Source organism: Mesorhizobium sp. Mes31, assembly GCF_024519675.1.
In the GTDB taxonomy this organism is placed as follows: Bacteria; Pseudomonadota; Alphaproteobacteria; order Rhizobiales; family Rhizobiaceae; genus Mesorhizobium.
The window spans coordinates 337,239-448,503 of sequence record NZ_JALJRL010000002.1 but is presented as its reverse complement, the minus strand read 5'-3'; the positions used below and the strand labels follow the sequence as shown (position 1 = coordinate 448,503).

At 63.2% G+C, this 111,265-nt stretch carries 116 protein-coding genes and 2 tRNA genes (2 of these 118 only partly in view); 50 read left to right on the top strand and 68 right to left on the bottom strand.

All coding sequences use genetic code 11. The features are described 5' to 3' along the window. On the bottom strand, nt 1-1,436 hold the 5' portion of the coding sequence (gene ppx / locus NR193_RS04845) for an exopolyphosphatase (protein WP_256749723.1). 100 nt of this gene lie to the left of the window's left edge; 1,436 of the gene's 1,536 nt are visible here — the first part of the coding sequence; it begins with the start codon at nt 1,434-1,436; its stop codon lies off the left edge, out of view. Beyond that, nucleotides 1,436-3,637: an RNA degradosome polyphosphate kinase gene (locus NR193_RS04840; protein ID WP_091577313.1), complete on the bottom strand. Its 2,202-nt coding sequence runs from the start codon at nt 3,635-3,637 to the stop codon at nt 1,436-1,438. The genes ppx and NR193_RS04840 overlap by 1 nt, the downstream gene beginning before the upstream one ends. 144 nt (nt 3,638-3,781) lie before the next feature. Here NR193_RS04840 and NR193_RS04835 point away from each other — a divergent pair, with 144 nt between their 5' ends. Together NR193_RS04835 and NR193_RS04830 are read left to right on the top strand one after the other, a co-directional pair. Next, a complete protein-coding gene (locus NR193_RS04835; RefSeq protein WP_256749722.1) occupies nt 3,782-4,027 on the top strand; it encodes a zinc-finger domain-containing protein in 246 nt (81 codons plus the stop codon). A 20-nt stretch (nt 4,028-4,047) separates the two neighbouring features. Next, nucleotides 4,048-5,298 carry an FAD-dependent monooxygenase gene (locus NR193_RS04830; protein ID WP_256749721.1) on the top strand — a complete coding sequence of 417 codons (1,251 nt, stop codon included), beginning with the start codon at nt 4,048-4,050 and terminating at the stop codon, nt 5,296-5,298. Here the strand turns inward: NR193_RS04830 and NR193_RS04825 are convergent. The 7 genes from NR193_RS04825 to NR193_RS04795 form a co-directional block, all read right to left on the bottom strand. Then, on the bottom strand, nt 5,270-5,935 hold the full coding sequence (locus tag NR193_RS04825; RefSeq protein WP_256749720.1) for a TIGR02117 family protein: 666 nt from the start codon (nt 5,933-5,935) through the stop codon (nt 5,270-5,272). The genes NR193_RS04830 and NR193_RS04825 overlap by 29 nt on opposite strands. Nucleotides 5,936-6,050: 115 nt before the next feature. Then, a complete protein-coding gene (locus NR193_RS04820) occupies nt 6,051-6,800 on the bottom strand; it encodes an amino acid ABC transporter ATP-binding protein (protein WP_031240865.1) in 750 nt (249 codons plus the stop codon). A gap of 78 nt (nt 6,801-6,878) precedes the next feature. Beyond that, entirely contained in the window at nt 6,879-8,036 is a 1,158-nt protein-coding gene (locus NR193_RS04815; RefSeq protein WP_256749719.1) for an amino acid ABC transporter permease, read from the bottom strand. Nucleotides 8,037-8,040: 4 nt separating this feature from the next. Then, a complete protein-coding gene (locus NR193_RS04810) occupies nt 8,041-9,228 on the bottom strand; it encodes an amino acid ABC transporter permease (RefSeq protein ID WP_256749718.1) in 1,188 nt (395 codons plus the stop codon). 63 nt (nt 9,229-9,291) lie between these two features. After that, nucleotides 9,292-10,320 (bottom strand): amino acid ABC transporter substrate-binding protein, encoded by a 1,029-nt coding sequence (locus NR193_RS04805; RefSeq protein WP_256749717.1) that lies wholly within the window; start codon nt 10,318-10,320, stop codon nt 9,292-9,294. A 434-nt stretch (nt 10,321-10,754) separates the two neighbouring features. Beyond that, nucleotides 10,755-11,612, bottom strand: a complete 858-nt coding sequence (locus tag NR193_RS04800) for a DUF2182 domain-containing protein (RefSeq protein WP_256749716.1) — start codon at nt 11,610-11,612, stop codon at nt 10,755-10,757. Between the two features lie 10 nt (nt 11,613-11,622). After that, entirely contained in the window at nt 11,623-12,258 is a 636-nt protein-coding gene (locus NR193_RS04795) for a DUF1326 domain-containing protein (RefSeq protein ID WP_256749715.1), read from the bottom strand. Between the two features lie 252 nt (nt 12,259-12,510). Here NR193_RS04795 and NR193_RS04790 point away from each other — a divergent pair, with 252 nt between their 5' ends. The 6 genes from NR193_RS04790 to NR193_RS04765 all read left to right on the top strand — a co-directional run bounded on the left by NR193_RS04790 (nt 12,511) and on the right by NR193_RS04765 (nt 17,120). Next, nucleotides 12,511-12,723: a hypothetical protein gene (locus tag NR193_RS04790; protein WP_256749714.1), complete on the top strand. Its 213-nt coding sequence runs from the start codon at nt 12,511-12,513 to the stop codon at nt 12,721-12,723. Between the two features lie 133 nt (nt 12,724-12,856). Beyond that, nucleotides 12,857-14,041, top strand: a complete 1,185-nt coding sequence (locus NR193_RS04785) for a cystathionine beta-lyase (RefSeq protein ID WP_256749713.1) — start codon at nt 12,857-12,859, stop codon at nt 14,039-14,041. Nucleotides 14,042-14,295: 254 nt separating this feature from the next. Beyond that, nucleotides 14,296-15,384: an HPP family protein gene (locus NR193_RS04780; RefSeq protein ID WP_256749712.1), complete on the top strand. Its 1,089-nt coding sequence runs from the start codon at nt 14,296-14,298 to the stop codon at nt 15,382-15,384. A gap of 103 nt (nt 15,385-15,487) precedes the next feature. Beyond that, nucleotides 15,488-16,159 carry an RNA polymerase sigma factor gene (locus NR193_RS04775; RefSeq protein WP_256749711.1) on the top strand — a complete coding sequence of 224 codons (672 nt, stop codon included), beginning with the start codon at nt 15,488-15,490 and terminating at the stop codon, nt 16,157-16,159. Nucleotides 16,160-16,275: 116 nt separating this feature from the next. Next, the gene (locus NR193_RS04770) at nt 16,276-16,800 is read left to right on the top strand and encodes a DUF4142 domain-containing protein (RefSeq protein ID WP_256749710.1); all 525 of its coding nucleotides are present in this window, start codon (nt 16,276-16,278) and stop codon (nt 16,798-16,800) included. Further along, entirely contained in the window at nt 16,797-17,120 is a 324-nt protein-coding gene (locus tag NR193_RS04765) for a cupredoxin family copper-binding protein (RefSeq protein ID WP_256749709.1), read from the top strand. The genes NR193_RS04770 and NR193_RS04765 overlap by 4 nt, the downstream gene beginning before the upstream one ends. Here the strand turns inward: NR193_RS04765 and NR193_RS04760 are convergent. Then, on the bottom strand, nt 17,066-17,962 hold the full coding sequence (locus NR193_RS04760) for a crotonase/enoyl-CoA hydratase family protein (RefSeq protein WP_256749708.1): 897 nt from the start codon (nt 17,960-17,962) through the stop codon (nt 17,066-17,068). The two genes, NR193_RS04765 and NR193_RS04760, sit on opposite strands and share 55 nt — an antisense overlap. Nucleotides 17,963-18,049: 87 nt before the next feature. Here NR193_RS04760 and NR193_RS04755 point away from each other — a divergent pair, with 87 nt between their 5' ends. After that, complete coding sequence (locus NR193_RS04755; protein ID WP_256749707.1) at nt 18,050-18,637, top strand: TetR/AcrR family transcriptional regulator; 588 nt, start codon at nt 18,050-18,052, stop codon at nt 18,635-18,637. Here NR193_RS04755 and NR193_RS04750 read toward each other — a convergent pair. The 6 genes from NR193_RS04750 to NR193_RS04725 all read right to left on the bottom strand — a co-directional run bounded on the left by NR193_RS04750 (nt 18,634) and on the right by NR193_RS04725 (nt 23,225). Then, on the bottom strand, nt 18,634-19,860 hold the full coding sequence (locus tag NR193_RS04750; protein ID WP_256749706.1) for an anion transporter: 1,227 nt from the start codon (nt 19,858-19,860) through the stop codon (nt 18,634-18,636). The genes NR193_RS04755 and NR193_RS04750 overlap by 4 nt on opposite strands. Before the next feature lie 150 nt (nt 19,861-20,010). Beyond that, nucleotides 20,011-20,973, bottom strand: coding sequence for a glycosyltransferase family 4 protein (locus tag NR193_RS04745; protein ID WP_256749705.1), 963 nt, complete (start codon nt 20,971-20,973; stop codon nt 20,011-20,013). Between the two features lie 220 nt (nt 20,974-21,193). Then, nucleotides 21,194-21,838, bottom strand: coding sequence for a GGDEF domain-containing protein (locus tag NR193_RS04740; RefSeq protein WP_256749704.1), 645 nt, complete (start codon nt 21,836-21,838; stop codon nt 21,194-21,196). 423 nt (nt 21,839-22,261) lie between these two features. Then, entirely contained in the window at nt 22,262-22,483 is a 222-nt protein-coding gene (locus tag NR193_RS04735) for a hypothetical protein (protein WP_256749703.1), read from the bottom strand. 307 nt (nt 22,484-22,790) lie between these two features. Beyond that, nucleotides 22,791-22,867, bottom strand: a tRNA-Arg gene (locus NR193_RS04730). Nucleotides 22,868-22,919: 52 nt separating this feature from the next. After that, nucleotides 22,920-23,225 (bottom strand): ETC complex I subunit, encoded by a 306-nt coding sequence (locus NR193_RS04725; RefSeq protein ID WP_091577283.1) that lies wholly within the window; start codon nt 23,223-23,225, stop codon nt 22,920-22,922. 124 nt (nt 23,226-23,349) lie between these two features. On the opposite strand from NR193_RS04725, the gene NR193_RS04720 reads away from it, so the two are divergent. After that, a tRNA-Pro gene (locus NR193_RS04720) sits at nt 23,350-23,426 on the top strand. A gap of 345 nt (nt 23,427-23,771) precedes the next feature. Here the strand turns inward: NR193_RS04720 and hdaA are convergent. From hdaA to NR193_RS04705, 3 genes are read right to left on the bottom strand one after another with little or no spacing between them, the layout of a single operon-like run. After that, nucleotides 23,772-24,476, bottom strand: coding sequence for a DnaA regulatory inactivator HdaA (gene hdaA / locus NR193_RS04715; RefSeq protein ID WP_256749702.1), 705 nt, complete (start codon nt 24,474-24,476; stop codon nt 23,772-23,774). Nucleotides 24,477-24,519: 43 nt separating this feature from the next. Continuing rightward, nucleotides 24,520-25,710: an AI-2E family transporter gene (locus tag NR193_RS04710; RefSeq protein ID WP_256749701.1), complete on the bottom strand. Its 1,191-nt coding sequence runs from the start codon at nt 25,708-25,710 to the stop codon at nt 24,520-24,522. After that, the gene (locus tag NR193_RS04705) at nt 25,682-26,239 is read right to left on the bottom strand and encodes a CDP-alcohol phosphatidyltransferase family protein (RefSeq protein ID WP_256749833.1); all 558 of its coding nucleotides are present in this window, start codon (nt 26,237-26,239) and stop codon (nt 25,682-25,684) included. The genes NR193_RS04710 and NR193_RS04705 overlap by 29 nt, the downstream gene beginning before the upstream one ends. 170 nt (nt 26,240-26,409) lie before the next feature. Here NR193_RS04705 and purM point away from each other — a divergent pair, with 170 nt between their 5' ends. From purM to NR193_RS04680, 5 genes are read left to right on the top strand one after another with little or no spacing between them, the layout of a single operon-like run. Beyond that, nucleotides 26,410-27,504, top strand: a complete 1,095-nt coding sequence (gene purM, locus NR193_RS04700) for a phosphoribosylformylglycinamidine cyclo-ligase (RefSeq protein ID WP_256749700.1) — start codon at nt 26,410-26,412, stop codon at nt 27,502-27,504. Next, complete coding sequence (purN, locus tag NR193_RS04695; RefSeq protein ID WP_256749699.1) at nt 27,501-28,214, top strand: phosphoribosylglycinamide formyltransferase; 714 nt, start codon at nt 27,501-27,503, stop codon at nt 28,212-28,214. Before purM ends, purN begins: the two co-directional genes overlap by 4 nt. 58 nt (nt 28,215-28,272) lie before the next feature. Next, nucleotides 28,273-28,542 (top strand): type II toxin-antitoxin system ParD family antitoxin, encoded by a 270-nt coding sequence (locus tag NR193_RS04690; RefSeq protein ID WP_256749698.1) that lies wholly within the window; start codon nt 28,273-28,275, stop codon nt 28,540-28,542. 6 nt (nt 28,543-28,548) lie between these two features. Further along, entirely contained in the window at nt 28,549-28,842 is a 294-nt protein-coding gene (locus NR193_RS04685; protein ID WP_256749697.1) for a type II toxin-antitoxin system RelE/ParE family toxin, read from the top strand. Nucleotides 28,843-28,845: 3 nt separating this feature from the next. Next, nucleotides 28,846-29,367, top strand: a complete 522-nt coding sequence (locus NR193_RS04680) for a histidine phosphatase family protein (RefSeq protein WP_256749696.1) — start codon at nt 28,846-28,848, stop codon at nt 29,365-29,367. Between the two features lie 44 nt (nt 29,368-29,411). Here the strand turns inward: NR193_RS04680 and NR193_RS04675 are convergent, their stop codons facing one another. The 3 genes from NR193_RS04675 to NR193_RS04665 form a co-directional block, all read right to left on the bottom strand. Then, the gene (locus NR193_RS04675; protein ID WP_256749695.1) at nt 29,412-29,645 is read right to left on the bottom strand and encodes a DUF680 domain-containing protein; all 234 of its coding nucleotides are present in this window, start codon (nt 29,643-29,645) and stop codon (nt 29,412-29,414) included. A 217-nt stretch (nt 29,646-29,862) separates the two neighbouring features. Next, nucleotides 29,863-30,090, bottom strand: coding sequence for a DUF680 domain-containing protein (locus NR193_RS04670; RefSeq protein ID WP_256749694.1), 228 nt, complete (start codon nt 30,088-30,090; stop codon nt 29,863-29,865). 56 nt (nt 30,091-30,146) lie between these two features. Then, nucleotides 30,147-30,353, bottom strand: a complete 207-nt coding sequence (locus NR193_RS04665) for a DUF680 domain-containing protein (RefSeq protein WP_256749693.1) — start codon at nt 30,351-30,353, stop codon at nt 30,147-30,149. A gap of 591 nt (nt 30,354-30,944) precedes the next feature. On the opposite strand from NR193_RS04665, the gene NR193_RS04660 reads away from it, so the two are divergent. Beyond that, nucleotides 30,945-31,613 (top strand): response regulator, encoded by a 669-nt coding sequence (locus NR193_RS04660; RefSeq protein WP_256749692.1) that lies wholly within the window; start codon nt 30,945-30,947, stop codon nt 31,611-31,613. Beyond that, on the top strand, nt 31,603-32,961 hold the full coding sequence (locus NR193_RS04655) for a sensor histidine kinase (RefSeq protein ID WP_256749691.1): 1,359 nt from the start codon (nt 31,603-31,605) through the stop codon (nt 32,959-32,961). Before NR193_RS04660 ends, NR193_RS04655 begins: the two co-directional genes overlap by 11 nt. 12 nt (nt 32,962-32,973) lie before the next feature. Here the strand turns inward: NR193_RS04655 and NR193_RS04650 are convergent, their stop codons facing one another. The 10 genes from NR193_RS04650 to NR193_RS04605 all read right to left on the bottom strand — a co-directional run bounded on the left by NR193_RS04650 (nt 32,974) and on the right by NR193_RS04605 (nt 43,326). After that, nucleotides 32,974-33,852 (bottom strand): ABC transporter permease, encoded by an 879-nt coding sequence (locus NR193_RS04650; protein ID WP_256749690.1) that lies wholly within the window; start codon nt 33,850-33,852, stop codon nt 32,974-32,976. An 11-nt stretch (nt 33,853-33,863) separates the two neighbouring features. Further along, nucleotides 33,864-34,673 carry an ABC transporter ATP-binding protein gene (locus NR193_RS04645; protein WP_256749689.1) on the bottom strand — a complete coding sequence of 270 codons (810 nt, stop codon included), beginning with the start codon at nt 34,671-34,673 and terminating at the stop codon, nt 33,864-33,866. A gap of 107 nt (nt 34,674-34,780) precedes the next feature. Further along, a complete protein-coding gene (locus NR193_RS04640; protein WP_375162684.1) occupies nt 34,781-35,737 on the bottom strand; it encodes an ABC transporter substrate-binding protein in 957 nt (318 codons plus the stop codon). A 193-nt stretch (nt 35,738-35,930) separates the two neighbouring features. Beyond that, nucleotides 35,931-36,707, bottom strand: a complete 777-nt coding sequence (gene dapB / locus NR193_RS04635; RefSeq protein ID WP_256749687.1) for a 4-hydroxy-tetrahydrodipicolinate reductase — start codon at nt 36,705-36,707, stop codon at nt 35,931-35,933. Between the two features lie 17 nt (nt 36,708-36,724). Beyond that, on the bottom strand, nt 36,725-38,818 hold the full coding sequence (locus tag NR193_RS04630) for an ATP-dependent helicase (RefSeq protein ID WP_256749686.1): 2,094 nt from the start codon (nt 38,816-38,818) through the stop codon (nt 36,725-36,727). A gap of 81 nt (nt 38,819-38,899) precedes the next feature. Beyond that, entirely contained in the window at nt 38,900-39,073 is a 174-nt protein-coding gene (locus NR193_RS04625; protein ID WP_256749685.1) for a hypothetical protein, read from the bottom strand. 106 nt (nt 39,074-39,179) lie between these two features. Then, entirely contained in the window at nt 39,180-39,392 is a 213-nt protein-coding gene (locus NR193_RS04620; protein ID WP_091577256.1) for a hypothetical protein, read from the bottom strand. 308 nt (nt 39,393-39,700) lie between these two features. Further along, the gene (locus NR193_RS04615) at nt 39,701-40,876 is read right to left on the bottom strand and encodes a M20 aminoacylase family protein (protein WP_256749684.1); all 1,176 of its coding nucleotides are present in this window, start codon (nt 40,874-40,876) and stop codon (nt 39,701-39,703) included. An 18-nt stretch (nt 40,877-40,894) separates the two neighbouring features. Beyond that, nucleotides 40,895-42,121 (bottom strand): Zn-dependent hydrolase, encoded by a 1,227-nt coding sequence (locus NR193_RS04610; RefSeq protein ID WP_256749683.1) that lies wholly within the window; start codon nt 42,119-42,121, stop codon nt 40,895-40,897. Beyond that, entirely contained in the window at nt 42,118-43,326 is a 1,209-nt protein-coding gene (locus NR193_RS04605) for a diaminopropionate ammonia-lyase (protein WP_256749682.1), read from the bottom strand. The genes NR193_RS04610 and NR193_RS04605 overlap by 4 nt, the downstream gene beginning before the upstream one ends. Before the next feature lie 97 nt (nt 43,327-43,423). Here NR193_RS04605 and NR193_RS04600 point away from each other — a divergent pair, with 97 nt between their 5' ends. Both NR193_RS04600 and NR193_RS04595 read left to right on the top strand, forming a co-directional pair. Next, nucleotides 43,424-43,909, top strand: coding sequence for an Lrp/AsnC family transcriptional regulator (locus tag NR193_RS04600; RefSeq protein WP_375162682.1), 486 nt, complete (start codon nt 43,424-43,426; stop codon nt 43,907-43,909). Nucleotides 43,910-43,935: 26 nt separating this feature from the next. Further along, nucleotides 43,936-45,123 (top strand): NAD(P)/FAD-dependent oxidoreductase, encoded by a 1,188-nt coding sequence (locus NR193_RS04595; RefSeq protein ID WP_256749680.1) that lies wholly within the window; start codon nt 43,936-43,938, stop codon nt 45,121-45,123. Between the two features lie 135 nt (nt 45,124-45,258). On the opposite strand, the gene NR193_RS04590 is transcribed toward NR193_RS04595, so the two are convergent. The 6 genes from NR193_RS04590 to NR193_RS04565 form a co-directional block, all read right to left on the bottom strand. Further along, nucleotides 45,259-47,367 (bottom strand): molybdopterin-dependent oxidoreductase, encoded by a 2,109-nt coding sequence (locus tag NR193_RS04590; RefSeq protein WP_256749679.1) that lies wholly within the window; start codon nt 47,365-47,367, stop codon nt 45,259-45,261. A gap of 242 nt (nt 47,368-47,609) precedes the next feature. Next, nucleotides 47,610-49,487, bottom strand: coding sequence for an ABC-F family ATP-binding cassette domain-containing protein (locus NR193_RS04585; RefSeq protein ID WP_256749678.1), 1,878 nt, complete (start codon nt 49,485-49,487; stop codon nt 47,610-47,612). A gap of 137 nt (nt 49,488-49,624) precedes the next feature. Continuing rightward, nucleotides 49,625-50,068 carry a MucR family transcriptional regulator gene (locus NR193_RS04580; protein WP_256749677.1) on the bottom strand — a complete coding sequence of 148 codons (444 nt, stop codon included), beginning with the start codon at nt 50,066-50,068 and terminating at the stop codon, nt 49,625-49,627. 161 nt (nt 50,069-50,229) lie between these two features. Then, complete coding sequence (locus NR193_RS04575; protein WP_256749676.1) at nt 50,230-50,433, bottom strand: hypothetical protein; 204 nt, start codon at nt 50,431-50,433, stop codon at nt 50,230-50,232. Beyond that, nucleotides 50,426-51,373 carry a DMT family transporter gene (locus NR193_RS04570; RefSeq protein ID WP_306279955.1) on the bottom strand — a complete coding sequence of 316 codons (948 nt, stop codon included), beginning with the start codon at nt 51,371-51,373 and terminating at the stop codon, nt 50,426-50,428. The genes NR193_RS04575 and NR193_RS04570 overlap by 8 nt, the downstream gene beginning before the upstream one ends. Before the next feature lie 45 nt (nt 51,374-51,418). After that, nucleotides 51,419-52,252 carry a hypothetical protein gene (locus NR193_RS04565; RefSeq protein WP_256749674.1) on the bottom strand — a complete coding sequence of 278 codons (834 nt, stop codon included), beginning with the start codon at nt 52,250-52,252 and terminating at the stop codon, nt 51,419-51,421. 111 nt (nt 52,253-52,363) lie between these two features. Here NR193_RS04565 and NR193_RS04560 point away from each other — a divergent pair, with 111 nt between their 5' ends. Then, on the top strand, nt 52,364-53,305 hold the full coding sequence (locus NR193_RS04560; RefSeq protein ID WP_256749673.1) for a LysR substrate-binding domain-containing protein: 942 nt from the start codon (nt 52,364-52,366) through the stop codon (nt 53,303-53,305). Between the two features lie 29 nt (nt 53,306-53,334). Here NR193_RS04560 and NR193_RS04555 read toward each other — a convergent pair whose 3' ends face one another. Beyond that, nucleotides 53,335-53,847, bottom strand: coding sequence for a DinB family protein (locus NR193_RS04555; RefSeq protein ID WP_256749672.1), 513 nt, complete (start codon nt 53,845-53,847; stop codon nt 53,335-53,337). A 60-nt stretch (nt 53,848-53,907) separates the two neighbouring features. On the opposite strand from NR193_RS04555, the gene NR193_RS04550 reads away from it, so the two are divergent. Continuing rightward, entirely contained in the window at nt 53,908-54,600 is a 693-nt protein-coding gene (locus tag NR193_RS04550) for a glutathione S-transferase family protein (RefSeq protein ID WP_256749671.1), read from the top strand. Nucleotides 54,601-54,684: 84 nt separating this feature from the next. Here the strand turns inward: NR193_RS04550 and NR193_RS04545 are convergent, their stop codons facing one another. Beyond that, the gene (locus NR193_RS04545; protein ID WP_256749670.1) at nt 54,685-54,945 is read right to left on the bottom strand and encodes a DUF2934 domain-containing protein; all 261 of its coding nucleotides are present in this window, start codon (nt 54,943-54,945) and stop codon (nt 54,685-54,687) included. Between the two features lie 294 nt (nt 54,946-55,239). On the opposite strand from NR193_RS04545, the gene ndk reads away from it, so the two are divergent. Then, nucleotides 55,240-55,662: a nucleoside-diphosphate kinase gene (gene ndk / locus NR193_RS04540; RefSeq protein WP_256749669.1), complete on the top strand. Its 423-nt coding sequence runs from the start codon at nt 55,240-55,242 to the stop codon at nt 55,660-55,662. A 337-nt stretch (nt 55,663-55,999) separates the two neighbouring features. Next, entirely contained in the window at nt 56,000-56,605 is a 606-nt protein-coding gene (locus NR193_RS04535) for a class I SAM-dependent methyltransferase (RefSeq protein ID WP_256749668.1), read from the top strand. A gap of 72 nt (nt 56,606-56,677) precedes the next feature. Here NR193_RS04535 and NR193_RS04530 read toward each other — a convergent pair whose 3' ends face one another. From NR193_RS04530 to NR193_RS04505, 6 genes are all read right to left on the bottom strand, one after another. After that, nucleotides 56,678-57,442, bottom strand: coding sequence for a YbaY family lipoprotein (locus NR193_RS04530; RefSeq protein ID WP_256749667.1), 765 nt, complete (start codon nt 57,440-57,442; stop codon nt 56,678-56,680). 128 nt (nt 57,443-57,570) lie between these two features. Then, a complete protein-coding gene (locus NR193_RS04525; RefSeq protein ID WP_256749666.1) occupies nt 57,571-58,047 on the bottom strand; it encodes a molybdenum cofactor biosynthesis protein MoaE in 477 nt (158 codons plus the stop codon). A gap of 2 nt (nt 58,048-58,049) precedes the next feature. After that, nucleotides 58,050-58,307: a molybdopterin converting factor subunit 1 gene (moaD, locus tag NR193_RS04520; protein WP_256749665.1), complete on the bottom strand. Its 258-nt coding sequence runs from the start codon at nt 58,305-58,307 to the stop codon at nt 58,050-58,052. Nucleotide 58,308: 1 nt separating this feature from the next. Beyond that, nucleotides 58,309-58,905: a CDP-diacylglycerol--glycerol-3-phosphate 3-phosphatidyltransferase gene (gene pgsA, locus NR193_RS04515; RefSeq protein ID WP_091577231.1), complete on the bottom strand. Its 597-nt coding sequence runs from the start codon at nt 58,903-58,905 to the stop codon at nt 58,309-58,311. A gap of 220 nt (nt 58,906-59,125) precedes the next feature. After that, nucleotides 59,126-61,192 (bottom strand): excinuclease ABC subunit UvrC, encoded by a 2,067-nt coding sequence (gene uvrC, locus NR193_RS04510; RefSeq protein ID WP_256749664.1) that lies wholly within the window; start codon nt 61,190-61,192, stop codon nt 59,126-59,128. Further along, nucleotides 61,189-61,953, bottom strand: coding sequence for an SDR family oxidoreductase (locus NR193_RS04505; protein WP_256749663.1), 765 nt, complete (start codon nt 61,951-61,953; stop codon nt 61,189-61,191). Before NR193_RS04505 ends, uvrC begins: the two co-directional genes overlap by 4 nt. Before the next feature lie 412 nt (nt 61,954-62,365). Here NR193_RS04505 and NR193_RS04500 point away from each other — a divergent pair, with 412 nt between their 5' ends. Further along, nucleotides 62,366-63,022, top strand: a complete 657-nt coding sequence (locus NR193_RS04500) for an outer membrane protein (protein ID WP_256749662.1) — start codon at nt 62,366-62,368, stop codon at nt 63,020-63,022. A gap of 79 nt (nt 63,023-63,101) precedes the next feature. Here NR193_RS04500 and NR193_RS04495 read toward each other — a convergent pair whose 3' ends face one another. Together NR193_RS04495 and NR193_RS04490 are read right to left on the bottom strand one after the other, a co-directional pair. After that, on the bottom strand, nt 63,102-63,698 hold the full coding sequence (locus tag NR193_RS04495; RefSeq protein WP_256749661.1) for a glutathione S-transferase family protein: 597 nt from the start codon (nt 63,696-63,698) through the stop codon (nt 63,102-63,104). Nucleotides 63,699-64,141: 443 nt separating this feature from the next. Continuing rightward, nucleotides 64,142-64,528 carry a hypothetical protein gene (locus NR193_RS04490; RefSeq protein ID WP_256749660.1) on the bottom strand — a complete coding sequence of 129 codons (387 nt, stop codon included), beginning with the start codon at nt 64,526-64,528 and terminating at the stop codon, nt 64,142-64,144. Between the two features lie 628 nt (nt 64,529-65,156). Between NR193_RS04490 and NR193_RS04485 the strand changes: the two genes are divergently transcribed. Further along, nucleotides 65,157-65,447 (top strand): transcriptional regulator, encoded by a 291-nt coding sequence (locus NR193_RS04485; protein WP_256749659.1) that lies wholly within the window; start codon nt 65,157-65,159, stop codon nt 65,445-65,447. 42 nt (nt 65,448-65,489) lie between these two features. Here the strand turns inward: NR193_RS04485 and NR193_RS04480 are convergent, their stop codons facing one another. From NR193_RS04480 to NR193_RS04440, 9 genes are all read right to left on the bottom strand, one after another. Further along, nucleotides 65,490-66,104, bottom strand: coding sequence for a LysE family translocator (locus tag NR193_RS04480; protein WP_256749658.1), 615 nt, complete (start codon nt 66,102-66,104; stop codon nt 65,490-65,492). Nucleotides 66,105-66,180: 76 nt separating this feature from the next. Beyond that, complete coding sequence (locus NR193_RS04475) at nt 66,181-67,359, bottom strand: MFS transporter (RefSeq protein ID WP_256749832.1); 1,179 nt, start codon at nt 67,357-67,359, stop codon at nt 66,181-66,183. Nucleotides 67,360-67,364: 5 nt separating this feature from the next. Further along, a complete protein-coding gene (locus NR193_RS04470) occupies nt 67,365-68,201 on the bottom strand; it encodes a DMT family transporter (RefSeq protein WP_256749657.1) in 837 nt (278 codons plus the stop codon). Then, on the bottom strand, nt 68,198-68,779 hold the full coding sequence (locus tag NR193_RS04465) for a TetR/AcrR family transcriptional regulator (protein ID WP_256749656.1): 582 nt from the start codon (nt 68,777-68,779) through the stop codon (nt 68,198-68,200). Before NR193_RS04465 ends, NR193_RS04470 begins: the two co-directional genes overlap by 4 nt. Before the next feature lie 135 nt (nt 68,780-68,914). Beyond that, a complete protein-coding gene (locus NR193_RS04460) occupies nt 68,915-69,367 on the bottom strand; it encodes a hypothetical protein (protein WP_256749655.1) in 453 nt (150 codons plus the stop codon). A gap of 271 nt (nt 69,368-69,638) precedes the next feature. Further along, nucleotides 69,639-70,487 carry a 23S rRNA (adenine(2030)-N(6))-methyltransferase RlmJ gene (locus tag NR193_RS04455; protein ID WP_256749654.1) on the bottom strand — a complete coding sequence of 283 codons (849 nt, stop codon included), beginning with the start codon at nt 70,485-70,487 and terminating at the stop codon, nt 69,639-69,641. Further along, nucleotides 70,484-71,101, bottom strand: a complete 618-nt coding sequence (locus tag NR193_RS04450) for a hypothetical protein (protein WP_256749653.1) — start codon at nt 71,099-71,101, stop codon at nt 70,484-70,486. The genes NR193_RS04455 and NR193_RS04450 overlap by 4 nt, the downstream gene beginning before the upstream one ends. Nucleotides 71,102-71,274: 173 nt before the next feature. Then, nucleotides 71,275-71,724 (bottom strand): DNA polymerase III subunit chi, encoded by a 450-nt coding sequence (locus tag NR193_RS04445; protein ID WP_256749652.1) that lies wholly within the window; start codon nt 71,722-71,724, stop codon nt 71,275-71,277. 25 nt (nt 71,725-71,749) lie between these two features. After that, the gene (locus NR193_RS04440) at nt 71,750-73,261 is read right to left on the bottom strand and encodes a leucyl aminopeptidase (protein WP_256749831.1); all 1,512 of its coding nucleotides are present in this window, start codon (nt 73,259-73,261) and stop codon (nt 71,750-71,752) included. Between the two features lie 68 nt (nt 73,262-73,329). Between NR193_RS04440 and NR193_RS04435 the strand changes: the two genes are divergently transcribed. The 7 genes from NR193_RS04435 (at nt 73,330) to rsmA (ending at nt 81,240) form a co-directional block, all read left to right on the top strand. Further along, nucleotides 73,330-73,644, top strand: coding sequence for a hypothetical protein (locus NR193_RS04435; protein ID WP_256749651.1), 315 nt, complete (start codon nt 73,330-73,332; stop codon nt 73,642-73,644). Then, nucleotides 73,631-74,833 carry an LPS export ABC transporter permease LptF gene (gene lptF / locus NR193_RS04430; protein WP_256749650.1) on the top strand — a complete coding sequence of 401 codons (1,203 nt, stop codon included), beginning with the start codon at nt 73,631-73,633 and terminating at the stop codon, nt 74,831-74,833. The genes NR193_RS04435 and lptF overlap by 14 nt, the downstream gene beginning before the upstream one ends. Continuing rightward, a complete protein-coding gene (gene lptG / locus NR193_RS04425) occupies nt 74,830-75,915 on the top strand; it encodes an LPS export ABC transporter permease LptG (protein WP_256749830.1) in 1,086 nt (361 codons plus the stop codon). Before lptF ends, lptG begins: the two co-directional genes overlap by 4 nt. Next, on the top strand, nt 75,915-78,335 hold the full coding sequence (locus NR193_RS04420; RefSeq protein ID WP_256749649.1) for an LPS-assembly protein LptD: 2,421 nt from the start codon (nt 75,915-75,917) through the stop codon (nt 78,333-78,335). The genes lptG and NR193_RS04420 overlap by 1 nt, the downstream gene beginning before the upstream one ends. 98 nt (nt 78,336-78,433) lie before the next feature. Beyond that, complete coding sequence (locus tag NR193_RS04415) at nt 78,434-79,360, top strand: peptidylprolyl isomerase (RefSeq protein ID WP_256749648.1); 927 nt, start codon at nt 78,434-78,436, stop codon at nt 79,358-79,360. A gap of 1 nt (nt 79,361) precedes the next feature. Beyond that, nucleotides 79,362-80,390, top strand: coding sequence for a 4-hydroxythreonine-4-phosphate dehydrogenase PdxA (gene pdxA, locus NR193_RS04410; protein WP_256749647.1), 1,029 nt, complete (start codon nt 79,362-79,364; stop codon nt 80,388-80,390). Nucleotides 80,391-80,400: 10 nt separating this feature from the next. After that, nucleotides 80,401-81,240: a 16S rRNA (adenine(1518)-N(6)/adenine(1519)-N(6))-dimethyltransferase RsmA gene (gene rsmA / locus NR193_RS04405; RefSeq protein WP_256749646.1), complete on the top strand. Its 840-nt coding sequence runs from the start codon at nt 80,401-80,403 to the stop codon at nt 81,238-81,240. Nucleotides 81,241-81,274: 34 nt separating this feature from the next. Here the strand turns inward: rsmA and gmk are convergent, their stop codons facing one another. From gmk to fabD, 7 genes are all read right to left on the bottom strand, one after another. Continuing rightward, entirely contained in the window at nt 81,275-81,931 is a 657-nt protein-coding gene (gene gmk / locus NR193_RS04400) for a guanylate kinase (protein ID WP_256749645.1), read from the bottom strand. A gap of 3 nt (nt 81,932-81,934) precedes the next feature. Next, on the bottom strand, nt 81,935-82,825 hold the full coding sequence (locus tag NR193_RS04395) for a YicC/YloC family endoribonuclease (protein WP_256749644.1): 891 nt from the start codon (nt 82,823-82,825) through the stop codon (nt 81,935-81,937). Between the two features lie 103 nt (nt 82,826-82,928). Continuing rightward, on the bottom strand, nt 82,929-84,158 hold the full coding sequence (gene mltG, locus NR193_RS04390) for an endolytic transglycosylase MltG (RefSeq protein ID WP_256749643.1): 1,230 nt from the start codon (nt 84,156-84,158) through the stop codon (nt 82,929-82,931). Between the two features lie 102 nt (nt 84,159-84,260). Next, the gene (gene fabF, locus NR193_RS04385; protein WP_256749642.1) at nt 84,261-85,523 is read right to left on the bottom strand and encodes a beta-ketoacyl-ACP synthase II; all 1,263 of its coding nucleotides are present in this window, start codon (nt 85,521-85,523) and stop codon (nt 84,261-84,263) included. A gap of 34 nt (nt 85,524-85,557) precedes the next feature. Beyond that, a complete protein-coding gene (locus NR193_RS04380; RefSeq protein WP_006203723.1) occupies nt 85,558-85,794 on the bottom strand; it encodes an acyl carrier protein in 237 nt (78 codons plus the stop codon). A 212-nt stretch (nt 85,795-86,006) separates the two neighbouring features. Then, nucleotides 86,007-86,744: a 3-oxoacyl-[acyl-carrier-protein] reductase gene (fabG, locus tag NR193_RS04375; RefSeq protein ID WP_256749641.1), complete on the bottom strand. Its 738-nt coding sequence runs from the start codon at nt 86,742-86,744 to the stop codon at nt 86,007-86,009. 59 nt (nt 86,745-86,803) lie between these two features. Beyond that, nucleotides 86,804-87,745 carry an ACP S-malonyltransferase gene (gene fabD / locus NR193_RS04370; RefSeq protein WP_256749640.1) on the bottom strand — a complete coding sequence of 314 codons (942 nt, stop codon included), beginning with the start codon at nt 87,743-87,745 and terminating at the stop codon, nt 86,804-86,806. 253 nt (nt 87,746-87,998) lie between these two features. On the opposite strand from fabD, the gene NR193_RS04365 reads away from it, so the two are divergent. Then, nucleotides 87,999-89,951: an LTA synthase family protein gene (locus NR193_RS04365; RefSeq protein ID WP_306279952.1), complete on the top strand. Its 1,953-nt coding sequence runs from the start codon at nt 87,999-88,001 to the stop codon at nt 89,949-89,951. Between the two features lie 50 nt (nt 89,952-90,001). On the opposite strand, the gene NR193_RS04360 is transcribed toward NR193_RS04365, so the two are convergent. Further along, nucleotides 90,002-91,648, bottom strand: a complete 1,647-nt coding sequence (locus tag NR193_RS04360) for a pilus assembly protein (protein WP_256749638.1) — start codon at nt 91,646-91,648, stop codon at nt 90,002-90,004. A gap of 468 nt (nt 91,649-92,116) precedes the next feature. Between NR193_RS04360 and rpsF the strand changes: the two genes are divergently transcribed. The 13 genes from rpsF to NR193_RS04295 all read left to right on the top strand — a co-directional run bounded on the left by rpsF (nt 92,117) and on the right by NR193_RS04295 (nt 104,037). After that, a complete protein-coding gene (gene rpsF, locus NR193_RS04355; protein WP_224662198.1) occupies nt 92,117-92,617 on the top strand; it encodes a 30S ribosomal protein S6 in 501 nt (166 codons plus the stop codon). After that, nucleotides 92,617-92,865, top strand: coding sequence for a 30S ribosomal protein S18 (gene rpsR / locus NR193_RS04350; RefSeq protein ID WP_006203718.1), 249 nt, complete (start codon nt 92,617-92,619; stop codon nt 92,863-92,865). Before rpsF ends, rpsR begins: the two co-directional genes overlap by 1 nt. A gap of 215 nt (nt 92,866-93,080) precedes the next feature. Continuing rightward, nucleotides 93,081-93,665 carry a 50S ribosomal protein L9 gene (gene rplI / locus NR193_RS04345; protein ID WP_256749637.1) on the top strand — a complete coding sequence of 195 codons (585 nt, stop codon included), beginning with the start codon at nt 93,081-93,083 and terminating at the stop codon, nt 93,663-93,665. A 188-nt stretch (nt 93,666-93,853) separates the two neighbouring features. Next, on the top strand, nt 93,854-95,158 hold the full coding sequence (locus NR193_RS04340) for a cyclopropane-fatty-acyl-phospholipid synthase family protein (protein ID WP_256749636.1): 1,305 nt from the start codon (nt 93,854-93,856) through the stop codon (nt 95,156-95,158). Between the two features lie 75 nt (nt 95,159-95,233). Further along, a complete protein-coding gene (locus tag NR193_RS04335; protein ID WP_256749635.1) occupies nt 95,234-95,557 on the top strand; it encodes a YnfA family protein in 324 nt (107 codons plus the stop codon). Between the two features lies 1 nt (nt 95,558). Continuing rightward, entirely contained in the window at nt 95,559-96,539 is a 981-nt protein-coding gene (locus NR193_RS04330) for a small ribosomal subunit Rsm22 family protein (RefSeq protein WP_256749634.1), read from the top strand. Between the two features lie 263 nt (nt 96,540-96,802). After that, the gene (locus NR193_RS04325; protein ID WP_256749633.1) at nt 96,803-98,293 is read left to right on the top strand and encodes a replicative DNA helicase; all 1,491 of its coding nucleotides are present in this window, start codon (nt 96,803-96,805) and stop codon (nt 98,291-98,293) included. A 63-nt stretch (nt 98,294-98,356) separates the two neighbouring features. Next, entirely contained in the window at nt 98,357-99,760 is a 1,404-nt protein-coding gene (gene radA, locus NR193_RS04320) for a DNA repair protein RadA (RefSeq protein ID WP_256749632.1), read from the top strand. 44 nt (nt 99,761-99,804) lie between these two features. Beyond that, the gene (locus NR193_RS04315) at nt 99,805-100,476 is read left to right on the top strand and encodes a CvpA family protein (protein WP_256749631.1); all 672 of its coding nucleotides are present in this window, start codon (nt 99,805-99,807) and stop codon (nt 100,474-100,476) included. Between the two features lie 93 nt (nt 100,477-100,569). Then, a complete protein-coding gene (gene purF, locus NR193_RS04310; protein ID WP_256749630.1) occupies nt 100,570-102,039 on the top strand; it encodes an amidophosphoribosyltransferase in 1,470 nt (489 codons plus the stop codon). A 150-nt stretch (nt 102,040-102,189) separates the two neighbouring features. After that, nucleotides 102,190-102,930: an SDR family NAD(P)-dependent oxidoreductase gene (locus tag NR193_RS04305; RefSeq protein WP_256749629.1), complete on the top strand. Its 741-nt coding sequence runs from the start codon at nt 102,190-102,192 to the stop codon at nt 102,928-102,930. Between the two features lie 82 nt (nt 102,931-103,012). Further along, a complete protein-coding gene (locus NR193_RS04300) occupies nt 103,013-103,645 on the top strand; it encodes a hypothetical protein (RefSeq protein ID WP_256749628.1) in 633 nt (210 codons plus the stop codon). A 173-nt stretch (nt 103,646-103,818) separates the two neighbouring features. Then, nucleotides 103,819-104,037 (top strand): hypothetical protein, encoded by a 219-nt coding sequence (locus tag NR193_RS04295; RefSeq protein ID WP_091577180.1) that lies wholly within the window; start codon nt 103,819-103,821, stop codon nt 104,035-104,037. Nucleotides 104,038-104,221: 184 nt separating this feature from the next. On the opposite strand, the gene NR193_RS04290 is transcribed toward NR193_RS04295, so the two are convergent. Continuing rightward, nucleotides 104,222-104,728: an OsmC family protein gene (locus NR193_RS04290; protein WP_256749627.1), complete on the bottom strand. Its 507-nt coding sequence runs from the start codon at nt 104,726-104,728 to the stop codon at nt 104,222-104,224. A gap of 236 nt (nt 104,729-104,964) precedes the next feature. On the opposite strand from NR193_RS04290, the gene NR193_RS04285 reads away from it, so the two are divergent. Both NR193_RS04285 and NR193_RS04280 read left to right on the top strand, forming a co-directional pair. After that, on the top strand, nt 104,965-105,852 hold the full coding sequence (locus NR193_RS04285; protein WP_256749626.1) for a DMT family transporter: 888 nt from the start codon (nt 104,965-104,967) through the stop codon (nt 105,850-105,852). A 60-nt stretch (nt 105,853-105,912) separates the two neighbouring features. Further along, nucleotides 105,913-106,818, top strand: a complete 906-nt coding sequence (locus NR193_RS04280; protein ID WP_256749625.1) for a DMT family transporter — start codon at nt 105,913-105,915, stop codon at nt 106,816-106,818. A 164-nt stretch (nt 106,819-106,982) separates the two neighbouring features. On the opposite strand, the gene NR193_RS04275 is transcribed toward NR193_RS04280, so the two are convergent. Continuing rightward, nucleotides 106,983-107,846, bottom strand: coding sequence for a LysR substrate-binding domain-containing protein (locus tag NR193_RS04275; protein ID WP_256749624.1), 864 nt, complete (start codon nt 107,844-107,846; stop codon nt 106,983-106,985). Nucleotides 107,847-107,959: 113 nt separating this feature from the next. On the opposite strand from NR193_RS04275, the gene NR193_RS04270 reads away from it, so the two are divergent. Together NR193_RS04270 and NR193_RS04265 are read left to right on the top strand one after the other, a co-directional pair. Continuing rightward, a complete protein-coding gene (locus NR193_RS04270) occupies nt 107,960-108,367 on the top strand; it encodes a 4-oxalocrotonate tautomerase family protein (RefSeq protein ID WP_256749623.1) in 408 nt (135 codons plus the stop codon). A 132-nt stretch (nt 108,368-108,499) separates the two neighbouring features. Beyond that, nucleotides 108,500-110,722 (top strand): AMP-binding protein, encoded by a 2,223-nt coding sequence (locus tag NR193_RS04265; RefSeq protein WP_256749622.1) that lies wholly within the window; start codon nt 108,500-108,502, stop codon nt 110,720-110,722. Between the two features lie 27 nt (nt 110,723-110,749). Here NR193_RS04265 and NR193_RS04260 read toward each other — a convergent pair whose 3' ends face one another. After that, nucleotides 110,750-111,265: the 3' portion of a phosphatidylcholine/phosphatidylserine synthase gene (locus tag NR193_RS04260; protein ID WP_091577169.1), read on the bottom strand. Its footprint extends 303 nt past the window's final position; the window shows 516 of its 819 coding nt (coding positions 304-819); its start codon lies beyond the right edge, outside the window; it ends in the stop codon at nt 110,750-110,752.

The window sequence follows — 111,265 nt, the reverse complement described above, 5'->3', positions numbered from 1 at the left end:
TAGAGATCGGCCAGCGACGCCGGCAACACCAGCGCCAGCACGCCGTTGGCGCGCTGCTCCCATTTCAGCCTGGGCATGATGCCGGGCATCGACGCCGTCAGCAGATAGACGACGCGCATCATCGCCGCCAGCACGCGAGCCCGTTCCAGATAGCGCGGCGTCGCCAGCGCCTTGATTTCCGGCGCAATGGATTCGTTGAAGATACCATCGTGACGATAGGCGTTGGCCAGCGCCAGGAAGGCGCGGCCGGGATGGTCGACCCCGAAGAAGGAGGCATGCGCGATGATGTTGAGCGATTGCTTGCCGCGGTATTCCGGGTGCGCGCGCCAGCCGATGTCGGCCAGCAATGCGGCCGCGTGGCGGTAGCGTGCCTCATCCTCCGTCTCGTCGATGCCGAAGGCGGCAAAGGCCTTGCCGGTCCATTCGACCAACTCATGCGCATGGTGGACCGAGCGCGAGCGCAGCACGGCGAGTTCCTCGGACGCCGAAATCAACGGATCGGCCTTCTGCTCGGCCTCGTCGAGCAGCGAATAGAGAAAGCCTTCGCGCACACCGAGTGCCGAAACGATGATCTTCGACGGCTGCATCGCCGTCATGATCTCCTGCAGCACGATGGCGCCATAAGGCAGCAGCGAACGGCGGTTCTTGGAGACGCCCTCGATGCCCTTGACCTTCTCGATTTCGGCTTTGGCCACCTGTTTCAGGAAGTTCGTGGCACTGTCGGCGCTGATCTCGTAGTGGTGCATGACGCCGAGCGGGTAGTTGGTCATTTCCATGTGCAGCCGGGCGAGATTTCGCCAGGTGCCGCCGACGGCATAGAAGGGCCTGCCTTGCCCACCCTTCAACAACTTCGCCTTCGCCAGCTCGTCGCGCGCGATCTTCGCTGCCTGGGCCAGCGAGTTCTTCGCCATGTCCTGCAGGCGCAGGCCACCCAGCGGCAGCGTTATACCGTCGCCGATCGCTTCGCCTTTGACGTCGACCAGTTCGAGACTGCCACCGCCCAGATCGCCGGCGATGCCATTGGCAGGATGGAAGCCTGAAATGACGCCGAGCGCCGAATAGTAAGCTTCCTGACGCCCGCTGATGACCCGGATCTCGGTCTTCAGCACCTCCTCGGCGCGGTGGATGAAATCGGGACCATTGACCGCTTCGCGGGCGGCGGCGGTCGCAAGCACATACATATGCTCGGCGCCGGCCTGCTCGGAGAGCGCGCGAAAGCGGCGGAACTCTTCCATCGAGCGCGTCACCGCCTCGGGGTCGAGCTTGCCGGTCGAAACGATGCCGCGGCCAAGACCGGCCAGCATCTTTTCGTTGAACAGCATGGTCGGCGAGCGCGCCAGCCCCTCATAGACGACGAGACGGATCGAATTCGACCCGATGTCGATGATGGACAGCGGTCGGCGGTCCTGCAGCCGGCCCTGGGAATCAGACAGCATCAACTGGACGCTGCGGCGTTCTTCTTGCGGCGCTTGAACTGCGCGATGCGCTTGGGCGCATGCGACTTCAGCGCATCACCCCGTCCGGACAGGCTAGGATTGGTCATGAAATATTCCTGCGCGTTGAACGGTTCCTCGCCCTCCTCCAGCACCACGCGCCGGGAGGTTCCATCAGCCAATACGTCGAAACTTTGCTGATTGTCCATGATGTTGCCCAGCATGATCTGGCCAAGGACCTGTTCATGCACAGTTGGATTGGTGATCGGCACCATGGTCTCGACACGGCGGTCGAGGTTGCGCGGCATGAGGTCGGCCGAAGAAATGTAGACGATCGCCTCGTCCGAGGGCAGGCCATGGCCATTGCCGAAGCAATAGATGCGGCTGTGCTCGAGGAAACGGCCGACGATCGACTTCACCCTGATGTTTTCCGACAGGCCCGGCACCTGCGGCCGCAGGCAGCAGATGCCGCGTACGACGAGATCGATCTCGACGCCAGCACGGCTGGCATCATAGAGCGCATCGATGATGATCGGGTCGACGAGTGCATTCATCTTCATCCAGATGCGCGCCGGCCTTCCCTCCAGCGCGTGTGCGACCTCATCGGAAATGTGCTTGAGAATGCGGCTTCTCAGCGTGAACGGCGAGATGGCCAACCGCATTTCATCCGTCGGCTCGGCATAGCCGGTGATGAAGTTGAAGAGCTGGGCGACATCGCGGGCAATCGTCGGATCGGTGGTGAAGAAGGACAGGTCGGTGTAGATGCGCGCGGTCACCGGATGATAATTGCCGGTGCCCAGATGCACGTAGTTGCGCAGCTTGCCGTCCTCGCGCCGCACCACCAGCGACATTTTCGCATGAGTCTTCAACTCGAGGAAACCGAACACGACCTGCACGCCGGCGCGCTCCAGGTCGCGCGCCCAACGGATGTTGGCTTCCTCGTCGAAACGCGCCTTGAGCTCGACCAGCGCCGTCACCGACTTGCCGGCCTCGGCCGCGTCGACCAGCGCACGCACGATCGGGCTGTCGTTGGAGGTGCGGTAAAGCGTCTGCTTGATCGCCACCACTTCGGGATCGGCCATCGCCTGGCGCAGGAACTGCACCACCACATCGAAGGATTCATAGGGGTGGTGGACGATGATGTCCTTCTCGCGGATGGCTGCGAAGCAGTCGCCGCCATGCTCGCGGATGCGTTCGGGAAAGCGCGGATTGTAGGGTGTGAATTTCAGGTCATCGCGGGGGACGGCGACGATCTCGGATATCTGGCTGAGCGCCAGCGGGCCGGTCAGGACGCTGATGCGGCTCGACGAGACGCCAAGCTCACCGGCGACGAAGTCGCGTAGTTCCGACGGCATCAGCCTGTCGAATTCGATGCGGATCACCGAACCGCGGCGGCGGCGCTTGAGCGCCGTCTCGAACAGACGCACCAGATCCTCGGACTCCTCCTCGACCTCGATATCGCTGTCTCGGATGATGCGGAACGTGCCGGAGCCCTTGACCTCATAGCCAGGGAACAGCTTGCCGATGTAAAGGCCGACCGCCTCTTCCAGCGGGATGAAGCGGACATGGCGCTTGCGGTCGGGCAAACGGATAAAACGCTTCAGCGCCACCGGCAGGCGCAGAAGTGCGCTCATCTCTTCGCCGTTCTTGCGATGGCGCAGTTGCAGCGCCATCGAGAAGCCGAGATTGGGGATGAACGGGAACGGATGCGCCGGGTCGATCGACAGCGGGGTGAGCACCGGAAACACCTGTTCCTGGAAGTGATCCTCCAGCCAGATCTTTTCGTCCTTGGTCAGCGCATCGCGGGTGATGCTCTCGATGCCTTCCTTGTTGAGCAGCACGGTAAGGGCCGAAAGGCTCTTCTGCTGGTCTTCCTGCAGCCGCTCGACCTCACGCAGAAGCTGTTCGAGCTGCTGTTCGGGGGTGCGTCCGTCGGGGCTCTTCAGCACGATGCCCTCGCGGACCTGCCCGGCGAGACCGGCGACGCGCACCATGAAAAACTCGTCGAGATTGGCGGCCGAGATCGACAGGAAGCGGACGCGCTCCAGCAGGGGATGATGGGTGTTCAGCGATTCCTCGAGAACGCGCCGGTTGAACTGCAACCAGGAAAACTCGCGATTGACGAAACGATCGGGATTGCCGCCCTCCGGGCTCGCTGCCTCGACATTGATGAATTCGCTCTGCACCGGCTTCAGTTCGTTCATAATTCCTGCTCTTCCCGCACCTAAAGCCGGTTAACCGGCTTAACTTATCCTCTGACAGGCTTTTGCGACAGTTTCATTTCATCGATCTTGCAAAGAGACCTGATATGATCCAGATGCAGATCAGACTGCGTTAAGGAGATGACGATGGCAGGCGGTTCCATTCCCCATTTTCAGAACGATGCGGGCCACCCGGCGATCGACATCGGCGTCAAGGAATTCATGTGCACGGGCGCCAACCCGCCTTTCGACCACCCGCATGTGTTTCTCGACATGGGCGACGACAATGAAAAAGTCTGCCCCTATTGCTCGACGCTCTACCGCTATTCGCCAAGGCTGAAGGCGACGGAAACGCAGCCGGCTGGCTGCATCTATATCGACCAGGCCGCCTGATTTCCAGCGACCGGCTGCAAATGGACGACATGCGCTCCGGGCAAGTCATCATCGCCGGGGCGGGCATCGCCGGGTTGACCGCGGCGCTGGCCTTCGCCGAACACGGCTACCCTGTGCAAGTGTTCGAACAGGCGCAGCGCATAGACGCGGTAGGCGCCGGTCTCCAGCTTTCTCCCAATGCAACACGCATCCTTCGCCAGCTCGGCGTGCTCGACCGGCTGCTGCCAACAGCAGTGCGGCCCGAAGCGGTGGTGCTGAAGGACGCCGCGACGCTGCGTGAACTGGCGCGCGTGCCACTTGGACAGTCCGCTGAAGCGCGCTGGCGGGCGCCCTACCTCGTGGCTCACCGCGCCGACCTGCAGGCGGCGCTGATGTCGCGCTTTGCCGAGATGCCGGATATTCATCTCACCACCGGCGCGCGCCTCGGCGGCATTGCCATCGGGACCCACGGCATCACGGCGAGTGTCGAGCTCGACGGCAAGACCATCGAGATGGAAGGCTCCCTGCTGGTCGGCGCCGACGGCGTCTGGTCGTCGGTGCGTGCGCTTGTCGATTCGACCAGGGGAGCGGCATCGCCAAGAAGCCGTTTTTCCGGTGAGCTGGCCTGGCGCACCACCGTTTCGGTCGACAGCGCCGCCGGGCAAGCCTTTGCCGCGATCGGCGCGGCCGACTGTGTGACGACCTTCCTGCATCCTGGCTTCCATATGGTCGCCTATCCCGTCAGCAAGGGCGACGCCTTCAACCTCGTCGCCTTCACCAGAGGCGAGCGTATCGCCGAGGGCTGGTCCGGCCATGCCGATCCCGGCATCCTCGCCGCCGCTATGCGCGGCACCGCGCCGGGCCTTGCAAGACTATTGGAAATGGCCGGCCCGTGGCTGACCTGGCCGCTCCATACGGTCGAGCAGAAGCAGCCCTGGACGACGCCGGACGGTATCGCGCTGATCGGCGACGCGGCGCATGCGATGACACCCTTCGCGGCACAAGGCGCGGCGATGGCGATCGAGGATGCGGCGACGCTTGCCGGCTCTTTTGCCGCCTTTCCTGCCGATCCGGCGCGAGGCCTCCTCGTCTGGGAAAATCTGCGGCGGCCGCGCGTCGCCAAGGTCGCCCGGCGCGGCGCCCTCAACCACCTTGCCTGGCATGCTGTGGGACCAGTGGCAATCGCCCGTAACCTGTTCCTCAAGATGCGCTCGCCGGAAAAGCTCGCGACGGATCTCGACTGGCTCTATGGCTGGCAGCAAACTAATCATACAGCCGCATCGACAGGCTGAGCGAAGCCGGCAGCGGGTTCCACCAGCCGGTGCGCAGGCCGGCGGTGCGCAAGGCCGCCGCCGTCCAGGTGTTGCAGCCAACCAGCGCGTTGAAACGGCCGTTCGCCTCATAGAAGCGGTCGAACCTGGAATAGGCGGCATCCGGAACAGTGATCGGGCCCTTCGGTCCCCGCTGAAAACTCGCCTCGATGAAGTTAAGCAGCGCCATAAAACGCTCCTCGCCGATGTCGAAGCCGACAACGTCGGCACCCGTCTCGCTGATGTCGCCGGCGACATCGACATGCATGACCGATGTGTCGATGGTCAGCGCCTTCATCACCGGGACGGCCTTGAGCTGCGACCACGTCGGCGTTTCCAGATAGAAGGCACGGCCGCCCCAGCCGAAGACGATGTAGCGCACCTCGGGAATGTCGACGGGCACGCCGGCATCGACCAGGAAATGGAAGCGCTGGCGCACGGCATCATCGACCGGAATGGCGATGTCGGTGTGGATCGGGTTCTTCAGCACCAGGATGTGGCGTTTACCCTCACCAGAGGCAGCAGCCGGCCAGAGCGGGCGCGGCACCAAGGTGCCCAGCGTCACAGCCAGCACCGCCACGATCGACAGAAGGCCTAGAAAACGTCCGAGCTTTTTCATCAATGGCGGCCCTGCAAACGCGACCCGGCGCGACGAGAACCGCCGCCTCCTGCCCGTCCATACGCAAAAGAGCCCGGCACTGTTTCAGCCGGGCTCTTTTGCAGCCATCGAAGGCCTAGTGCAGGATCTGCGACAGGAACAGCTTCGTGCGCTCGTGGCGCGGATGGTCGAAGAACTCGGCCGGCGTGTTCTGCTCGACGATCTGGCCCTGATCCATGAAGATCACGCGGTTGGCGACCTTGCGTGCAAAGCCCATTTCGTGGGTGACGCACAGCATGGTCATGCCTTCTTCGGCGAGACCAACCATGGTCTCCAGCACTTCCTTGATCATTTCGGGGTCTAGCGCCGAGGTCGGCTCATCGAACAGCATGATGCGCGGGTTCATGCACAGTGAGCGGGCGATCGCCACGCGCTGCTGCTGGCCGCCGGAGAGCTGACCCGGATATTTGTTGGCCTGTTCCGGGATCTTCACGCGCTTGAGGAAGTGCATGGCGATCTCCTCGGCCTGCTTCTTCGGCGTCTTGCGCACCCAGATCGGCGCCAGCGTGCAATTCTCCAGGATGGTGAGATGCGGGAATAGGTTGAAGTGCTGGAACACCATGCCGACCTCGCGGCGCACCTCGTCGATCTTCTTGAGATCGTTGGTCAGTTCCTTGCCGTCGACGATGATCTTGCCCTTCTGGTGCTCTTCCAGCCGGTTGATGCAGCGGATCATCGTCGATTTGCCGGAGCCCGACGGGCCGCAAATGACGATGCGCTCGCCGCGCATCACCTTGAGGTTGATGTCCTTCAACACATGGAACTCGCCGTACCATTTGTGCATGGCGATGATGTCGATGGCGACATCGGTGGTCGAGATATGCATTTTGGCGGCGTTGACCTTGATCTCTTCCGCGCTGACGGCATTTTCGGTGGCCATGGCAGGGTCCCCTTGTTCTTTTGTTTAGCGTTTGTGGCCGGTGTCGAGTCGGCGTTCGGTGTACATTGAATATCGCGACATGCCGAAGCAGAACAGCCAGAAGACGAAGGCAGCGAAGATAAGGCCGGACCTGGCCGTCTGCGCCGTTGCCCAGTTGGCGTCGGAGAAGTTCTGCTTGACGATGCCGAGCAGGTCGAACATCGAAATGATGGTGACCAGGCTGGTGTCCTTGAACATGCCGATAAAGGTGTTGACGATGCCCGGGATGACCAGTTTGAGGGCCTGCGGCATGACGATGAAATACATTTTCTGCCAGTAGCCGAGGCCGAGCGAATCGGCGCCTTCATATTGCCCCTTGGGAATCGCCTGCAGGCCGCCGCGCACCACTTCAGCCATGTAGGCGGCGGCAAACAGCGACACGCCGATCAGCGCGCGCAGGTACTTGTCGAAGGTCACGCCCGGCGGCAGGAACAGCGGCAGCATGACGCTGGCCATGAACAGAACGGTGATCAGCGGAATGCCGCGCACGGCTTCGATGAAGATGACGCACAGCATCTTGACGATCGGCATTTTGGAGCGTCGGCCAAGCGCCAGCACGATGCCAAGCGGCAGCGACACGACGATGGCCACGAAAGACAGCGACAGCGTTACCAGCAAGCCGCCCCAGCGTGCGGTTTCGACATGTTCCAGACCGAACACGCCGCCGACCAGCAGGAAGAACGCCACAATGGGTAAACCGATGATCAGCAGCAGGGCATTGAGGCCCTTGCGCGGCACGCTCGGTATCAGCATCGGCACCATAAGCGCCACAAGCAATATGCCAACCACGATCGGCCTCCAGCGCTCCTCGATCGGATAGGTTCCGAACATGAACTGGCCGAACTTGGCGTTGACGAAAGCCCAGCAAGCGCCCGACCAGCCGTCCGGCTGGATACCGCCTTGCGCCACGGTGGCGCAGACGGTCCGGTCCGGCCCCGTCCACTGGGCGTGGATGAACGCCCAATTGATGATTTGCGGCAGGATCATCACAACCAGTGCGATGCCGATAATAGTCAGGATGGTGTCGCCTACCGAAGCGATCAGATTCTTGCGCACCCAGGCACGGAGTCCGGTGACGCCCGCTGGCGCTGGTTGCGCCAGCATCATTTCGGTACGTACCCAGGACATATCATGTTCTTGCATGTCCTTACCTCTCCACCAGCGCCATTTTGGCATTGAACCAGTTCATCAGCAGCGAGGTCAGAATGCTGATGGCCAGATAGATCACCATCATGATGACCACGCATTCAACCGCCTGACCGGTCTGGTTGAGCACCGTTCCGGTCGTCGCCGTCAAGTCGGGATAGCCGATGGCGATGGCAAGCGATGAATTCTTGGTCAGGTTGAGATACTGGCTGGCCAGTGGCGGAATGACGATGCGCATCGCCTGCGGCACAACCACCAGCCGCAGCGCCTGGCCGGAACGCAGGCCAAGAGCCGCCGAGGCCTCGCTCTGTCCCTTGGCGACGCCGCGAATGCCGGCGCGTACGATCTCGGAGATGAAGGCGGCGGTATAGAACGACAGCGCCAGATAGAGCGACAGGAACTCCGGCTTGACGACGAAACCGCCGGTCAGGTTGAAGGTCGACTGCTTGGGAAAATCGAAGGTTACCGGAAAGCCGCTCAGCACATAGGCTAGCAGCGGCAGCCCGACAATCAGCGCCAGCGATGTCCAGAACACCGGGAATTGCTGGCCGGTCGCCATCTGTCGCTGCTTGGCCTTGCGGGCAACAAACCAGGACATGGCGATGCCGACAAGCAGACCCACCAGGATCAACCATGAGCCGTCGCCCCAGATAGCGCGTGGAAAATAGAAGCCGCGCTGGTTGAGGAAGGAGCCGAAGGGCAGATGATAGCTGTCACGCGGCGCCGGCAGCACGGCCAGCACGCCGGAATACCAGAAGAAGATGACCAGAAGCGGCGGAATGTTGCGGAACACCTCGACATAGACGGTGCAGATCTTCTGAATCAGCCAGTTTTTCGACAGCCGGCCGATGCCGACGATGAAACCGATGATGGTGGCGGTGATGATGCCGACAAAGGCGATGATCAACGTGTTGATCAAGCCGACGATAATGGCTCGGCCATAGGTGGAGTCCGACGTATAGGCGATCGCCGAGTCGGAAATGTCGAAGCCAGCTCGGCCCTTCAGAAAGGCGAAGCCTGAGGCAATGTGGAGGTTCGTGAGGTTCACGATGGTGTTGTGGACGATCCACCAGACACCCGACACCAGCAAAGCAACGACCAAGCATTGATAGAAAATGCTGCGGACTTTGGGATCGTTTATAAGAGAAGCGCGACTTGGCTCCTCGCGAAGAACTTCCTGCGATGCCATTCGACCGTCCCCTGGAAAGAGAAGCCGGGAGGCAGACGATCTGCCTCCCGGATCACATTTCGATCAGCGGATCGGCGGAGCGTATTGCAGGCCGCCCTTGGTCCACAGCGCGTTGATGCCGCGCGCGATCTTCAGCGGGCTGCCCGAGCCGACATTGCGGTCGAACATTTCGCCATAGTTGCCGACGGCCTTGACGATGTTGACGACCCAGTCGTTGGAGACGCCGAGATCGGTGCCGATCTTGGTATCGGCTTCCTGGCCGAGCACGCGCTTGATCTCCGGGCTGGTGGAGTTCTTCATTTCGTCGACATTGGCCTTGGTGATGCCGAGTTCCTCGGCGTCGAGCAGCGCGAAGTAGGTCCACTTGACGATGTGGTACCACTGGTCGTCGCCCTGGCGCACGGCCGGTCCGAGCGGCTCTTTCGAGATGATCTCGGGCAGCACGACATGGTCGGCCGGCGAGCCCAGCGTCAGCCGGATGCCGTAGAGGCCTGACTGGTCGGTGGTGTAGACGTCGCAGCGGCCGGCGTCATAGGCGGCGTTGACCTCTTCGAGCTTCTCGAAGACGACGGGGTTGTACTCCATCTTGTTCGCCTTGAAGTAGTCGGCGAGGTTGAGCTCGGTGGTGGTGCCGCTCTGCACGCAGACGGCGGCTCCGGAAAGCTGCAGCGCCGAATTGACGCCCGGCAGCTTCTTGGCGTTGATCATGAAGCCCTGGCCGTCATAGTACGTGGTGCCTACGAAATTCAGGCCAAGCGCTGTATCACGATTGATCGTCCAGGTGGTGTTGCGCGACAGGATGTCGACCTCGCCGGACTGCAGCGCGGTGAACCGCTCCTTGGCGCTGAGCGGCGTGAACTTGACCTTGGTGCCGTCACCAAAGACGGCGGCCGCGACTGCGCGGCAGAAATCCGCATCGATGCCTTGCCAGTCACCCTTGTCATCCGGCGCCGAGAAGCCGGCCAGGCCGGTCGAGACACCGCACTGGATGAAGCCCTTCGCCTTGACGGTATCAAGCGTGGTTGCCGAGGCGGCCGAAGCCATCAATCCAAGCGCGCCAGCTCCAAGAATGCCAATTGCAATGTGTTTCATAACCCACAGACCCTTTTCTGTTTTCAGGCAAACCCTGATCTTTGTTCCTGCGTGAACGCAGCCCCCTTCGGGTTTATTCCGAGAACCCCTGCATCGTTGCCGACGCGCTGCCTCCCATTCACGAACTGCATCGAAGGCGATTATTCCTGTGAGGTCAAGGGAAATGACCGAATCCGAAAGAGTTTGAAAACCAGTTGCCGCAAATGCCTGAATTGCGGACAAACACGCCCGCGATTTAGTCAGCAGCGCAAATAAAGAAGGCAAAACTCATTCAACGCAAACGCAGGCCGGGGTAGCGAAATCCATCCTCGTTATACCTTGGCGTTACTGACGTCGGTGCAGAGTGAGTTGGCGCGTACAGAGACTGTCATCTGACGATTTGCAGGGCGGTTTCAGGTCAACAACGCCCGGAAAAACAAGGCAGCCGCGCGTTCTCAAAGTGCTCCAAGGATGACCCAGGCGCCGGTCGCCGCCATCAGCGCGCCGGAAACGCGCGGGATCAACTGCCCGGTCGGGACCGTCTTCTCAAGGAGAACAAGGATGGCGATGCCAGCGATCCACAGCACGTTCATGACGCCGCCGACGAACAGCAGAGCCATCAGCGCCCAGCAGCAGCCGAGGCAATAGGCGCCGTGATCGATGCCCAGCCGAAGCGCGCCGAGCGGAGCGGAACGGAACCCGCCATGGCTTGCCAGGAACGCGATCGGCGCCTGACATTGACGCAGGCAGACACCCTTCATCGGCGTCCATTGATAGAGGCCAGCGGCGATCAGAACGAGGCCCCCAAGAATCGCGCTGTTGGTCGCCATCGAGGGATCGAGCAAGGCGAGACGGGCGAGCAGCCATTGCGCTGCGGTCGCCACGATGCTGAACACAACCCAGACGGTGAGATAGCCGGTAAAAAACCACCCCGTCGAAGCGATGGGGCGGCCGTCCGCTTGCGCCTTGCGGCCGACGCCGGCATAGAGCAGCAACATCGGCGCGACCGACGGCGTCATCATGCCGACCATCATCACCGCCCACATTGTGAAGATGAAAGCGAAATCGGCCGTTGCCCAAGCCCGGAAACCGGGAGCCACCGTGGCGCCCATGTCCATGCTCGACATGTCCATGTTCGACATGTCCGTCGCGGCCACGTCGCCTGCACCGCCCGGTACGGAAGAGCCGGGCATGACCATGCCGGCGGCGAGCCACAGCACATAGACCCAGGCAAGCACGGCAATCACGACAAGCGCGGCCGTCACCACCGCACGGTCGCGGCGCAGCACCGCCTCGAGGGCCGTGTCGCCCATTTGGGTCAGGTCAATGCACGACGCCGCTCTGCGTGAGATGCAGATTGGCGAAATGGCTATGCGTATCGGCCAGCTCGAACTTGATCGGGCCCGTCGCCTCGGTCCAGCCACGCCCAACCTCGGCGATCGCGTATTCGAAGCCGTGCGGCAGGTCGATACGCGCATGGTGCTCGGCGCCGGTGACCGGATTTTTGATTGGCTCGCCATGGCCGTCGGTTACACCCTTGACGTACAGCCGGCCGGTTCGCGCGTCGACGTCGACCTTGAAATCGATCGCGGCAAAGATCGGATCGTGGAATTTCTCCAGCGTGGTGGAAAAGACCTGGAATATCGTTGCGCCTGGTTCGGTGTCCTGACCACCCAATATACGAAGCAGCGCTTCACGCTGGGCTTCGGTCGCCCTCTCGTCGATGACCACCGCGGCTTCGCCCCTGCCCTGGTGTATCGCGCCGGGCCAGCGGAAAATCCCGACGAACCGCAATCCATCGAGCTTGGTGCTGCCGTGATGGCCGCTCTCGATTTCCATGCCAGCAACCGCCTGGCAGGATCCGTGTGTCGGCATGGCGTTGAACTGGCACGGGCAGCCATAAGCGCAATTGCAGTTGATGAATTCGCGCGCCTTCATTGTCCATTTGACGTCGGGCATGGCATTCCTCCCCTTGCCGCGCTCATGCTCCGTGGGCGCGATATCCGGATCGAGGGGACCAGGAGGTCAACCGGCAACAACCATCCGGCAGCATCTGATCGAGGCAAATCCGGCGATTAATATTAGGACCTAATTATATTCCTTTCGCAGCCACCCACAATAGGCCGATCGGCTGAGGCCATCGCAGCCGCATACAACGAACTGCCGATCCGCGCCGGGCACAGAACCCAGACCCGCGTCGCCGCCGCAACGATGGCGGCCTACCTCGCCACGGGCAAGATCGGCATCGAAATGCCGCCATTGGCCGTCGTCGCGCCGGCGATGCTCGTCCCGACACTGCTCGGAGTAAAGCTCTACATCGGTATCGGCGAATCGACAGTTCGCAAGATCGTCCTCTCGCCGCTGACGGCCTCGGGGATCGGGCTGCTCGCCTCGGCACTACCGCATGTGGCCGGCCAGATTTAGGATCCGATCCTGGCTGCGCGATTCACACGGGCGAATTGGCATATTCGAAGTCCGTCCGCTGGCGGACGGTGGCTGTTGCGCGGTCCATGACGCCGCACTATGGCTAGCGCCTTGTAAAACAAGGCGACGAAGAATGGCGAAAGACGGCAGCGAGCAAGTTGGCGACAAGCTGGGCATCAACACGCGGCTCGCCCATTCGGGGAACAACCCGCATGACTATTTCGGCTTCGTCAATCCGCCGGTGGTGCATGCCTCGACCGTGCTTTTTCGTGACGCGGCGTCCATGGCGGCACGCAGCCAGAAATACACCTATGGGACGCGCGGCACGCCGACGACCGATGCCCTTGCCCAGGCGATCGACGCGCTGGAAGGCTCGGCCGGCACGATCGTGGTGCCGTCGGGCCTTGCGGCGGTGACCGTGCCGCTGCTCGCCTTCGTGTCGGCGGGCGACCACCTGCTGATCGTCGATTCCGTCTATCACCCGACACGCAACTTCGCCGACACGATGCTGAAGCGGCTGGGTGTCGAGGTCGAATACTACGCTCCCGATATCGGTGCCGGCATCGCGGCGTTGATCCGGCCCAACACCAAGGTGGTGTTCACGGAATCGCCGGCCTCCAACACGTTCGAGGTGCAGGACATCCCGGCCATCGCCAAGGCGGCGCACGCCGCGGGCGCCATCGTCATGATGGACAACACCTGGGCAACGCCCCTCTATTTCCGCCCGCTCGACCACGGCGTCGACATCTCGATCCATGCGGCGACGAAGTACCCGGCCGGCCATTCCGACGTGCTGCTTGGCACGGTCTCCGCCAACGAGAACCACTGGAAGCAGCTCTTCGAGAGTTTTTGCACGCTTGGCTGCTGCGCCGGGCCTGACGACGTCTACCAGGTGCTGCGCGGCCTGCGCACCATGGGCGTGCGCCTGGAGCACCATCAGCGCAGCGCGCTCACCATCGCCTCATGGCTCGAGGGCCAGGAGGGCGTGACGCGCGTGCTCCACCCTGCCCTTCCCAGCCATCCGAGCCATGGCCTGTGGAAGCGCGACTTCTCCGGCTCGAGCGGCATCTTCTCCATCGTGCTTGCTGGCGGCGGCCAGAAACAGCAGCACGCCTTCCTCGATGCGCTACAGATCTTCGGCCTCGGCTATTCCTGGGGCGGCTATGAAAGCCTTGCGGTGCCGGTCTGGCTCGGCGACCGTGTCGTCGCCAAGGGTCCCTATGACGGCCCGCTGATCCGCCTGCAGATCGGCCTCGAGGATGTCGAGGATCTGAAGACCGATATCCTGCGCGGTCTAACCGCCGCGGCGGCGGCCTGAACGATCGAGGACACCTGCCAAATTGATTCAGCGGACCGGCGCAAGTGTGTCGAAAGACTGATGAAACGCTCGCCCTGCGCAGCGCAAGCCAAGTCGTCGGGCCGACGGAACCGCAGTGACACCAGGGAATTCTATTCCTTCAAACCGTGGCTTCGCGGATCAGTTTGGCTTTCAAATTCAACGATGCCGCGTCATTGCGGTGCGATCATCACGGTTTCGACCTCCCCTGGAACACCGGCAGAGTTTCCCACGTCATGGCTTTCCGCCTTTTTGTTCCCATTCTTGCCGGCGCGACGCTGCGCGAGCGGATCATCGCCTGCATCGGCGCGACGATCGGCATTGCCCTGACTGGCGCGATCGGAGGTCTGGTGCTCGGCAACGGCCCGCACGTGCCGCTGCTGGTGGCGCCGATGGGAGCGTCGGCCGTGCTCCTGTTCGCGGTGCCGGCAAGCCCGTTGGCGCAGCCATGGTCGATCATTGGCGGCAACACGATATCGGCGCTGGTAGGCGTGATCGTGGCGCATTTCGTCCATGAAACCGCCCTTGCCACCGGCATCGCGGTGGCGCTTGCCATTGCCGCCATGTCGTTTACGCGCTGCCTGCATCCGCCGGGCGGGGCCGCAGCGCTGACCGCGGTCTTGGGAGGACCTGCCGTCATCAGCGCTGGCTTCCTGTTTCCATTCGTGCCCGTGGCGTTGAATTCGATCCTGCTGGTGGCGCTGGGCTACGGTTTCCACAAGCTGGCCCGGCGCAATTACCCGCACGTGCCGGCACCAGTGCCGGCGAACAGCCACGGCACCATCGATCCGCCCGCACAGTCGCGCATCGGCTTTCGCTCCGAAGACATCGACGCCGCGCTCGGCGCTCTCGAAGAGACGTTCGACATCGACCGCAACGATCTCGACCGGCTGCTGCGGCAAGTCGAATTGCAAGCGCTGGTGCGCGAGCATTCAACGTTGCTCTGCGAGGACATCATGTCGCGCGATGTCATCTCGGTGGATGAACACACCCCTGCCGACAGGGCGCGCAAATTGCTTCTCGACCATAACATCCGCATCTTGCCGGTCGTCGACGCAGAGGCAAGGCTGGCGGGAACCGTGGGATTGCGGGAACTGGCGCTGGCCACCGAGATGGTCGGTTCCGTCATTTCGCCGGCGGCGACCGCCACGGCCGGTTCCGCCGCTATGGGATTGCTGCCCGTGCTCACCGACGGCCGCAGCCACGCGGTCATCGTGGTCGACGATGACAAGCGGATCCTCGGGCTGATCACCCAGACCGATCTGCTGGCGGCAACGGCACGGCTGCAGGCTGCTGACAGGCTGTCGGCGGAAGCAGTACAGTAGCCGCTGCCGGAACCGACAAAATAGTCGGGAACCTTTTGCCGGCAATGCCATCCAATCCTTCAATCGGGGTTCCGGTCCGGAGATTGGGGTGAGGAAACTGGCCATGCCTGCTGTGTCGACCGCCGCGCCTTCCGCTGCTTCAGGCGACATGCAGCTCGTGCGTCGGGCGCTGGCCCGTGAGAGCGAGGCTTTCCGCGCCATCATGAAAGCGCATAATCAGCGGCTCTACCGCATCGCGCGCGGCGTGGTGCGCAATGGCAGCGAGGCCGAGGACATCGTCCAGGAGGCCTATGTCAGGGCGTTCGCCAGCCTAGGGGCCTTTCGCGGCGACTCTTCGCTGGCCACTTGGCTATCACGCATCGTCATCAACGAAGCGCTCGGCCGCCTGCGCAAAAGGCGGCGAACGGTGGCGATGCCGGAATCGCAAGCCGAGATCATCCAGTTCCCTCTCAACCCCAGCGACGATCCGGAGCGGACGATGGCGCAACGGCAGATCCTCAAGCTGGTCGAACAGGCGACCGACAGCCTTCCCGATGTCTACCGGACGGTGTTCGTGGCGCGGGTGATCGAGGGGCTAAGCATCGAGGAAACCGCCGATCTTCTCGGCGTGCGACCTGAAACCGTCAAGACAAGGCTGCACCGCGCCCGTGCCCTGGTGCGCAAGGCGCTAGACGACCAGATCGGACCGGTGCTGCTCGACGCCTTCCCCTTTGCCGGGCGGCGTTGCGAAAGGCTGACCAGTGCCGTCATGCGGCGGCTCGGGCTGGAAAGCTGATCTTCGCCGGATTCAGATGATTTTGGTGGGAACGTTTGCCGCCCTCCCGCATCCAATGACCGTCAACCGAAACCACTGCCCGGCGCTATTCCCGCGTCCGGGAGAAGGAGAATCCCATGCTTGTTCGTCCCACCGCCGCCCTGGCCGCCCTGCTTCTGCTCGGAGCGGCGCCGTTGGCCCAGGCCGCCGACAAACCGACCGACCCGCAGATCGCCCACATCGCCTATACAGCCGGCGTCCTCGATGTCGAGGCAGCCAAGCAAGCGCTCAAGAAGTCTAAGAACAAGGAGGTTCTCGACTTCGCCAAGGACATGGTACGCGACCACGAGGCGGTGAACGTGCAGGCGCTCGACCTGGTCAAGAAACTCAAGGTGACCCCGGAAGACAACGCCACCAGCAAGGCGCTGACCAAGGCCGCGGCGGAAGAGCGGGCCAAACTGGCCACGCTCAAGGGCGCGGCCTTCGACAAGGCTTATGTCGACAACGAGGTTGCCTATCACAAGCAGGTCAACGGCGCGCTCGAAACGCTGCTCATCCCGTCGGCCAGCAATGCCGAACTGAAGAGCCTGCTGGAGACCGGCCTGAAGATATTCCAGGGCCATGAGCAGCATGCCGAACACGTCGCCGGCATGCTGAAATGAGGCCGTACGCCTTGAATCGGCGACTGTGGATCGCCTGCCTGGCGCTGGTCGTCGCGGCGACGCCGGCAGCAGCCGAAACCATTCAGGTCACCATCGACAAGCTTGTTTTTTCGCCGGCGACCGTGGAGGCGAAGGTCGGCGATACGATCGAGTGGGTGAACAAGGACGTGTTCGCCCACACGGCCACGGTTAAGGGTGGCTGGGAGGTGATGATCCCGCCGAAAAAGTCCGCGAGCCTGACATTGAGTGCCGCGGGAGCGGTCGACTATTTCTGCCGCTTCCATCCCAACATGAAAGGTCGTTTGGTGGTGGCGCCCTGATCCAGCGCCAACGAGGCTCGCCTGGCCTCGTCGGGCCGCGCGATATGCGTCCATGAGCCGTCATGGCGAGGCTCGCGCCGCCCGATCCAGGCATCCAGCCCTTCGCGCAGATCGGCGGTCGGGGCCATGCGGGCAAACTGCTCGGCCTCGACCTGCAGGCCTTCGGCGATGCTGAGATTGATGCCGCGCGCCACCGCCGTGAGGATGCTTGCCACCGCCAGATCGGAGTGCCGCAGGATACGCCTGGCCAGGCCGATTGCGGCTGGCATCAGATCGCCATGCGGCACCACCTGGTTGACGAGGCCAAGTTCAAGGGCGCGCTGCGGCGGAAACCAGTCGCCGGTCAAAAGCAGCTCGAGCGCCCGCTTGCGCCCGGCGAGCCTGGGCAAGCGCTGCGTGCCGCCAAAGGTCGGCGGCATCGCCAGGTTGATTTCCGGCTTGGCGAACAAAGCGCGGTCGCTGGCGATGGCGAGCGGCACGGCCTCGGTGATTTCACAGCCACCGCCGAAAGCCAAGCCATTGATCGCGGCGATGACGGGCTTGCGGAATGCTTCCAGCCTTGCCGTCAGCCGCTGCCCGCGCATGACGAAGTCACGCATCGCGACATCGACGCCAAGCGCCACACTGGCCGAGAATTCGTGGATGTCGCCGCCCGCCGAAAACGCCCGCTCCCCTGCTCCGGTAAGAATGACCGCCCGAACGCCGTCATCGACTTCAATGTCGTCGAGAAGCGCAAGCAGGCGATCGATCAGGGCATAGTTCAGCGCGTTGAGTTTTGCCGGCCGGTTGAGGGTAAGGACGGCTATCCCATCCCGGGTTTCGTTCAGGACAAGATCGGTCATCTGGCTTCCTTCTCCATTGTGCTCATGGGCTGGAAGGTGACGCGCTTTTGGGCTTGTGTATATTCACTAGTCGGTATACCTAAGCCCATGCCCGAAGCACAGAGCCCTACTCGCAAGCGCATTGTCGATGCCGCGACCAGGCTGTTTTACGCCGAAGGAATCGGCCGCGTCAGCGTCGATGCCGTTGCCGAGGAAGCGGGGCTCACCAAGCGGACGCTTTACTATCATTTCAAGAGCAAGGACGACCTCATCGCCGCCTATCTCGATGGCCGCGACCAACCCAATCTGAAGCGTATGGCCGGCTGGTTCGATGCCGCCGAAGGCGGCGCGGATCGCAAGGCCGAGGCGATCTTCACCAATCTGGCACGAGCCGCGCGCCATCCGAAATGGAAGGGATGCGGCTTCCTGCGCACCGCCGCGGAACTGGCCTCGATGCCTGGGCACCCGGCGATCAAGGTCGGGTCGCGACACAAGTCAAGTTTCGAAACCTGGCTCGCTAGCGCATTGTCCAACCATGGCGTCGAGGAGCCGCAAGCCTTGGCGCGCGAGATCGTGCTGCTGATCGATGGCTGTTTTTCGATCATGCTGATCCACCGCAATCCCGACTACATCGAAGCCGCCGGACGAGCCGCGGCGACCCTGGTCCGGGCGCGAACTTCAAGTGGCAAGGCTTAGAAAGCGAATGCCAGCCATGCCGTGCCGGCGACGAGCGTTATCAGTGTCAGCGGCAAGCCGACCTTGAAAAAGGCGCCGAAGGACAGCTGTGTGCCGGCGGTCTTGGCCTGCTCGGCGACGATCAGGTTGGCGACCGAGCCGAGCAGCGTGAAATTGCCCGCAAGCGTCGAGCTCATCGCCACCACCAGCCAGGCGCGCTCCGGGTTTTCGAGGCCGGGTATGAACGGCCGCAGCGCCAGCACGGCCGGCACATTGCTCATGATGTTGGAGAGCACCGCAGTGAAGCCGGACAGCCGCCAGACGTCGTCCAGCCCCAGGCCCCTGGCGGAGGCGATGAGGTCAGGGGTCAGCAGCGTCTTTTCGGCACCGGCGACAACCACGAACAGACCGGCGAACATGAACAGCAACGGCCCGTCGATCTCGCGGTAGATGCGTTCCGGCTTGATGGCACGGGTGAGCAGGAGAATGGCCCCGCCGATCAGCGCCGCTTTGGCGACAGGCACGCCGGCGAAAAAGGCGATGGCGAGCCCGACGCAGACAACCACCGCCTTCAGCACCTGTCCCCGGTGCATGCGGCCACGTGAGACCTCGGGTGTCAGTTGGGCAGTGCGGGCGAATTCGGCGCGGTAGACGATGCGCACGATGACGATGACCGCGACGAGGCCAAACAGCGCGACCGGAGCGAGTGCCGCCGAAAAAGCCGGATACGAAATGCCCGACAGCGCGCCGATGACCATGTTCTGCGGATTGCCGGTGATGGTGGCGACGCTGCCGCAATTGGATGCGGTGGCGGTGGCGATCAAGTAGGGGATCGGGTTGCGTTTGATGACGCGGGTGACGTGGACGACGATCGGCGCCATGACAAGGCAGATGGCGTCATTGACCAGGAAAGCCGACAGCACGCCGGTCAGCAACGTCACCATGACCAGCAGCATGAAGGGCGCATGCGCGTGCTCGATCGCGATGGCGCCAAGGCCGCGAAAGGCGCCGGAGACTTTCAGATGCGCCACCACGATCATCATGCCGAGCAACAGCGTGATGGTGTCGAAATTGATCGCGCGGTAGGCATCCTCCATGCTGAGCGCGCCAATGGCGATCATCGCGGCTCCTCCAAGCAGCGCGATCCCCGCCCTGTCCAGGCGCAGGCCGGGTATGCGGCCAATGGCGACACCGGCATAGGTCAGGACAAGGATCAGCAGTGCCGCGGCGCCCATTGGTGTCATCGGTAGAAAGTCCCACTCAGTCTGTTGGCGCGCCGATGCCGTCCGGCGATTCACACCTGCTTGCCCACCTTTAGCGCGATGTCGGGATCGATGCCAAACGGGCCAGACACAATACCGCGCGGCCAGGAGAGAGCGGTCGGCAAGGAGCCGCTAACGCAGATAGAAATCCAGCCGCTGCCGCAGCGCCTGCGGCGAAAACAGCTGCTCGACGGTCTGCCGTGCCTTGTCGCCCACTGCCGCCCGCAGCGCCGGATCGGCTTTGAGTTCGGCGAGGATGAGCGCAGCCTGCTGGGTCGTTTCGAACAGGAAACCATTTTCGCCATGCCTGATGTGATCGGCGTAGCCGCCATGCGAATAGCAGACCACGGGCAAACCGCAGGCCATCGCCTCGAACACCACACGGCCGAATGTCTCCACATGCGAGCCGGTGCGATAGTAGAACACGTCGAGCGTCGGAAGGAACTGTTCGGCCGCGAATTGGCCCTGCGGCAGGAGTTCGAGTTGCGGATGCGGCGCGAGCCTGTCCTCGAGAGGCATCCCGCCCTGAATCCGTACCGCAACGCCATCCGCCAGCAATGCCTCGTAAAGCGCCACGTCGTCGGCGTGATGCTTGTCTGGCGTATCGCGGCTCAACCTTCCCACCGTGAACGGACCATCCCGGCGGGCCGGCCGCGGTGCAAAACGGTCGATATCGATCGGCGACGGATGCACGACGCCGTCGACCTCCAGCATGCGCCGTTGAAAGTCGGAAATCAGCACCAGTTCGGCGTCGGGCCAGCCCAGCAAGCGTGGCATGCGCGTCGTCAACGCGATGACTTTCGGGTGAAAGGTGTTGAAGACGTAGATCAGCCGGCGTGGCCGCGGGATCAGGTAAGGCCACACCTTGTTGCGCCAATGCGCGCCGAGGAAGACATAGGTGCCGCCGTCCGGCACGTTCCGCGTTGGCGGCGAAATGCGGCGAATCGGAAAATGTCGCATCAGCTCGTCGGACACCCTGGAGGAGGTTGCCCATAGTCGCACTTGGGAGTCGGCGCTCAACAGCCGATACAGTTCCAGGGTTTCGAGTTCGCTGCCGCCAAAGGGATTCTGAAAGCCGTTGAACAGATGGATCATGGTCGCTGTGCCTACCTGGCCTTACCCTGGCCCGTCTCGCCTTTCGTTCGCCGGCATCCAAGGAGGCCGTGGCTGTGCCGGCGGCCCGGGCACTCGAGCAGCTCAGGAAAGCAGGAACGTCTCAAGCGATGCCATAAATCGTCTACCCGGAGGAAGCACACCGGTAACGGAGCGTCAAGGAAGCGGCCGCTCCAGCTTCCACCCTGTGGAAGAGCGTGGATCAGTGCACGGTAGTGGCGCTCGGCGGTGGCGGCTGCAAGGGGTTGACCGGATCGAAACTGACCTGATCCCGTCCATTGGACTTGGCCGCATAAAGCCGTCTGTCGGCTGCCGAGAAGATCGCTTCGTAAGTGGTCGGCCCACTGAAGCTCGTGCCGCCGATGCTGACGGACAGCGGGCATGGACGCCCGCCGGGAGAAAAGTCCATCTCACGAATGCGCCGGCGGATGCTTTCGGCAACCACCCAGGATTGCGAGGGGTCGACGCCGGGAAGAAACACGCCGAATTCCTCGCCACCGATACGGCCGACGATATCGCCGCCACGCAGCTGGCCTTTGATCGCCTGCGCTATCAGCCTGAGCGCCTGGTCGCCGCAGTCATGGCCAAGGCGGTCGTTGATCAACTTGAAATGGTCGGCGTCGATGATCAACAGCGCGCTCGAGTGGGTCTGCTCCTGCTTGCGGGTCTGCTCAAGATAGGCCTCGACCAACATCGAGAAGGCGCCACGGTTCAGCACCGCCGTCAGACTGTCCGTCGCGGCAATGACGCTCAGGTCACGCTGCGCTATGGCCAATTGGCGGATCTTCCACATGAGGAAAAACAGAAACGACCCGCCCAGCCCCAGGGGGAGCAGCAGGTCGGTCATCTCAGCGCGCCACACGGCGTCGGACGAGAGATAGGGGAAGTTGAAGGAATCGACGAAAAACGCCACCGCAATGAAGAATGCCGTACCGGCGGCAGTGACAGCGATCACCCTGCCCCAACTCGTCGACGACAGATCAAGCTTCATCCCGTTCAACTCCGTTAGCCGCCTCTACTATGACGTGCCAACGCAAACAAAGTGATAAGACTTTGCTTCCAATTCGACATCCGCTGGCACGGCACGGATGACAGGCGCGTCCTGAGGTCAGCGGCTTTGCGGCAGGATCATCGCCACTCCCTTGGACGCGATCCACAACGCCAAAGGACGGCCGCCGAAAAGGCGACCGCCCGGATTCCCGGCTTGAAGGCGCGGACCAAGCTGTTGGCTGAGCAAGGGCACAGCGTTCGAAACTGGACCGCCCCGCCGTCAATTGAGCGTTGGCTCACCCAGTGCGTCGACGACAAAAGATGCAGCGATCAGGTCGTCGGCATCAAGACGCAGGAAGTCTTCGCCACCGCCCATGACGGAAGCCACTTTCTGAAAGGTCTTCATTTCGTATTCTGTAATCCGGGCATCCTGTATCCTGGCCTTGAGATCGGCGATGCGCCGATCCAGCGCCGGGGACACTGCTATTTCTCGTTTCGACATGGCAACACTCCTCCCCACCCGTGTTTGCCTCCCACCTATCCGTCTTTTGTATGAGGCTTTGCGAATACAGGCGCCGAAACGCGTCGTACGCGGGAAGGTTCCGAAAAGGCGGTGTCACGAAATAATACGATGGCTGTGCCAGTCAGGGGCGGCATGTGCCGGTCAGGGGCGTGGACCGACGCCGTGACGTTCATCACACGCAGCGTCAGCGCGAGCGCATCCGTGAGAGCGAAAGAGTTGAGCAGTTGGAAATTCGGCTCGACCGGGTCGGAATTCCGCTCCCGCACGACTAAGCTATTGAATTTATTGGCGATCCCGACAGGATTCGAACCTGTGACCATCGGCTTAGAAGGCCGGTGCTCTATCCAGCTGAGCTACGGGACCGCTGGCCGGCCGCTGGGCCGGCTGGATACTTGGCGCGGGGGCTGGCCGCCGTTCAGTGCGTCCAGGGCGTCCTGCGGTCATAGCGGAAATTCTCCGCGTAGGAAATCTGGCGGCGCTTGGCCTCTTTCGGCTCCTCGACGCGGTAGGCGAGCCCTTCCTTTTCGGCGTATGCCACTGCCTCTTCCCTGGTATCGAAGGCGAGCCTGATCTGGCTTCTCATGTCTCCCGACGTTGTGTAGCCCATCAGCGGGTCGATCTTCTTGCGCGTCTCAGGGTCGAATTCCAGCACCCAGTGGCCGGTCTTGGCCTTGCCGGACTGCATCGCGGTTTTGGCTGGGCTGAAAATGCGCGCGGACATGGCCACCTCATTGCTGTGCAAGGCAGCATCGCCACCCTTTGCCCGTCATTACTGCGCAATGCGCACGGCGGCAAGGTTTTTGCACTTGCCATGCAACACTGAAATGAATAGGCAACAGATCGTTCGGAGTGTAGCGCAGCCTGGTAGCGCATCTGGTTTGGGACCAGAGGGTCGGGAGTTCGAATCTCTCCACTCCGACCATCCCCGGAAATGCACTGTCCGACAGCCACTGGCGCAGATCCGGAGGGCGGTGGCTGGCATGTTCCTTCGCCATCTCATCGGCGATGAGATGCTGGCGTCCAAAATGCCAGCGGCGCCAGCGATCGCTCCATGTATTTGAAGGCAAGCTCGCCGGGCGAGAACCCCAACCGCCTCACTCCCGGCGAGCCTACAACCTGATTTAGAACGCAATCAGGACCGGGGTCAGCCGGCGAGACTATACCAGCAAGACTGATGCCAGCTGCTATTTCCCGAAATGAGACAGAGGAGGTGGGAAACCGCCGTTTGCAGGCCGGCATTCACCTGATATCAAGATATCAAGGCCTTCTAGATCTCGAACTCGCCCTGCCCCTCATCCATGGCGCTGACGGTTTCGGCGGCGAGCGCCCTGGTGATCGGCGTCTTGCGCTCGAGCGCGGTACGGTCGAGTCGCTCGACCACGCGCATGGCTGTCGCCAGCGAGCGTTCGATGCGCCGCACCAGATACTGCACGACATGCGGTTCGACCTCGATCTGGCGGTCGGCGAACAGCTTGGTGATGACGCCGGCGAGCAGGAGATCGTCGGGTTCATGGATCTCGACCGTCGCCGCCGCCTTGAGCCGCGAGGCGAGATCGGGCAGCGAAACACCCCAGGCCGAGGGAAAACGCCGCGCCGTCAACAGCAGCGTCGAGCCAGCACTGCGCACGGCATTGATCAGATGGAACAGGCCTTGTTCATCGACCATCCCGGCATCGACATCGTCGATCAGCGCCGGTCGGGTGCCGAGATTTGCGATGCAGTCGCCAATGCGCCTGGCGTCCACCGCAACCGCGTTGGTGCGCACACGCCAGATCGAGGCCAGATGCGTCTTGCCGGAGCCGGCCGGACCGGCCAGCACCACCACCGGCGAGGGCCAATCTGGCCAGCGGTCGACCAGCGCCACCGCCTGGCCGTTGGTGCCGGAGACGACGAGGTCTTCGCGCGAATAGCCGGTGCCGTGGCCGAGATCGAGCGGCAACTGGCGCGGTGGGTCGGCTTTCTGGTCGCTCATGCGGCTCAGCCGGAGCCGGCAAGGCAGCTGGTCGCCAGCCTGATCATGGCTTGATCGCCTTGCGGCGATCGGCCGGGAGCTGCGGCACAGATGCTTCGCCGTGGCCCTTGTAGAGTGGCGATTCGAGATAGCGGGCTATGGCAAACCGCACCAGCACGGCAACCGCAGCGGAAGCCGGTACCGCGATCAGCAAGCCGACGAAGCCGAACAGCGCGCCGAAGGCAAACAGCGAAAACATCAGCCATACGGGGTGCAGGCCGACGCTTTTGCCAACCAGCCTGGGCTGCAGGATATTGCCTTCGATGAACTGGCCGATGACGAAGACCACGGCGACGGCGACGATCATGGTCCAGTCCGGCCAGAACTGAACGAAGGCAACGCCGATGGCCAGCACCAGTCCGGTCAGCGAGCCGACATAGGGAATGAAGGAGATCAGCCCGGCGAACAGGCCGATGAGGATGGCGAAATTCAACCCGGTTAGCGTCAGGCCGGTGGCGTACATGGCGCCCAGCACGAGGCACAGCGTGCCCTGGCCGCGCACGAAGCCGGCCGTTGCGCTGTTGATGTCCTTGGCGATGGCGCGCACCGTCGCGACATTGTCGCGCGGCACCCAGCTGTCGATGACCGCCACCATGCGATCCCAGTCGAGCAGCATGTAGAAGGCGACAACCGGCGTCACCACGAACAGGCTGACCACAGAGACCAGCGCCACGCCGGAACTCCAGATCGAGGTGAAGACCGTGGTGAGCAGGCCGAAGCCGGAGGTCAGCAGCGAGTTCAGCCCGTCGCGCAGGCCATTGGCGTTGACGCCGAATTTCTGTTCCAGCCATTTCGGATCGAACGACGTGATCAGCGTCTGCAGCCGGGTCAGGTACTCCGGCAATTTGCCGGTGAAATCCGCCATCTGCGTGGCCAGAACCGGAATGAGGATGACGAAGGCCAGCACCAGCACGATGAGAAAAGTGATGAGGATGACCACCGTCGCCATGAAGCGGGACAGGCCGAGCCGCTGCAGCCGGTCGGCGACGGGATCGAGGAAATAGGCAAGCACCATGCCGGCGACGAAGGGCAACAGGATGGCGCTGAAGATATAGAGGAAAAGTGCCAGGATGGCGGCGCCGGCCAGCCAGAAGAAGATCTGGCGACGGAAGGCGGCGGATGCGGCAAGGTCGGCGGCCTCAGCCTCTATCGCTGCTGCTTCTGCCTCAGATGTCCGGAGTGGAGCCTTCGCCATAGCCGCTCATATGCCTCAGCCAAGCCACGAGATAGGCCGCGGCCGAAGCCACGGTCAAGACCCCGGACAGCAATATGAGGGTTGGCCTCAGCGGGTGGAGGTTCACGACAAGGGCAAGTTCGCCCAGCACAACTGCCGCCAGCACGATCTGGACGGCGGTGTTGGCCTTCGACACAAAAAGCGGCTTCATCTCGACCGGATGGGCCATGACGGTGGACAACACAACCGCGCAGACGATCAATGCGTCACGCGACACCATGATGACCACCAGCCAGAGCGGCAATTGCCCGATGAAGCCCATGACGACGAACACCGAGACCAGCAGCAGCTTGTCGGCCATCGGATCGAGATAGGCGCCGAGCCTGGATTGCTGGTTGAAACGGCGGGCGATGAAGCCATCGACGCCATCGGAGATGCCGGCGATGAGGAACCCGGCAAAGGCCCACTCCCAGCGCGCCTGCAGCATCGCCAGCACCACCGCTGGCACCAGGACGAGGCGCAGGATGGTGATCAGGTTGGGGATGGTCAAATGCGTGCCTATCGGGTTTGCTTGCTGATACATGATGGAGACGCAGGGCGGGTGCAAGGGACAGGCCGCTGTCCACGGTTTTGTCACATCGAAACGCACCTCGGCCGCCGTTATCCTTGCGGACTGAAACCGTTCATGCGAAGAGCCCGCAAACGAGCAGGAAAATTGCGATGAGCAAGCGCGACACGAGCCAGCAAAAAACAGGCAAGCGCAAGAACGGGCTCACCTATGCCGAAGCTGGCGTCGATATCGACGCCGGCAATCTGATGGTCGAGAAGATCAAGCCGCTGGTGCGCGCGACGCGCCGGCCAGGCGCCGATGGCGAGATCGGCGGTTTCGGTGGTCTGTTCGACCTCAAGGCGGCGGGCTTTACCGATCCGGTGCTGGTCGCGGCCAATGACGGCGTCGGCACCAAGCTGAAGATCGCCATCGATGCGGGAAAACATGACACGATCGGCATCGATCTCGTCGCCATGTGCGTCAACGACATCGTCGTCCAGGGCGCGGAACCGCTATTTTTCCTCGACTATTACGCCACCGGCAAGCTCGATCCCGAGCAGGGCGCGGCGATCGTCGGCGGCATCGCCGCGGGCTGCCGCCAGGCCGGCTGCGCGCTGATCGGCGGCGAAACGGCTGAAATGCCGGGCATGTATCATGGCAATGACTACGACCTTGCCGGCTTTGCCGTGGGCGCGGCCGAACGCGGCCAGTTGCTGCCGACCGACGACATCGTCGAAGGCGACGTGCTGCTGGGGCTGGCCTCCTCGGGCCTGCATTCGAACGGATTTTCGCTGGTGCGCCGTATCGTCGCCGTCAGCGGTCTCGCCTGGAGCGACCCGGCGCCGTTCAATGACGAGGCGACGCTTGCCGAGGCGCTGCTCGAACCGACCCGCATCTACGTCAAGTCGATCCTCAAGGCGATCCGCAACACGCATGGCATCAAGGCGCTGGCCCACATCACCGGCGGCGGCTTCCCGGAAAACATTCCGCGCGTGCTGCCCAAGGACTTTTCGGCGGAACTCGACCTCGAGGCGATCGACGTGCCTGCGGTGTTCTCGTGGCTGGCAAGGACCGGCGGCGTGGCGCCGGAAGAAATGATGCGCACCTTCAATTGCGGCATCGGCATGATTTTGGCGGTGGCTTCCGGCCAGGCGGCGCAAGTCGCCGCCGTGCTGCAGGAAGCCGGCGAGACAGTGACGCCGATCGGCCGCATCGTGCCGCGCCGCGACGCCGGTGTCATCTATCGGGGCTCGATCGGCCTATGAGCGCGCAGAGGAAACGCACCGTTGTTCTGATCTCCGGACGCGGCTCCAACATGACCGCACTGATAGCGGCGGCCAGCGACCCGGCTTTCCCGGCCGAGATCGTCGGCGTCATTTCCGACAGAGCGGACGCCGCCGGCCTCGGCATCGCCAAAGCGCGCGGCATCGCCACGCAGGTCATTTCCCGCGCCGGCCATGGCAGCAAGCAGGCGCATGATGCGGCGATCGATGCAGCGCTTTCGGCATTCAATGCCGAAATCGTGGCGCTGGCCGGCTATATGCGCATCCTCACCACAGGCTTCGTCGAGAAATGGCAAGGCCGGATGATCAACATCCACCCTGCCCTGCTGCCTGCATTCAAGGGTCTCGACACCCATGCGCGCGCGCTTGCCGCCGGCATGCGAATCCATGGCTGCACGGTGCATTTCGTCACGTCTGAGATGGATGACGGCCCGATCATCGCCCAGGCGGCGGTGCCGGTCATGGTCGGCGACAATGCCGATGCGCTGGCTGCCCGCGTGCTGAAGGCAGAGCACCGGCTCTATCCGCTGGCGCTGGGGCTGGTGGCCGAAGGCAGGGCGCGGATGGAACGCGGACGCACCGTCTTTGCCCGCTTCGCCGACGACGCCGACAACGCAAGCGCGATGATCATCACGCCGACCCCGCTGCGCGAGGAGATCGATCTCGAACAGCTGGCGCGCATCACGCCGTAAGCCTTGCCATTGAGAATGGTAGCAATATTTGCTACCATTTGGGTAAGGAGACAGGTCGATGTCAACAGTCGAGAAAGTTAGCGTAGCGCTTTCCCCGGACCTGCTTGATATGGTCAAGGGCGCCGTAGCTAGCGGGCAATACGGATCGGCGAGCGAAGTGATCCGCGAAGCCTTGCGAGAGTGGCGGCTGCGGCAGCCCTTGCGCGAAGCCGAAGCGGAACGGCTGCGCAAGGCTTGGTCGGAAGGGCTTGAAAGCGGTCCATCCGAACCTTTCGATATCGAGGCCATCAAGCAGAAAGCCCGTAGTCGGCTCGCCGGCGCAAAGTAGCAGCGGATGGCCGGCGTCCCTATTGTCCGCAGCCCGGCAGCCGAGAACGACCTGATCAACATCTGGTTTGCCATCGCCACGGACAACCCGCTTGCCGCCGACCGCTTTCTGAACGTTGTGTCGGAGCGCATTTTGCAACTCGCCGATTTCCCTGAATCCGGCCCGCGAAGACCGGACATCGCCGCCCAAGCGCGAGCGCTCACGATTGGCAATTACCTCGTGCTCTATCGTATTGCCCGAAAACATATCGAGATCGTTCGTGTCGTGCACGGCGCGCGCGACGTGTCGACATTGTTCTGATCCATGTCTGCCTCCTGGAAACAGCTACTCCTGCTTCGCCACGCCAAATCGAGTTGGGATGATCCCGACCTCGATGATTTCGACCGTCCCCTGGCCGAACGCGGATTGAAGGCAGCCCAGTTGATGGGCCGCGCGCTTGCCGCGCGCGACTGGCTGCCGGACCTGGCGCTGGTGTCGTCGGCGCTACGAGCCCGTGACAGCTGGCGGCTGGTGGCGGTGGAATTGCCCGCGCTTCCCCAGGTCGCATTCGCCAGGACACTCTATAATGCTTCAGCGGCGGATATTCTGAGCCAGATTCGTCAGGTCGACCCGTCGAGCGGCAGCTTGCTGGTGGTCGGCCACAATCCGGGTCTGGAAGATCTGGCGAAGCAGCTTGCCGGGCCAAGGTCGGAGACCAAGGCCCGCAAGAGGCTCGAGGAAAAGTTCCCGACGGGAGCCCTTGCGCGCTTCGTGTTCGAGGGTGACTGGTCCGGACTGTCCTCCGCCCGGCTGACGCATTGTCTGCGGCCGAAGGATCTGGGCTAGCATCCAGATGCGGCAGGCCAAGCCCGCCACATCCGCTCTAGACATCAGTTGCCCCAGATGCCCTGACCGGGTTCGGGCCAGCCGGTTGTGGTCTTCATCTTGGCGTCCGCAGCCTTGTGCTCAGCCATGGTCTTGACCGAACCCGTGACGGCATGATCGACGCCGGCAGCCGGGGCAACCGGCTGGTTGGCGTTGTTGGAGCCATAGTGGTCGCTGCCGGCGAAAGCGCTGCCCGTGGCAACGAGGATGGCGGCGGCGATGAGGGTAGTCCTGTTCATATTCAAGTCTCCTGGTTCTTCCGTTGGGCGGCGTCTTGGGAGGACGGTTCCGCTACGGACAAGACGCCGGACAGTCCGGTTTTATTCCCGGGCGTGGAGATGTTTTGTAGATAGGCGAATTTCGGGGTCGGTTGGCGACTGCGCATCAGCGTCAAGCGCAAAAAACAAGAGCGGTGGGCCGAGCCCACCGCTCTTTGTGGTCGAAGACTTTCAGAAATCAACGACCCCATATGCCCTGGCCAGACTGGGCCGGCACGTTGGCATTGGCGTCACCCTGCGCTTTTTCGGACTTCACGATCGAGCCGGTGTGCGTGGTGTCGATGTTGGAGACCGACTGGCTGGCAACCGGCTGGTTGACATTGTTGGATCCGTAGTTGTCGCTACCGGCGAAAGCGGTGCCCGTGGCAACAAGGATGGCGGCGGCGGTGAGTGCGATCTTGGTCATTTTATTTACTCCTGATTTGAATATTTGGTTGATTGCGACTGGGTCGGAAAAGGTGATCAGCGGTTGCCGAACAGGTTGCGGTCGCTGCCCTGCGTCACCGGCTTTTCGACGGTCGAGTTCGACTTCTGAATCGAAGCCGTGAACGAGTTGTCGACGGTAGCGGCGGGCTGGTTGGCGTTGGCCGAGCCATAATTGTCGCTGCCGGCAAAGGCAGTGCCCGTGGCAACGAGGATGGCAGCGGCGGTAAGAGCGATCTTGGTCATTTTAAGTACTCCAGTGTTCTTTTGTCCTGTCCGTCTAGTGGCGTGCCCTTGGGAGGAATTTCGCGTCGCTCGGACCACCCCGAAGTGGGTTTGTCGGTCGCCGACTTCCAATCACGAAGATGTTCCCTCGCGGCTCGAATCCGTCCCTTGAAATTTGGTCAAGGGCTTAAGCGGTCATAATTTTCTTCTTCAAAAACAGACGGTTATCGCAAAGCGCCCATCGGGTGGCGTAACCATTCACTGAGCCGGCGTTCACCATGTACTGGACGGTCCGTCAACAGAAAACGAACCGATCGGTTCGATTTGCGGCGACAGACCGGTACGGACGCTTTTTTCAGGGCATCGAACGGCATGAATTGCGCGGGCCCCAAATCCGCCGGGGACGATAAACCGGCTCATTTTTGAGCCCCGAACCCGTCGCGTCTGGAGACGGCGATTCACGGTGTCGGAAACGACGATGCCCGCATTTGCCTTGTGGCTGGATCGATATTATCGATTGTGCACGATCATCAATCGGACGCGACCTGGCTATGCCGGTCGAAGGGACGGACAGATTTCCGGGTGACTTGCATCCCAGGACGGCGATAGAAAATGCGGCTGCTGCTCGTCGAGGACAATCGCGAACTGGCGGATTGGTTGGGCAAGACCTTGCGCCAGGCGAACTATGTCGTCGACATAGTCCATGACGGCGAGGATGTCGAGCACGCGCTGGCCGCCGGCGACCATGCGCTTGTCATCCTCGACCTTGCGCTGCCGCGCATGAGCGGGCTCGAGGTGTTGCGCATGCTGCGGGCGCGCGGCAACCGTGTGCCGGTCATCGTGCTGACCGCGAATGCCAGCCTCGACGGCCGGGTCAAGGGCCTCAACGAGGGGGCCGACGACTATCTGGCGAAACCCTTCCAGATCGAGGAGCTCGAGGCGCGCATCCGGGCCCAGCTACGACGCGCCAACGACCGCACCGCGCCTGTCGTTTCGTGTGGCGATCTCGTCTTCCACACCAACACGCGGCTGTTTTCGCTCGCGGGCGAAACGCTGGCGCTGACGCCGCGCGAGCATGCCGTACTAGAGCAATTGATGGTCAAGGCCGGGCGCACGGTGAGCAAGGCGGCGCTGTCGGCGGCAATCTACGATTTCGAGACCGACGCCGACCCCAGCGCCATCGAGATCTATGTGCACCGTGTGCGCAAGAAACTGGAAGGCTCGCGGGTCCGCATCGTCACGTTGCGCGGCCTCGGCTATCTCCTGCGCCATGAGGATTAACAGCCTCCGCTTGCAGCTTCTGGCCTGGGTGGTATTGCCGCTCGTCGGGCTCGCCACCATCAATTTGTGGACCAGCCACCGCAACGCGCTGACAACCGCGGATCTCGTCACCGATCGCATGCTGATGGGCTCGGCACGCGCCATTGCCGAGCGTGCCGCCGTGACCGACGGCGTGCTCGACGCCACGATACCGCCGGCGGCGATCGAGATGTTCGATACCGGCGATCGCGACAGCGTCTACTACCATGTCAAGGCTGCCGGAGGGCGGCTGCTGACGGGCTATCCGGACCTGCCCGAAGCGCCCGAGCACGCCAGCGTCGGGGCCAGCTATCGCGAGCACCCGTTGCGGCTTCTGACCCTCAGCCATGCCGTGATCGGTGCCGGTGCCGATTCCCCCATAACAGTCACTGTGGGCGTTACGCTCGCCGGCCATGACGCGATGGTGAGACGGCTCTGGCTCAGCGCCTTCACCCAGCAGCTGGCGCTGGTGGCGATTGCCGGCTTGTTCGTTCTGCTGGGGCTGCATCGCGGCCTCGCGCCACTGATCCGGTTGCGCGACGCAGTGCGTTCGCCAAACCGCAGCGAGCTCGATCCGGTCGAAGTGCCGGGTGCTCAAAGCGAGATCCGCCCGCTGATCGATGCACTGAACGCCTATATGGAGCGCGTGCGGGCACAGATGGCGGCCCAGCGCCGCTTCATCGCCAATGCGGCGCACCAGTTGCGCACACCGCTGGCGTTGCTGTCGACACAGGCAAGCTATGCGTTGCGCGAAAGTGCGGCTGACGCGCGCCAGGAAGCCCTGGTGGCGCTACAGGCCAGTTCCGGCCGGCTGGCACGGTTGGCCGAACAGCTGCTGACCCTTTCCCGCGCAGAACCAGGCAGCAGGCGGCCACGCGCCGACCGCATCGACCTGACCGAGGCTGCCCGCCATGTGCTGGAAACGCAGGCGCCGACAGCGATCAGCCGCAATATCGATCTCGGCCTCGAGGAGGCCGGCCCCGTGCCGGTCATCGGCGACGGCACGATGCTGCGCGAGATGATCGTCAACCTCGTCGACAACGCGCTGCGCTATTCGGCAGCCGGCGGCACCGTCACAGTCAAGCTGGCGGCCGTTGACGGTGAAGCCGTGCTGACGGTCGCCGACGACGGGCCCGGCATTCCGATGGACGAGCGAGACCATGTTTTCGAGCGCTTTTACCGCATCGCCGGTTCGACCGAGGAAGGCAGCGGGCTTGGTCTCGCCATCGTACGCGAGGTCGTCGAAAATGCCGGCGGCCGCGTCACCCTCGGGGATGGCACGGCCGGCGGTCTGGTGGTTGAGGTAAGGCTGCCGCTGGCGGGCAGCTAGGGCTGTCGCCGCTCACTGCGTCTCATGCAGTGGCTGGGGACGCCATTTTGCCAGGCGATCCTCGACCATCGTCATCAGATATTCGGCACCGAGCGCCACCACCATGACGATGACGATCGCCGCGTACATGCCGGCAGCGTCAAAGGATCCCTTGGCGATGTTGATCAGCAGACCGATGCCGTAGCGCGAGCCAACGAACTCGCCGACGATCGCGCCGATGATGGCAAAGCCGAAGCTGACATGCAGGCTGGCGAAGATCCAGCTCATCGCCGAAGGCACAATCACCGAGCGGGTCAATTGCCAGTTGGACGCGCCCAGGATGCGGGCATTGGCTATCATTGCCCTGTCGGCCTCCCGCACGCCCTGAAAGGCGTTGTGGAAGACAACGAAGAAAACCATCACGAAGGCAAGCGCCACTTTCGAAGCGAGGCCAAGGCCGAGGATCATGATGAAGATCGGCGCCAGAACCACGCGCGGAATGGAATTGATCACCTTGATGTAGATCGAGAAAATGTCGGCAGCCATGCGGTTGCGGCCGAGCGCGACGCCGATGATGATACCGGCAACCGAGCCGGTCACGAAGCCGATGACCGACTCCTCCATGGTAACATAGAGATGATACCAGAGCGGCCCCTCGGACGTTCCTTCCGTGGTCCACTCATAGAGCCGCAACGCGATCGCGCTCGGCATTGCGTAGAAGAACGGATCGATCCAGGCGAGACGGGCGGCGACTTCCCACAGAACCAGAAAGGCGACGAGAATGGCGACCCGCCAGAACATTACGGTGCGGCGGCGATGCGTCACCGCTTTCGCGGCGGCCGCTTCGATTTCCGCATCGGAGGTGCCCGGCCTGAAAGTTCTTGCACTGATGTCCATGGTAGCGTCGGTCATGGGGTTGCTCCTCAGGCAGCGGCGCGCGCGTAGCTGGTCTCGACCTCTTCCTTGAGGTCGGCCCAGATCGTGCGCGAGTAATCGATGAAGCTCTGCTCGTAGCGGATATCGGCGACCACGCGCGGGCGCGGCAGGTCGATGGTGTAGACCGACTTTACCGTGGCCGGCCCGGCGGTCAGCACATAGACCTTGTCGGCCAGCGCAATCGCCTCTTCGAGATCGTGGGTGACGAAGACCACGGATGCCCTGGCTTCGGACCAGAGGCGCAACAGCTCCTCATGCATGAGAACGCGTGTCTGCACGTCGAGCGCGGAAAACGGTTCGTCCATGAGCAGGATCTCGGGACCGTTGATAAAGGTCTGGGCGAGCGCCACGCGCTTGCGCATGCCGCCAGAAAGCTGGTGTGGATAGTGCTGCTCGAACCGAGACAGGCCGACGCGTGCAAGCCAGTCGCGTGCCGAGGCCTGGGCTTGCGGCCTGGGCTTGCCGCGGAACAGCGGCCCGGCCATCACGTTCTCGATCACCGTGCGCCAGGGGAACAGGGCGTCGGTCTGGAATACGAAGCCGATGCGCGGGTCTATTCCCTTGACCGGGCCACCCATGACGCGAACCTCGCCGGCACTTGGGCTGGCCAATCCGGTGATCAGGTTGAGGGTGGTCGACTTTCCGCAACCGGTCGGGCCGACGACGGCGACGAATTCGCCGCGCTCGACCGTCATGGTGAAGTCGCGCAGCGCCGTCAGCGATTTGCCAGTGGGGGAAAGGAAACGGCGGCTGACATTGATCAGCTCGATCGCCGGAACAGTCTTTTCGATAGCCATGGTCAAGCAACTCCAAAATCGAGCGGCCGCCCGGTGGCCGGGCGACACCCAACGTGAAAAACGGACGGCGGCCGGCGCGATGCCTTCATCGCGCCAGCACGGGTCGGCTACTTGGCGTTTTTGACGAATTCCGTGGTGTAGGTCTTGGATAGGTCGATCTGCTTGCCTTGCAGGTCCTTCTTGAAGGCCGACAGCACTGTCAGCACCGTTTCCGGCCCGCCTTCGGGCATGACCCCATCGGCGGTGAACATCGCCTTGCCGGCGTCCAGCGCCTTTACATAACCTTCCTTGTCGCCGACATAGTAGTCTTTCGGCATCTTGTCGGCGATTTCCGCACCGCTATGGGTGTTGATGAACTTCAGTGTCTTGACGAAGGCATTCGCCAGTTTCTGCACCGTCTCCTTGTGCGCGTCGACCCAGTCCGTCTGCATGTAAAGGGAGGCAGCCGGGTAGGTGCCGCCGAGCGCGGCCTTGGTGCCTTCAATCGTGCGCATGTCGATAAGAACGGACGCTTCTCCGGTCTTCAGCAACCGCGTGATCGTCGGTTCGGTCGTCATGCCGGCCTGGATCTTATCCTGCTGAATGGCTGCGATGAAGGTATTGCCGGCGCCGACCGGAACCGAGGTGAATTCGCCGAGCTTCAGCCCGTTCTTGACGGCAAGATATTCCGTCAGGAAGTTCGTCGAGGAGCCGAGGCCGGTGACGCCAAGGCTCATGCCCTTGAAGTCGGCGGGCGACTTGATCTCTGGATGCTTGGTCGAAACAAGCTCGACTTCACCAGGCGCCTGGCTGAACTGGACGACGGATTCGACGAATTTACCTTTCGCCTGCAGGTCGATGCTGTGGTCATAGAAACCGACCACCCCTTGCACGGCTCCGGCAAGCATCTCATTCTCCGCATCGACGCCGGCCGGCTCGTTCAGCAGCTCGACGTCGAGACCTTCGTCCTTGAAGTAGCCGAGCGCTTCCGCCAGCTTGGCGGGCAGGTAGATCTGCTTTTCGTAGCCACCCACCATGATGGAGATCTTTTCGTCGGCGCGTGCGGACGGCGCGGACAAGACCATAGTGGCGACGAGTGCGGTTGTGGCGGCTGAATCGAGCAGAATTCGCGCGAGCGACATGGCCTCTTCCCTTTGTTCGTTTCCCGCGCCCCTCTCTCTCCCATCGCTTTCCGCGACAATATGGGGGCGCCCGTCAACATTTAGGTCACCAACCTTTCAGCCACCTTTCAAGGCAACCGGGAAAGTCACCGCAAACCTAGGCGTTCAATCCCAGCACGTCGCGCATGTCATATTCGCCGGGTACACGCCCCGCCACCCAGAGTGCGGCGGCGATGGCGCCGCGGGCGAACATGATGCGATCGCCGGCTGAGTGCGACAGGGTCACGGTCTCGCCCTCGGCACAGAAGCTGACGCCGTGCTCGCCGACAATGCTGCCGCCGCGTAGCACCGCGAAGCCGATTTCGCCTGCCGGCCGCGCGCCGGTGAGGCCGTCGCGGGCGCGCCTTGCGACGGTGTCCAGCTCGATACCGCGACCGCCGGCCGCGGCTTGCCCCAGCATCAGCGCCGTGCCCGACGGCGCATCGATCTTGTGGCGATGATGGGCCTCGACAATCTCGACATCCCAGTCGTCGCGGTCGAGGGCCCTCGCCGCCTGCTCGACCAGCCCAACCAGCATGTTGAGCCCGAGCGAAAAGCTGCCGGAGCGCACGATAGCGATGGTTTTCGCGGCATCGGCGATGGTGGCCAATTCAGCAGCATCGAAGCCGGTCGAGCCCATGACCAGTGCTGGCCCGCCGTGGTCAGCGCAAAACCTGGCCAGATCAGCCGATGCCGCCGGCGTGGTGAAATCGATCACCACGTCGGCCATGGCAAGCGCCTCGTCGCGGCTCACCAGCCCTTCGCCAGCGATGCCCGGCCGGTGGAAACGGGCGACGAGCGCCAGCCGCTGATCGGCCTGGACGGCAGCCACCATCTGGCGACCCATGCGGCCAAGCGCCCCCGCGATGGCGATCCTGATCGGCGGTTGGGACATGACGCTATCCCTTGCTACTATTTCCACATGCCGCGCATGCGCGCGCCAATGTCGACACGTACCTCCGGACGGGCCGCCCTGCCCTGTGTCGCTTGCGCGCTCGGCCACGACATCTGCTGGAACGCGGAGAGGATAGAGGCCGGGATGAAACGGGTGCGCGAGGCGTAGAGGTGGCGGTCGCCCCGCGCCGCCTGGCCGTGCGGGAAGAAACGCTGCGGCATGACCAGGCTGAGATTGTCCTTGGCCCTTGTCATCGCCACGTAGAGCAGCCGGCGCTCCTCGTCGATATCCTCCTTGGTGCCGACGCCGAGATCGGCCGGAATGCAGCCGTCGACCGTGTTGAGCACGAAGACATTCTTCCACTCCTGGCCCTTGGCCGAGTGGATGGTCGACAGGATCAGGTAGTCCTCGTCGCGATGCGGCGGTCCGGCCTGATCGCTGGTGGCGTCCGGCGGGTCGAGCGTCAGTTCGGTGAGAAACCGTTCGCGCGAGGCATAACCCGAACCGATCTGCTCAAGCTGCAAAAGGTCCGCGCGCCTGGTCGTCGCGTCCTCGTGGATGCGTTCCAGATGCGGCTCGTACCACAGCCTTACCTGTTCGAGGTCGGCGGGCCATTTGGCGCCGGCTCGCAGACCGGAATAAAGCGCGACAAAACCCGGCCAGTCGTCCGCCGCGCGCTGCGGCGGGCGCCAGCCGGCAAGGCCCATCGCCTCGTCCAGCGCCGACGTCATCGTCTCGACGATCTGCGCGGCAGCCGAAGGGCCGATGCCCGGCATCAGCTGCAGCACACGGAATCCGGCGACCCGATCGCGCGGGTTTTCGGCAAAGCGCAGCACCGCCAGCACATCCTTGACATGAGCGGCATCGAGGAACTTCAGGCCGCCGAACTTGACGAAGGGAATGTTGCGCCGCGTCAGTTCGATCTCCAGCGGGCCGCTGTGGTGCGAAGCGCGAAACAGCACCGCCTGCGATTTCAGCGCCGTGCCGGCCTCGCGCTCGGCCAGGATGGCATCGCAGACGAAGTTCGCCTGCTCGACCTCGTCGCGCACGGTCACCAGTCTTGGCTTGTCGGATGATTTGCGCTCCGACCACAGGTTCTTCGTGAAGCGCTCCGAAGCCTCGCCGATCACCGCATTGGCGGCGGCGAGGATGGTTTCGGTCGAGCGATAATTGCGTTCCAGCATCACCACATCGGCGACCTGCGCGAACTGTTTCGGGAAATCGAGGATGTTGCGCACCTCGGCGGCACGGAACGAATAGATCGACTGCGCATCGTCGCCGACCACCGTCAGCCCGGCGCCGTCGGGTTTCAGCGCCATGAGGATCGACGCCTGCAGCCGGTTGGTGTCCTGGTATTCATCGACCAGCACATGGTCGAAACGCCCTCCCAGATGCGCCGCTATTTCAGGCTCTGCCGCCATCTGGGCCCAGTAGAGCAGCAAATCGTCGTAATCGAGCACATTCTGCGCTTGCTTGGCCTCGACATACCCTGCGAACAGCTGCTTCAGCTGCTCGGCCCAGCCGGCGCACCAGGGGAAGGCAGACCCCAATATCTCGTCCAGCGGCGCCTGCGCATTGACGGCGCGCGAATAGATGGCAAGGCAGGTGCCCTTGGTCGGAAAGCGCGCTTCCGTCTTCGAAAATCCCAGCTCGTGCCGCACCAGGTTCATCAGGTCGGCGGAATCCTCGCGGTCATGGATGGTGAAGGCCGGGTCAAGGCCGATCTCCAGCGCATAGTCGCGCAGCAGCCGCGCACCGATGCCGTGAAAAGTGCCGGCCCAGGTCAGCGCATCCGTGATCACCGCGGCGTCGCGGCCGAGCACCTCACCGGCGATACGCTCGACGCGCCTGGCCATTTCGGATGCGGCGCGGCGCGAAAAGGTCATCAGCAGGATGCGGCGCGGGTCTGCCCCCCTGACGATCAGATGGGCGACGCGGTGCGCCAGCGTATTGGTCTTGCCCGAACCGGCCCCGGCGATGACCAGCAGCGGTCCGCCGATCTTGCCGTCGCCGTGCTCGACGGCCTGGCGCTGGGCATCGTTCAGCCGGGCAAGATAGGCCGGCCGAACGGTCGGCTCCCGAAAGGACGAATCAGGTGTGGCGAGGTTCATCGCCCATCAAGCATCGTTTCTGCTTTGTTCGCAACGTCGATGCGAGGATGCACTCAGACCCAGGGCTGACAGATCGCGCCCCTAGCGTTGGGGATCGAGCCCCATCGCCGCCGACTGCCGGCGCAAAGCTTCACGATCATATTGCGATGGCGGAAGCAGCAGCGGGTCGATTGTATCGGGCACGTCGTCGATCATCTGCCGGGTGATGCGGTACGTGACATAGGCCAGAGCGCCGGCGATAAGCAGACGGAACATGGTTGCATACTCCATTGGAACAGGACCAACCCGAGGGGACGGCATTTGGTTCCCTCGCCGAGTATCCAGACTGCGTGATGATGGTCGAGAGCCGTAATGACCGCCGCTAATGCTCAGCCCGCTCCGGTATCTGGGCGATGCATTCCTCGAGACGCTCCAGGCGGAACTTTGCATTGCGAAGTTCGTGTCCGGCTTCAAACCGCCGATGACGTCCCTGAGGTGTGGCCGCCATCAGGTCGCGCTCCAGTTCGGCAATGCGCGCACGCACCTGCCGGGCCTCGTCCTGGCGCAACGCCTTGATCCATCCACGCCCACGCATCGGTCTTCCCGCCAGAACCCCCAGAAGGCATGCCCCGAGTCATGCCAGAGAAATCCTAATTTCCCGCAAGCCCAAAAACTCTAAATTTAACTTTCGCTAATTTAGCGTCAGCAAGGAAGCCCCTTCGGGAAGAAGGCCGGCGCCGCTTGGGAGGTGAAGGCGCCGGCCGAGCGGATATCAGGTCCGCCGCGCTGCGAAGGATAGCTGAGTCTTGCCCCTACGTCATGGCAGTTGTGATTGTCCATCGCCACGATCGGCTGGTTGGCCTTCTGAATCAGGTTGGGCCAACGACGAGCGCGGCCTGGCGATCAGACAGCGATCACTCCGGCTTCGAGTCTTTGCCTGGCCACCGCGACATGGAAGTTCGTGCCGAACAACAGCCCGTCATCGTTGAAATCGTAGCTGGAATTGTGCAGCGGCGCCGAGGCTTCGCCATTGCCAAGGAAGACGAAGCAGCCAGGCACATGGTCGAGGAAACGGGCGAAATCCTCAGAGCCGGTCATCGGCTCGCGGGCGACGGCGATGTTGCCGGGCTCGAAGACGCTTTTTGCTGCAGCAAAGGCCTGCTCCACCAGTTCGGGATCGTTGCGCAACGGCACGAATTCGCGGCTGTAGTTGACCTCGGCGGTGACATTGTATGCGGCGGCGGTGCCCTCGGCGATGATGCGCATCTGCCGCTCGATCTCGGCGCTGACCTCGGGGCGGAAGCTGCGCGCGTCGCCAAGGATGCGGGCAAGACCGGGCAGCGCGTTGCGGGTGCCGTCGGTGGTCAGTTCAGTCACCGAAACCACTGATATGTCGGCCGGGCTCAGCCGACGCGAGACGATGGTTTGCAGATTGGTGACCAGTGCGCATGCGGCAACCAGCGTTTCATTCCCCGCATGCGGCCGCGCCGCATGGCCGCCAAGCCCCTTCAGCACGATCTCGAAATTGTCCTCGGCCGACATGATGGGGCCGGTTCGCGTCTCGAAATGCCCGACGGGCAGTCCGGGCATGTTGTGCAGGCCAAAGATCTCGTCGAAGGGAAAGCGCTGCATCAGCCCATCGTCGAGCATGGCCAGTGCGCCCCTGCCCCATTCCTCGGCCGGCTGGAAGATGAAACGCACTGTGCCGTCGAAACCGCCTTCGCTGGCCAAGAGTTTCGCCGCACCGAGCAACATGGTGGTGTGGCCGTCATGGCCGCAGGCATGCATGATGCCAGGGTTCTGCGAGCGGTAAGCGGCCGCCGACTGCTCGGTAATGCGCAGCGCATCCATGTCGGCCCTGAGCGCAATCGCCCGGTTTCCGGTGCCGCGCTTCAGCGTGCCAACGACACCGGTACCGCCTACCCCCTCGGCGACGTCATCGAGGCCGAATTCACGCAGCTTTGCCGCGACGAAGGCTGCGGTGCGCCTTTCCTCGAAGCCGAATTCGGGATGCGCGTGCAGGTCACGCCGCCAGAGGACCATCTCTTGCTTCAGCGCATCATGATCGAACTCAGACATTCTTCTCCCCCTCCTGACCTAGCTTGCAAGTTGGGTGACGACATCAAGCAGGATGTTGGCGCCGGCGACAAGCTCGGCATCTTCGGTATGCTCGCGCGGATTGTGGCTGATGCCGCCGGCGCTCGGCACGAAGATCATCGCTGCCGGCGCGATCCGCGCCATCATCTGCGCATCATGGCCGGCACCGGACGTCATGCGCCTGGCGCCAAGACCGCGGTTTTTCGCGGCGGCCTCGATCCGTTCGACGATCCGGATATCGAACAGCACCGGCTCGAAGCGGGCCAGCCGTTCGACCGAAACGGTCACATTCTCGGCGGCGGCAAGCTGCTCGAGATAACTGGCCAGCGCCGCCTCCTCCGCCCGCAGGCGCTGTTCGTCGGGATCGCGCAGGTCGACGGTGAAGACGGCGCGCGAGGGAATGACGTTGATGGCATTCGGTTCGAAACGGATAGAACCCACGGTGGCCACGGTCGGGGCGTTCGAGCCCTTGGCCCGGTCGCGCAGGAAGGTGATGACCCTGGCCGCGGCATGGCCGGCGTCGCTGCGCATCGACATCGGCGTGGTGCCGGCATGGTTGGCGACGCCGTCGATGGTGACACGTTGCCAGGAAATGCCTTGCAGATTTTCCACGGCGCCGATCGGCACGCCCTCACGCTCCAGCACCGGCCCCTGCTCGATATGCAATTCGAGATAGGCGTGCGGCTTGAGAAAGCCGGGCTCTTCGTCACCGGCATAGCCAATGCGGGCAAGCTCCTGTCCGAGCACGCTGCCATCGGTGCCGACAGCCGCCAGCACGGTATCGACGCCGATGCCACCGGCATGGACCAGCGAGCCCATCATGTCGGGGGTGTAGCGCACGCCCTCTTCGTTGGTGAAGGCAGCGACCGCGATCGGGCGTGCCGGCGACAAGCCGGATGCCTTCAGCGTCTCGATCACTTCCAACCCGGCAAGCACGCCGTAGCAGCCGTCATAGATGCCGGCATCTATGACGGTGTCGATGTGCGAGCCGATGAGCAACGGCGCCCGCCCGGCATTTTCCGCGCTTTGCCAGATGCCGAAGATGTTGCCGACCCTGTCGATAGCGACATCGAGTCCGGCCTGCCGCAGCCAGCCGACGAACAGGTCGCGGCCCTGCTTGTCGGTGTCGGAAGCGGCCAGCCTGGTTAGTCTGTTTTCATCATCACGGCCGACGGCGCCGAGTCCACGGATACGGCCAAGCAGGCGTGGCGCGTCGACCGCGATCACGACAGCGCTCCGGCAAGCAGTTTGCCGGCCAGCACATCGGCCGGGCTGATGCCAACCAGCTCGGCATAGCGATGCGGATCGGTGGCGCCTTCGGTGTTGATCACCAGCACCCGGGATCGGCTGTCGAGCCCAAGTGCGACCTTGTTGTCGGCCACTGCCCGGATAAGCCCGGCAAGACCGACGCCGCCGCTTTCGCCGGCGACGATCACCGGATCACCGCCCCTCGGCTGTGCCAGCCGCCGCATCGCCGCGATGGCGTCGTCCTCGTCCACGGTCATGAAGGCGTCGGCGGCGCGCGCCAGCACGCGCCAGGCAACCGGCGAGGCCTCGTAGCATTCGAGCATCGCCATCACTGTCGGCTGGTCGTGCGCGACCTTGACTGGGTGCCCAGCCATTGCGGCTGCGACGATGCACGCGGCACGCGCGGGCTCGACCACGATGAAGGTCGGCCTGGCATCGCCGAACAGGATGGCCAGATGGCCGGCCACCGCGGCGGCTATGCCACCAACGCCGGCCTGCACGAAGACGTGGGTCGGCGGTTCGGCGAGCTGGCGCAACGCTTCGCGCACGATCGTCGTATAGCCCTGCATCACCAGGCCGGGAATGCGTTCATAACCCGGCCACGAGGTGTCGGAGACCACGGTCCAGCCTTTCTCGGCCGCGACGCGCGCGGCTTGCCTGACCGAATCATCATAGTTGCCGTCGACGCGGATCATCTCGGCGCCGTAGCGGGCGATCGCCGCTATACGTTCATCGCTGACGCCGGCGTGGACGAAGATCGCCGCCCTGGCACCGACGAGTTGCGCGCCTTGCGCGACCGAGCGGCCGTGATTGCCGTCGGTGGCGCAGGCCACCGTCATCGTCGCGGCGACGGCCCGAACATCGGGACGATCGAGATCGGCCACATCTACGGGCCGGTCAAGCGACCGGCTGGCCTCTTCCAATACCAGCCGGAAGACGGCATAGGCGCCGCCCAGTGCCTTGAAGCTGCCGAGGCCGAGGCGAAGGCCCTCGTCCTTGACATGCAATGCACCGAGGCCGAGTTCAGCGGCCAGCGCTGGCAGCGCATGCAGCGGCGTTATCAGGTGATTGTCGCGATGAGCGAGAAAACACTCGACCGTGTCGGCGCCGGCAATGCCCAGAGTTTCGGCATCGGCCGGATCGAGCGGCTGGCGGTGCAGTGCGTTGTGATTGAGCAGGAACACTGGTTGCCTCCTTGGCGTCTGGCGAGAACATATTGCAGAACCGGCGCAAAGAGCGCTGTAATACGGCCCTCGAAATGCAAGTTTGTTTCGTCAGGATATGTCCTTGCCAGCATCGCCGCTCTCGCTCGACAGCTTCGATCTTGCCATCCTTGCCATCCTGCAACGGGACAACACGACGCCGCAGCGGCTGATTGGCGAAGCGGTGAACCTGTCGGCGCCGGCTGTGCAGCGCCGCATCAAGCGCATGGAACAGAGTGGCGTCATTGCCGGCAACGTCGCCGTGGTCGAGCCGGCGGCGGTCGGCCAGCCCATCACCATCTTCGTCGAGGTGGAGCTGGAAAGCGAGCGCACCAAATTGATCGACGCGGCCAAGCGGCAATTCTCGGAAGCGCCTGAAGTGCAGCAATGCTACTACGTCACCGGCGAAGCCGACTTCATCCTCGTCCTCACCGTGGCCGACATGGGCGCCTATGAGGCGCTGACGCGAAAACTGTTCTTCGACAGCAACAATGTCCGGAAATTCCGCACCTTCGTGGCCATGGACCGCGTCAAGGTCGGGCTGACGGTGCCGTTGCCGGATTGAGCCTTGCCGGCAAGGCAGGTCCTGCCATGCTTTTGACATTCTCCGGACGCGAATTGAGCTGGGAGGCGCGCTTGGACGACACCACACCCGTTGCGATCATCGGTGCCGGGCCGGCTGGCCTGGCCGTTGCCGCATGCCTGCGACAGGCCGGCCTCGACTTCATCCTTCTTGAAAAAGAGCGGCAGGCCGCGCCCGCCTGGCGGCGCCACTATGAGCGTGTCCATCTGCATACGACCAAGCGCTATTCGTCCCTGCCCTTCGTGCCCTTCCCGAAGCACTATCCACGCTATGTGCCGCGCGATCTCTTCGTCGAATATCTCGATGCCTATGCGCAACGCTTCGACCTGCGGCCCCGATTTGGAGAGACGGTGCAAGCGGTCACCCGGGAGGGTCGCGGCTGGCGCGTGGACGCGACATCCGGCCCGTTGCGCGCCAAACATGTGGTGATCGCGTCAGGCTACAATGCCGAGCCCTTGCGGCCCGGATTTGCAGGTATCGACACCTTCATGGGCAAGACATTGCACAGCGCCGACTATCGCAATGCCAGGCCTTTCGCCGGCCAGTCGGTGCTGGTCATCGGCATGGGCAACACCGGCGCGGAGATTGCACTCGATCTGGCGGAAAACAGCGCAAAGCCGACGATTTCCGTGCGCGGCGGCGTTCATATCGTGCCGCGCGAACTGTTCGGCGTGCCCATCCAGATGGTCGGCATGGCGGCGAGCCTGGGGCCGCAACGCTTCAATGACGTACTCTTTCCCATCATCCTCGACCTGGTGCTGGGCAGGCTGGAAAAATATGGGCTCAAACGGCCGGGACAGGGACTGCTGGAACAAATTGCGATTGCGTCGCGCATTCCGGTGATCGACGTGGGCACCATCGGCAAGATCCGCGACGGCGCGATCAAGGTTGCCCCCCATATCACCGAGATATCGGAACGCGGTGCCCGTTTTGCCAACGGCAAACACAGCGAATTCGACGCGATCATCTTCGCGACCGGTTTCCGGCCGGGCTATGCCAAATTTCTCGAGCCCGGCATCCAGCCGGACCGCAGCGGCGTTACCGCACAAGCTTCGGATCTCGGCCTCTACCTCATCGGTTTCCACAATGCAGTCACCGGATTGCTGCGCGAAATCGGGATCGAAGCCCAGGCGATCGCCGACGACATCCGTTACCGGCAGAACAGAAAGAAGGCGGCCGAAACCCTGCCTGTTTAGAGCATGATCCCGAAAAGTGGAATCCGGTTTTCGGGAAAGATCATGCTCAAACAGAGAGATAGAGCCCCATCCCGATTCCATCGGGATGGAACAGGCTCTAGTCTGCTTCCGGGCGACTGATGTTCTTCATCCTGTTCAATTTATCGCGCGCAGCCAGACCTTGTTGTCATGGAAAGCAGCGCCACCATAGGGCGCGGGCGCATCGGCGCCAGTCAGCACGTTGATGCCCTCACCGCGCTCATGGGCGCTGTTCGGCCAGATGCCTTCGGCGATCACGACGCCACGCTTGATGCCATCGAACAGCTTTGCGTGCAGCACCACCTCGCCACGCTCATTGCCGACCTCAACGCGATCGCCGTCGGCGAGCCCCAGGGCAGTGGCATCTTCGGGATGCAGAAGGAGCTCCGGGCGACCTTCCTTGGCCTTCGACACGGGTGTTTCAGAAAAGGTCGAATTGAGGAAGTTGCGTGCCGGCGAGGTCGTCAGCCGGAACGGATGCGCCTCGTCCGCCACTTCGATCAGATCGACATGATCGGGAAACTCCGGCAGGCGCTCCACCGGACCGAACAGCCCCATGCTCTTCGGTGGCCGGTTCGGTGCGGCCTGCCCGATCCAGTCGGCGCGGAAGCGGAACTTGCCGTCGGCATGACCAAAGCCCTTGATGAAGTGCGCGGTGTCGAAATCCGGCTGCAGGTCGACCCACTTGTCTTCCTTCAAGCTGTCGAAGCTGCCCAGCCCGCGCTTGCCCAGGATGATGTCGATATGCTGCTGTTCGGTCAGGCCGAAGCCCGGGCGGTCCGCGACGCCAAGGCGCCCGGCCAATTCCTCGATGACGAAATGGTTGGTGCGAGGCCCCTTCGGCGGCTCGATCAGCTTGGGGCCGAGCGTGATGTGCTGGTTGCCGCCGCCCTTGTAGACGTCGTCATGCTCAAGGAACATCGTCGCCGGCAGCACGACATCGGCGAGTTTTGCCGTGTCGGTCATGAACTGCTCGTGCACGCAGGTGAACAGGTCGTCGCGCAGGAAACCCTGCTTCACCAGCCGCTGTTCCGGCGCGACATTGGCCGGATTGGTGTTCTGGATCAGCATGGCCGTCACCGGCGGGCCGCCATAGAGCGCGTCAGTGGCGCCGGTCAGCACCGGGCCAATGCGCGAGTGGTCGAGATAGCGGATCGAGGGATCGCGCATCTTCGTGCCTTCCAGCACATCCTGGTTGAGCTTGAAGATGCCGGAATTCGAGTGGAAGGCGCCGCCGCCCTCATACTGCCAGCAGCCGGTGACGGCGGCGATGGAGGCCGCCGCGTGCATGTTGACCGAGCCGTTGCGCTGACGCGCAAAACCATAACCGAGGCGGAAATAGGTTTTCTTCGTCGTGCCGACGAGGCGGGCGAAGGCCTCGATCTCGGCGACTGTCAAACCGGTGATATCAGCCGCCCATTCGGGGGTTCGGGTCTGAAGATGCGCTTCGAGCCCCTTCGGGTCGTCGGTGTATTTTTCCAGATAGGCGCGGTCGGCTAGGCCATCCCTGAACAGCACATGCATGACCGCACAGGCCAGCGCACCATCGGTACCGGGCCTGAGCACCAGGCCGAGATCGGCCTGCTTCATCGTCGCATTCTCGTAGACGTCGATGACGACGATCCTGGCGCCGCGCTCCTTGCGCGCCTTGATGGCGTGAGTCATCACATTGACCTGCGTGACCACGGCATTGGTGCCCCAGATCACCACGCAGTCGGACTTCGCCATCTCGCGCGGGTCCGGCCCGCGCAAGGCGCCCGCCCCCATCATCCAGCCGGTCCAGGCCAGATTGGTGCAGATCGAGCCGAAGAAGCCGGAATATTTCTTGGCATGGCGCAGCCGATCAATGCCGTCGCGCTGCACCAGCCCCATCGTGCCGGCATAGTAGTAGGGCCACACCGTCTCCGAGCCGTATTTTTCCTCGGCCGCCATGAATTTTTCGGCGACGAGGTCGAGCGCGGCGTCCCAGCTCGCTTCCTTCCAGACGCCGTCGCCCTTGGCGCCGGCCCGCACCAGCGGCTTCAGCAAACGGTCGGGATGATGGACGCGATCGGCATAGCGGGCGACCTTGGCGCAGATGACGCCGGCCGTGTAGCTGTTGGCCTTGGCGCCGTGGACGCGGCCGATGCGGTTGCCATCGAGCAGTTCGACCTCCAGCGCGCAGGTCGACGGGCAATCATGCGGGCAGGCCGAATGGCCGATCCTGAGCTTGGCGTGCTGGTTCATGGCACTTGTCTAACGGCTTTCGGGCGTGACGTGTAGGGCCAGTTACACGCCATCAATTCGCTTGAAGAGTGCATTGTAGGCACCGCATCTTGGGCAATGCATATGGCGCTCGACATGCGAGGCCCCTGCGCCGGCGTCGACGATAACCAGATTGCCTTCTCCGCATTCAGGGCATTTTATGACAGCCCCGGGATTGATCGCCAAAACCTTCGCAGCCCCAAGCCAGGATTCCTTCGACACACTCACTCCGCCGTACCTTCTTCATACTCGGCCGACATGGTCAGCCATTTTTCCTCGTGGCCGGCCAGCGTCTGGGCGAGTTGCGAGCGCTCCTTGGCCAGGCGCGTCGCGGTCGAGGGATCCTTTTCATAGATCGCTGGGTTGGCCAATTCGTCCTCGATGCCGTCAATGCGCTTGCGGATGCGGTCCATCAGCGCTTCGGTGGCGCGGATTTCCTTGGCCAGCGGCTCGAAGGCGGCACGGCGCTGGGCTGCATCGCGGCGGCGGTCGGCTTTTGATGCCTTGTCGGCCTCGCGCTTGCCGCGGCGGTCGCCTGACACGCCGGTGACCAGCGTCTTGTAGTCTTCCAGGTCGCCATCATAGGGATTGACCGCGCCGTCCTTGACCAGCCACAGCCGGTCGGCCGTCGCCTCCAGCAGATGGCGGTCGTGCGAGATCAGGATGACAGCGCCGGGGAACTCGTTCAGCGCGTGGATCAGCGATTCGCGGCTGTCGATGTCGAGATGGTTGGTCGGCTCGTCGAGGATGAACAGGTTCGGGCCTTCGAAGGCCGACAGGCCCATCAGCAGCCTAGCCTTCTCGCCGCCCGAAAGATCCTTTGCGGCGGTGTTCATCTTCTCGGTGGTGAGACCAAACTGGGCAACGCGGCCGCGCACCTTCGATTCCGGCGCCTCTGGCATCAGCCGGCGGACATGTTCGTAGGCGTTTTCGTCAGGTCGGAGATCGTCGAGCTGGTGCTGGGCGAAGATCGCCACTTTCAGCCCCGGCGCCACTGTCATGGTGCCGCTCTCCGGCTTGAGCCGGCCAGACAGCAATTTGGCGAAGGTCGACTTGCCGTTGCCGTTGGCGCCAAGCAGCGCGATGCGGTCATCGGCGTCGATGCGCAGCGTCATCTTCTTGAGGATCGGCTGCCCCTCGGTATAGCCGACACTGACGTTGTTCAGCGCGATGATCGGCGAAGCCACCGTCTTGACCGGCACCGGGAAGGAGAACGGCCGAACCGTGTCGTTGACGATGGCCGCGATCGGCTTCATCCTCTCCAGCGCCTTGATGCGCGACTGCGCCTGCCTGGCCTTGGAAGCCTTGGCACGGAAGCGCTCGACGAAGGATTCCATGTGCTTGCGAGCGGCTTCCTGCTTGACGCGGCCCTTCTCCTGCAACTCCTTCTGCTCGGTGTACTGGCGCTCGAACTGATCGTAGCCGCCGCGCCAGAAGGTCAGCTTCTTCTGGTCGAGATGAACGATCGAGTTGACGGCGCGGTTGAGCAGGTCGCGATCGTGCGAAATCAGCAGCACCGTGTGCGGATACTTCGACACATAGTTTTCCAGCCACAGCGTGCCTTCGAGATCGAGATAGTTGGTCGGCTCGTCGAGCAGCAGAAGGTCGGGCTCGGAAAACAGCACGGCGGCGAGCGCCACGCGCATGCGCCAGCCGCCGGAAAAGGACGAGGCCGGGCGGCGCTGCGCCGCGTCGTCGAAGCCGAGGCCGGCCAGGATGGTTGCCGCGCGTGACTCGGCGGAATGCGCGTCGATGTCCGCCAGACGCATGTGGATGTCGGCGATGCGGTGCGGATCGGTGGCTGTTTTTTCCTCTTCGAGGAGCGCCGTGCGTTCGAGGTCGGCCTTGAGCACGATCTCGATCAGCGGATCCTCGGTGCCCGGCGCTTCCTGCGCCACCTGCCCGATGCGCGTATTCTTGGGCAGACTGATCGACCCCGTCTCGGAGGGGAAATCGCCGGTAATGGCCTTGAACAGCGTCGTCTTGCCGGTGCCGTTGCGGCCGACAAGGCCGGCCTTGGTGCCGGCCGGCAAGGTCAGCGAGGCGTGGTCGAGAAGCAGGCGTCCGGCCATGCGGAGCGAAAGGTCTGAGATAACAAGCATGGCGGCGCTTTTGCACCGGACATCAACGCTTCGCAAGGCCTTGCGGGCCAGTTGGCCGCACAAGGCCTGAAAACGACGCCTGCAACAGCGTCGTCAGGGCAGCCGTTCAATGACTTGCCATACGGCCAAGGCCGCGCTCAGGCCGTGGTCTTGCGCTTTGCCTTGGTCGCGGCGGGCGGCGCGGCCGGCTTGCGGCCAAGTCCTGTCGATTTTGCCAGCGCCGACCGTGTTGCCGAGTAGCTTGGAGCAACCATCGGATAGTCCGGCGGCAGCCCCCATTTGGCCCGATAATCGTCCGGGCTCAGGCCATAGTCGGTCCTGAGATGCCGCTTGAGCGACTTGAACTTCTTTCCATCCTCAAGGCAGACGATGTAGTCGGGAAACACCGACTTCTTCGGGTTCACGGCCGGGACCAGGCTTGGGCTTTCCGTGACAGCCGCACCGGCCAGCTTCCGAACCGAGGCGCTGACGCTGGCAATCAATTCTGGCAAGCCGGAAGCCGGAAGCGGATTGTTGCCTACATAGGCCGAGACAATATCGGCCGTCAGCTCGATAACGGTCTTATCATCGATATTTGACAAATCTTTCACCCTATTTGCGACAAAGTCATCCACCCCTGCGAAGACTTATGCCGATGTATGTCTCTAACCGCGTCCCCCAACGGACCGCCAAGTCTCAACAAGGAATCAAGACTCGCAGAAGATGTTTTCATCGAAAATCGACGTCGCGCAAATTAGAAAATCTAATACTTCGCAGAAGCAGACTTGGCGGTTGGGCTGTCGGTCAATATCTCAAGAATACGCTTCCAGCGGGCGCAACGCCCGAAATCCTTTTGCTCTATCGCCTTTTCCGCCTTCATCGCGGCGTAAAGCGGCGCCTCGGCACCAAACTCCTTGATCAGCCAATGCGCTTCCTGCCTGGCGAGACGTTCATTTTCGTCAAACATGGTTTTCGGCCTCCGAACGTTCCATGCCGACCGCGACACAACTGCCGATGACGAGGACGGCTCCGACAATGGCGGTCATCGTCATTCGCTCGCCGGACAGGGTCAGCAGCAGCGTCGAAGCGATCGGCGTGAGATAGGCGACGACCGCGACCTTGCCGCTGCCTTCGAGCTTCAAGGCGCGCGACCAGAAATAGTAGCCCAACCCCATCGGACCGGCGCCCAGATAGAGCCCGAGAGCCAGGTCCGCGCCGGAGGGCCAGGCGACGCCGTCGCGAGCGCTCCACAGAAACGTCAAGGCGACACCGAACAGCGACGACGGCAGCAGCAAGCGATCCGGCGAAGCGGCAACCCGTCCCACCATGACCGAATAGAAAGCCATGCACAGCGCAGACCCGAATGCCGCGAGATAGCCGACCAGATCGCCCTGGAGCCAGGACTGGTCGCGCCCTCCCGAAATCACCAGTGCAACGCCGACGAACCCCAGGACCGCGGCAAGGCCCAACAACACCGGTCGCCGCGGATTTTCGAGCGCGATCACGGCCGCCGCGACCATCAACGGCCAGGTGTATGCCACCAGATTGGCCTCGATCACCGGCATCGAAGCGAAGGCCAGGTATTGCAGCACCATCGTGCCGACGAGGCCGATGATGCCGACGCCGACCGGCGCCAATCCCATCCAGGCGGCGGGCGCGCCCGGCGCGGCGTTTCTTTGCGGCGCGTCTTCCCGGTTCATCAACCAGATGACAGCGAAGACAAGCGCGGCTCCCGAAAACTGCAGGAATTGCACCTGCGATACCGGATGACTTGCCAGCAAGGATTTGCCGACCAACGCATTGGTCGACCACAAAGCCACCGCGCCGGCGGCGAAGACCAGCGCGGATATCGACCCTGATCCATGCCGAAAGAATCGGCTTGGGGCTCTATCTTCCTGTTTGACCATGATCTTGTCCGGAAACAGGTTCCCACTTTTCGGGATCATGGGCCGTTACCATGATTCCCTGGCTCCGCCCGGAATCGGCGCCTCGGGCGACACCGGAACGGGACGTTCCGCCTCGAACTGGCGATAGGCTGGCAGTTGGTTGGTCCACACATCCTCGGCGAGTTCGTTGACCCATTCGCGGTCGTGGTCGTTGTCGGCGGCAAGATAGAACATCCGGTTGTCGTCGACATAGGGCTTGGCCACGGAGCGCTGGTTGAGCACCAGCGTGACGCGCTCACCGAACCGGATCGGCGCCGTGCGATGCAGGACACCGAGAAACTGCCCGAGCGTGGCATAGTTCATCTTGTGGTCGATGCGCATGACACGGTTGCGCGGGATCTCGCGGCCGGATTCCAGGATGGCACGGCCTGTTTCCGAGTCGTCGCAGTAGATTTCGAGATGTCCGCCGACCAACGGATTGCTGATCGACAGCGGAATGAGCTCGGTGACGGGAACGCCGTCGCAATGCCATTCGACCGCGCCGTCCTTCGGGTTCATGAAGGTGACGGTCGAACCGACGATCGACAGCGGATAGGGCTCCAACTTGGTGCCCATCATGTCGGACAGCCGCTCCAGGCGCAGCTTGTCGTGCAGCAATTCCTTGATTTCAGGGATGAAACGGTCAGCACCAGTGATGAAGGTCAGATCGAGGTGCTTGTGCACGGCATGGCTGGCCTTGAGCTTCAAAGCGGCCTCCTCAATGGCGGCAAGCAGTGCCGGGTCATAGCCGTGAAGATACTGGGCGACGCCGAAGCTCGACACTTTCCAGGCGGTTTCGTGGCCGATGATGGCTTCGCGGCTCATCGCATAGCGCAGTTCGGGAATGGTATGGGCGTTCATTGTACTTCTCCAGGTGGGGGGCAAACACTTGGTAAACAGTTGATTAAATTAGCAGCCCCTGTAAAATTAGGAATGCTGGTGCTAGTGTAAGCCCAGCTTAAGGTCGAACCCGTGCGTCTGCTCAGTCAGGTCAACCTCAATTCGCTAAAGATCGTGGAGAGTGCTGCGAGGCACAGGAATTTCACGCGTGCCGGCGAAGAACAATTCATCACCGCTTCGGCGGTCAGCCAGCGCGTCAAAAGCCTGGAGGACCAGCTTCGCTTCAAGATCTTCCAGCGCGGCGGCAATGCGGTGTCTTTGACGCCGGAGGGCGAGACCTATGTCTCGCGTGTGCGCGAAGCTCTGGAGCGGATCGTCGCCGCCAGCATGGAAGCGACTGGGCAGTCGCAGGAACATGTGTTGAAGATATCGGTGCTGCCGACCTTTGCCGCGCGTTGGCTGTTTCCGCGTCTGCCGCTCTTCCAGCGGCAATACCCCGACATCGAGATGCGCGTTTCCACCTCCTATGCGACGCATGAATTCGCGACATCCGAATTCGATATCGAGATCCGTTATGGCGACGGTCATTTTCCCGATCTGAAGGCCGACCTTCTGTTCAAGGAGGACCTGACACCGGTCTGCAGCCGGAAGCTCTTCCACGAGATCCTGGGCGACAAGCCGTTATCGAAAGTGACTCCGGAAGACCTGCGCCACTTCACGCTGCTGCATTCCGACACCTGCACCCACAACTGGCAATCGTGGCTCGGCTTCGCTGGCGCCGGCTTCGTGCTCAAGGAGGCCAGAAGCATCTATTTCGATTCGTGCATGATGTCCTACGAGGCTGCCAATGCCGGGATGGGATTTGCCGTGGCCAACCGGGCCTATATGGCCAGCGATATTCGCGCCGAAAGACTGGTTGCTCCGTTCGCGGTCCACCATCCGAATACCGCGGGGTGGTATTTCGTCTGCCCCGACAAGACGCCGCCGGCGCGTAAGGCATCACTGTTCAAGCAGTGGATCACGGCGGAGGCCGCTTTGACGCAAAGCCAGTTGGACAGCGAGATCAGCAGCTGACTGTCCGCTGGTGAGATCCTCCAGCGGGATCAGGCGAAGGCCCTGCCCTCCTCAGTGCGCTGGAAGAGCATCAAGTCCAACCCCAGGCTTGGCCGGCCTAGGATGGTCAGAATCGCATGCGCCTGGCCGCGGTGGTGGGTCTGGTGGTTGAAGACATGGTCCAGCGCCGGCGCCAGCCTTTGCGAGACGGTGCGCATGTCCGAGACCGTCATGTAGGTGAAGCGGCCCGTCAACGCCTTGTCGCTGAGGCCGCCGACCCAGTCGACGATCCTCTTGTCCTCGGCTTCACGCGCCATCCTGAGGCCAGGCAAAGCTCGGTACAGGATGGCGTCCAGCGTCGTTGGCGCATCGCCCTCGCCGGTGAAGCGCTTCATCCAGATGCGGTCGGCTGTCAGCAGGTGATTGAGCGTGCCCATCATCGAGCCGAAAAAAGCCCCGACGTCGCGGTTGAACTCCTCGTCGTCGAGCTCGGCGGCGGCATCATAGATGCGGCTATTAGCCCATTGATTATAGGCCGCAAACATCATGAAATGCTGTCTCATGGCTTCCCCTCGGCTCGCGTCGATAGGGGGCCTACCTACCTCGCAGGAACGCTGACGCCAATGACCATTCTGCTCTATGATCTCGTCGGACGCGACACCACGCGCCCGTTCAGCCCGCATTGCTGGAAGGCGACGATGGCGCTGGCCCACAAAGGGCTCGAAGTCAGCACCGTGCCAACGCGCTTCCTCGAAGTGCCTGGTGTCGAGGGCGGCGTCTCGAAGCTGGTTCCGGTGATCCGCGACGGCGAGAAGGTCGTCGCCGATTCCTTCGCCATCGCACTCTATCTCGACGAAGCCTATCCGGATCGGCCGACACTGTTTGGCGGCGATGGCGGCAAGGCGATGGCGCGCTTCGTCGAGCGTTGGTCGCAACTGACCATCCATCCCTATGTCACGACCGCCGCGATCATGGACCTCCATGCCATGCAGGACACGGAAAACGCCGCCTATTTCCGTCAGAACCGGGAGCAGCGGCTCGGCAAGCGGCTGGAAGATGTGATGGCCGCCCGGGATGCCGGGCTCGCCAACTTCAGAGCCTCGCTGGAGCCTCTGCGGTCGATGCTCGGCTATCAGCCATTCATCGGTGGCGCGTCGCCGCTGTTTGCCGATTACATCGTCTTCGGCGCACTGCAATGGGCTCGTATAGCCTCGCCTTACCAGTTGCTCGACGCCGGCGACGTGATGGCGCGGTGGTTCGCCCGCTGCCTCGATCTGCATGGCGGACTGGGGCGGAAGGTTGCCGCAGCGGCGTGACGCCGTAACGCCTGCTCTTACCGCAAGGCAGCACGAGAGCCGTCAGTCTCTTGCGAGAAAGGTCAGCAGCGAGATGGGCAAGCCCTACTTGGCAGCCGCCTTTTTGGGCTTGCTGGTCTTCGTGGCAGCCTTCGCCTCCTTCGGGGCGGCTTTTGCCTTGCCGGCACCAACTGCCTTCCTGGCGGGCTTCTTGGCTGCCGACGTCCCCGCGGCATCTTCCTGGTCGACATCGGCTATCGCCTGATGCCAATGGCGCTCATGCTGGCCAGCCGGCTGTCCCTCTTGCAGCCAGATCTGATGCGCGCGGTTGCGAATGCGCTCCTGGCGATCGTTTGTCATGGTCATCCTGTCTCCGTTCGGGTCGACCCCAGCATGGGTGCCCACGACCGACTATAACAAGCAAAGCACTGCTTAACAGCCATCGGATCACACCTGCCGGTCCGCCTCATCGGCGCCGGCGTGGCAGAAAAACGCGCACCGCGCCGGCGCTTCGCTATCGCTCCGGGTGTTCGTCACTCGGAAAGCCAGGCAATCGGCTTTCCGTCCGCTTCGCGGTCCGTTCCTCACCCCTTGGCAATGGGCCGGGCGGCTTGTATAGAGCCCGCCACTCTCAATTCCATTCTCAGACAAGGACGACCCATGGCGCTCGAACGCACCTTTTCCATGATCAAGCCGGACGCAACACGGCGCAACCTCACCGGCGCCATCACCAAGATGCTGGAAGAAGCCGGCCTGCGCGTCATCGCCTCGCGCCGGGTGTGGATGAGCCGCCGCGAGGCGGAAGGCTTCTATGCCGTCCACAAGGATCGTCCGTTCTTCGGCGAACTGGTGGAGTTCATGTCGTCGGCACCCACCGTCGTGCAGGTGCTGGAAGGCGAGAACGCCATTGCCAGGAACCGCGAAGTGATGGGCGCCACCAACCCGGCCAATGCCGCCGAAGGCACCATCCGCAAGGTGCATGCGCTGTCGATCGGCGAGAACTCGGTGCACGGCTCCGATGCGCCGGAGACCGCGGCGCAGGAGATCAAATACTGGTTCTCGGACACCGAGATCGTCGGCTGAGCCGATATCATCAAGTCTGATCTGGAAAGGCCGGCGCTTCGCCGGCCTTTTTCATTGGACGAACGGTCAGGTTTCCCGCACGAACCGCAGCATGTCGGCATGCAGCCGGTCCATATGCCTTGAGCAGCATCGGCGTCAGCAGTGCCGGCCTCGCAAAAGAGCATTACGATTTGAGCCGTGCTGCACTAGAGCCTGTTCCATCCCGATGGAATCTGGATGGGGCTCTATCTCTTTGTTTGAGCATGATCTTTCCCGAAAACCGGATTCCACTTTTCGGGATCATGCTCTAGGGTTGAGACATGTCGCGGATGTTTGCCGACGATGGAGCGACCTCAGCATGACCAGTGCCATTCCGGGTTTCTTCCAGGGCACGGAGATGCCGAACAGCGGCTGGTGGGAGGCGCTGTGGCCCGACCCAACCGCCGTGCTTTCGGCAACGGGGATCAAGCCTGGAATGGAAGCGATCGATGTCTGCTGCGGCGACGGCTGGTTCACGCTGCCGATGGCCCGTATGGCGCGTCATGTCCTGGCCATCGATATCGATGCCGATCCGCTCGAAGCCGCACGGCGCCGGCTGACCGAAAGCGGGGTGACGAATTGCGACTTTGTGGCGGGCGACGCCTACGAGCTTTCAAGGCTGGCGCTTCGACCCGCCGACTTTATCTTCATGGCCAACGCCTTTCACGGCGTTCCCGACCGGCCGCGTTTGGCGCGCGCGGCGCGGGCGACGCTCAGCCCTGGTGGCCGTCTCGCCATCGTCAACTGGCACCAGCGTCCGCGCGAAACAACGATCGTGCTGGGCGAGCCTCGCGGACCGAGGACCGAATTGAGGCTGTCACCGGAACAGACCATAGCGGCCGCCGAAGCGGGCGGCCTCAGGCTGGCCGAACTGGTCGAGGTGCCGCCCTATCACTACGGTGCCGTTTTCGAACGGGCTGAGTGAGAGCGTCCGTTTCGGTCCGACATCAGAGTGTCGATATCAATGGCCAGGCCCGCGCCCGGCCATCAAGACACCTCAGCTTGCGGCGCTGAAGCGCAGGATCTCGCGGCCATCCTTGTCGGCAATAGCGAGCTTGCCGGCATCGACACTGTATGACGCAGCCTTGACCAAGGCATCGAACAGCGCCTTTTCCTCGGCCATCACCTCCGGCGAGCAGGCCTTGTAGGTCGAGCCGATCTCGCTGATCGTGATCGCCTGGCCGTCGACCTTGGCCGTGGCGAAATAGGTGTTGCAAGGACCACTGCCGCCTGCCTTGCCAGCTTCGCTGATCCTGAACGTCGCTTGCGGCGCGGCGATGGCGCCAATGCCGTCGACATAGTCGACCAGCCAGAGCTGACCAAAAACGGAAGCCGTCGGCTCGGTGCTCGGCGTGACCATCTTGAGCATGATCGTCTGCGGCACATCGGTCAGCGGATCGACCTGATGGCGCACATCGGAGATGAACAGCAGCCTGTCGTCGACGGTGATCCGAGCCTGCAGCGCATACGTCGTCTGCGACCGGATGACGGAGGGGTCGAATTTGATCTCGAAGCTGATCGGCACCTGACCGGCAGGCTTGATATTCTGTTCGCCGATGATTTTGACCGGAGCATCCGCCAGCGAGACATCGGCAAGCTGGACGGAGAGCACGGCACTGGGCGGCAACGCGATGCGCTCGCGATAGATGACCTCGCCTTTCACGGCCTGTTCGGCGGCAACAGACAGTTCCGGCAAGGACAACACACCGACGACCAGCGGCACAAAACCGAAGACAAAGAATTCCGCGATCCTGTCCAGCATGACCACCTCCCTTTGCCCGGGCTGCCAGTGCCCCGGTCTGCCAATGCCCCGGGTTGCCATTGCCCAGGCTGACCAACTGCGGTCAATTGGCCAAAGGATTGCGGTCAATGCATGGCTGCGGCAGGACTTTATTCGTGCGGTTTCCAGCGCCGTGCGGCCTTGGCGTCGGCCTCCTTGGCATCGACCCAGCCGCCCTCCGAGCCGTCAATGCGATGCTCCTTCTTCCAAAAAGGTGCGCGCGATTTCAAATAGTCCATGAGAAAGTTCGCTGCCTCGAATGCCGCATGGCGATGTGCCGAGGCGGCCACCACCAGCACGATGTTCTCCCCCGGCGCGATCTTGCCGTGGCGATGGATGGCGGTGAGCCCCTGCAGCGGCCAACGCTCGATCGCCTCGGCGGCGATGCGGGCGATTTCGGCCTCCGCCATGCCGGGATAATGCTCGAGCTCAAGTGCTGAGAGGCTGCCTGCCTCGTCGCGGCAAAGACCGGAGAAGGTGACCACGGCGCCAATATCGGCGCGGCCTTGCGTCAGTCTGGCAATCTCGGCGGCGACGTCGAAATCCTGCGCCTGGATGCGCACGACAGGTACGACCGCGCCGGTCATTTTCAGCCCCCGGTCATTGGCGGGAACAGCGCGATCTCGCGCGCGCCCGATATCTTCTCGCGATGGTCGACATGTTCCTGGTTGATGGCGACGCGGATCACATCGGGATATTGCAGCGCTTGCTCGTAGCCCTCGCCGCGCGATTTCAACCAGCGCAAGAGGTCGGCGACCGTCTCGATGCCATCAGGCAATTCAACGTTTTCCTCGGATGTGCCGATCCGTTCGCGCACCCAGGCGAAATAGATGAGCCGGGTCGCCATCTCATTCATCCATGATGTGCTTGAGGCCGGCGCGGAAATAGTCGTAGCCGGTGTAGAGCGTAACGAGGGCCGCGATCCACAGCAGCACCAGCCCGGTCTGCGTGGTCAGCGGGAATATCTTGTCACCGGCCGGACCGGCCAGCAGGAAGGCGATGGCGACCATCTGGATCGCGGTCTTCCACTTGGCAAGCTGCGTCACCGGCACCGAGACCTTGAGCGCAGCCAGATATTCGCGCAGGCCCGAGACCAGGATTTCGCGGCACAGGATGATGATCGCGGCCCACAGCGACCAGCCGGCGATGCCCGCATGACGATCGGTGTCGGCCGCCAGAAGCAAGAGGCAGGTGGCGACCAGCAATTTGTCGGCGATCGGGTCAAGCATCTTGCCGATGTTGGAGGTCTGCTGCCAGGCGCGCGCCAGATAGCCATCCAGGTAATCGGTAATCGAAGCGAGCAGGAATATGATCAGCGCCGACCAGCGGGCGAAGTCGCTCGATTTCAGATGCCCCTCCAGAAAAAAGCACAGCACGACCAACGGCACCGCGATGATGCGGGCGTAGGTGAGCATGTTGGGCAGGTTGAACGCGCGCTTGGCCATGTCTTGGGGACTCTTTCTGCCTGCGTACTCAAATCAGATGCGAATGTGGGGGGTCAACAGGCCAAAATCGATTGGCCAGCCGAAAATAGCGATAAACTTCCTTAAAGTGTGATGCCTGTCGCTGTCCCAAAACCGCTGCGCACTTTTGGGCGAACATGCATTCTTCCCTTTCGTGCATGTCGTTGTCCCAAAACCGCCGTGCACTTTTGGGCGACATGCATCAGCTCTCGTGGAAGTGATTGTAGACCAGTTTGGCAACCTGTTCGGAAATGCCGTCGACTTTCCTCAGATCCTCGATGGCGGCACGGCTGACCGCCTTGGCGGTGCCGAAATGCAGAAGCAGGGCGCGCTTGCGGCCGGGGCCGATGCCGCTGATCTCGTCGAGCGGGCTCTTGACCATTTCTTTCTTTCGGCGGGCCCGGTGCGAACCTATGGCGAAGCGGTGGACCTCGTCGCGCAGGCGCTGGACGAAATACAGCACCGGATCGCGAATCGGCAGTGAAAACGAGTCCCTGCCCCTGACGAAGAAACGCTCGCGGCCGGCATCGCGGTCCTGGCCCTTGGCGATCCCGATCGCCACGACGCGGTCCTCGATGCCGAGATCCGAGAGGATCTTGCGCACCGCCGTCATCTGGCCCTGGCCGCCGTCGATCAGGATGACATCGGGCCAGGCCGGAAAGCTGCCGGAGATGTCCTCCTCGATTTCATCGGTTGCACCGGCCGCCACCGCATTCTCGGGCGCAACATCGCCATGTTCCTTGAGCAGCCGCGAAAAACGCCGCTCCATCACCTCGCGCATCATGCCGAAATCGTCACCCGGCGTGATCTCGGTCGAACGAATGTTGAACTTGCGGTACTGGTTCTTGACGAAGCCTTCCGGCCCGGCGACGACCATGGCGCCGACGGCGTTGGTGCCCATGATGTGCGAGTTGTCGTAGACCTCGATGCGCACCGGCGGCTTGGGCAGGCCGAAGGTCTCGGCGAAGCCGGCAAGCAGCCGCCCTTGCGTCGAGGTTTCGGCCAGCCTGCGGCCGAGCGCTTCGCGTGCATTCTGCAAGGCGTTGTCGGTCAAATCCTTCTTCTCGCCGCGCTGCGGCACCAGGATCGCGACCTTGCGGCCGGCCCGGGTCGACAGCGCCTCGGCCAGCAGTTCCTGGTCCTCGACGCCATGCGACAGGAGGATCGCCCGAGGCGTCGGCTTGTCGTCATAGAACTGTGCCAGGAACGAGCCCAGCACCTCGGCCGCTTCCAACGCCGGATCGGCCTTGGGGAAATAGGCACGGTTGCCCCAGTTCTGGCCTGTGCGGAAGAAAAACACCTGGATACAGACCTGGCCGCCTTCCTGATGGATGGCGAAAACATCGGCCTCGTCGACGGTCGCCGGATTGATGCCCTGATGGCTCTGTACATGCGACAGCGCCGCGAGCCGGTCGCGATAGATGGCGGCGCGCTCGAAATCGAGGTCCTCGGAGGCCTGCTGCATGGCGGCGGAAATTTCCGTCTTCACCTTCTGGCTGCGGCCGGAGAGGAAATCCTTCGCCTCGGCGACCAGCTCGGCATAGTCCCCATGCGAGATCTCGCCGGTGCACGGGCCGGCGCAGCGCTTGATCTGGTAGAGCAGGCACGGCCGCGTGCGGTTCTCATAGAACGAGTTGGTGCAACTCCTGAGCAGAAAGGCGCGCTGCAACGAATTGATGGTGCGGCCGACGGCGCCTGCCGAAGCAAAGGGGCCGAAATAATCGCCTTTGCGCGACCGCGCGCCGCGATGCTTGTAGATGCCCGGCGAGACATGGTCGCCGGTCAGAAGAATATAGGGAAACGACTTGTCGTCGCGCATCAGAACATTGAATCGCGGCCGCAAACGCTTGATAAGATTGGCTTCGAGCAGCAGCGCTTCGATCTCGGTGCGGGTGACGACGAACTCCATCGTCGACGTCTCGCGCACCATGCGGCCGATGCGATTGGTGTGGAAGCGGCCCTGCGCATAGTTGGTCACGCGCTTCTTCAGGCTGCGCGCCTTGCCGACATAGAGCACGTCACCAGCGGCGTTCATCATGCGGTAGACGCCGGGCGCGTTGGGCAGCCGCTTGACCAGCGTCTGGATCACCTCGGCACCGACCATGCCTTCGGCGTCGCCGGCATGCGGCGTCCAGTCGATTGCCGTGAACGCCACGTCGGGACCAGCGGGTTCGACGATCTCTTCCACCGCCTCGTCCTCCAGATCGATATCGGGGGGCAGATCGTCGGCGCCGCCGCGCGGCTTGTTCTTGTGGTCTACAGGACTCATTCCACCATGCCTGTCACATCGGGCGTCCGCCATGCAAGGTGTTGACCGCCATCGAGCGCGATCATCTGGCCGGTGACGGAGCGGGCTTCCCAGAGATAGCGGATGGTGGCACCGAATTCCGACAATTGCGGGCCGCGCTTGAGGATCAAACCCTCGACCTGCGCGTCAAAATCACTGTCGTCCTGGCGAGCGTTCTTCAGGGTCGGCCCCGGACCTATACCGTTGACGCGGATGCGCGGACCGAGCGCCTGCGCCATCATCTGCGTGGCCATCCACAGCGTCGACTTCGACAGCGCATAGGAGAAATAGCGTGGCGTTGGGCGCCAGACCCGCTGGTCGATGACGTTGACGATCAGCCCTTCCTGTTCCTCGGGCAACGCCCGGGCGAAATTCTGCGCCAGCAGCGTCGGCGCCTTCACATGCACGGCAAAGTGCCGGTCCCAGGCCCGCCAGTCGAAATCCAGAACCGAATCGTCCTCGAACAGCGACGCATTGTTGACCAGCAGCGAAATCGGTCCGAGCGCTGCTTCCGCCTGGCCGACGAGTCCGCCAACGGCGTCCATATCGGTCAGATCGGCGCTGACAACCGCAGCGCGACCGCCGGCCTGGTTGATCTGGGCGGCCAATACGTCTCCCTCGGCGCGCGAGCGATTGCAGTGGATGGCCACGGCAAAACCGTGGGCGGCGAGATCCTCGACGATTGCCCTGCCGATCCGTTTTGCCCCGCCCGTCACCAGCGCCGTGGCAGTGGCTTTACTCATATGCTGTCAATCCTCAATTTGGGGCCGGAAAAACGGCGCCGGCGAAATATGGCCCGGCATGCGTTAAATGGCGTTCGCACCTTGGGCAGCATTGTGGCGAAACCGCCGGTTCGGCGTCTCGACTCATCTTTGACTCGCAGCCGCCGACCGCAATATAGGGCGCTGGACTCCTTGCACCAAGCGGTGTGCAGCGCAGCATGAAGTGGCTCCTGCCATTTCGCTGTTGCGAAGATGCAACGTCACGGTTCCGCCTCATTCGCGCCGGGGAATGACCCAAGTTCAGGTTCGCTTCAGCCGCATTTTGACACGACATTTGGAACCGACGAACGCCAGATCCGTTTCACCCCCCGGACGGGTCGATGGCGATCGTGAGAAACAAGCCTGTGTCCTGTGGCTTAAGGAGTAAAGAACAATGCAAGCCAATCTTAAATTCGCACGGCCGTTGGCCGTAGCGCTGGGCCTCTTCGCCCTCAGTGGAACCGCCTATGCCGCGGACGTCGTTTCCGAAGAGCCGCCGGCACCAGCACCCGTTGCTGAACTGCCTGTGGCGTCCTGGGCTGGTCCCTATGCCGGTCTGAATGTTGGCTATGGCTTCAGCGGCCGTACCAAGGAAAAGGACTTCGGCGTTCAAACCGATACCAAGGGTTTCGTCGGCAGTGTCTTCGGCGGCTATCAGTGGCAGCAGGAGAACTTCGTCTACGGCGGTGAAGTCGAACTCGGCTACAACGGCGTCAAGGGTGACGATAATGGCATCCACTCCAAAGGCGGCTTCGAAGGCTCGCTGCGTGCCCGTCTTGGCTACGCCGTGACCCCGGAAATCCTGCTTTACGGCACCGGCGGTCTCGCCGGCAGAAGCCTGAAGGTGGAGGACTCCGTCATTCCCGCCAGCGACACCGCTACGATGCTCGGCTGGACCGCCGGCGTCGGCACCGACATCAAGCTGACCGACAATGTCTTCGGCCGTGTCGAGTATCGCTACACCGACTTCGGCAGCAAGAGCTTCGACGGTATCGGCAAGGTCAAGGCCACCGACAATCGCGTCACCTTTGGCGTCGGTATGAAGTTCTAAGTCGTTCAAGCCACGACACGAAAAAGCCGGGCCTCGCGCCCGGCTTTTTTTATGTCCGACCGCTCAGGCGGACGATCGGTCACCCGGGAATGCAGGGCTTGAGCTCAGGAAACTTCTCGTCGAAGCGCGCTGCCCACCGCGTCAGCCGGGCGCGACCCTTTTCCCATTTTCCGGCAAAGCGCAGTGAGAGATAGCCAAGGCAGGCGCGCAACGCCATCTGGCCGACGGTGATCTTCTTCGGCAGCTTCGGCGGGTTGGCGTTGAGCAGGTCGAGTGCCGCCGTGATCTTCGCCCATTGGCGGTCGAGCCATGGCTGATAGACCATCTCCTCAGGCCGCGTGCGCCGCTCATAGACCATCGACAGCGCGCAATCACAGATGCCGTCGGCCAGCGCCTCCAGCACTTCCGCCTCTAGCCGCTTGTCGGGATTACGCGGAAACAGCGCGTTCTTCGACAAACGGTTGAGATGCTGGGTAATGGCGCGGCTGTCATGGACCGAACGGCCGTCATCCAGCACCAGCACCGGGATCTTGCCGAGCGGGTTGGCCTCTATCAGCACCGCCGGTTTGTCGTCGGTCTTGACCGGCACCGCCTCGATGGCAATGCCGGCATAGACCGCGGCCATGCGTACCTTGGAACTGTAGGGTGAGGTAGAGGCGTAGAGAAGTCTGGGCATGATTGGATTCCTGTTTGCCGACCGGCACTGTCTACCGGGAACGGTTGCCCCGGCAATGGCCAGGCGACAGAAAACCAGCTGCCAGAAAACCGGTGGCGGCTTCCTGCCATGATCATTGCGGCCTGGCTGACGGATGCTCGATCCACGCGGAGCGAGAACAACCGGAGCAGAGCGGAGCATCCGACCTGCTTCTCGATCTCTCGCAGCCCCGGCCTCGCGGCGGGGCCATTCGTTTCACGACCAGGTTCAAAGAAACCCAAAACGTGCGAGCAAGCGAGGCGGCCTGTCGGCGCCTCGCTTTGCTGCCCTGACTCCCTTCCCCCACGTCCTGCACATGACCCGAAAACCGGTCCCGGTTTTCGGAATGATCATGCGTCGCTCGCAAGTGCCGGAGCGTTCTCTGCGCGTCCAGCAGGACACGCACCGCTCCAACAAGGCCTGGTCTACTTCTTGGCCGGCGCCTTCGCCTTTGCCGGTGCTGCCTTGGCCTTCGGTGCCGCGGCTTTCTTCACGGCGGGCTTGGTTGCCGCCGCTGCCGCTTTCTTGGCCGGCGCTGCCTTGGCGGCAGGCTTTGCCGCTGCCTTCGCGGGCGCTGCCTTCTTGGCTGCGGGTTTCGCCGCTGCCTTGGCCGCGGGCTTCTTGGCCGGTGCTGCCTTGGCCGCCGGCTTTGCCGCTGCCTTCGCGGGTGCCGCCTTCTTCACCGCCGGTTTTGCCGCGGCCTTGGCGGCAGGCTTCTTGGCCGGTGCGGCCTTCGCCGCCGGCTTCGCCGCAGCCTTCGCAGGCGCTGCTTTCTTCACTGCTACGGCGACCTTCGCCGTCGCTGCTTTCACGGGTGCTTTCTTTGCCGGTGTCTTGGATGCCGGCGCCTTAGACGACTGCTTCGCCATATCATGCCCCTTGCGTTACGCCGACGGCCGTGAATGACCTCGGCGGGGAATGCATATCTGACTCGCGGCTCTCTAGCCAGCGAAGCAATACACTGATTTTTGCAGATTAAGTTTTGGTTACGAAGGGCACACGATCATGCTGACCGTCGCAAAGATGCGTTGCTGATCTTTGATTATTGCCGGCAGTCCGTCGCCGACATTCTCCGCGCACTGTCAGACCGATCTTTCCGCGAAGCTCCGAAGATCAGCGGGCGGCCTTGCGCCTTGATCTTCGATGGTGAAGCTGTTTATCGACATGATCGTCTTGTGCAAGTGACGATCTTCACAGATCACGAGAGCAATGCGATGGCCGATCGCGCCGCCATCTTGTCGAGCGCGATCCTCTCATCCGCTTGCGAAAGGATTGACAGATAACTCTACAGCACAGAGTATTCTGAAAGAAATACGGGAGTGCTTCGATGTCGATCGCACAACAGCAAGCGCTGTCGCTGCCCGGAATCGCCGAGGCGGGGTCCCATGGATGCGGTCTCATCGGAGATGGTCTCCGGCTCCGCCGCGCCGGAGCCAAATGATGGGCGCCGACGAAATCATCCACCAGAGCACGCGACTTAGAATCATGGCCGCCCTGAGCACGCTGGAAAGGCGCGAGGCGCTGGAGTTCACCCGGCTGAAGGCCATCGTGGACGTCACCGACGGCAATCTCGGCGCACATATCGATACGCTCGCAAGGGTTGGCTATGTCGACGTCGAAAAGCTGTTCGTCGGGCGCCGGCCGCAGACGCGCGTCAAGGCGACGACGGCCGGACGGCGCGCGTTCCGCGGTCACGTTGCCTTTCTGCGCAAGCTTCTCGATCAGGCCTAGGCCGCGCCGCGCGGAAAATAGAGCGGCGACCAGCGATGCCTCTCAACGCGTGACGACCACGGCAACGCCGGCGCCGATCATCACACCGCCCGCCGCACGGTTGACCCGGCGCACAATCCTGGGCGTGCGGAGCAGACTGCGGGCGCGACCGGCGAGGATGACATGGCCACCGATTACCACGACCTCGACGGCCAGGATCACCATCGTCAATACGCCGAGATGATCAACGTCAAGCGACGCTCCGACCACGTTCGGCAGCAGCGCTACATAGAACAGCGGCATTTTCGGATTGCCGAGATTGAGGGCTATGCCGGTGGCGAAGATCGTCAACAAGCCACGCCGGTCGGAGATGGGCTGCAGGTCCGGCACGACGGGCACGGCCGTCCACAGCCTGATGCCCATCCAGATCAGGTAGGCCGCTCCCCCGTAGCGCAGCGCCGTCATGACGATCGCCATCTTGGCGGCGATGATCGACAGGCCGAAGGCGGCGAGAATGAGAAAGACGAGGATGCCAACCACGGTGCCCGCGCCGTAGGCGACGCCGGACGCGACGCCGCCGGAGATCGTGCGAGCGACGATCGTCATGTTGTCCGGGCCGGGGCTGGCGGCGAACACGAAGAAGGCGGCAGCGAAGGCAAGGATGGTTGCAAGGTCCATGAAGGCTCCCGAAAGTGAAGTGTTGCTCTCGGGTGTTCAGATTAGCCGGTTTGACTGCCGGCGATAGCCGGAAAGATCATCGTTTTCGCGACAGCAACAGCGCGATCGCGGCGGATGCCGCGCCGAACACGCAGGTGCCGCTCCATCCCCACGCCGAATAGGCGGCGCCTGATATAGCCGAGCCACAGGCGCCGCCAAGAATCATCGTCGCCATGAAGATTGTGTTCAGCCTGCTGCGGGCCGTCGGATCGAGGGCGTGGATGCGCGCCTGGTTGGCAACCTGCGAAGATTGCACCGCCAGATCGAGGATCAGCACACCGACGATCATCGCCGCCAGCGATCCCTGGAACAGCCCGAGAATGGCGAAGGCGGCGACCACCAGGCCAGCACCGATCGAGACGATGACACCGGGTCCGCGCCGATCGGCGAAGCGGCCGGCGAGTGGAGCTGCAAGCGCGCCGGCAACGCCGACCAGCGCCATCAGGCCGACCGCGGTGGCGCCGAAATGATAGGGAGCAGCGTCGAAGGCAAGAGCGAGCGTCGACCAGAAGCCGATGAAGGCGGCGAAGATCAGCGCTTGCACGACGATCGCCTGCCTAAGGATGCTGTGCGTGCGCACCAGCGTCCACAGCGAGCCGAGCAGCCTGGCATAACTTAGATCGGTGACCGGCTCGAGACGCGGCAAGCGCCATGCGAGAGCCACCCCGGTGACGAGCATCAATCCGGCGGCGGCAGAAAACACAGCCTGCCATCCCCATAGATCCGAGATGATGCCGCTGACGGTGCGGGCAAGCAGGATGCCGATGAGGATGCCGCCGGTGACGATGCCGAGGACTCGGCCGCGCTCTTGCGGCGACGCCAGATGGACGGCGAGCGGCACGATCTGCTGTGTGACGGTTGCGAAGAGACCAATGCCGATGCCAGCAATGACAAGCCAGAGAAAACCTGGCGCCAGTGCCGCCGCCACAAGGGCGACGACCAGCGCTGCCATTGTCGCCAGGATGAGGAAGCGTCGCTCAAGCCGATCGCCGAGAGGCGCCAGAAACAGGATGCCGGCGACATTGCCCAGCTGCGTCACGACAGGGAGTGCCGAAACCGTACCGGCCGACAGAGCGAACTGGTGCGCCAGCAAGCCGAGCATGGCCTGATTGTAGTAGTTGTTGGCAACTGTCAGGCCCGCGGCGACCGCGAGTATCGCAAGCAGGCCATTGTCGATCCTGGCGGAGCTGCTGCCCGTACCGACGGGCGCGTGCATTTCCGTCACGGCTGATAGCCTAGACAGATGGCGCCGAGCGCGACGATGGCGCAGGCGCCGACCCGCCGGGGCGTCAGCATCTCGCCGAGAAACAGGCGCCCGATGAAGGCAGCGAAGACGACACTGGTTTCGCGGATCGCGGTGATGGGGCCGGCGGGGCCCAGAGCGAAGGCGGCGACCACGACACCATAGGCCAGAAGTGCGAACAGGCCGCCACCCAGCGCCTTCCAGGTTTCCGGCGCCCGCAGGTCAATAGTGAGCCTGCCACGACAGGCAACGAAGGTCGCCGGCAGCAAGGCGCCATAGATCAGCAGGACCCAGGCGGTATAGGCCCCGGCATTGCCCGCCGCGCGAACGCCGATCGCATCGACCGTGGCATAGGCGGCGATGATCGCTCCCGTTGCCAGTGCATAGAATATCGATGTGGTGGCGGCTCTGCCTCTTCCGAGCGAAAGTCCCATGATGCCACCGGCGACCAGAGCGACGCCGACGGTCTGCGGCACGGTGGGCTGCTGGTTGGCCAGGAAAAAACCGCCGAGTGTTACAAGGAGCGGCACGCTGCCGCGAACGATCGGGTAGACCTGCCCCAGCTCGCCATATCTGTAGGCGGCCACCAGAAACACGCTGTAGCCGACCTGGAGGCAGGCCGAGAGCACGACATAGGGCCAGGCCGGCGCAGCCGGAAGGGCATGAAAGATGGCGAAGGGAATGGCGAGCGCCGTGCTCGAAAAGCTCATGACGGTGACGGTCCACAACCTGTCGGCCCCTGTTCGCAGGAAGGCGTTCCAGCTTGCGTGCAAGATCGCGGCGAAGAGCGCCAGCCCGATGACCAGCGGGCTCATTGCGGCCTGCGCGAAGCCGCGATGATGCCCAGGGCGGCCTTGCGGGCGTCGCGAATGGCGGTGTCCGCCTGCCCCATCTGCGCCATCAGGGTCGCCCCTTCGATCAGCATCAACAGTGCCGCCGCCGCGCTCTCCGCCCGTCCGCGCGGCATCACCTCTGCGAGGATGGATTGCATCCGTCGCCTGAGGCCGTCCTTCTGTCTGGCGGCTGCCTTGAACACAGGATGCTGGGGATCGCCGAACTCGGCCAGCGCATGCGCAAACAGGCAGCCGTGGAAATCCGGGCCGCGGAACCAGCGCTCGTGCCAGTCGAGGATTTTTGCGATCTTCTGCTCTGGCGTGGTGCCCTCCTCGGCAAGCCGGTCGAGCTGGCGGTCAAAACGCCTGGCGCGATAATCGAGCACCTCGACGATCAGTTCGTCCTTGCTGGGGAAGTGGCGATACATGGTCATCTTGGCCACATCGGCCTCGGCAATGATCCGGTCGATGCCTGTGGCATGGAAGCCGGCGCGCTTGAACAGCGCGTAGGCCGTTTCGACGACGTGCTGGCGTTTGTCGGAAGCAGGCAACGATGTCATGGCGTTCACCGAGTGATGAGACCGGTCTGTCTCATCACCATGCGGCGGATCGCATCCTCTGTCAACACGGCACAAAAGTGCCCGCGGCCTATCGAGCCGAGGGCGCGAAAAGGGATCGGGAAGGGAAAAACGCGCTCAGCGCAGGACGCGGCAGCGCCCGTTGTAGACCATCCAGCGGTCGAAGCCCGAGACGCAGAATTCGACATTGTCGCCGATCGAGGCAAAGCCCTGCCCTTCCTCGATCAGGTACCAGATGGCGCGGTCGCGGCCGTCGGAGAGGCTGACGGTGGCGCCGCAATAGCGGCGGCCGATCGGCCAGGACTCGTTGGCCGGCAGATAGCGGTGTTGATGGATGCGGTGAAAATCGGTGATCTGCACATTCGGCAGATGCGGCACATGATGCACCTGATAGGAGAAGCGGCTGGTGATCTTGTTGAGCACCCAGTTCTGACCGCAGATGCCGCCATCGTCCTCGGAATAGACGCCAAGGTCGGCCGCCTGCACGGACTGGGTGACGGCGAGAGGCGCGGCAAGCGGGGTGCAGAGCGAAATCAGGGCAGCAAGGGCGGATTTGGCAAAGCGAGTCATGGCAGCCTCTCAAGGTCGGTTGCGCGCACTGTGCGGATTCGCTTGGCGGCGGTCAAGCGGTTGTATCGACGATGGTTTCCCAGCTGGAAACGGCTTTGGCCAAGCGGGGCCTTGCGTGGAACCGAAATGGCTCCCGCACGTTGGTGGCTGGACCCATGAGAGCGCAAGCCCTGGGCCGCAAAAAAGCCCGCCTTCCCGCCCCCTCCGGAACGTGGGCTTTTTCGCGCCGACCGGCGTTTCATTGCCTCGCTTCGATGATGGCCGCCGCGACCTACTCGCCGGCCAGCCAGTCGAGAGACCAATGCGCCGGCTTTTCCACGGCAAGCAATCTGTGCAGCGCCGGCAACACGGTTCGCAGCTCGCCTTCCAGCGTGAATGGCGGGTTGACCACCACCATGCCGCTGCCGTCGAGGCTTGGTTCGGTCGAAGACGGCCTGATCTCGAATTCTATGTCGAGCAGCTTGGGGATGCCGGACTGCCGCAGCGCCTTTCTGAAGGCGATGATCGCCCTGCGGTCCTTGATCGGATACCACAGCGCATAAATGCCGCCGGGCCACCGCTTGTGCGCCCTTTCGAGCCCATCGACGAGACGGTCGAATTCGCCCGCTTCCTCGAATGGTGGATCGATGAGCACCAGGCCGCGCCTTTCCTTCGGCGGCAGATGCGCCCCGAGCGCCAGCCAGCCGTCGAGTTCCATCACCCTCGTCTGGAAATCGCCGCCGAATTCCGTCCTCAGCCTCGCGGCATCCTTGGGATGCAGTTCGATCGCCGACAGCCGGTCCTGCTTGCGCATGAGATGTCGCGCGATCAGGGGCGAGCCCGGATATCTCTTCACCCCGCCATCAGGGTTGATCGACCGAACTGCCTCGAGATAGGGCGCGAGCAGCGCCGCCGCGGACGCGTCGAACGAAGCATCGATCAGCCGGCCGATGCCGCCTTGCCACTCTCCGGTCTTCTGCGCTTCGACCGACGACAGATCGTAGCGGCCGATGCCGGCATGGGTGTCGATGACGCGAAACGCCTTGTCCTTCTGTTTCAGATATTCGAGCAACCGCGTCAGCACGACATGCTTGACGACGTCAGCAAAATTCCCGGCGTGGTAGGCGTGGCGATAATTCAAGCGGAACCCCTGCCCCAGCGTGGCGGTGGCGGCTGCGAGTTCGGATTTTCCGGTCGGCCGCCGCGGCCACCAAAACGCATGGCCAGTATCAGCCCAATCAGACCGGCGGCCATCAGCGAAAGGCCGACCGGCCGCGCGCGACCGTCGATCTCGCCGACACCGGAGCGCAGGATGAGGTCGACCGCCCGCATCGGGATGTCCTCGGCGTCGCCCGGGCCGACGGTGAAAGTGTAGGGACCGGGGCTGACGGCCGGGATCAGGCCGGCCTCATCGCGAAAAATCTTGTCGGGCAGTTGCGGGCTGGCCTGGCGCGGATTGTCGGAATGGTTGAACTGCAGCGTCGAGGCGAGAACCGTTCGGCCATTGGTGGCGGCGGTCAGCGTCAGCACCGTGCGCTGCTGCGAAACGATGCGCTCGGCCCTGGCGGTCAGGTCGACCAACACCCGCACCGGCGCGTCGTGACCGGAGAGCGGCACCGTCAGCGGCTTGAACCGGCCTTGCTCGTAGACCCGCCAGGTGCCGATCTCATGACCGGAGAAATTGGTCATCGCCCAGGGATAGATGACACCGATGCCAATGCCGGCGAGCAGGATCAGGACAAATAGAAAGCGCATTCAGAAAGTCACCTTGTAAATCGCCCCTTGCCGGACAACCAGCTTGCACCGGTCCGTTGCGCAGTTCCAATTCGTCCAGCAGCGCGCAGACTCCATCTTGTCCAGCAGTATGTCGAGACCGCCCGAATGTCTTGTCGAATCCCATGACGCCAAGAAGTGCCGCTGCGGTCTGCCTACGCCTTGCGTTCCCAACGGCGATCCGGCGTCTGCTGCCAGTAAGTCACCGCATGGCCAGCGTCCTTCATCGTCTTCCAGTGCCCGCGGGCCGCCTCGACCTGGGCGGCGTCGTGGCCGTCGAACAGGAACACGGCCCGCTCATAACCGCCAAGCTCAGGCGGCATGGCGCCGTCGACCAGGAACCTTATCTTTGCCTCGTTCGGGTTGCCGTCGCCGGTGGTCAACAGGATCGGCTGTTCGCCGGGATAAGCCTCACGATCAGTCGCATGGGCGAGAAACGAATCGTCGCGAAAGGTCCACAGATGCTGGTCGAGCGCGTCGCGGCGCTCCTCCGTGCCGGTCTGCACCACGACACGCCAACCACGATCGATGCTGCGCTCCAGCAGGCCGGGCAGCGCATCTTCCAGCGTTGACTCGGTCAGATGGTAGAAGAGGACGTCGGCCATTTCAGTCTATACCGGTTGACCCCGCTCACTGTTCATAATTGTCACGCACCAGCCGGTCGAGCAGCCTGACGCCGAAACCCGAGCCCCAGGACTGGTTGATCTCGTTCGACGGCGACCCCATCGCCGTGCCGGCAATGTCGAGATGCGCCCATGGCGTATCCTTGACGAAGCGCTGCAGGAATTGCGCCGCGATGATGGCGCCGCCATAGCGACCGCCAATGTTCTTCATGTCGGCGTTCTTGGAATCGATCAGCTTGTCATATTCGGCGCCGAGCGGCATGCGCCACAACCGCTCCTGCGTTGCCTGCCCCGCCGCCGTCAGCTTTTCGGCCAGGTCGTCATTGTTGGAAAACAGGCCCGCATAATGCTGGCCGAGCGCCACCATGATGGCGCCAGTCAGCGTCGCCAGGTTGACCATGAATTTCGGCTGGAAACGGTCGTTGCAGTACCACAGTGCATCGGCCAGAACCAGGCGGCCTTCCGCGTCGGTGTTGAGCACCTCGATGGTCTGGCCCGACATCGACGTGACGATATCGCCGGGGCGCTGGGCATGGCCGTCGACCGCGTTTTCGACAAGGCCGATGACACCGACGACATTGGCCTTCGCCTTGCGAGCAGCCAAGGCATGCATCAGGCCGGTGACGGCTGCCGCGCCGCCCATGTCGCCCTTCATGTCTTCCATGCCCGAGGCCGGCTTCATCGAATTGCCACCGGTGTCGAATGTGACGCCCTTGCCAACGAAAGCGACCGGGCTGTCCTTCGGCTTGCCGCCGTTCCATTGCATGATCGCCATGCGGGCGCCGCGCGGCGAACCTTGCGCGACGCCAAGCAGCGAGCCCATGCCGAGCTTCTTCATCTCCTTCTCGGCGATGATTTCGACCTTGACGCCGAGCGCCTCGAGTTCCTTGGCGCGAGCGGCGAACTCAACCGGCCCCAGCACGTTTGCCGGTTCGTTGACGAGGTCGCGCGCTAGAAGCACGCCATCGATCACGGCCTCCGCATCGGTGAAGGCCTTTTTCGCAGCGGTCGGATCGGCGGTCTGGATGGTTATCTTGACCGGCTTCTTCGGCTCCGCCTTGCCGTCATCCTTGTCCTTCCTGGTCTTGTACTTGTCGAAGGCATAGCTGCGCAGAAGAATGCCGGCGGCAAGGCTTGCCGCATCCTTGCCGCTCGGCGAGGCGCCGACCAGATCGAGCACCACGGTCACATCGGTCGCCTTGCGCAGCGACGTGGCGATGGTGCCGCCGAGCTTCAGCCAGGCATAGTCGTCGAGCCCCGACGCCTTGCCGGCGCCTATGGCGACAAGCCTGTCGAGCGAGGTTGCTTCGGGTGCCAGCACTTCCACCACGCCGGCGAACTTGCCCGTGAACTCCGCCACCGGAAAGGCCCGCTCCAGCGTCTTGCCGGGATCGCAAGCCTTGGCGGCGTCGCTCAGTCCGCCCTCATCCGCCGACAGCACGAAGACGCTGCCCTTCTTGTTCGCCGCGGTTTGGGGTGCGGAAAATTTGGCGAAGGCGATCGTCGGTCTTTGATTCATCATGTCCTGCTTTCGGGGAATGCGTAGCTTGCCGGGAAGGTTTGGCTCGAGGGAAGCGGTGTGAAGCGATGCGCGACATTTGGTCGTTTTCCGGCATTTGGCAAGACTTTGCCAAATTCGCGCCCCATATGACCAACGGAATCGATGGCGATTCGTCGCGGCACGGCCCCGCATCTTGCCGCAACTTGTTGTTAACCATCGATGTTCTCCCTTTCTTATCCATTCCCGCCGACACTCCAGCCCACCGGGAGCGTGATCTGGGACAGCAACCGGATCGACCATCTGATGGAGCCAGTTGTGCAGGCGCCGCCGGACAGCTACCCTTGTGCGGTGGCATGATGCCGTTCGAAAAAATCGAGAAAAGCCTTCATGAAGGTCATTGAACGCTACATCATGCGCCGCGCTTTCGTGGTCTTCATGGCAGCGCTTGTTTGGACGCTGGCCATCGTGTGGACGACGCAGGTGCTGGCAAAGATCGACCTGGTTACCGACAGCGGCCAGTCGGCGCTGACCTTCTTCGAAGTCGCCGCCCTCATTCTTCCCTCGATCGTCCCGATCGTCGTGCCTTTTGCGCTGGTGGTGGCTGTCGCACAGACACTCAGTGCCATGAATTCGGATTCGGAGCTTGCCGTCGTCAACGCCTCGGGCGCCTCGCGCTGGACGATCGTGCGGCCGATCATGCTGCTGGCTCTCGCGGCCAGCGTCTTTTCCTTTGCAGTCGACAACGGCATCGACCCCTACGCGCGCCAGAAAAACCGGGCCCTGGTGGCGTCGTCACGCGCGGATCTGTTGTCGCTGATCATCCAGGAAGGCACCTTCCGCAAGATCGAGGACGGACTGTTCCTGCAGATCGGCGAACGGCTTCCCGACAATCGTCTGGGCGGCATCTTCGTCGCGGATTCGCGTGAGGAAGGGGTCAACCTCGTCTACTACGCCAAGACCGGCAGCATCGTCGAGCGCGGCGGCGAAAAGGTGTTGATGATGAATGACGGCGTCATTCACCGCAAAACGCTGACCGGCGACCTTTCGGTCATCCGGTTCACCTCCTATGCCTTCGACATGTCGGCCTTCATGGCGGCGGCTTCGGAGGTGACGCTGCTGCCGAAGGACCAGACGACTCAGTACCTGCTCAACCCGAGCGCCAACGACAAGAATTTTCAGCAACGTCCCAACGAATACCGGGCCGAGATCGACCAGCGGTTTTCGGAATGGACCTATTCCATGGTCTTCGCGCTCATCGCGCTCGCGGTCGCCGGAGACGCCCGCTCGCATCGCGAGGCGCGCGTCAATCCGCTGATCACGGCCATCACGATATCGCTGTTCGTGCGCTGGCTGGGTTTCTTTGCCGCCAGCAAGGCCGATGAAATCCCGCAATATGCCTATATGGTCTATGGCGTGCCCATCGTGGCGTCAGCGGTGGCGATCTGGTTCATCGTCTCCAACCGGACCATGGAACTGCCGGTGGCCTGGGCGGACTGGATGACAAACTTCGCCGCCCGCGTCGGTGATGGCTGGAATGCCGTCAAACTGCGTTTGTCCGGGCGTGGCACTTCAGGGCAAGGGGTCAGCTGATGGGCTGGACACTGGGCCGCTATTTCTTCTTCCGCTATGTGACGATTACCATCTGGTTCTTCATCGGCCTGCTGGCGCTGGTGTTCCTGATCGATTTCACCGAGCTTTCCGGCCGCACGACTGGCCTGCCCGGCTTCACCTATGGGACCGCAGTGGCCATTTCGGCGCTCCGGATGCCGATGATCATGCTGCAGACGGTGCCGTTCGTCGGTCTCTTCTCGGCGATGGCGACGCTGGTGTCGCTCAACCGACGGTATGAGCTGGTCATCGCGCGTTCCGCCGGCGTTTCCGCCTGGCAATTCCTGTTGCCTTGCTGCATCGGAGCGTTGCTGTTCGGCGTGCTGTCGGTCGGCATCATCAATCCGCTCGCCGCGCACGCCTTTTCGTGGTCCGAGCAGATCGAGACCCAGTTGCGCTCCGGCAAGTCGAACACGGTTTCGGCCGATGCCGCACCGTGGATCCGGCAGAAAACCGCTTCCGGAGACACCATCATCGGCGCGCGGGCCATCCTCAACCAGGGACTGGAGATGGCCGATGCCGTCTTTTTCATTCTCGACCCGCAAGGCGACATCGTCGAGCGCAAGGACGCGGCGCGCGCCTTCCTGCGCGACGGCTATTGGGAACTGCAGGACGTCAAGACCTTCAGGAACGGCACCATCCAGCCATCGGCAAGCGATCGCGTGCCGACCAACCTTAAGCCTGAATTCGTGCAGGAACGGCTGGCGCGCCCAGAAACCATCCCGTTCTATGACCTGCCCGGAAAGATCGAGGTTGCCCGCTCCTTCGGTCTCAAGGCAAATGCCTTTGCCATGCAGTTTGATTCGCTGGTGGCGTTGCCGTTCCTTCTCGTCGCCATGACGCTGATTGCGGCAACAGTTTCAATGCGATTTGCTAGGATGGGGCAGTCAGCGACGATGATTCTGGGTGGCATCATCGCCGGGTTTCTGCTTTATGTCGTTTCGGTGCTGGTGAAGGCATTCGGCGTGGCGGGGTTTGTGCCGACTGTCGTAGCCGCCTGGGTGCCGGTCGTCGTGGCTATGTTCTTCGGGGTGACTTTCCTGCTATACAAGGAAGACGGCTAGTGAGGGAGGCGTTTTTGCCCAGCAACAGGCAGGACGGTTTGGCGCGCCTTTATGCGGCGACCGCCTTGGCGTGCCTGCTTGCCTGCGGTGTCCCGCTGCCAGCGTTTGCGCAGGACGTCGGCGACATGGCGACCAAGGTCCCGTCCGGCTCGCAGATGCTGCTGGCCGCCGACACGCTGGTCTACAACAACGACAACCAGACCGTGACCGCCGTCGGTGGCGTGCAGATCGACTATGGCGGCAATCGCCTTGTCGCCCAGAGGGTCGAATACAACCGCAACACCAAGCGGATGGTCGCGAGCGGCAATGTCGAAGTCGTCAACAGCGACGGCACCAAGATCAATTCGCAGCATATCGACATCACCGATGATTTTGCCGACGGCTTCGTCAACGCGTTGCGTGTCGAAACCATCGACAAGGCCTATTTCGCCGCCGAAAGCGCAGAGCGCATGGGCGGCGTGCTGACCACGTTCCATAATGGCGTCTACACCGCCTGCGAACCGTGCGAGGACAAGCCCGACAAAGCGCCGACCTGGCGTGTCAAGGCCAGGAAGATCATCTGGAACGGCGAGAAGAAGACGGTTCGCTTCGAGAATGCGAATTTCGAATTCTTCGGCTTCCCGCTCGCCTACCTGCCTGCGTTCGAGATTGCCGACCCGACGGTGAAGCGCAAGAGCGGCTTCCTGATCCCCAGCATCGTCTACAAAAGCGACCTCGGCGTCGGCGTCAAGATTCCCTATTATCTCGCACTTGCGCCGACATACGACCTGACCGTGACGGGCAGTGGCTACACCAAGCAGGGCTTCCTCGGTGAGGCCGAATGGCGCCAGCGTTTCAACAATGGCGAGTACAGTTTGAAGATCGCCGGGATTCAGCAGCAGGATCCCGATGCCTTCATCGACAGCGCCGGTCACAACGTCGATTCGGGTGCGGCTGGCGATCCGAACAAATTCCGTGGCATGATGGGCACCCAGGGCCAGTTCGCGATCAATTCGCGCTGGAATTTCGGCTGGGACGTGCTGCTGCAGACCGACAAGAACTTCTCGAACACCTACAACATCGACAAGTACAATGGCGCCGTCCACCAATCGTCGGTCTACCTGACGGGTCTCAACGGCCGCAATTATTTCGACGTGCGCGCAATGCACTTCGAGGTGCAGGAGGATACGCTCAACAACAAAGCCGCCGCGCGAAACGGCCAGCAGCCCTGGGTGCTGCCATCGCTCGATTATGCCTATATCCCCGACGTCTCGGTGGCCGGCGGCCAGCTGTCGCTCAATGTCAATGCGCGGGTCATCCACCGCGATGAACTCGATCAAACCTATTTCACCCCTTACGTGTCCTCTTCAGGCACGCAGCGCGTACGCGGCATTGAAGGCGAATCCGGACGTCTGACCGCCGAGGCCGAATGGAAGCGGACATTCGTCACCGATGATGGGCTGGTGGTGACGCCGTTGCTGGCACTGCAGGGCGACGTCGACTACCTCAACGCTTCATCGGCTTCGCTCGCCGCCATCAACCAGATGGCGACGAATCTGGGCGAGCAGGACGATATGCGCTCGTCGTTTGCCCGTTACATGGCAACAGCCGGCCTTGAGATGCGTTGGCCACTGCTGTTTTCCATGGCCAGCGGGTCCAGCCATGTTATCGAGCCGATGGCGCAGGTCTTTGTGCGCCCAAACGAGCAATATGTCGGCGGTCTTGCCGTGCCGAACGAAGACGCCCAGAGCATGGTCTTCGATGCGACCACCCTGTTCGAACGCGACAAGTTCTCCGGGTACGACCGTGTCGAAGGCGGTTCGCGCGCCAATGTCGGCCTGCGCTATTCCGGCTCCTACATCAATGGCTGGGGCACCAACGCCATTTTCGGCCAGTCCTATCAGCTTGGCGGCGAGAACTCCTTCGCGGCGGCGGACCTGGTCAATGTCGGCGCCTATTCGGGCCTCGAAACCACCAAGTCCGACTATGTCGGCCTGATTGGCGTCAACAGCCCCAACGGGTTCGCGGCCTCGGTCAGCGGCCGTTTCGACGAACAGACTTTCGAGATTCGCCGCGCCGAGGTGAAGGCCGCCTATTCCGGCCTGCCGGTGTCGCTGAGCGCCAAATACGCCTTCATCCAGGCCCAGCCGCTCTACGGTTTCACAACCGACCGTCACGAAGTCACGCTCGGCGCATCCACGCACCTTGCCGAGAACTGGCGCGTCTTCGGAACCGGAACCTATGATCTGCAGGAAAGCCTGCTGGTCAAGGACGGCGTCGGCTTCGCGTACAACGATTCCTGCTTCACCTATCTGATGACGTACTCGCAGTCGCGCGACCTGAATACCAGGGAGGTGACGCAAAGCATCGGCTTCAACCTGTCGTTCCGCACCCTTGGCGACTTCGGCTCGTCGACCAGTGCCGTCGATACGATCCAGTAATCGGCGACATCGTTTCGCCGCATAGGGCTGGCACGGAATTCGCGCACCCGGAAAAAGATAAAATTGGGCGGAACCGGGATAAAATTGGGATACCAACGATGAGGAAGTACCTCTTTTCAGCAGGGTTCGCGCTGCTTGTGGCGGCGACATCCGTGTCGATCACCGTGATGACGCCGCCGGCTTTCGCCAGCGAGATCAAGTACGTCGTCAACGACATTCCGGTCACCACTGGCGACATCGCACACCGCGCCGCCTTCTTGAAGCTGCAGCGCAAGAAGGGCGACGCCGCCCAGGAAATGATCGACCAGACGCTGCGTACGGCCGAGGCCAGGCGGCTTGGCATCCGGATCAGCGATGCGCAGGTCGAGGCTGCCTACCAGCGCTTTGCCTCGAGCAACAAGATGCAGCTCAGCCAGCTGGACAATGTCATGGAGAAATCCGGCGTCAGCAAGGACCACTTCAAGGAATTCATTCGCGCCCAGATGGCCTGGAACCAGGCTTTGAGCGCACGTTACCGGTCCGGCGATGGCACCGGTGCCGTCAGCGAACAGGACCTTGTCAAGAAGATGCTCGAAAAAGGCGGCTCCAAGCCGAGCGCCACCGAGTACATGCTGCAGCAAGTCATCTTCGTCGTGCCGGCCGCTGAACGCAGCGCGACCCTGGCCAAGCGCAAGCGCGAGGCCGACGCCATGCGTGCCCGCTTCAACGGCTGCAACACGACGCGCGAATTCGCCAAGGGCCTGATCGACGTCACCGTTCGCGATCTGGGCCGGGTGCTGGCGCCGCAATTGCCGCCTGACTGGGCCGAGCAAATCAAGGCAACCAAGGTCGGCGGCGCCACCGTCACGCGCGAGACCGAGCGCGGCGTCGAGTTCATCGGCATCTGCTCGTCGCGCGAAGTATCCGACGACAAGGTCGCCCAGATGGTGTTCCAAAGCGAGGGCTCCGGCGACAAGAACGCCGACGAACTCAGCAAGAAATATGTCGACGAGCTGAAGGCGAAAGCCCGCATCGTCAAGCGCTGACGTGGGCAACGCGGTGGTTGCGCTCGCGTTGAGCGTCGGTGATCCATCCGGTATCGGGCCGGAGATCGCGATCGCCGCCTTTCTGGCGCGCGGCGCCGCCGGTTTGCCTCCCTTCTATCTGCTCGCCGATCCGGTGCTGATCGCCTCCCGGGCGCGTCACCTCGGCGTTTCGCTGCCAATGGTTGAAACGACGCCAGCGCAAGCGGCGCAAGTCTTTGCCCAGGCGCTGCCGATCGTTCCGCTGGCCGCCCGCAGCATCGACAGCCCTGGCCGACCGGACCCGGCCAATGCGGCGGGAACCATCGAGGCCATCGACCGCGCCGTCGCCGACTGCCTTGTCGGCGATGCGGCGGCCGTCGTCACATGCCCCATCGCCAAGAAGCCGCTCTACGATGCCGGCTTCCGCTTTCCCGGCCACACCGAATATCTGGCGCATCTGGCCGCCCGACACAGCGGTGTCGAGGCGATGCCGGTGATGATGCTGGCCGGCCCCGATCTGCGCACCGTTCCCGTCACCATCCACATCGCGCTGGCCGAGGTGCCGAAGGCGCTGACCATCGACTTGATCGTCGCGACCGCGCGCATCACCGCCGCCGACCTTGCCAGCCGCTTCGGCATCGCCAGACCACGGCTTGCCATCGCCGGCCTCAATCCGCATGCCGGCGAAGGCGGCACAATGGGCCTCGAAGACGAGCGCATTGTCCGCCCGGCAGTCGACATGCTGCGCGCCGAAGGCATCGACGCTTTCGGCCCGCTGCCAGCCGACACATTGTTCCACGCCCGGGCACGAGCGGGATACGACGTGGCGCTGTGCATGTATCATGACCAGGCGCTGATCCCGGCCAAGGCGTTGGCCTTCGACGAGGCGGTCAACGTCACGCTCGGCCTGCCCTTCATACGCACTTCGCCCGACCACGGCACCGCCTTCGACATAGCCGGCAAGGGCGTGGCGCGGCCCGACAGCCTGATGGCGGCGCTGCGCCTTGCCCGCCAACTGGCCGACACCAACACGAAGGCGGTTGCCGCTTGAGACCGCAGGCATGAGCATGGACGGGCTGCCGCCGCTGCGCGAGGTGATCGAGCGACATGGGCTGCAGGCAAGGAAGGCGCTCGGCCAGAATTTCCTGTTCGACCTCAACCTCACCGGCAAGATCGCACGCACCGCCGGCGACTTGTCCGATGCGACCGTGATCGAGGTCGGTCCCGGCCCCGGCGGGCTGACCCGCGCATTGCTCTCCAACGGCGCGCGCCGCGTCATCGCCATCGAACGTGACGAACGCTGCCTGGCTGCCCTTGCCGAAGTGTCGGATCATTATCCCGGCCGGCTGGAGGTTGTTTCCGGCGATGCGCTGAAAACGGATTTCGCGGCACTTGCCAGAGGAGCGGCTGGAGACGGCGGCCCGGTGAAGATCATCGCCAACCTGCCCTACAATATCGGCACGGAGCTGCTGGTACGGTGGCTGACGGTCACGGACTGGCCGCCATTCTACGCCTCGATGACATTGATGTTCCAGCGCGAAGTGGCCCAGCGCATTGTCGCCACGCCCGGCAGCGATGCCTATGGCAGGCTTGGCGTGCTGGCCGGCTGGCGCACGCAGGCCAGGATCGCCTTCGACGTGCCGCCGCAGGCGTTCACGCCGCCGCCCAAGGTCACGTCCTCGGTGGTGCATCTGGAGCCGCGCGCGCACCCCCTGCCTACCGATGTGAAGAAACTCGGCCGCGTCACCGAGGCTGCCTTCGGCCAGCGCCGCAAGATGCTGCGGCAGAGTGTGAAAAGCCTCGGCGGCGAACCCCTGCTCGAACGCGCGGGTATCGATCCGACACGCCGCGCCGAAACGCTCAGCGTCGAGGAGTTCGTGCGGCTGACCAATACGGTATAACACCGTTCTTCCGGTTACAGGGAGAAGGGGCCTATCAGTCGGTCTTCTCGTCCAACAGCCCCGAGACAAAATCAAACAGACCCGGCCGCCGGTCGCGCCTCAGCCGCTCGGCGACAACGATGCCGCGCACTTCGGCGAAGGCGCGGTCGAGATCGTCGTTGACGATGACGAAATCATATTCCTTCCAGTGCTCGATCTCGTTGCGGGCGTTCTTGAGCCGCGTCTCGATCACCGCTTCCTGGTCCTCGGCGCGGCGCTTCAGTCGCGCCTTCAATTCCTTCATCGACGGCGGCAGGATGAAGATCGAGACGATGTCGGCGCGCATCTTCTCCTTGAGCTGCTGTGCGCCTTGCCAGTCGATATCGAACAGCATGTCGCGCCCTTGAGCCAGCGCCAGTTCGGCCGGCTCGCGCGGTGTCGCGTAGCAATTGCCATGCACCTCCGCCCATTCGAGCAGGGCGTCGGAATCGCGCAACCGCTCGAACTCGCGCATCGTGCGGAAATGGTAGTGAACACCCTCGATCTCGCTGCCGCGGCGCGGTCTGGTGGTGACCGAGACCGACAGCTCCAGGCTGGAATCACTTTCCAGGAGGTTGCGCGCAATCGTCGACTTGCCGGCGCCTGATGGCGACGACAGAACGAGCATGAGGCCCCGGCGGCGAATGCGCGACCCCAGATCCTTGGCAACCATCGGCTACTCCAGATTCTGGACTTGTTCACGAAACTGGTCGACCACGGCCTTCAACTCCAACCCGATCGCGGTGACGGCTGCGGCGTTCGACTTCGAGCACAGCGTATTCGATTCGCGGTTAAATTCCTGTGCCAGAAAATCGAGCTTGCGGCCGACGGCGCCGCCGCCGCCAAGCAGTGCCCGGCCAGACATGACATGTGTTTTCAGCCGGTCGATCTCTTCGCGAATATCGGCCTTGGTGGCCAGGAACGCCGCCTCCATGTGCAGCCGGCTTGCATCCAGATTGGCGGAAGCGTCCATCAGAAGCCTCACCTGCTCGGCGATGCGTTCACGGATTGCCGCCGTCTCGCGTGACGGATCCGCCTCGGCCCGCAGCGTCAGCGCCTCGATCGTGTCGATATGGCCCGACAAAAGTGATGCCAGCGCAGCACCCTCGCCCTGTCGCGCCTGTTCCAGCCCTTTGAGTGCCACCTCGAGCGCGGCCATGATCGCGATATCGAGCGCGGCCCGCACCTCTTCGGTTTCGACAGTTTCGGGAATGTCGAGGACGCCGCGCAGCGAAAGCAACCCGTCAGCCGTCGCAGGGGCTGCGCCGAATTGCTCCTGAAGGCGCTTGGCGAGCCCTGCCAGGTCCTTCAGAAAGGCTTCGTTGACGACTGGCTGCGCCTGCGCGCCGGCGGCGCGGCCGATGGTCAGCGTCGCCTGGAAATTGCCGCGCGCAAAACGCTTCTGAAGCGTCTGCCTGACGACAGGTTCCAGCCGCTCGAAACCTTGCGGCAGCCGCAGCCGAACCTCGACGCTCTTGCCGTTGACGGACTTGACCTCCCAGGCGATCGAGGTGCCGTCATGCTCGGCGACGGCCCGTGCGAAACCGGTCATGCTCTGCAAAGTCATTTCGCCCACAAATCCCTGGCGCGCCGCAGGCGCGTCGAAATCAGACGCGCGGCGCTCTTCCAAATGTCAGGGCGTCGCCTTCCGGGCAACGCCTTTCTTCTTCCTACTGGGCAGCGCCCGCATCACCGCCGCTGTCGTCGCCCCCGTCAGCCGGCTTGACGGCATTGCCGTCGCCGGCGTCGGTGCCCGCCTTGGCGGCGTCATCGGCCTGCTTCTTCTGCAACGCGCGATAGCGGGCGACGTTCTCATTGTGCTCGTCCAATGTGGCGGCAAAGACGTGCCCGCCGGTGCCATCGGCAACGAAATAGAGGTCGTCGGTCTTCGACGGATTGGCGACCGCCTCCAGTGCCGCGCGACCCGGATTGGCGATGGGCGTCGGCGGCAGGCCGTTGATCACATAAGTGTTGTAGGGCGTCGGCTTCTGGATATCCGACTGGTAGATCGGCCGGTCCGCGGGTTTGCCCTTGCCGCCGAACAAGCCGTAGATGATGGTTGGATCGGACTGCAGGCGCATGCCCTTGGCCAACCTGTTCAGGAAGACAGCGGCAACCCGCGAACGCTCGTCACCCTTGCCCGTTTCCTTCTCGACGATCGAGGCCAGCGTAACGAACTCTTCGATGTTGGCCAGCGGCAGATCCGGCGCGCGTCGCTGCCAGACATCCTCGACCAGCTTCTTCTGATCCGCCAGCAGCTTGTCGATCATCTGCTGGCGAGTCGCGCCGCGCGTGAAGCGCAGCGTGTCGGTGGCGAGACTGCCCTCGGGAAGAGTGGTCGCCGGCATGTCGCCGCTCAGCGCGGGCTCGTCGGCGATGCGCTGCAGGGCCTGTTCGACCGTCAGCCCTTCTGGAATGGTCAGCGAATACATCACCGACTTGCCGCTCTTCAAAAGCTCCATGATGTCGCGCATGGAAGCCCTGGGCTTGATCTCGTATTCACCGGCCTTCAGCGCCGAATCATTGCCGAAGGCACGCACGCCAAGACGGAATACCCTGGCGTCGCTGATCAGTCCGCGGCGCTCGAGCTGGTCGGCGATATCCTGGACGCCGGTGTTCGGCTTGACTAGGAACGTGTCGCCATTGGCCGAGGGGCCGGGCTCGGTGAACGCCTGCTTGCCCAAATAGAGCGCGACGCCCGCGGCCAGAACCATCAGCATCACCGAGGTGATGACGAAGTTCATGAACACCACGACCTGGCTGCGTGAAGCACGCGAGCGCTTCGGCGGCGGCGTACCTGCCTCCGGCCGCAAAGCCTCGCTCGCCGTCTTCGGCACGATCGGTCCGGCAGGTGCCGGCCGTTGCGCAAATTCTCCGTTGCCCACCGGATTTGTGTTCATCTTGCCCTACCGTTTGATTGCTCAACGAATCCCCAGCGGCAGAGTAGGGGCGAATATGGCAAAATTGACGGCACGCCCAAGCGTCGCCCGGTAGTCGGACGGTCAGCCATTGTAGCGCTGGAAGACGAGCGAAGCATTGGTGCCGCCAAAACCGAAGGAATTGGACAGCGCCACGTCGATCTGGCGGGCCCGCGGCTTGTTCGGCACCAGGTCGATCGCGGTTTCGCGCTCCGGGTTGTCGAGGTTGATGGTCGCCGGTGCGACATTGTCTCTGATGGCGAGGATCGAGAAGATCGCTTCGGCGGCACCCGCCGCCCCCAAGAGATGACCGATGGACGACTTTGTCGACGACATCGAAATCCTGGAAGCGGCATTGCCGACCATGCGCTCGACGGCGCCGAGTTCTATCGTATCGGCCATGGTCGAGGTGCCATGCGCGTTGATGTAGTCGACATCGGCAGGCGTCAGCTTGGCCCGGTTCAATGCCGCCGTCATGCAGCGGAAGGCGCCGTCGCCGTCTTCGGCTGGCGCGGTGATGTGATAGGCGTCGCCAGTGAGGCCGTAACCGGTGACCTCTGCGTAAATCTTCGCGCCGCGCGCCTTGGCGTGCTCCAATTCTTCCAGCACGACGACACCGGCGCCCTCGCCCATGACGAAACCGTCGCGGTCGCGGTCGTAGGGACGCGACGCTGTTTGTGGCGCATCATTGCGATCGGTCGAAAGCGCCCGGCACGCGGCGAAGCCGGCGATCGACAGCCGCGTCACCGGCGCTTCGGCGCCACCTGCGACCATCACGTCGGCATCGCCCCACATGATCAGCCGGGCAGCGTCGCCAATGGCATGCGCGCCGGTCGAGCATGCGGTGACGACGGCATGGTTCGGGCCTTTCAGCCCGTGCCGGATCGAAACCTGACCGGAGACGAGATTGATGATCTGACCCGGGATGAAGAAGGGGCTGATGCGGCGCGGGCCGCGTTCCTTGAGGATCATCGCGTTCTCGGCGATGCCCTCGATGCCGCCGATGCCGGAGCCGATCAGGACGCCAGTGGAGCACTGCTCCGCATGCGTCTTGGGTTCCCAGCCGGAATCCGCCAGCGCCTCGTCGGCGGCGGCAATCCCGTACAGGATGAAGTCGCCGATCTTGCGCAACTCCTTCGGCTCGAGCACGGCCTCTGGATTGAAGGTGGCATTGCTGCCGTCGCCACGCGGAACGACGTGGGCGATCTTGCAGGCAAGATCCTCCACCTCGAACTCGGTGATGCGCTTGGCTGCGCTGCGGCCGGTCAGAAGTTCCTTCCAGCTGTGCTCGAAGCCCATGCCGAATGGCGACAGCAACCCAAGGCCCGTGACGACGACACGCCTCATCGCAGGTCCTCCCAGGTGACGACTGCGGAAAGCGTCAGGCCGAAGCCTTGTCGATGTACTTCACCGCGTCGCCGACGGTCAGGATGGTCTCGGCCGCGTCGTCGGGAATCTCGACGCCGAATTCTTCTTCGAACGCCATGACGAGTTCAACCGTGTCGAGGCTGTCGGCGCCCAGATCATCGATGAAGCTCGCTTGCTCCGTCACCTTGTCGGCATCGACGCCAAGGTGCTCGATGACGATCTTCTTGACGCGCTCTGCGGTGTCACTCATTTGGGGCATCCTCGTCTTTTGTTTGTCTGTCTTCGTTAGCGGGCAGAATGCCGCTAATCAAGCTGAAAGATGGTCCTGCCGGAAACGCAACGGGCACGGACCGGTTTTTGCCCGAACCGCCGGGTTGCGGGCCGCATTACACGAAAATCGGCTCAGGTCCAAGGCGAAATGGTCTCTTTTCACAACCCGGCAGCGTTGCCGCCGGACCTCGTTCAGATCATCGCCATGCCGCCGTTTACATGGATGGTCTGGCCGGTGACGTAGGCCGCTTCGTTGGAGGCCAGATAGGCAACGGCCGACGCAACTTCGGCGCTGGTGCCCATGCGGCGCGTCGGAATCGCCGCCATGATCGCCTCTTTCTGCTTGTCGTTGAGCTTGTCGGTCATCGCCGATTCGATGAAGCCCGGGGCGACGCAGTTGACGGTGATGTTGCGGGTGGCGATCTCCTGCGCCAGTGATTTGGAAAAGCCGATCATGCCAGCCTTGGAGGCACAATAGTTGGTCTGGCCGGGATTGCCTGTGACGCCGACCACCGAGGTGATGTTGATGATGCGGCCATGGCGGCGGCGCATCATCGGATGGGTGAGTTCACGGGTCAGCCTGAACACGGCAGTCAGGTTGACCTCGATCACGCTATCCCAGTCTGCATCCGACATGCGCACGAACAGACCGTCCTTGGTGATGCCGGCATTGTTGACCAGAATGTCGACGCCTTCGAGATCGGCCTCCGCCTTCTGGCCAAGCGCCTTGACCTCGTCGCGGTTCGACAGGTTGGCCGGGAACAGCTTGACCCGGTCGCCGAGCTCGGCGGCGAGCGCTTCCAGCTTCTCGACGCGCGTGCCGTGCAGGCCGACGATGGCGCCTTGCGCATGCAGGACCCTGGCGATCGCCTCGCCGATCCCCCCCGATGCGCCGGTGACGAGCGCCTTGCGGCCGTTCAATTCAAACATTTTTGTCTCCTGATTGGGAAGAGAACACCCTCGCACGGGTGAGGTCAAATCGCATCCAGCTAGGCAAGCGCTGCCAATGTCGCCTCGACCTCGGCCGCGGTGCCGACCGACGCGGTGGCGATGTCGCGGTTGATGCGCCGTGCCAATCCCGAAAGCACCTTGCCGGCGCCGATTTCGTAAAGCGTGCCGAGCCCGTTCGCGCCGAACCATTCAACAGTCTCGCGCCAGCGCACACGGCCGGTCACCTGATCGACGAGGCGTCGGGCGATTTCGTCGGGGTCGCTGGAGGGTGTCACCGACACGTTGGAGACGACCGGGACGGCGGGCGCATTCCTTGCCACGCCAGCCAGGGCTTCGCGCATCACGTCCGCGGCCGGCGCCATTAGCGCCGAATGGAAGGGCGCCGACACCTGCAGCATCAGCGCGCGCTTGGCACCTTTTTCCGTGCACAGCCTTGCCGCCAGTTCGACCGCGGCCTTGGCGCCGGAAATGACCAGCTGGCCGCCACCATTGTCGTTGGCGATCTGGCACACCGAGCTTTTGCCGGCCTCGGCGCAGGCGGCTTCGACATCAGCCTGTTCGAGTCCGATGATCGCCGCCATGGCGCCCTCGCCGGCCGGCACGGCCGCCTGCATGGCATTGCCCCGGATGCGCAGCAGCCGGGCAGCATCGGCGACCGAAACGAAGCCAGCGGCCGCGAGCGCTGAATACTCCCCCAGCGAATGGCCGGCGACATAGGCGACCCTGTCCTTCAGCGAAAAGCCCCGTGATTCCAGCGCCCTGATGGCGGCCAGCGACACCGCCATCAGCGCCGGCTGCGCGTTGGCGGTCAGCGTCAAGGTTTCCTCCGGCCCTTCCCAGATCAGCCTGGACAGGCTTTCGCCGAGCGCGTCGTCAACTTCCTGGAAGACCCTGCGCGCCTCGGGAAAGGCGTCGGCGAGGTCCTTGCCCATGCCGACAGCCTGACTGCCTTGTCCAGGAAAGGTGAATGCAACGGCCATGCGAGGGCTCCCAAAGGCTGGTTTTGCTTGCCTGATAGACGAGTTTTTCTTGCCTGTGACGCAAGGCAGGCCGCCAAGTCAAGCCCACTTCGGCCCTGCCCGGCGGCAGCATTGTCGGTCGAGTGCCTGTTCCAAAAGGCTTTTTGGCGATCACTCCTGATGAAAACCGCTCACGAATCGTTTGCTGGCTCTTCTTATTTCCGCCAGAGGCGCTAGCTTTGCGTGACAATTCCATGACAATCGAGTGACGAGTTTGTCGCTGGGCGGGGAAGTTAAAGTGGCAAAGAGTTCAAAACGCGCCGGCAGGGCCGCGCCACAGTTCCTGGAAGACGATCCGTCCACCGGCTATCTGCCGGGCAGGACATGGCCGGTTGTGCGCTATGGTCTGATCAGCCTGGCGATCGCGGCCGTGCTGGTGTTCGCCATAGAGCTGATCGTGCGCGGCGATTTCGCCGGCACCATCTCCTTCTTCCTGCAGCCTCTCAAGCCCGGCTGGACCACCATCGTCGTGTTTGCGCTGATCCTGATCGGCCTCGATGCGGTGCTCGGCCGCAGTCACCAGAGCCTGATGATCGTCGCGCCGCTGACCCTGTCTCTTGCCTTTGTCGGCCATCAGAAGTCGCACTATCTCGGTGATCCGCTCTATCCGACGGATTTCCTCTATGCCCGCCAGATCTTCGCGCTGCTGCCGCTGCTCGTGCGTGACCGGCCGATGACCGCGCTCGCCATGGTCGCCGGTATCGTCGCCGGCCTGTCGCTGCTCGTCTATGGCTGGCGGCTGTGGCGCCGCAAGGTTCCATCGCTCAGCCACAAGGGCCGCGTTGCCCGGCTGACGCTGGCCGTGCCGCTGCTCGCCTTCTTCGTTTCGATCATGGACTATGCCACCTTCTCGTGGACCCGCGACCGGCTGCAGATCATCCCGATCATGTGGGACCAGAAGGAAAACTATGCCTCCAACGGCTTTGCACTGGCCTTCGCGCTGAATGTGCCGATGGCGCATGTCTCGGCACCGGCCGGCTATTCCGACAAGGCAATCGCGTCGATCGGCAGGCCCGACGTGACCGCCTCGGTACCCGACGAGAAGCCCGACATCATCGTCGTCATGAGCGAATCCTTTTGGGATCCGACCAAGCTGCCTGGCGTCACCATCACCCCGGATCCCATCCCCAATGTGCGGGCGCTGCGCTCGGGTTCGATGTTCTCGCCCGAATTCGGCGGCATGACCGCCAACATCGAGTTCGAGGCGCTGACCGGCTTCTCCAACGCCTTCCTGCCGGCCGGCAGCATCCCCTACCAGCAATATGTGCGCACGCCGACGCCTTCGATGGCGACCTTCCTGAAGAGCGAGGGCTACAGGGCGCGCGCCATCCATCCGGGCACCAACTGGTTCTGGAACCGGGGAGCGGTCTATGCCGATTTCGGCTTCAACGACTTCAAGTCGGAAGAGACGCTGCCGCCGATGGAAAAGCGCGGGCCGCTGGCATCGGACGCGGCGATGACCGATGAGATCATCCGCGAAGCCGACGCCAGCGATCAACCGGTGTTCTTCTTCGCGGTGAGCCTGCAGAACCACGGCCCCTACGAGCCGAACCGCTATTACAATCCGACCCACACGGTGCAGGCGCCGATCAGCCAGTGGGCGCGCGCGTCGCTCCTGTCTTACGCCGAGGGCTCAGCCGACGCGGATCGGGGTCTTGAACGCCTAATCGAATGGGCCAAGAAGCGCGAGCGGCCAACCGTCATCGCCTTCTTCGGCGACCACCTGCCGCCATTGGGACCGGTCTATGTCGAGACCGGCTTCCTCAAGGACAATGTCGCGCCACGCAAGGAACCGACGCCGGAAGCCGCGCTTGAACATCACCAGACACCGCTCATCATCTGGTCGAACCGCTCCGGTCCGGTCGAGAATCTGGGCGCGGTGAGCCCGGCATTCCTGCCCTATCATATCCTCACCGCCGCAGGCATCACCCACCCCTACTACACGGGTTTCCTAGGCGAGGTGCGGGAGCGCTACCGCGTTGTCGACCGCAACCTGCTGCTGACCCCGACTGGCGAGGCGACGCCCGATTGGTCGCGGCAAAAGGAGATCGACCCGACGATCAACGATTTCCGACTGATCCAGTACGACATGATGTTCGGCAAGCGCGGTGCGGCGCCCGATTTCTTCCCCGAAACGGTCGACAAGGTTGTCGCCCATACGAGTTGACACGCTCGGTCCGTTCGGGATGCGGCCCGGTCCTCTCGGGGGTCGGGCGTTCAATTCGTCAATTGCAGCTTGGAGAACTCACTGGCGATCTGCTGGAACACGTTCGGCAGCTTGGTCGGATCGTTGACGGCATAATAGTCGCTGGGATCCGAAGCGCATGCACTGTAAAGCGCGCGGTTGGCGGCCGTGTCGGATTGCAGCACCATGGTGTAGATTTGCACGCCCTCGTTTTTCAACTGAGTACAAACGCTTCTGGTCCAGCCGTCGACATTACGCGCAGCCGTGGTCTGGTTGTCCGATCCGAAGCGGCCACCCGCCAGATAGCCATAGGATGTGTAGTCGGACTTCGTCGGCTGTTCGCTGGCGCCATAGACGACGTTCTCTCCGTCGGTGAGCAACAGCACGATCTTGCTGATGCCAGGCGTCTTCCATGGCGCCCCATCGGTGTAGGGCGCGGCGGGCGACAGCACCCGCATGCCCCACGACAGGCCTTCGGAGACATTGGTCCCCGAACCGTTCCACTCGGTCATCTCGCTCGCTGCCTTGCGCAGCTTGTCAAAATCGTCGGTCAGGGGGACGACGGGTGTGGGGCAGGCGCGGTTCGGGCCGACGGTGATGGCGGAGCCCGTCTCGGTGATGAGTTCCTTGGCCGGCGCAACATATTTGGCAACCTTTTCCTTGGCGGCCTTGTCGGCCGGTAACACAGCGTCGAGCAGACTGCTGAGATCGATGCCGAGAGCGTTGCCTTTCTGCTTGGCGAGCTTGGTCTTGTCGCTGACGTCGTCGAGATAGGAATTGTTGTAGTATTTGTCCGAATTGCCGTAGGAGCCCGACGGCTTCTGGGCGTCTTCCGGATCGTCAGGCGCAAAATACGGAACGAACAGCGTGTCGGGCTTGGCCGGGTCGGGTGGGGTGTCGGAAACGTTGTAAGCCCCCGGCCGCGCCTCGACGCAGCCTTTCCATCCGGTGCCGTTCCATCCAGCCTCGGTCCATCCGGTCGCCCTGAGCTGCTTGAAAAGCGCCATATGATTGGGACGCTTGCCGTCGATGACCGGAAAATTGACGCCGTTGGTGGAGGACTTGCCGTCCATGTCGATCCAGGACGGGTCGAATTCATCGCCATCGACGTTGACGGCCGTGACGAATGGAACCAGGGAGGCACGGATCTGACGCGTCGGCGATTTTGCGGCCTCGAGCGTGTCGAGCAACGATTTCGTCGCCGTCCTCAACGCCGTCATGCGCGCCCCGGCCATGGAGCCGGTGTTGTCCAGCACCAGCACGACTTCGAGCTGGTTGTTCGATTCGACGGCCGAGGCATCGACCTCGATGTGCTTGCTGTTGCCGAACAGGAAGGCAAAATTCAGATTGACGTCCGCTGTGGCAACTGCCTTCGTCTTGATGAAGTTGATGCCCCTGTCGACGGTCAACGTGGCTTTCGCATTGCCGAGTTCGCCATGGCCGGCGAGGTTGACCTGGAAATAGCGGTCAAAGGCGTCATTGCGGGTGATGTCGAGATCGCCAAGATGCGAAGAGGCAAGGTTTGCCGCATCGAGGGCATTTTGCAGATTGCTCTTGGCCCGCATGAGTGTCGAGACATCGGTAGCGAAGGCGATAGCCGTGAGGATGGCCGGCAACCCGAGCCCCAACACAAGCGTGAAGTTGCCGCTCGTCGAGCGCCAGAATTTGTTGAGAAGCATCCTCACCCCCAGAAATGCTTTCCGCTTTTTGTGCGCGGATTACCCTGTCTTCTGCGCCTTCCATGATGAATCGACCGTTGAAAGCGGGGGCAACTCCGCACAATCCGACCACAATCCGACATTGTGGTTAAGGCCTGGTACCGGAAGCCACAAAGCCTGGCCGTTGTTGCTGCTTGATTTTTCCGCCCCTGCGACACAAGAGAGTGCCGCTTGCCCTTGCGTTGCGGCCGGATTGCTGTATAGACGCCCGCAATCTGCCGGTCCCAGCTGGGGGCTGAACGGAGGGCCGGAGGTTTTTCGAAAAGCCTCCGCGCGAAGCCAGAAGTGCTTCCGCCTCCCGTGTCTCCGCTCTCGACCGTCTCGTCATGCTCCTTTCTTCCCCGCCCCTTCGGGATCAGCGGGTCAGAGAAGTTGCAGAGGCTTTTGCCGCCGGGAACCGGGAGAGAAACGAAGAAAGGCACTGATACCATGGCTCTATACGAACATGTGTTTCTTGCCCGGCAGGACCTCTCGCAGCAGCAGGTCGATGCGCTTGTCGAACAGTACAAGGGCGTCATCTCCGCGAATGGCGGGTCCGTCGGCCGGGTCGAGAACTGGGGACTGAAGTCCCTCACCTACCGGGTCAACAAGAACCGGAAGGCTTACTACACGCTGATGGATCTTACCTGCCCACCGGCCGCGCTCAACGAAATGGAGCGCCAGATGGGCCTGTCCGAGGACGTGCTGCGTTTCCTGACCATCAAGGTCGACGCGCATGAGGAAGGCCCCTCGGCGATGATGCAGAAGCGCGAAGAGCGTTCGGAACGCGGCGGCTTCGGCGACCGCGACCGTGGCGACCGTGGCCCGCGCTCGTTTGGCGACCGTGATCGCGGCGACCGTGGTGATCGTCCGCCGCGCTCGTTTGGCGACGCCGGTGCCGATCGTGGCCCGCGCCGTCCGCGCGAAGGCTTTGAAGGGGGTGCAGAATAATGGTCGACATCAATCAGATCCCGACCCGGCGCCCGTTCCACCGCCGCCGCAAGACCTGCCCGTTCTCCGGCGCCAACGCGCCCAAGATCGACTACAAGGACGTGCGTCTCTTGCAGCGCTACATTTCCGAGCGTGGCAAGATCGTGCCGTCGCGCATCACCGCCGTCAGCCAGAAGAAGCAGCGCGAGCTCGCCAAGGCGATCAAGCGCGCCCGCTTCCTCGGCCTGCTGCCCTACGTGGTCCGCTAGGACTTTCGAGCGGGCGGCTTGCCGCCCGCTCCCTTCCCCACGGCGACGGGCGCCGCAGGGTCGCTTTCAAATCCCGAGTTGAGGTCAAGCCTCTAACTGCCCGGACAGGCAGGACAGCGACACCGGCGCCAGGGCGCGCCCAAGCTTCCTGACCTGTTCCAGAGACAATTCGGCGCTGATCCCGACGATTGGCGCTCAACCAAAGGAACAAAACCATGGAAGTCATTCTTCTCGAACGCGTTTCCCGCCTCGGCCAGATGGGCGATACCGTCAAGGTCAAGGACGGCTTCGCCCGCAACTTCCTGCTGCCGCAGGGCAAGGCGCTGCGCGCCAACGAAGCCAACAAAAAGAAGTTCGAAGGCCAGCGCGCGCAGCTCGAAGCCCGCAACCTCGAGCGCAAGTCGGAAGCTGCCCAGGTCGCCGAAAAGCTCGACGGCAAGAGCTTCATCGCCGTGCGTTCGGCTGGCGAAACCGGCCAGCTCTACGGCTCGGTTTCGACCCGCGACATCGCCGATCTGTTGACGGCTGAAGGCTTTTCGGTCAACCGCAACCAGATCCTGCTCAACCAGCCGATCAAGACCATCGGTCTCACCAATGTGGCGATCGCCCTGCATCCGGAAGTCGAGGTCACCATCACGCTCAACATCGCGCGCACGGCCGACGAAGCCGAACGCCAGGCCAAGGGCGAGACGCTGACCACCGCCGAGGCCATCTATGGCGACGACATCAACGACAACGCCCGGCCGGAGAACTTCTTCGACCCGAATTCCGAGTTCGAAGGCGGCGAAGACAACGCCTGACAATGTGAAAAGTGGTGCGCGTCCGGCTGGACGTACGCCGCTTTCATCGACATCCAGATCGTCCAGTCATTCTGGACCAATGCCCGGGCCCGTCGCCCGGGCATTTTTGTGCCAAAAGGAACTTTTCGAACCCCTATATATTGATGCAGAGTAGGACAGCCTGTCTGACCGAGAGGGGACATTTGGTCATGAATATTCTGTTGAAGCGCGTTCTCGACCGCCTGGTGCGCACCGGCAATCTCAAGGTAACCGGCCCCAGGGGCTCGACAGTGGTTTTCGGCGACGGCAGCGGCGAGCCGGTGCACATGTACATCAAGACCGCGCGTGCCGAGCGCGCCATCACCCTCGATCCGATGCTGGCGGTCCCGGAATCCTACATGGATGGCGAACTCGACATTCTCGAAGGCGGCGTGCTGGGTGTGATGCGCATCGCCTTCCAGAACATGGGCAGCGGCGGTATTGACGCAACCTGGTCCAAGGCGATCGAGGGCCTGCGGCACGCCTTCCGCCGCCTGCAGCAGATCAACACCGCGTCGCGCTCCCGCCGCAACGTCCAGCGCCATTACGACCTGTCGGGGGACCTCTACAGGCTCTTCCTCGACGAGGACATGCAGTATTCCTGCGCCTATTTCGAACAGCCCGACATGACGCTCGACGAGGCGCAGGCCGCCAAAAAACGCCATATCGCCGCCAAGCTCAGGCTGAAGGCCGGGCAGACGGTGCTCGACATCGGGTCCGGCTGGGGCGGGCTCGGCCTCTATCTCGCCAAGGCGTTCGACGTCGACGTGCAAGGGGTGACGCTATCGACCGAACAGCATGGCGTCGCCACCGACCGCGCCCACGCGCAAGGCCTGGAAAGCCACGTGCATTTCGAGCTCAAGGACTACCGCGAACTCAACGAGCGTTTCGACCGCATCGTCTCGGTCGGCATGTTCGAACATGTCGGCGTCAACCATTTCCGCACCTTCTTCGACAAGAGCGCGACACTGCTCAAGCCCGATGGCGTCATGCTGCTGCACACGATCGGACGCTCCGGCGTGCCGTGGGCGACCAGCGCCTTCATCCGCAAATACATTTTCCCGGGCGGCTACATCCCCTCGCTCTCCGAAGTCATGCCGGCGATCGAAAAGTCGGGCCTGGTCGTCACCGACATCGAAATCCTGCGGCTCCACTATGCCGACACGCTGAAGCACTGGGGCGAGCGCTTCGCCGTCAACCGCGACAAGGCCAAGGCAATCTACGACGAGCGCTTCTGCCGGATGTGGGAGTTCTATCTGGCCGCCTCGGAAGCCGCCTTCCGCTGGCAGGACCTGGTCATCTTCCAGATCCAGATCGCCAAGAAGAACGACACGCTGCCTATGTCGCGCGACTACATAGCGAAATGCGAGAAAGCCCTCGAGATGCGCGATATGGGGCACCGTGAAGCGGCCCCCATCAAGAAAGGCCCGGCCGCCAAGCCAGCTCGCCGCCGCAAGGTCGCGGGCCAGGAATAGCCCAGGAATAGCATTGCCGCTTGCCATTGCCGGCAGCTGCCCTGAAAAAGGTTTCGTGATCGCGAGACCTTTTTCATGACCTACATCCTCTATGGCGCTGCCGCCCTGGCCGAGATCGCCGGCTGCTTCTCGTTCTGGGCCTGGTGGCGGCTGGAAAAGTCGCCGCTGTGGCTGCTTCCAGGCCTCGCCTCGCTCGCCTTGTTCGGCTTCCTGCTGGCACTGGTCGACGCTAACGCCGCCGGACGCGCCTATGCCGCTTATGGCGGCATCTACATCGCGGCGTCGCTGGGCTGGCTGTGGCTGGCGGAAGGCGTGCGCCCCGACCGCTGGGATTTTGCCGGTGCCGCGCTCTGCATTGTCGGCGCTTCGGTGATCCTCCTCGCGCCAAGGGGCGCGTGAGATGGAACTCCCGGGGCCACTTCGGCAAGGAGTCGAGCGCTTGCTCGAAAACATTCCGCTGGCGGCACTCAAGCAAGCGGCAAGAACGCTGTCCGACCGCTACCGTGCCGAGCTGCGCGATGGCCGCCTGCATATGGCGCAGGATGCCGCCGTGAGGGCCTATCTGGCGACGCGGCTGCCGGCGACCTATGCCGCGGTGCGCGCCAGCCTCGATGCGCTAAGCGACGCCAGGCCCGGCTTTACGCCCAAGAGCCTGCTCGACGTCGGTGCCGGCCCTGGCACGGTGCTTTGGGCCACGACCGACCTGTGGCCCGATCTCGAACAGGCTGTGCTGCTCGAAGCCAGTGCCGCGGTGCGCAAGGTTGGCGAGACGCTCGCCGGCGGCGCAATTGCCGCCCAAACCACATGGCTGGCCGGCGACGCCACGGTCGACCTTGCCGACCTCGAACCAGCCGATCTGGTGACGTGCGCCTATGTGCTGGACGAAATCGTTCCGGCCTCATTGCCGAAGCTCATCGACCGGCTGTGGCAACTCACTGGCGATACGCTGCTGGTTGTCGAGCCGGGCACGCCGGCCGGCTGGCAGCGTGTCCTTGCGGTCCGCGGGCAACTGATAGAGGCCGGTGCGCATGTGCTTGCGCCCTGCCCGCATCAGGCCCCTTGCCCGCTCGCCCCGCCCGACTGGTGCCATTTTTCCCGCCGCGTCGCCCGCTCGCGCCTGCACAGGCTGGCCAAGGACGCCGACGTGCCCTGGGAGGACGAGAAATTCATCTATGTCGCCGCCTCGCGACAAGCCGCCCCTTTCCGGCTCGCGCGCGTGATCGCGCCGCCGAAGCCCGGTTCCGGCAAGGTCTTGCTCAAGCTCTGTGAAACCGACGGCCGCGCCGGCGAAAAACTGTTCACCAAACGCGACGGCGATGGCTTCAAGGCCGCGCGGCGGTTGGACTGGGGCGACACGCTGCCAAGCACACCACGGCCGTGAAACCCGTGGCGAACATTTGAGCGGCACAGGAATTCACAACCCCATCGATCTGACCGCGGCATCCACAATTTTCCTGTTTTGTTCTCTTTCGAGAGGCGCTAGGCTCGCAGCTTCGATTCGAGTCAACCGGGATTCTTTCCACCGAATTCTTGCGCTGTGAAAAGCGGGCATCAAAGACGGTTGGACGGGCACTGATGCATATAAGTCAGCATCAAATTGTCCGGTTCTGATATCGAGAAGCCGAGATCGAAATCGGGGATATCATGGTAGAGGCAGCGCGGAAATTCGGCGTCGCGGAAACACCGCTTTATCGGGAAGCGCCAAACAACATCGAGGCCGAGCAAGCTCTGCTCGGCGCCATCCTCGTCAACAACGATGCCTTCTACCGCGTCTCGGACTTCCTGAAAGCCAGCCATTTCTACGAGCCGCTGCATCGCAAGATCTATGAGGTGGCGTCCGAGTTCATACGCATGGGCAAGGTGGCGACGCCGATAACGCTGAAGACCTTCCTGCCGGCCGACGAGAAGGTCGGCGACATGACGATGGCGCAATACGTCGTGCGGCTGGCGGTGGAGGCCGTTACCGTCGTCAACGCCACCGACTATGGCCGCGCCATCTATGACCTTGCCACCCGCCGGGCGCTGATCACCGTCGGCGAGGACATGGTCAACATCGCCTATGACGCGCCGGTCGACATGGCGCCCACAGAGCAGATCGAGGACGCCGAGCGGCGGCTGTTCGAGCTGGCCGAAAACGGCCGCTACGATGGCGGTTTCGAAAGTTTTTCCGATGCGTTGAAGAACGCCGTCGACATGGCCAGCGCCGCCTACATGCGCGACGGCCACCTGTCGGGAATTGCCACCGGCCTGCGCGATCTCGACAACCGCATGGGCGGCTTGCAGCCGTCGGATTTGATCATCATCGCCGGCCGCCCGGGCATGGGCAAGACGTCGCTGGCCACCAACATCGCCTATAATATCGCCGCAGCCTATGAGCCTGCCCAGCAGGCCGACGGCTCCGTCAAGGCAGCCAATGGCGGCGTCGTCGGCTTCTTCTCGCTCGAAATGTCGTCGGAGCAGTTGGCCACCCGCATCATCTCCGAACAGACCGAGATCCCATCGTCCAAAATCAGGCGTGGCGACTTGACGGAAGCCGATTTCGGCAAGCTTGTCGCGTACACGCAGGAGAATCACAAGCGCCCGCTCTACATCGACCAGACGGGCGGTATTTCGATTGCGCAGCTCGCGGCGCGCGCCCGCCGCCTCAAGCGCCAGCGCGGGCTGGATTTGATGGTCATCGACTATATCCAGCTGATGCAGGGTTCGTCCGCCAAGGCGTCACAGAACCGCGTCCAGGAAATCACCGAGATCACCACCGGACTGAAGGCGCTCGGCAAGGAACTTGGCGTGCCGATCATCGCACTCTCGCAGCTGTCGCGTCAGGTCGAAAGCCGCGACGACAAGCATCCGCAGCTGTCCGACTTGCGCGAATCGGGCTCGATCGAGCAGGACGCCGACGTGGTGCTGTTTGTGTACCGCGAGGAATATTACATCAAGAACAAGGAGCCGGAGAAAGGCACGCCGGAGCACCTCGCCTGGGAAACGAAGATGATCGAGGTACAAGGCAAGGCCGAAGTGATCATTGCCAAGCAGCGCCATGGGCCGACCGGTACCGTCAGCCTTGCCTTCCAGGGCGAGTTCACCCGCTTCTCCGACCTTGCCGAGGAACACCACCTGCCGGAGAGGTTCGAGTAATTTCTTGACCTGCACTCCCCCTCTGTCCCACCCCCCAGGCCATTTTCAGGCGGTGTCCATCTGATGGCCAAATCGCGCGTTCAGTTCATCTGCCAGAATTGCGGATCGGTGCATCAGCGCTGGGCCGGCAAATGCGATGCCTGCGGCGAGTGGAACACGCTGGTCGAGGAAGGCACGTCCGGCGGCATCGGCTCCGGTCCGGCCAATACGCGCAACACCCGCAAGGGCCGTGCCGTCGTGCTGACCACTCTGTCCGGCGACATCGAGGACGCGCCGCGCATCATCTCGGGCATCGGCGAACTCGATCGCGCCACTGGCGGCGGTTTCGTGCGTGGCTCGGCGCTGCTGGTCGGCGGCGATCCCGGCATCGGCAAATCGACGCTGCTCACCCAGGCGGCCGCTGCGCTGGCGTCAAAAGGCCACCGCATCGTCTATGTCTCGGGCGAAGAGGCCGTCGCCCAGATCAGGCTGCGCGCGCAGCGGCTTGGCGTCGCCGCGGCACCGGTGGAACTGGCCGCGGAGACCAATGTCGAGGACATCCTGGCGACGATCGCCGACGGCAAACGGCCTGACCTCGTCATCTTGGATTCGATCCAGACGCTGTGGACCGACCTCGCCGATTCGGCGCCAGGCACCGTCACCCAGGTGCGTGCCGCCGCCCAGGCGATGATCCGCTATGCGAAATCCACGGGTGCGGCGATCGTGCTGGTCGGTCATGTCACCAAGGAGGGCCAGATCGCCGGACCACGCGTGGTCGAGCACATGGTCGACGCCGTGCTCTACTTCGAGGGCGAAGGCGGCCATCACTACCGCATCCTGCGCACGGTGAAGAACCGCTTCGGACCGACCGACGAGATCGGCGTCTTCGAGATGTCGGACAAGGGCTTGCGCGAGGTCGCCAATCCGTCCGAGCTGTTCCTCGGCGAGCGCCATGCGAAATCGCCAGGTGCCGCAGTTTTCGCCGGCATGGAAGGGACGAGGCCGGTGCTGGTCGAGATCCAGGCGCTGGTCGCGCCATCTTCGCTCGGCACGCCGCGCCGCGCCGTGGTCGGCTGGGACGGCGCCCGGCTGTCGATGATCCTGGCGGTTCTCGAAGCCCATTGCGGCGTGCGTTTCGGCACCCATGACGTCTATCTCAACGTCGCCGGCGGCTATCGCATCTCGGAGCCCGCGGCCGATCTGGCGGTGGCGGCCGCCCTGGTTTCCTCGCTCACCGGTCTTGCCCTTCCCGCCGATTGCGTCTATTTCGGCGAAATCAGCCTTTCGGGCGCCGTGAGGCCGGTTGCGCATGCGCAACAGCGCCTCAAGGAAGCCGAAAAGCTGGGTTTTGGAAGCGCGGTTCTGCCTATGGGCAGCGGGGAACTTGCCGGGGGGATCGGGGCCGGTGCTTTCCAGCCGACCGAGCTTGCCGACCTCGTGGCGCGTATAGCCGGCTCACGCCGCAGCCGCGCCGACGAAGAAGAGTGACGCGGCTCGTCGACTGGTGAAAGACATGGAGTGGGGCGAAAGACATGCCGATTACGCTGCTTGACGGAATTCTTGTCGGCTTCACCCTGGTCTCGGCGATGCTCGCCATGGTCCGCGGCTTCTCGCGCGAAATCCTGTCCGTCGTCTCCTGGGCAGCGGCAGCGGCGGCGGCTTTCTTCTTCTACAAGCCGGTTCTGCCCTATCTCAAGCCTTACATCGACAATGACAAGATCGCGATGGCGGCCGCCGCCGGCATCGTCTTCGTCATCGCGCTGATCGTCGTCTCGGTCATCACCATGAAGCTCGCCGACTGGATTATCGATTCCAGGATCGGCGCACTCGATCGCACGCTGGGTTTCCTCTATGGCGCCGCGCGCGGCATTCTGGTCGTCGCGGTGGCGCTGTTGTTCTTCAACTGGCTGGCTGGCGCCAAGGCACCGGCCTGGGTCACGGATGCCAAGTCGCGGCCGCTGCTCGAATCGATCGGCGCCAAGCTTGAAAGCCTGCTGCCCGAGGATCCGGAAAACGCCATCCTCAAGAAGCTCAATCCGAATCAGCCGGCTGCCGAGACGCCCGCCGCTCCCGACGCACCGGCGGCGGATGCGCCGGCTGGCGGCGACGATGCCAATGCGCCGGCTCCCGATGACAGTGACGCCGGAACGCCGCCCGCGGACAACGCCCCGGCCAATCCAGCACCGGCAGCGCCGGCGAACTGACGTCGGAAAACCGACGATCATGTGAGCGGCTGCACGGTACGCGTTGCTTTCGACGCGCACCCGCCTTATATGGCGATTTTAGCGGAGCTTAAGATGGCAGACGCAGACAACGTGCTTTCCGCCGAGGCCGATGATCATTTCCACGATGAATGCGGCGTGTTCGGCATTTTCGGCCGGCAGGACGCGGCAGCCATCGTCACCCTAGGCCTGCATGCGCTGCAGCATCGCGGCCAGGAAGCCGCCGGCATCGTCTCCTATGACGGCACCCAGTTCCATGTCGAACGCCATGTCGGCCTGATCGGCGACACCTTCACCAAGCAGCGCGTCATCGACAGCCTGCAAGGCAACCGCGCCATTGGCCACACACGCTACGCCACGACGGGCGGCGCCGGCATGCGCAACATCCAGCCGTTCTTCGCCGAGTTGGCCGATGGCGGCTTTGCCGTTGCCCACAACGGCAATCTCACCAATGCCATGACCGTGCAACGCGCGCTGCAGAAGCAGGGCGCGATCTTCTCGTCCACCTCCGACACCGAGACGATCTTGCACCTTGTCGCCACCAGCAAGGAGCGCGACCTGAACTCGCGTTTCATCGATGCGGTGCGGCAGGTCGAGGGCGCCTTCTCGCTGGTGGCGATGACAGCCAAGAAGATGATCGGCTGCCGCGATCCGCTCGGTATCCGGCCACTCGTGCTGGGTGATCTCGACGGCGCCTGGATCCTGGCCTCCGAGACCTGTGCGCTCGACATCATCGGCGCGCGTTTCGTGCGCGACCTGAAGCCCGGCGAGATGGTTGTCGTCACCTCCAAGGGCATCGAGAGCCTGTTCCCCTTCGAGCCGCAGAAAACCCGCTTCTGCATCTTCGAGTATGTCTATTTCGCGCGGCCGGATTCGTCGGTCGAAGGCCGCAACGTCTATGAGGTGCGCAAGCGCATCGGCGCCGAGCTGGCGCAGGAAAACCCGGTCGAGGCCGACATTGTCGTGCCGGTGCCGGATTCCGGAACGCCGGCGGCGATCGGCTTCAGCCAGGCGGCGGGCATTCCCTTCGAGCTCGGCATCATCCGCAACCACTATGTCGGCCGCACCTTCATCCAGCCCGGCGATTCGATCCGCCACATGGGCGTCAAGCTGAAGCATAACGCCAACCGTCGCATGATCGAGGGCAAGCGCGTGGTGCTGGTCGACGATTCGATCGTGCGCGGGACCACCAGCCAGAAGATCGTGCAGATGGTGCGCGACGCCGGTGCCAAGGAAGTGCACATGCGCATCGCCTCACCGCCGACCAGCGCGTCCTGCTTCTACGGCGTGGACACGCCGGAGAAGTCGAAGCTTCTGGCATCGCGCATGTCGGTGGAAGAGATGGCCGAGTTCATCCGGGTCGATTCGCTCGGCTTCCTCTCGATCGACGGGCTCTACCGCGCCGTCGGCGAGGCGGGCCGCGACAACGACCAGCCGCAATTCTGCGACGCCTGCTTCACCGGCCAGTATCCGACCCGCCTGCTCGACTTCGAAGGCCACGACAATGTGCGCACGCTGTCGCTCTTGGCGACGAGCGGGACGTAGGATTGTCGGACCGTCATCAGAGCGGTTCGTCGTTTCACGGAAGCGCAGAACCGCTCTTTCTCTTTGTTTCGACGCAATTCCGGACGGAAAACCGTTTCACACTTTTCCTGGAATTGCTTTAGCCTTAGCCAGATTTCCGGAATCCATCGCATGACCCTCGACCTTACCGGCCGCGTTGCGGTCGTCACCGGCGCTTCGCGCGGCATCGGCTATTTCATTGCCAAGGAGCTGGCCGCAGCCGGCGCGCATGTCATTGCGGTTGCGCGCACTGTCGGCGGGCTGGAGGAGCTCGACGACCAGATCAAGGCGGCCGGCGGCCAGGCGACGCTGGTGCCGCTCGACCTCGCCGACATGGCCGGCATCGACCGGCTGGGCGGCGCCATCCACGAACGCTGGGGCAAGCTCGACATTCTCGTCGCCAACGCCGGCGTGCTCGGCGTCATCTCACCGATCGGCCATGTCGAGGCGAAGACCTTCGAGAAGGTGATGACCATCAACGTCACCTCGACGTGGCGGCTGATCCGCTCGGTCGACCCGCTGCTGCGGCTCTCCGACGCCGGCCGAGCCATTCTGCTTTCCTCCAACGCGGCTCATTCGGCGCGCGCGTTCTGGGCGCCCTACGCGGCATCCAAGGCGGCGGTCGAGACGATGATGCGCTCCTGGGCGCATGAGACGCAAAACCTGCCGCTGCGCGTCAACGCGGCCGACCCCGGCGCCACCCGCACCGCCATGCGTGCCCAGGCCGTACCCGGTGAGGATCCGGCTACGCTGCCGCACCCCTCGGAAATCGCCAAGCGCATCGTGCCGCTGGCCAGCCCGGACCTGAAAGAGACCGGGCTGATCTTCCAGGCCAAGCACAACCGCTTTGTCGCGTACAGGCAGCCGGAATAAAACTTGAGCGCGAAGCGGATTAAATAGGCCTCCGGCAACGTTTCTTCGAATGTAACCATTCGAAGCCAACCGGAGGACCGACATGCGCAGACTTCTTCTCGTTGCCGCCACCGCCATCACGGCCGCCACTGCCGGCACAGCCCTCTCGCAAGACGCCAAGATGAGTTTCTTCGTCACCAGTGTCGGTTCGGGCAAGGGCGCCGATCTCGGTGGCCTCAAGGGTGCGGACGCGCATTGCGCGTCGCTGGCGGAAGCCGCCGGCGTCACCGGCAAGACCTGGCATGCGTATCTCTCGACAAGCGACACCGATGCGCGCGACCGCATCGGCAAGGGACCATGGGTGAATGCCAAGGGCGTCAAGATAGCCGACGACGTCGCTTCGCTGCACAGCGACGCCAACGGCATCACCAAGCAGACGGCGCTTAACGAGAAGGGCGAAGTGGTCAACGGCCGCGGCGACACGCCAAACCGGCACGACATGCTGACCGGCTCCAAGCCTGACGGCACGAAGATAGCCGACCAGACCTGCGGCGACTGGACGATGAGTGGCGCGGAAGGGGGCGCGATGATGGGCCATCACGATCGCACCGGCCTTGACGATTCGACTGCCGCCAAGTCCTGGAATTCCTCGCACGCCTCGCGCGGCGGCTGCAGCCAGGAGGCGCTAAAGGGCACCGGCGGCGATGGCCTGTTCTATTGTTTTGCAACCGACTGAGCCGGCCTGGGCTTTAAAAGTTCGGCCTCCAAAACCGCGCTGTCATCACGCGGCTGTGATTTGAGGGTGCAAGGCCGCGCTGCGGTCATGCTTTCGTCATTTCCGTGGAGTTGGTAGGATCATAACGACTCCCGCAACAAGCGCCCTGGCTGGGCAGAACAAGGAAAATCCCCATGGCTTCGACTGTAGCGTTGGTCTGGTATCTGGTAATCGCCGGTCCGCAAGGCGGCATGGTCGTGCTGCCCAGCACCTTCGACAAGCGCGAACAGTGCACCGCCGCCATCACCGAATATCAGAAGCAGCCGACACCAGCCGGCTGGTCGGTGCAATGCGTGCCGAGCGCCTCGCCCTTCACCGACGAGGGCGACGCCGAAACGCCGTCAGCGCAGTAAGCACCAGCTGCAGCGGTTCGTCGTTTCACGGAAACGCCGAACCGCTCCATCTCTTTGTCTTGACGCAATTCCCAAGGGAAAGCGCCGTGCGCTTTTCCCGGGAAAACCGTCTCACACTTTTCCTGGAATTGCTCCAGCGAAAGCCGGAAAGATAGCCAGTCTCCCCATGGGAGAGATTGCAGGCTCAGCGACGTGCGCTCACCGTCAGCTCCGGCTTCTGGTTGATGGTCTGGAACACCACGCAATAGCGCTCGGTCAGTTTCAGCAGCGAATCGATCCGCTCCTGCGGTTCATCCGTGTCGAGAGCGAAATTCAGTCGGATGGCGCGAAAGCCGACCGGCGCATCCTTGGCGACACCGAGCGTGCCGCGAAAATCAAGGTCGCCTTCGGCCTCCACCGTGGCGGCGCCGAGCTTGAATTCAAGCGCCGTCGCCACAGCCTTCAGCGTCACCCCGGCGCAAGCCACCAACGCCTCCAGCAGCATGTCGCCCGAGCAGAGCTCTAGCCCCGAGCCGCCGGTTGCCGGATGCAGGCCGGCGATTGCGATCGCCCTGCCCGTCTCCACCTTGCACGCAACCGATTGGTCGTCGACCGACCCTTTGGCGCGCAGCGTGATCAGCGCGCGCGAAGCGTCGTCGCGATAAGCCTGCTTCAGCGGCGCCTGCATGGCCTTCAGTTCGGTTGCGTCCATGTGCGCTCCTTTTCACTTTTGTGCCCGGCCGGGGGCGTGGCTTCGTCAGATATAAGTGCCGATCGCTTCCTGGAAGCAAGATCGGCATTCCCTGCCCCAACGCAAGCATGGGGCTGGCGTAGCGCTGCGCCGACTTTCACCCGTATAGAGGACGGCATCGTGGCCTGACTTTCAGAGTCCTCGTGCCGCTCCACACAGCATTTCCGTCACCTTCCGCAACGTTGGTCCCGCGCCTTATGGCCAATATCGCCATTCTCGAAACTCGCGAAAGGGTTCTCGCCGGAATCCTGCTGACCGGCGCGGCCTATTTCCTGTTTTCGACGCAAGACGCCTCGATCAAGCTGCTGGTTGCCGGAATGAGCGTCTGGCAGATCATGTTCTTCCGCAGCATCACCATCCTCGGCGCCTGCGCGGCGATCGGCGGACGACAGCTGTTTGCCGATACAGTGCGCTCGCCGATCGTGCGGCCGATGCTGGTGCGCAGCGCCTTCACGCTCGCCGCCTGGCTCTGCTACTACAACGCCGCCCGCAGCCTGCAACTCGCCGAACTGACCACCGTCTATTACGCGGCTCCGATCATCGTTACCGTGCTTTCGGTGGCGATGCTCGGCGAAAAGGTGCCCTTGCTGCGCTGGTTTGCCGTGCTGATCGGCTTTGCCGGTGTCTTCGTCGCTTGCGATCCCACCCATCTCGGCCTGTCCGTGCCGGTGCTTCAGGTGCTGGCTGCCGCTGTTTTGTGGGGCATTGCCATCGTGCTGCTGCGCAAGACCGCCCTGGCCGAGCGCTCGCTGATCCAGTTGCTCCTCAACAATTTCTACTTCCTGTTGTTTTCGGCGGTGCCGGGACTGCTGTGGTGGCACACACCGGACGGGATCCAGTTGCTGCTCCTTGCGAGCGTCGGCGCGCTCGGCGGCCTCGCGCAATATCTTCTTTTCGAAGGCATGAAGCGAACGCCGGCCTCGATCCTCGCACCCCTCGAATACACCTCGCTGTTGTGGGCGTTCGCGCTCGGCTTTGCGATCTGGGGCGACGTACCGCGCCGCGAAGTGTTCTTCGGCGCCGCACTTATCGTCGCCGCCGGCCTGCTGATCGTGGGCGGCGAGCATTTCCGCAAACGGCTTTGATGCGCACGGCCATCACAGCTGACACTACGATGTCAGGACCGAGCGGCGTAGGCTGGCTGTATGACTGACATCGCAACCACCATGGAAACCGCGGAACGCACGCTCGGCATCATCCTGGTGTCCTCATCGGCGGCTGTGTTCGGCCTGACCGGCGTGCTGACCAAATCGATCCATGCCGACCCGCTGACCATCATCTGCTGGCGCGGCTTTGTCGGCTCGATCCTGATCAGCCTCTATGTGCTGTGGCGACGCCACCGCTCCGGCGGGCGCGAGAGCCTGCGGCTTGGCTGGCGTGGCTGGCTGCTGGCGGTAGAGGGCGCGCTGGCCAGCATTGCCTTCATCTCCGCCTTCAAGTTCACCTTCGTCGCCAATGTCGCGATCATCTACGCCACCGCGCCTTTCGTCACCGCGCTGCTGGCCTGGGTCCTGACACGTGAACCCTTCCGCCTGCAGACGATGGTCGCGGCCGCCGTGTCGCTGTGCGGCGTGGCGATCATGGTCTGGTCCGGCTTCGGCACCGGCAACCTGTTCGGCGACGGGCTGGCGCTGCTGATGACCATCGGCAGCGGCCTCTACATGATCATGGTGCGCGCCTTCCGCGACACGCCCGTGGTGTGGGCTGGTGCGGTGGCGGCCTTCCTGCTGTTCGTTCTCGGCTGGTTCGTCACCGATCCGCTGGCGGTTTCACCAAGGGATGCCGTTCTGCTCGTCACCTTCGGCGCGTCCTTCGCACTGTCCTCGATCCTGTGGACGGAAGGCGCGCGGCTTATCCCGGCGGCCGAATCCGGACTGCTCGGCTCGGCCGAAGTGCCGTTCGCGATTCTGTTTGCCTTCCTGTTTCTGGGCGAGATTGCGCCAGCAGCCAGCATGATCGGCGGTGCCATTGTGCTCGCCGCCGTGTTTACCCATGCCGGTCGCGACTGGCTGGCGGCCCGCTCGCAACGCATGGCGTCAAATATCTCTTAAAAATTGGCGCAGTCACGGAACCATCATCGGGGTCAGGCATTGTTGATGCGACGGGCCACCCCAAGTCCCCCCAAACCCCTCGGCCCGTCCTACTTTCAAGCCGACCGCAAGGTCGGCTTTTTCTTTGCCGATGGATCCCGCCGCACGACCGGACCTGCACCGATTCAACCACGGAGCCCAGGCAGAGCCAGGTTGCCGCTGAGCAGTGCCGCCAGATCGCGGGCGGGCCCCTCGGCACCAGCGCGCAGCCGAATGGCGAACTCAGCTGTCGGCACCTGTGGCAGACCAAGCTCGCGCGGCGCCTCGACAATGCCGGAATGGGCAAAGCGTGCCGTGCGCAGCGTCAGCGCAACACCGGCATTCACAGCTGTGCGCAGGCCGGCCAGGCTGGCGCTACCGGCAGCGATGCGGTAGCGGCGACCGGCCGCATCAAGCGCGGCGATCGCCGCTTCGCGAAAGCCGCAATACGGATCGAGCAGCGCCAGCGGCAATTCTTCCTGTCGCGAGGCCAGCCCCTTTTGTGAACACAGCCATATCATCGGCTCGCGCAGGACGCCGATTTCGTCCGCCATCGCGGCCTGGCGCATGACGATCGCCAGGTCGAGGCTGCCAGACCGCAGTGCCTGTGCCAGCTCGGTGGAGCGGCCGACACGCAATTCGATTCCGACGCGCGGATGACTGACGGCGAAGGCGCGCAACAGGTCGGGCAAGCCACTATCGGCGAAGTCCTGCGTCGTGCCGATGGCGACGCGTCCCGCAGTCCGCGCTCCCTTCATGGCCAGCCACGCCTCGCGATGCGCCGCCAGGATGCGCCTGGCATGACCGACAAGGTCCTCGCCGGCCGGCGTCAGGCTGCGTCCTCTGCCTTGCGGCGCCAGAAGCGGCTCGCCGACGATCTCCTCGAGCCGCTGCATCTGCGCGGTCACCGCCGAGGGAGAACGGCCCACGCTTGATGCCGCCTGAGCCAGCGAGCCGCTGTCGACGAAAGCGAGGAAGGTCCTGAGCAGGTCCGGATCGAGCGTTTCCATAATTCGATACTATCGAACCTTATGTTTAAAACAATTCGATTTTTTTGACCCTTTGATGGTGACATGGTTCTTCCAACGGCGATCGGACGCCGCTCGAGCCAAGGAGAAGAAAAATGCCCATCATCAACGTCAATGTCACCGGCAAGCCCGACGCCGCGCTGTCCGCCAGGATTGCCAGGGAGGTAACCGAGATCACCGCCACGCAGCTGGGCAAGGATCCGACGATCACGGCGGTTGCCATATCCTACATCGATCCACAGCACTGGTTCGCCGGCGGCAGGTCGCTGGCCGAGCACGGGACCAATACATTCTGGCTGGACATCAAGGTGGTCGACGGCACCAACACCAAGCTCGAACTGGAGGCCTATCTCAAGGAGATCTTCGCCGCCTTCGGCCGCCTGCTGGGCGGCGTGCACGAGGAGAGCTATGCCTTCGTGCACGAAGTCCCGGCCGCCGCCTACGGCTATGGCGGCAAGACACAGGAGTTTCGTTTTATCAGCGGGCGGTTGAAGGCGGCGTGAGCCGCGGTTTTCCTCCTCCCCTCGTGGGAGAAGGAAAAAGCTTCGCATTGACCTTGCTCCCACATCGTCTAGGTTCTGGCCAAAGCGGCCGCGAAAGAGCCGCGATGCTAAGATCGTTGGGAGAGATGCGGCATGATCCTGACACTGGCGCTGCTTGCGGGTCTAGTTTTGGCCTGGCTGCTGATCGGCGTGGTGGAAAAATTCCGCCTCGGCCTGCGCTTCACCCAGGCGCTGCTCTATGTGCCGTTCAAGCTCGCCTACCGTATCGCCGACGACCGCATCAGGATCGCCCGCAAGGCGGAGGTCCCTGTCATCTACGTGATTTCGCATCAATCGCGCTTCGAGCCGGCGCTGATGCTGTCGCTGCTGCCGGACGACACGCTGCATATACTCGACGAGGTCTCGGCGCGGTCGCCTTGGCTTGAACCCTGGCGCGAGCTTGGCCGCACCATCGCCTTCAATGCCGAACATGTCTTCGTCAGCCGCCGGCTGGTGCGGGTCCTGAAGGGCAAGGGCCGGCTCGCCGTCTACCTGCCGGATGCGGTCGAGCCTGACGTCAAGACATTCCGGCTATTTCGCGCGGTCACCCGCATCGCCATGCAGGCCGACGCCCGCATCGTGCCGATCTTCGTCGCCGGCGCGCGCAGCCTGCCGGTTTCGCTGACGCCAGCGGACAAGGCACCGCGGCATTGGTTTCCGCAGCTGTCGATCAGCGTGCTCGAGCCAATGACCATCGCCGAACTGGCGGCGCGCAACCCGGACCAGACTTCGAACACCAATGCGCTGTTCGACCGTATCGCCGAGGCCCGGCTTTTCGGCACCGACCTCGATCGTGGCCTGTTTCTGGCCATGCGCGATGCCGCCGACCGCGTGGGCGCCTCACATCACATCATCGAGGACGTCATCTCTGGCGCGCTGAGCTACCGCAAGATGTTCATCGGCGCGCGGGTCCTGGGCAAACGCTTCGAGGCCGTCACGGCGCCGGGCGAAGCAGTCGGGCTGATGCTGCCCAACGCCAATGGCGTCGTGCTGTCGCTTACCGGCCTTCTGTCGGCAGGCCGGTTGGCGGCGATGATCAACTACACGGCCGGGCCGGCCAGCGTCACCGCCGCCGTGCACACAACGATGATCCGTACCGTCATCTCCTCCCGCGCCTTCGTCGAGAAGGCAGGCCTCGCCGATATCGTCGAGGCGGCCGAAAAGGGTGGCGCCAAGTTCCTATGGCTGGAGGATGTGCGCAAAAGCGTCACCGCGCTGGACAAGCTTGCAGCCGCTTTGCTGTGGCGCTGGCCGCTGCAGCGGCAGGATGCGGCCAAGCCGGCGCTGATCCTGTTCACATCCGGGTCAGAAGGCACGCCGAAAGCGGTGGTGCTATCACACAAGAACCTGCTCGCCAACGCCATGCAGGCCGAGGCCCGCATCACCATCTCGCCGTCCGACATCCTGCTCAACGTGCTGCCGGTATTCCACTCCTTCGGCATGACGGGTGGCACCATCCTGCCTTTGGTCACCGGAGTGAAACTGTTCCTCTACCCTTCGCCGCTGCACTACAAGATCATCCCCGAGATCGCGCGCAAGGTGAAACCGACCATCATGTTCGGCACCGACACCTTCCTCGCCAACTATGCGCGCACCGCCAAGGACGGCGACTTTTCCAGCCTGCGCTTCATCGTCGCCGGCGCCGAGGCGGTGAAGCCGGAAACCCGCCGCGTCTATCGCGAGCGCTTCCAGGCCGAGATCATCGAAGGTTTCGGGCTGACCGAAGCCGCACCCGTGGTTGCCGTCAACACCGCGATCCATGGCCGCGACGGCACGGTCGGGCGACTGTTGCCCGCCATGCGCATGAAGCTGGAGCCGGTCGAAGGCATCAGCGACGCCGGCCAATTGTGGCTCGACGGACCGAACCTGATGATGGGCTACATGACCGCGAACCGCGCCGGTGAGCTGCAGCCCTTGACCGGCTGGCTTGACACCGGCGACATCGTCGCCGTCGACCGCGAAGGCTTCATCACCATTCGCGGCCGCGCCAAACGCTTCGCCAAGATCGCTGGCGAGATGGTGTCGCTGGGGGCGGTCGAGATCCTGGTACAGTCGCTATGGCCGGAGGAGCGCCATGCCGCGGTGGCGGTGCCGGACAAGAGGCGTGGCGAGCGCATCGTGCTGGTCACCACCGCCGGCGATGCCAATCCAGACGAGTTGCGCAAGTTCGGCAAACAGGCGGGTGCAGCCGAGCTGATGGTGCCGAACGACATCATCAAGGTGGAGGAAATCCCGGTGCTTGGATCCGGCAAGACCGACTATGTCTCCACCCGCAAGCTGGCGATCGACAGGCTGGGGCTGAGCGCGGCAGCCTGAATCCAGTCAAGTACTTCGCCGCCGTTCTTAACCTATGTCCGAAGGCGGCACCTTCTCGCCCTCCAGCTTGGCGCGCTTCGAATAGGCGCGCACGCTGAACGGCAGGAAGATCAGGTATCCGGCGACCGAGGCGGTCAGCGTGTACCAGGGATAGGTCATCAGAAGCAGGATGTAGAGCACGACACCAAGGATGATCGGCAACACCCTGTCGCCCGGGATTCTCAGGCTCTTGCCGGAATAGACCGGCAGCCGGCTGACCAGCAGGAAGGCGACCAGGATGGTGAAGCCGGTGGCGACGAAGGCCGCTGGACGACTGGGCTCCAGCCCTGTGCGCAGGAAATAGAGATAGAGCGGCAGCATCACCAGCACGGCGCCGGCAGGCGCCGGCACCCCGACGAAATATTCCGACTGCCATAGTGGGCGATCGGCCTTCTCGTCGTCGAGCACGTTGAAACGAGCGAGCCGCAGCCCGCAAGCGATGGCAAACAAAAGCGCCGCGATCCAGCCCGGCGAGCCGGCGCGGTCGAGCAGGAAGGCATAGAG

Excerpts from the sequence above, each read along its gene's own strand:
- NR193_RS04825 (WP_256749720.1), bottom strand. The coding sequence starts at position 5,935 with ATGAAAAAGCTCGGACGTTTTCTAGGCCTTCTGTCGATCGTGGCGGTG.
- NR193_RS04480 (WP_256749658.1), bottom strand. The coding sequence starts at position 66,104 with ATGGACCTTGCAACCATCCTTGCCTTCGCTGCCGCCTTCTTCGTGTTC.
- NR193_RS04670 (WP_256749694.1), bottom strand. The coding sequence starts at position 30,090 with ATGACCAAGATCGCACTCACCGCCGCCGCCATCCTTGTTGCCACGGGC.
- NR193_RS04500 (WP_256749662.1), top strand. The coding sequence starts at position 62,366 with ATGCAAGCCAATCTTAAATTCGCACGGCCGTTGGCCGTAGCGCTGGGC.
- NR193_RS04590 (WP_256749679.1), bottom strand. The coding sequence starts at position 47,367 with ATGAACCAGCACGCCAAGCTCAGGATCGGCCATTCGGCCTGCCCGCAT.
- NR193_RS04315 (WP_256749631.1), top strand. The coding sequence starts at position 99,805 with ATGCCGATTACGCTGCTTGACGGAATTCTTGTCGGCTTCACCCTGGTC.
- NR193_RS04535 (WP_256749668.1), top strand. The coding sequence starts at position 56,000 with ATGACCAGTGCCATTCCGGGTTTCTTCCAGGGCACGGAGATGCCGAAC.
- NR193_RS04675 (WP_256749695.1), bottom strand. The coding sequence starts at position 29,645 with ATGAACAGGACTACCCTCATCGCCGCCGCCATCCTCGTTGCCACGGGC.
- mltG (WP_256749643.1), bottom strand. The coding sequence starts at position 84,158 with ATGAACACAAATCCGGTGGGCAACGGAGAATTTGCGCAACGGCCGGCA.
- NR193_RS04305 (WP_256749629.1), top strand. The coding sequence starts at position 102,190 with ATGACCCTCGACCTTACCGGCCGCGTTGCGGTCGTCACCGGCGCTTCG.
- purM (WP_256749700.1), top strand. The coding sequence starts at position 26,410 with ATGAGCAAGCGCGACACGAGCCAGCAAAAAACAGGCAAGCGCAAGAAC.
- NR193_RS04810 (WP_256749718.1), bottom strand. The coding sequence starts at position 9,228 with ATGGCATCGCAGGAAGTTCTTCGCGAGGAGCCAAGTCGCGCTTCTCTT.
- uvrC (WP_256749664.1), bottom strand. The coding sequence starts at position 61,192 with ATGAGTCCTGTAGACCACAAGAACAAGCCGCGCGGCGGCGCCGACGAT.
- NR193_RS04655 (WP_256749691.1), top strand. The coding sequence starts at position 31,603 with ATGAGGATTAACAGCCTCCGCTTGCAGCTTCTGGCCTGGGTGGTATTG.
- NR193_RS04280 (WP_256749625.1), top strand. The coding sequence starts at position 105,913 with ATGACTGACATCGCAACCACCATGGAAACCGCGGAACGCACGCTCGGC.
- NR193_RS04780 (WP_256749712.1), top strand. The coding sequence starts at position 14,296 with ATGGCTTTCCGCCTTTTTGTTCCCATTCTTGCCGGCGCGACGCTGCGC.
- NR193_RS04505 (WP_256749663.1), bottom strand. The coding sequence starts at position 61,953 with ATGAGTAAAGCCACTGCCACGGCGCTGGTGACGGGCGGGGCAAAACGG.
- NR193_RS04340 (WP_256749636.1), top strand. The coding sequence starts at position 93,854 with ATGAATATTCTGTTGAAGCGCGTTCTCGACCGCCTGGTGCGCACCGGC.
- NR193_RS04775 (WP_256749711.1), top strand. The coding sequence starts at position 15,488 with ATGCCTGCTGTGTCGACCGCCGCGCCTTCCGCTGCTTCAGGCGACATG.
- NR193_RS04740 (WP_256749704.1), bottom strand. The coding sequence starts at position 21,838 with ATGACCGACCTGCTGCTCCCCCTGGGGCTGGGCGGGTCGTTTCTGTTT.
- purN (WP_256749699.1), top strand. The coding sequence starts at position 27,501 with ATGAGCGCGCAGAGGAAACGCACCGTTGTTCTGATCTCCGGACGCGGC.
- NR193_RS04805 (WP_256749717.1), bottom strand. The coding sequence starts at position 10,320 with ATGAAACACATTGCAATTGGCATTCTTGGAGCTGGCGCGCTTGGATTG.
- NR193_RS04415 (WP_256749648.1), top strand. The coding sequence starts at position 78,434 with ATGAGGAAGTACCTCTTTTCAGCAGGGTTCGCGCTGCTTGTGGCGGCG.
- NR193_RS04685 (WP_256749697.1), top strand. The coding sequence starts at position 28,549 with ATGGCCGGCGTCCCTATTGTCCGCAGCCCGGCAGCCGAGAACGACCTG.
- NR193_RS04625 (WP_256749685.1), bottom strand. The coding sequence starts at position 39,073 with ATGTTCCGTCTGCTTATCGCCGGCGCTCTGGCCTATGTCACGTACCGC.
- NR193_RS04820 (WP_031240865.1), bottom strand. The coding sequence starts at position 6,800 with ATGCATATCTCGACCACCGATGTCGCCATCGACATCATCGCCATGCAC.
- rsmA (WP_256749646.1), top strand. The coding sequence starts at position 80,401 with ATGAGCATGGACGGGCTGCCGCCGCTGCGCGAGGTGATCGAGCGACAT.
- NR193_RS04725 (WP_091577283.1), bottom strand. The coding sequence starts at position 23,225 with ATGTCCGCGCGCATTTTCAGCCCAGCCAAAACCGCGATGCAGTCCGGC.
- hdaA (WP_256749702.1), bottom strand. The coding sequence starts at position 24,476 with ATGAGCGACCAGAAAGCCGACCCACCGCGCCAGTTGCCGCTCGATCTC.
- NR193_RS04330 (WP_256749634.1), top strand. The coding sequence starts at position 95,559 with ATGGAACTCCCGGGGCCACTTCGGCAAGGAGTCGAGCGCTTGCTCGAA.
- NR193_RS04830 (WP_256749721.1), top strand. The coding sequence starts at position 4,048 with ATGGACGACATGCGCTCCGGGCAAGTCATCATCGCCGGGGCGGGCATC.
- NR193_RS04645 (WP_256749689.1), bottom strand. The coding sequence starts at position 34,673 with ATGGCTATCGAAAAGACTGTTCCGGCGATCGAGCTGATCAATGTCAGC.
- NR193_RS04565 (WP_256749674.1), bottom strand. The coding sequence starts at position 52,252 with ATGAACGCCCATACCATTCCCGAACTGCGCTATGCGATGAGCCGCGAA.
- rpsR (WP_006203718.1), top strand. The coding sequence starts at position 92,617 with ATGGTCGACATCAATCAGATCCCGACCCGGCGCCCGTTCCACCGCCGC.
- NR193_RS04335 (WP_256749635.1), top strand. The coding sequence starts at position 95,234 with ATGACCTACATCCTCTATGGCGCTGCCGCCCTGGCCGAGATCGCCGGC.
- pgsA (WP_091577231.1), bottom strand. The coding sequence starts at position 58,905 with ATGGCCAAGCGCGCGTTCAACCTGCCCAACATGCTCACCTACGCCCGC.
- dapB (WP_256749687.1), bottom strand. The coding sequence starts at position 36,707 with ATGTCCCAACCGCCGATCAGGATCGCCATCGCGGGGGCGCTTGGCCGC.
- NR193_RS04795 (WP_256749715.1), bottom strand. The coding sequence starts at position 12,258 with ATGCCCGACGTCAAATGGACAATGAAGGCGCGCGAATTCATCAACTGC.
- NR193_RS04815 (WP_256749719.1), bottom strand. The coding sequence starts at position 8,036 with ATGCAAGAACATGATATGTCCTGGGTACGTACCGAAATGATGCTGGCG.
- radA (WP_256749632.1), top strand. The coding sequence starts at position 98,357 with ATGGCCAAATCGCGCGTTCAGTTCATCTGCCAGAATTGCGGATCGGTG.
- NR193_RS04440 (WP_256749831.1), bottom strand. The coding sequence starts at position 73,261 with ATGAATCAAAGACCGACGATCGCCTTCGCCAAATTTTCCGCACCCCAA.
- NR193_RS04745 (WP_256749705.1), bottom strand. The coding sequence starts at position 20,973 with ATGATCCATCTGTTCAACGGCTTTCAGAATCCCTTTGGCGGCAGCGAA.
- lptF (WP_256749650.1), top strand. The coding sequence starts at position 73,631 with ATGAAGGTCATTGAACGCTACATCATGCGCCGCGCTTTCGTGGTCTTC.
- gmk (WP_256749645.1), bottom strand. The coding sequence starts at position 81,931 with ATGGTTGCCAAGGATCTGGGGTCGCGCATTCGCCGCCGGGGCCTCATG.
- NR193_RS04595 (WP_256749680.1), top strand. The coding sequence starts at position 43,936 with ATGCTTTTGACATTCTCCGGACGCGAATTGAGCTGGGAGGCGCGCTTG.
- NR193_RS04265 (WP_256749622.1), top strand. The coding sequence starts at position 108,500 with ATGATCCTGACACTGGCGCTGCTTGCGGGTCTAGTTTTGGCCTGGCTG.
- NR193_RS04790 (WP_256749714.1), top strand. The coding sequence starts at position 12,511 with ATGGCGGCCTACCTCGCCACGGGCAAGATCGGCATCGAAATGCCGCCA.
- NR193_RS04495 (WP_256749661.1), bottom strand. The coding sequence starts at position 63,698 with ATGCCCAGACTTCTCTACGCCTCTACCTCACCCTACAGTTCCAAGGTA.
- NR193_RS04600 (WP_375162682.1), top strand. The coding sequence starts at position 43,424 with ATGTCCTTGCCAGCATCGCCGCTCTCGCTCGACAGCTTCGATCTTGCC.
- NR193_RS04550 (WP_256749671.1), top strand. The coding sequence starts at position 53,908 with ATGACCATTCTGCTCTATGATCTCGTCGGACGCGACACCACGCGCCCG.
- NR193_RS04575 (WP_256749676.1), bottom strand. The coding sequence starts at position 50,433 with ATGTTTGACGAAAATGAACGTCTCGCCAGGCAGGAAGCGCATTGGCTG.
- NR193_RS04615 (WP_256749684.1), bottom strand. The coding sequence starts at position 40,876 with ATGTCTGAGTTCGATCATGATGCGCTGAAGCAAGAGATGGTCCTCTGG.
- NR193_RS04665 (WP_256749693.1), bottom strand. The coding sequence starts at position 30,353 with ATGACCAAGATCGCTCTTACCGCCGCTGCCATCCTCGTTGCCACGGGC.
- NR193_RS04555 (WP_256749672.1), bottom strand. The coding sequence starts at position 53,847 with ATGAGACAGCATTTCATGATGTTTGCGGCCTATAATCAATGGGCTAAT.
- NR193_RS04755 (WP_256749707.1), top strand. The coding sequence starts at position 18,050 with ATGCCCGAAGCACAGAGCCCTACTCGCAAGCGCATTGTCGATGCCGCG.
- NR193_RS04800 (WP_256749716.1), bottom strand. The coding sequence starts at position 11,612 with ATGGGCGACACGGCCCTCGAGGCGGTGCTGCGCCGCGACCGTGCGGTG.
- NR193_RS04690 (WP_256749698.1), top strand. The coding sequence starts at position 28,273 with ATGTCAACAGTCGAGAAAGTTAGCGTAGCGCTTTCCCCGGACCTGCTT.
- NR193_RS04450 (WP_256749653.1), bottom strand. The coding sequence starts at position 71,101 with ATGCGCTTTCTATTTGTCCTGATCCTGCTCGCCGGCATTGGCATCGGT.
- NR193_RS04760 (WP_256749708.1), bottom strand. The coding sequence starts at position 17,962 with ATGACCGATCTTGTCCTGAACGAAACCCGGGATGGGATAGCCGTCCTT.
- NR193_RS04650 (WP_256749690.1), bottom strand. The coding sequence starts at position 33,852 with ATGACCGACGCTACCATGGACATCAGTGCAAGAACTTTCAGGCCGGGC.
- NR193_RS04620 (WP_091577256.1), bottom strand. The coding sequence starts at position 39,392 with ATGCGTGGGCGTGGATGGATCAAGGCGTTGCGCCAGGACGAGGCCCGG.
- NR193_RS04770 (WP_256749710.1), top strand. The coding sequence starts at position 16,276 with ATGCTTGTTCGTCCCACCGCCGCCCTGGCCGCCCTGCTTCTGCTCGGA.
- fabF (WP_256749642.1), bottom strand. The coding sequence starts at position 85,523 with ATGAGGCGTGTCGTCGTCACGGGCCTTGGGTTGCTGTCGCCATTCGGC.
- NR193_RS04785 (WP_256749713.1), top strand. The coding sequence starts at position 12,857 with ATGGCGAAAGACGGCAGCGAGCAAGTTGGCGACAAGCTGGGCATCAAC.
- NR193_RS04680 (WP_256749696.1), top strand. The coding sequence starts at position 28,846 with ATGTCTGCCTCCTGGAAACAGCTACTCCTGCTTCGCCACGCCAAATCG.
- NR193_RS04465 (WP_256749656.1), bottom strand. The coding sequence starts at position 68,779 with ATGACATCGTTGCCTGCTTCCGACAAACGCCAGCACGTCGTCGAAACG.
- NR193_RS04445 (WP_256749652.1), bottom strand. The coding sequence starts at position 71,724 with ATGGCCGACGTCCTCTTCTACCATCTGACCGAGTCAACGCTGGAAGAT.
- NR193_RS04660 (WP_256749692.1), top strand. The coding sequence starts at position 30,945 with ATGCGGCTGCTGCTCGTCGAGGACAATCGCGAACTGGCGGATTGGTTG.
- NR193_RS04710 (WP_256749701.1), bottom strand. The coding sequence starts at position 25,710 with ATGGCGAAGGCTCCACTCCGGACATCTGAGGCAGAAGCAGCAGCGATA.
- NR193_RS04640 (WP_375162684.1), bottom strand. The coding sequence starts at position 35,737 with ATGGTCTTGTCCGCGCCGTCCGCACGCGCCGACGAAAAGATCTCCATC.
- NR193_RS04585 (WP_256749678.1), bottom strand. The coding sequence starts at position 49,487 with ATGCTTGTTATCTCAGACCTTTCGCTCCGCATGGCCGGACGCCTGCTT.
- NR193_RS04290 (WP_256749627.1), bottom strand. The coding sequence starts at position 104,728 with ATGGACGCAACCGAACTGAAGGCCATGCAGGCGCCGCTGAAGCAGGCT.
- NR193_RS04840 (WP_091577313.1), bottom strand. The coding sequence starts at position 3,637 with ATGAACGAACTGAAGCCGGTGCAGAGCGAATTCATCAATGTCGAGGCA.
- NR193_RS04285 (WP_256749626.1), top strand. The coding sequence starts at position 104,965 with ATGGCCAATATCGCCATTCTCGAAACTCGCGAAAGGGTTCTCGCCGGA.
- ndk (WP_256749669.1), top strand. The coding sequence starts at position 55,240 with ATGGCGCTCGAACGCACCTTTTCCATGATCAAGCCGGACGCAACACGG.
- NR193_RS04475 (WP_256749832.1), bottom strand. The coding sequence starts at position 67,359 with ATGCACGCGCCCGTCGGTACGGGCAGCAGCTCCGCCAGGATCGACAAT.
- NR193_RS04525 (WP_256749666.1), bottom strand. The coding sequence starts at position 58,047 with ATGACCGGCGCGGTCGTACCTGTCGTGCGCATCCAGGCGCAGGATTTC.
- NR193_RS04270 (WP_256749623.1), top strand. The coding sequence starts at position 107,960 with ATGCCCATCATCAACGTCAATGTCACCGGCAAGCCCGACGCCGCGCTG.
- NR193_RS04570 (WP_306279955.1), bottom strand. The coding sequence starts at position 51,373 with ATGGTCAAACAGGAAGATAGAGCCCCAAGCCGATTCTTTCGGCATGGA.
- NR193_RS04435 (WP_256749651.1), top strand. The coding sequence starts at position 73,330 with ATGCGCGACATTTGGTCGTTTTCCGGCATTTGGCAAGACTTTGCCAAA.
- NR193_RS04485 (WP_256749659.1), top strand. The coding sequence starts at position 65,157 with ATGGGCGCCGACGAAATCATCCACCAGAGCACGCGACTTAGAATCATG.
- NR193_RS04765 (WP_256749709.1), top strand. The coding sequence starts at position 16,797 with ATGAGGCCGTACGCCTTGAATCGGCGACTGTGGATCGCCTGCCTGGCG.
- NR193_RS04380 (WP_006203723.1), bottom strand. The coding sequence starts at position 85,794 with ATGAGTGACACCGCAGAGCGCGTCAAGAAGATCGTCATCGAGCACCTT.
- rpsF (WP_224662198.1), top strand. The coding sequence starts at position 92,117 with ATGGCTCTATACGAACATGTGTTTCTTGCCCGGCAGGACCTCTCGCAG.
- NR193_RS04360 (WP_256749638.1), bottom strand. The coding sequence starts at position 91,648 with ATGCTTCTCAACAAATTCTGGCGCTCGACGAGCGGCAACTTCACGCTT.
- NR193_RS04470 (WP_256749657.1), bottom strand. The coding sequence starts at position 68,201 with ATGAGCCCGCTGGTCATCGGGCTGGCGCTCTTCGCCGCGATCTTGCAC.
- NR193_RS04630 (WP_256749686.1), bottom strand. The coding sequence starts at position 38,818 with ATGAACCTCGCCACACCTGATTCGTCCTTTCGGGAGCCGACCGTTCGG.
- NR193_RS04275 (WP_256749624.1), bottom strand. The coding sequence starts at position 107,846 with ATGGAAACGCTCGATCCGGACCTGCTCAGGACCTTCCTCGCTTTCGTC.
- NR193_RS04835 (WP_256749722.1), top strand. The coding sequence starts at position 3,782 with ATGGCAGGCGGTTCCATTCCCCATTTTCAGAACGATGCGGGCCACCCG.
- NR193_RS04460 (WP_256749655.1), bottom strand. The coding sequence starts at position 69,367 with ATGACTCGCTTTGCCAAATCCGCCCTTGCTGCCCTGATTTCGCTCTGC.
- NR193_RS04750 (WP_256749706.1), bottom strand. The coding sequence starts at position 19,860 with ATGACACCAATGGGCGCCGCGGCACTGCTGATCCTTGTCCTGACCTAT.
- fabG (WP_256749641.1), bottom strand. The coding sequence starts at position 86,744 with ATGTTTGAATTGAACGGCCGCAAGGCGCTCGTCACCGGCGCATCGGGG.
- NR193_RS04325 (WP_256749633.1), top strand. The coding sequence starts at position 96,803 with ATGGTAGAGGCAGCGCGGAAATTCGGCGTCGCGGAAACACCGCTTTAT.
- NR193_RS04735 (WP_256749703.1), bottom strand. The coding sequence starts at position 22,483 with ATGTCGAAACGAGAAATAGCAGTGTCCCCGGCGCTGGATCGGCGCATC.
- NR193_RS04295 (WP_091577180.1), top strand. The coding sequence starts at position 103,819 with ATGGCTTCGACTGTAGCGTTGGTCTGGTATCTGGTAATCGCCGGTCCG.
- NR193_RS04395 (WP_256749644.1), bottom strand. The coding sequence starts at position 82,825 with ATGACTTTGCAGAGCATGACCGGTTTCGCACGGGCCGTCGCCGAGCAT.
- purF (WP_256749630.1), top strand. The coding sequence starts at position 100,570 with ATGGCAGACGCAGACAACGTGCTTTCCGCCGAGGCCGATGATCATTTC.
- NR193_RS04300 (WP_256749628.1), top strand. The coding sequence starts at position 103,013 with ATGCGCAGACTTCTTCTCGTTGCCGCCACCGCCATCACGGCCGCCACT.
- moaD (WP_256749665.1), bottom strand. The coding sequence starts at position 58,307 with ATGGCGACCCGGCTCATCTATTTCGCCTGGGTGCGCGAACGGATCGGC.
- rplI (WP_256749637.1), top strand. The coding sequence starts at position 93,081 with ATGGAAGTCATTCTTCTCGAACGCGTTTCCCGCCTCGGCCAGATGGGC.
- NR193_RS04545 (WP_256749670.1), bottom strand. The coding sequence starts at position 54,945 with ATGACCATGACAAACGATCGCCAGGAGCGCATTCGCAACCGCGCGCAT.
- fabD (WP_256749640.1), bottom strand. The coding sequence starts at position 87,745 with ATGGCCGTTGCATTCACCTTTCCTGGACAAGGCAGTCAGGCTGTCGGC.
- NR193_RS04530 (WP_256749667.1), bottom strand. The coding sequence starts at position 57,442 with ATGCTGGACAGGATCGCGGAATTCTTTGTCTTCGGTTTTGTGCCGCTG.